Source organism: Deinococcus apachensis DSM 19763 (genome assembly GCF_000381345.1).
Taxonomy (GTDB): Bacteria; Deinococcota; Deinococci; order Deinococcales; family Deinococcaceae; genus Deinococcus; species Deinococcus apachensis.
The window spans coordinates 1-111,980 of the sequence record NZ_KB906408.1 but is presented as its reverse complement, the minus strand read 5'-3'; the positions used below and the strand labels follow the sequence as shown (position 1 = coordinate 111,980).

The window sequence follows — 111,980 nt, the reverse complement described above, 5'->3', positions numbered from 1 at the left end:
CTCGGACGACGTGAAGGGGGCGGTGATCGAGAGCGCGAGCTCGACGGCGACCTTCACCCTGAAAGATCTCGGCACCGTGGGCTACGCGGTCTACGCCGTACAGGACCTGGACGGCGACGAGGACGTGAGCAAGGGCGATTGGGTGGACCGCAACCTGCTGCAGGACAAGGAGGCTGTCCTGACGAAGGTCGGCACAGCGGGCGCGAAGCTCGAACTTGTGGAGGTGAAGTGATGGATGCGCGCAGAGGGCTGCTGTGCCTGGGCGCTCTCCTGAGCGCCACGATTAGCCTGGCGGCAGGGGGCACGGTCACGGGACGCGTGGTAGACGCCAAGGGAAAGCCAATTTCGAACGTCGAGGTCGATTTCTTCGACGCGGACCACTCCTGGCTGAGCTTCGTCGCGTCGATGAGGACGGACAGCGCCGGACGTTACCGCTACACGATGCCCACGCCCGAGGATCAGCCATCCTGTGTCGCCAAGGACATCGAGGTTTTTGGAACGACCTATAAGGACACCCGGCACTGCACCTCGCTGGAGGGCAAGAACACCAAGCTGTGGCAGGCGGGCGCGTTCCTCCCGGTGAAGTTCCAGGGTGAGCCGTTCTGCGCCGAACTCGATCCCGTGCAGGAGGGCAAGTTCGGGCAGTTCGATAACGCTGTCCGCGACTTCCGCTTCCCCAAGGAGGTGTGGGGGCTGGTCCTACCCGATTTCTACGTCTCGGGCTTTACGCCACGCGCCAAGTGGACGGTCAAGGTGCGCCTCACGCCGCGCGGCCCCACGTGGAGCGGCAATCGTGCCACCGTCGAGGAGACGATGACGACGGGTGACGTGCGTTCGGGCCTCGCCATTTTTCAGGGTGCCTGGGTGCCACTCGGGCAGTACGACGTGAGGATGTGGCTCGTCGAGCCGGGGGGCAAGCTGCGCGAGGTCGCGGTGGCGGCAAGGCTCAACCAGGGCAGCACCCCGATCAACGAACTCAAGTACGGCAGCTACGGCCCCACCACTGTAACGAGGTTCTTTCAGCGCAAGACCTGCCGCGAGGGCATCATCTTTTCCTTCGGAGCACGGGCCAAGTAGTTTCCCGGATCCTGGCAACTTAAGGCGAGTTGGGTGATGCGCTGTGCCTGACCGTAAGCCGTACCGCCACCGTTTCCCCTTGAGCATCATCGGCTACGCCCAGTGGCTCTATCACCGCTTCCCCCTCAACCAGCGAGACGTTCAAGAGTTCCTCCACGAGCGTGGCATCCAGGTGAGTCACGAAACACTGCGGCATTGGAACTTTAATTCGCTCCCCTCCTCATGGAACAACTGCGTCACCGCGAAGCCCGTCGGGGTTCGCGGTGGCATCTCGACGCGGTGTGCACGCTGCTGGGAGGAGTCAAGCACTGGTTATGGCGGGCCGTAGATGAGCACGGCGCGGTGCTCGACCTCCTGCTCCAGCCGCGTCGGGACACGGAGGCGGGGGTGAGGTCGTGCAGCAGGCCGCTTAAATTTCAAGCGGCCTTACAACTAACGTCGATCTGCTTGTCAACAAAGTTGCTAGAACCTGACCTCTACAGAGGGTTGTCCTTTACGGGTGAGTACGGCGCCAATCAGCGAGCAGTCGCACGTACAACTCGTCCACTACACTCTGAAGATTTTCAAGCGTTCCCATGGAGTCGGCGATGCCCACCGCCCCACTTTCCCAGACGACGCCGGGGTTCGTGCTGCTCCAGGGATCACGAATCAGTTGCATTCGCAGGGTGTACGAAAAACGGGGCTCACGTCCATCAAAGGCCAATGCGATGTGCGTGTACACTTTGCACTTGCCGTGTTGCCCTCCCCCAAAGTACAGTACCTCCCGGTGCCGCTGAGTGACGTCGTACGTCATCTCCGAGTAGGACATCAGGAACGTGTTGGGGATGTCTACCGAGGAGGAGACGGTGGCACCCTCGCCAATGCACACGTCCGTGGATTTTAACAAAGCCAGGACTTCAGCCGGTGACGGAGGCGCGTTTCCGCTCGCTGAGGCGGGTCCAAGCAGGCTGCACAACAAAAAGCTGGCCTGCAGGGCGCGGCTCAGCCAGGGGGAGTGGGAACGGCATAAGTGGAGGCGGACGGCAGATGACAGAGCATTATTCATCCGCTCGATCCTAGAAAACCGGACGTGGCTGATGGATGACAGGTTGCACTTGCAGCGGCCTGCGTCTGAGGGGTTCTGGCAATTTATTGACTTCAAGGAAAAAGAGAAACCTCCGCCAGGAGCGGGGGATTTTTCTGGCGGGCCCTGAAGGACTTGAACCCACGACCTACGGTTTTGGCGGGCGCGGTGGCACTTCTGGCCGCTTCTAGCCTGTTCTAAGCATTCCCGGTTTCTCTCGGCTGGGAGCGGAAATTACCCCTCTACGCTTCCGGGCACTCCTACCCACTCCTACTCCTGTTTTCGCCACTACTAACCTGCTACTACACCGGAAGTTGTGCCGGAAAAGCTGCGCCAGCAGAGGCGAAAATGCGGCTTACATCGTCCAGCCACCCCTTTATGCCGGGCGCGCTTTACGAGTCTACCTTCGCCTGCATCAACCTCAGCGACACTACGACCTACTGGCTTCACAGTTTATTAAAGGAGATACGAGCCCCTATGGCTACCCATATCTGGACCACCCTCACGTAGAAAGACACGCCTTACGACGGGGATATCAACAAGCGCTACTTCGTGAACACGGCCGCCCTCATGGTGTTCGAGGTGACGGCGACCGGCGCCGCCCTGACCGCCGCGCTCGCCAAGCTGGGCGCGACCTACGGGTACGCCATCGACCCCACTACCGGGTACGGCTACCTGAACCTGGCCGACACCACCAACGCGGTGTTCCAGCTGGAGGACGGCCTGATCTACGGGGGCGGCACGACGGGGGATACCAACGTCTGGGTGTAAGCCAGCCTCCTCCCCACCGCCCGCTGACCTTATTCACAGCTTATTAAAGGAGATCACCCCGCCCGCTACTACCGGAAACCCATGAGTGCTATGGGTCTCTACTGTCTGCAACGGCGAATTAAGGGGACCGGAGTATGTGCCAAGTTACCTGCGCCCCCGCCGCACCCTACAGGCGTATATGGACATGACACCTGAACTATTGAGCGCGGCTGACATTCGTAAACAAACCGGCTTTGGGCGTGACCTCACCTTCGCCCTGATGGAGAAGATGCCGCACGTCACCCTCGGCAAATCAGGGCGTGGTGATCGGCGGTTGGTGCGCCGCGCTGATCTCGACCTGCTGCTTGTTCGTGCGGCTGAGGAACGCCGGGACCTCTGGGAATTGGCACGCGACTTCACTCCGGACACGCTGCGCGAGTGGCTGGTCGGTAGCGTGCAAAGGGCCAACTGATGCGCCGCCCTGGGCGAGAGGGCGGCGCGTGGGCTCCGCTGGACATTCTACCCCCTGCCGTGAAGCTGGCCGCCCTGCGGGCCTTCCTCACCCTTGAGGCGTTGAAGGGGAACACGGCGGCGCTTCACCTGCTGCAGGAACTGCCTCAGGTGGCGGGAAAGGTGGAAGCGTGACTCCGACTGATAGTCGGCTCACGGTCGCAGCAGCCGCGGAACAGCTTTACAAGGACCCAGCGGCTGTACGGAAGCTGATCCGGGCGGGGAAGCTGGAGGCTGTGCGAGAAGGTGGGCGGCTGCACGTGTCCCCGGACGGCGTGGCCCGCTACACGGCGCGACTCCCACACCCTCCGCACCTCATGGCTGCCATGTACGAGGCGCGGCGCCTGCTGGCCGTGCGGAGGTGGCGGGAGCGTGTTCTCCCAGGGGAGATGTGGAAAGCTCGGGCCCAGCCGGTAGTGCTGGCCTTTGAAACGTACTTCACGGACCCGGCCCTGCCGTTGTATGCGGGTCTCCTCGACGCCTTGCGCGTCCGGGACTATGACCGTGCCGAAGCTCTCTACCTGGAATTAGGGCGGCTCTCTCTCGACTACCAAATGCTTTACGCGCCCCTGACGCCTGAAGGTGACGAGGGGGTGCGCTCGTGAAGCTGCGCGAGGTGCTGGAGCGGGTGAACCTGCCTGATTTGATCGCGCGGGAACGGGGCGGGGAAGCGGTGCGCGGCCTGACACGGGAACGGGGTGGCGTCATCTGCGACCCTCGCCCCAGTTGGGAGGAACGCAACCCCTCCTTTAGCGTGCGTCTTGACGGGCAGATCTGGCGCTGGAAGCGATTTGGTGGGGACGGAGCAAGTGGGACCGCCTATGACCTGCTGCTGGCCTTCGGGTACTCGGATATTCAGGCCCGGGAAGAGTTGCACCGACTGGCAGGCGTGTCCCTTGACGGCTGGACACCACATCAGGGGCGTCCACTGTCGAAATCGGACAGCGACCCGCTGGGGGAGGCGCGGGCAGTGCTGGCCCGCTGCGCTCCTCTTAACGAGGCAGAGGAACGGCGGGTGCGGCGACTACTCGCCCCCCTGCGGGAAGGGGACGGCGCGGCCTGTGAACTCCTCACCCGGGGCCTGCTCGACTGGGCAGGCTTGGAGTGCGGGAAGCTGCGCCGAGACTTCATCACGCCGGACGGGAGACGGCTCGCCCACAGTGGGGCGCTGGCCTTCCTTGTCCGCGGACCGGATGGGCAGCCCTGGGGTCTGAAGGTGCGGAACGCGAGTACCGTGGACCGATTGCGGGCGGCGGGCCTGGACCGGTACGTGTACCGGTTGGGGAAGCACGGGGCACCCGCATGGTGCTCGCCCGATTATGGGAGCGGGGACAGCGTGCTGCTCGTAGAAGGGGAATTGAACGGTGCGTCAGCGGCGCGGGCCCTGGAAGCAGTCGGTGTGCGGCTGGACGTACAAGGGCTAGCGGGGGCCGGTGGAACGCCCTTCCTTGAAGGCCTGGAGGGGAAACCGGTGTTCCTGTACGCCGATCCCGACGAAGCGGGCACGGCCTGCCTGGAGCGGGTAGGAAAGCTTGCACGAGCTGCGGGTGCTGCTGAGGTGCGACGGCTAGCGCCGCTCCCCTGTGGGGACTTCTGTGACCTCGCTGGGAGTGAAGGGATGGAAGCGCTGGGCCTGCGGCTGCTCGACCTGGTGGCTGGGGCGGATTCCTGGCAGTCCAGTATTTGTAGCAGTCCTACCCTGCCACAAAGCTTTCTTGCTCTGGGCGCGGCTCAAGGGGATGCCTGGCAGTCTGGCAGTTCATACCGGAAGGGCGGCTGGTAAGGCGTGCCGCTCAAGGAAATTGACCTGACCCTGCCCCTAGAGCGGATTGACTTCCTCGTGCCGGACCTCGTCCCCTTCGGCTACGTGACCTTTCTAGGCGCTCGGGAAGGCGTGGGTAAGACCACGCTCTTAACCGGGCTGGCCTGGCAGATGACGCGCCCCGATGGTCGTGGGGACTTCCTGGGCCGGGCTGTGCAGGCGGGGCCGGTGATCTACCTGAATACGGACGCGGCGGACGGACAGTCCCGGCCTGTGCGCTACTGGCTGGAACAACACCGAGAGACCTACCCGGACGGTGACTTGCGCGGTGTGCGGGTGCTGGAGAGTACGGGGACGGGCCTGTCACCGGAGGAGCTGGGCGACCTGCTCAACTTGGCGCGGGAAAGCGGGGCGCGGTGCGTGATCGTGGACAGCTTCATGTCCACCTTCCCAGGCATCGACGGGAACAAGCTGGATCAGGCCCTGCGGCCTATGCTCGCCCTACGAGACTTTGCGGCGCAGACCGGTGCGGCGGTGATCGTGACGGACCACCTGCCCAAGAAGGGACCTGGGGAGAAGGAAGGCGAGCGGGGCATCATGGGCAGCACGGGGAAGAGTGCCCAGGCCCGCGCAGTCCACCTACTGACCCGCGTACAGCCGGACACGGTGCAAGGGCGGGACGTGCTGCGCTGGGAAGTACGAAAGGCCAGCTTCTCCCGCTCCGGATACGCCTTCGGGGTGCAGGTGAGCCGCACAGAGGACGACGAGGGGCATGCGGTCGCGGTCCATCTGGAGCCGTGTGACCTGCCCGACGACGACGCCCAAGACACGCGCGGCGGGCGGGCGACCGCGGCAGTCATAGCGCACCTTCAGGGCAGTGGGAGCGTCGTGGTGCCTCACGCGGAACTGGTGGCTCTCGCTATCGAGCGCGGGAACCTGCGGGAGCGGGCGGCCCAGGACGCGGTGCGCCGTGCGCTGGGCCTGATGTGGGACCGCTTGGAAGAGGTGAAGGAAGCCAAGCGGGGAGCGCCGAAAGCGTACCGGCTCAAGGCGGCCTTTGATATGGACTGCCAGACTGCCACAAATAGCCTGGCAGCCGTATAGAACAGCGTTTTATTTGTGGCAGAGGAGGTCTGCCGGGAAAGCTTGCCTACCACTAATGCAGACGGGGAAGCTGGGGAGGTGCCGGGCAAGTGGTAGCGCGTGCCTCGCCCGGGGCCTATTCGGTAAATTTGCTTGAATCGTCCTGCTTCAATTTTTTAGGATCCATGAAAAACACAAGATTATGCGCTGTAGCTTGATAAGTATCAGATGAATCAAATGATAACCACAACTTAATTTTAATTTCCTTGAAAAGATCCTCTAGGATTTCATAAAGCTCGCAAATATTCATTGAAAATCCACCGTATTTAACCTTTATGTTAAAAACGGAGCCATATATAAGAAAATTATCCGGCGCCGAACACTCAAAGCTGACGGGGTTCTGACCTAGCCCACCAGGAATCATATACAGTTCCCTAATGAAAGGAGGTTCCGCATCTATTAGTTGTCTCCAGCTTACCACGCCCCAGCTTGGTAATCCCGGCTCCTCAAGCTTTATGATTTCCCCACCTAAGTGTTGAGATATATTGCGGAGTTTTCCAACAGTTGGCACGACTTTTTTAAACGTTATGTAGCTTTGCATCTTTGACCTGCCTTTCAAGCGAAGGTGACCTACTAACTCTTGCGCTCTATCGGCACAGTTGATCATATTCCATATGCTACTTAGGACTCTGCCGCGGTTCGGAATTACAGAGATGCCGGTTCCGTCATCCAAGTCCTGAAATTGACGGATGTTGTTAAGTCAATAAAGGACATCCTCAAACGAAGCAACAAATGCTTCGTGATTCAATACCATGGCATCATAAATAAGCTGCTGCTTAATTCCGTACCTTTCCGGCAGGCTAAGGAGAGGGATGTCATCCGTCCTATTTAAGTACATGTTTTCACTCTAGAGGTTCGCGCGGGAGGGTGAAAGAAGGGAAGCCGCCCCAATACGGGGCAGTTTTCCCCTCACCCCTCCAGCGTGCGGGCCCGTAGCGCCTCCAACTTGGCCTGTTGCTCGGCCCTGAACGTGTCGCGTACATCCAGGCTGATCTGCACCATGTGGTTCACGGTCTGGGTGGTCTCGATCTTCTGTCGGTCGCCCCACTTCTCCCGGTTCCAGGCCTTGAGCAGGAACTCCCCCGCCTTTGCAGCGGCGTTCGCCATCTTCGGGTCCTCACTGGTGGCAATCCGGTACAGGCTTTCGACAAGTCGCTGCTCCCGGACCCCCTCAACAAACTCCGTCACGGCCCGGTCAAAGGCCGGGTACTGTTTACGCCACCTCCAGACGGTGGTGTCGTGAACCCCGGATGCCAGACACGCGGCTTGAATGCTCCCTTGTTCCTGAAGAGCCCGGAGGAAGGCGGCCTTCCTCCGGCTGCGTTGCCGCTGTGCAGGGGTCCATGTGCGCGCGTTCACCCCCTGCGATTCCTGCGGGTCCTGGCGGGGCGTTTCATCGTGCTGATCAGGGTTCCTGGTCATGTAGGCAGGGTAAACTCCCGCACTTGCAGGCGTGGCACGCTTGGGGCTCGCGCGTAGGGCACTTATAGCGGTGAAAAACGAGAGGCCACTTAGAGGGACAAGTGGCCGGGTGGGGGTCAAAGGTCGGGGGTACGGGGGGGGCGGAGAGAGGAATGCCCCACCCCCGGGGTCAGGGGCAGGGCGCGGCGGGGACTACTTAGGGTGATGCGGTACCGGAGGGAAAGGCGGGAGAGGTTAGGCGTTCAGTTGTCGGTCGCGTCCCAGTAGCCTAGGGCCTCGCGCACGGCGGGGAGGAACTGTGGGGGCACCCTCAGCGCGTGCGAGCAGCGCAGCACGTCCGGGTAGTCGGCGGGGAAGAGCTGCCCGTGCATCCCGGTCAGGTAGAGCACTGCGTCCCCCTGGGGCGTGGCGTTCAGCATGAGCAGGGCGTCAGGGCCGGGGTGAATGATCCGCCCCTCGTCTCGCTCGCCGTTCGGCAGGCGCACCGTGAACACGTTCAGGCGGTACGGCTTCCCATTGCCGGGGTAGGTGTCCGCATAGATCATGTGCCCCTCGATCACGGGCAGCGCGGCCACGTCGAGCGTCACGTGGGCGGGCAGCGCAGGGGTGACGGCAGGCGGCGCATACTTCATGCCCAGCGCCCGGAGGGTGGCAAAGCGGCGGGGCTCGGCAAGGTCACTTCGGGTGTGGTAGTCCGCGGCGTTCTCAATTACGCCCATCAGCTCGCGCAGGGACACGCCTGCGCGCTGCCAATGAGCTACCCAGGCGCCTAAGTGCGGGCCTACAGAGTCGATGAGAGATTGGTCGGCAGCTTCGGTGAGGGCTTGCAGGCGCGCGCAGTCGGGGCAAAGGGTGCCGAGGGTGCCAGGGGCAGGCAGGGCGGGGACCCGGCCACACATATCGCACATCTCCCAGGGGACAGGCAGGGTGCGGTCGGTGGAGGTGGGCCGGTTCTGTTCGGTCGTGGTCATGTGTGGTTCCTCCGGATAAGGCGGGCCTGCCCGTCTAAGTTGGACAGGCCCAGAGGGGGTTAGGCCGCCAGCGTTCGGGCGCTGGGGTAGAGGGAGCACACGTGCTGCCAGACAGTACGGGCCTCCTGTTCAGTCAGTTCTGCCAGGCTCCCCAGCGGCGTCCACTCGCCCAGAGCAGCGGCAGCCAGCGAGTAATGCTGCGCGCCGGGGAGGCCGAGCAGACCCATGAGCCGGTGCAGCTCATGGGCGCGGCACTTGCCGATGGTGGGCACGGTACGCTCTTCGCTGAGCAGGGTGACACGGCCCTCCCGCTTGCCCCAGTTGAGCAGGCTGACGGCCTCCTCCTCGCTGACCTCGCAGCCGTTGACCTGGGCGACGATGGGGAGGAGCTGGCCGCGAGCGTCACGCCCACCGCTGAGGGTGACGGTGCGCTTGCCCAGGTAGACACGGGCGCTGGGGCCGTCCCCATAGTTGCCATACAGGGCGACCTCCCAGGTGCGGGTGACGCTGACGGGGCTGGTATTGTTCATGGTGCTTCCTTTCGACTGCTCGGGGGGAGTCAGATGGGGCGCTCTCTTTCGACGGGGAAGCGCCCCTTCTGCTGATTGACAGATTAGGCACTATGCCTAACAATGTCAATAGGCATAGTGCCTAACGTAGACTCAGGGGGTTATGGACGTGAACGCAAGAATCCGGGTGCAGATACGCGAGGAGATGAACCGGCAGGGCGTGACTCAGGCAGAGCTGGCGCGGCGGCTAGGCATCAAGCCCCCTTCTCTTGCCCAGGTACTCAGCGGCAAGCGGGGCACCATGCCGGACAGCCTTATGGACGTGCTCGACGCGCTGGGCCTGGAACTCGTAGCCGTGCCCAGGAAGGAGGGCTGACATGCCACGCAAGAAGGCCGAGGAACGCAAGACCAAGGAGCGCGGGAACGGGCAGGGCACCGTCTGGCAGGAAGGGGACGTGTACCGCTGGCAGGTCACTTTGGGCTACAAGGCAGACGGGAAGCGGATTGCCCGGTCGGGGCGTGCGGCGACCAAGGGCGCGGCACATGCGGCCATGCAGAAAGTCCAGGTGGACTTCGCACGCGGCCTGATCGGTGCCCCCGAGAAAGTGACCGTGAGGGAGTACGCGGAACGCTGGAAGCGGCGGCAACTGGAAGTCACGCCCCGCACGGCCAAGCGGTACGGGGAGGAACTGGACTACGCTCTGAAGCACCTGGGGGACCTGCGTATTCAGGAAGTCCGGCCCCACCACCTGAAAGACCTCATGGTGACGCTCAACCGGGAGCCGCTGGAGCGCACGAAACGTCCCATGTCCCCCCGCACTCAGGCCCACGTCCTGACCCGGCTGCGCTCGGTGTTCCGGGCGGCGGTACACGATCAGGTCATCTACGTGAACCCACTGGAGGGCGTGAAGCGGGTGAAGGCCCCCGGCATGAGTCAGCGGGGGAGCCCCTGGACTTCGAGCAGGCCGCGCGCTTCCACACCATCGGGACGGCGCTCCATGCGGCGGGCCTGCTGCGGCTGTGGCCCGCCGTGTTCACGGCCCTGAGTGTGGGTCTGCGGCGCGGGGAGGTCATGGGGCTGACCTGGGCAGACGTGGACCTCGACAGGCGCATTCTGCGCGTCCGGCAGACCCGCGTGATGGGTGAGGAGGAGATCGAGACGGGCGACCCCAAGACAGTTAACTCTCGCCGGGACATTCACCTGCCCGGCTCCCTCGTGGTCGTGCTCCGGGAGCACCTGAAGGCTCAGGAAGCCGCGCGTGCCAAGGCGGGGAGCGCATGGGTGGGGACTGGGGCTGTGTTTGCTACCGCGCTGGGGGACTGGACCCACCCGGACAACCTAAAGCGGGCCGTGCAGAAGGTCGTCGAATGGTCAGACTTGGCGATTCTCCAACGCGAGGCGGATAAGCCCTGGGTCTGGAAGGGTGTGCCCCGTGAACACCGGGCGACCCTCATGGCGACAGTACGGGCAGGGGAGGCCCTGCCGATGATCTCCCCCCATGACCTCCGGCACACCTACGCCACACTGGCCCTACGGCGGGGCGTGCCGGTGGAAGTGGTGTCGAAAGTGCTGGGGCACGCGCGGGTGTCCATAACCCTCGACGTGTACCGGCATGTGCTGGACAACGAACGGCGGGCGTTGGTGGTGGACTTGTTTGAAGAATTGCGGCCCGCCCAGGGGGTCATGCCTTCAGCAGTTAATTAAGGCGACTGTTGCAGGGAAAAGCACACTAATCAAGCATGAATGGTCTGTAGAATTCTACCAATCTGAGGGTATCGATATGAGAGGCCCTCGTATTTTTTGACCATCAAAATAGTAATACCTATCTGAAGTAGATTCTGTTAAAACATAGGTTGAATTGTTGTCCTGATAAACTTGGCAAGACCTAACCTCGCTGGGTAGGGAAGAGATTAGTGTTGGTGCACAACCAGTCCTTGACATAATCAATGCACCAGGGTTTTCTGGTCTATGTATTTCGGCCATGTTAGTAATATTTCTGGCTAAACTTTGGGCACTGCTGTTATTTGCGGCAGCTCGCGCCTTAATAAGGTTTGGTATGAGAAGGCCGAGAAGTATTAGCAGAATAGATGCTGTAAGCAACACCTCGAGTAGAGTAAACGCCTGTATATTTGCTCTGCTCATCTGACTACCGTTTGTGTTTTCTCCTCTAAAGGAGAATCTATACTACTTATCATCAATCCTATAATGATAAGGTAAAAGGGGGTAACGGTAGGCACATAAAACCAAGCAAGGAGATAAATCATATACGGTGACGCAGAAGCTATAAATAGCGGCAAACTTTTTGGATCTCTTTTGTGAACATATAATATAAGAGAAAGAATCATACTACAAAAAACTATAAATCCTATAATCCCTCTTGAGTACATCTCATCGAATATGATGCCGTGTGCTCTCAAATAAATAAGACTACCGGTTTGTTTGTCGTTTCCCTTTGGATCAAAGGTGTAGTAGGTAAAGCCCTTATGAACGACTTTGTAAGTCGAGGGTAGGCTGAGTTCTGCAAGAAACAGGCTGGCGGCGTCCTTTTCTTTGAGATGCTCGAACACTTGAAAGGCAAACGTTTCGTCTCCCCAGCCGAAGAATGGGCGTTGTAGTGCCGCACTAAAAGCCGCACTCCACATGTATAGCCTCGTTTTAATGGTAGAGGTGGATCTATAGTCTTTAAAATTGCTGCTAGTTGTATTTAGGACACTCGACAGCGTATTGGCTGCTAAGGGAAGTGTTAACGTCATGAAAATAAATGCCATAATAGCCAGCAAGGGTAGTTTGAATCGTCTGATATTTACGAAAAACCACCCAAGGAGTCCTATGACAACACCAAGCGTTGCTGAAGAGGTTGTACAAAGACTCACTCCAGCGAAGGCCGATAGCAGCCAAACCCAGAACCAAGGATCGAGTCTGCGGTTGCGATAGATAAAAACAGGGGCAAGAGACATGATTGCGTACCACCCGGCCAAATGCTGACGATGTCCTACGGTGGCTGCTGGGTAGCTGATGGTTCCTGAGTGAATCCAAGATGCTAGAGGTCTCAATCCTATACTTTCTAATATGGTGAGAAGCAGCATAATAGAGGTAGTTGCCGTAAGAGTTTGTATTACAATATTGCGAAGAACAAGTTGTGAGTATAAGGCTGACAAGATAATACTACTTATGATCATAACGCTTCCGAACTGTAGCAATGGAAAGCCTAGCCAGGCGTAACCAGCCATAGGGGAAAGCAAAGAAGAAATACACGTCCATGTAATGTAGATCAGGGTAGGTACTAGTGGGATGAAGGAAAGCCGTCTTATATTCTTTATTTGAGAAATTATAGATTGTCCACGAGTTCGTACAAAAAATAGAATTAGGCTGCCCAGTATTACAAAAATTGGTGTAATGATTATGCGAGGGCTATATAGATTAGAAGAGATAGACGAATTTAATTGTGGAATAAGCATGAAGGCTAGGATTGGTATAAAGGTTACCAGCAAGAAGTTATAGACTTTCATCAATGCTCGTTCCCTTACAAAAAAAGACCCCGTCATTTAACGGGGCCAACTTATATAGGTGAGGATCAGGGCATGCTGGGCAGAGCAGCGGTGCCAGAGACCACCGTGCTACCGTTGAACTGGTAGTTCTGGTTGTTGCTGGAGGTCACGTATCCAACAGTGCCATTCGCGTTCTGGGCGATCTTGCAGGTCGTGACGCTGCTGGGGAGGGAGCCGCCAAGGAGGTCACTGCTAGTGCAGTCGGTGGCAGTGGAGGCGATGGAAATACCGTTCGAGCGAGCGGATTCAGCAGCGGTCACGGCGTTACGCAGGTAGCTCTGAGCCGCCGTGTTGTTCGCCGACTTGCGGGCGTTCAGCAGGTTGGGGATCAGCACTGCGGCCAGGATTCCGATGATGGCGATTACAATGAGCAGCTCGATCAGGGTGAAGCCTTGAGTTCCGTTCTTCATATTCTCTCCTCGGCCAGCGGCAGAAATTAAGGAAGGTAAGCTCCCTGGCCCTTTATTGCTTGTGAGGCCGACTTTCTGCCGCCTTCACAATTAAGAGATTACGCAGAGACCCTGACAGAACTCTCACTAGAAAAATCGCAAATGGGGGTACCTACCCCCCATCCACTGCCAGGAAGGATGCCCATCCCTCCCATTCGGAATAGGTCTGGTTTGGCGTCGAGGGCAGGCCTGGCACCTCCTTGTATCTGCTGGCGTACTCACGAAAAGTGCGGATGCCCGCCGCTCGCGCAGCCCGGCTTGCCTCACCGTAGGCTAAATAGCGAGAAGGGCGCTCGCCTAAGAAGTCACTCCAGGTCGTCCATTCCGGGTACACGCTGGCTGGAGTACTCGGAAGACCGGGATGCTCGCGGTAGCGCTGGTGATATTCCCGCGCCGTCCGGATGCCCAGCTCGCGGACGGCGTGTCGAGCATCCTCGTACGTGAATGCCTGTGGCTCCAGCCCAAGGAACGCCTCCCAGCCTTGCCACTGTGGAAACGAGGTGGGGTGGTGGGGCAGACGGTCATCCTGCTCTAAGCGTTCCATGTAGTCCTGACGAGACTTCAGGCCGAGTTCGCGGGCGAGAGCTTGGGCTTCCAAAAACGGCAGTGCCTGCCGCTGCTTGCGCCGCGCTTTTCCAGTGCCCAGGAACGTTCCCCATCCCGGAAAGTCCGGGTAGTCCCGGTCGGGGTTGCTGGGCAGGCCGGGGATCTCGTGGCAGCAGGCACGATACTCGGCAAGGGTTCGGTACCCCTGGGCCTGCGCGAGTTGCATGGCCTCGGCAAGGGGGAGGAGTGCAGTGCCTAGGAAATCCCGCCAGTTCGTCCACTCAGCGTAGGTCGTAGCTGGTGAACTGGGGAGGCCCGGTACCTCCTGCCGATGGGCGCGGTACTCTGCCTGCGTTTTCCAGCCTGCGGCACGAACTGCTGCCCGTGCCTCCTCATATGTAAGCCACTGTCGACGAGCCATCCCCAGCATTTTGTAGTCAAGATGGGCAGGGTGCTGGGTGGCGGAGAAGAAGCCGGTTCTACTACACCGCTACTACACCGGAGTATCAAACTGGAGCACAATCGGCTTCTTACCAAAAGCAAAAACCCCGCGCTAGGCGGGGCTTTATTATGGCGGGCCCTGTAGGACTTGAACCCACGACCTACGGTTTTGGAGACCGCCGCTCTACCAACTGAGCTAAGGACCCGGGTGCGGCGCGGGGCAAAGCCTGCGCGCAAGCCCGGGCACTATAGCAGGAGGCCCCAGGGGCGCGCAAGGGTGACCACCCTACAGCACGCCGCCGCCCAGCATCAGCCGCAGGGCCGCGAGCACCGCCACGACCACGCTCAGGGTCATGGCGCCCCGGTCACGGGCGAGAGCGCCGAACACCAGGCCCAGGACGGCGGGCGGCAGCACGAAGATCCAATTCAGCCAGCCGAAGAAGGGAAGCAGGCCCAGCAGCAGCCCCAGCGCGGCGAGAATGCCGAAGATCAGGGAAAGGACTCGCATACCTCAGGTACGGGGTGGCTGCGCCCAAAGTTGCGTCCCTCCTCCGCAGACGGGCGGCGGGGGGCGGGTGTAGGCTGCCCCGCGTGACCCGCCAAACCCCTCCGCCCCTGCCCGAGGGGGCTCAGACCCGCGCCCCACTGGTGCTGGCAGCGCTGGAGACCCTGTACCCGGACGCCCGCACCGAGCTGGAGTTCAGGACTCCCTTCGAACTGCTCGTCGCCACCGTGCTGAGCGCCCAGGCCACCGACGTGAGCGTGAACGCCGCCACCCCCGCCTTATTTACCCGCTACCCCGACGCGCACGCCATGAGTGAGGCGACCCCGGAGGACCTCGAACCCCTGATCCGCTCCATCGGCCTGTACCGGGCCAAGGCGCGCAACCTCGCCGCCCTGGCCCGGCTGCTCGTGGAACGGCACGGCGGCGAGGTGCCCAACGATTTCGAGGCCGTCGTCGCCCTGCCGGGCGCGGGCCGCAAGACGGCGAACGTGGTCCTCAGCAACGCCTACGGCTACCCCGCCATCGCGGTCGATACCCACGTGGGCCGCCTCGCCCGGCGCCTGGGGCTGAGTGCACAGACGAACCCGGACAAGGTCGAGCGGGACCTCCAGCGTCTCTTTCCCCGGGATCGCTGGGTCTTTCTGCACCACGGGCTGATCCTGCATGGCCGCCGGGTGTGTCTGGCCCGCAAGCCCCGGTGCCCGGAGTGCCTGATGCGGGACTTCTGCCCGAAGGTCGGGGTGGAGGCGTGAGGGGGTCAGTGGCGCGTGGTCAGTGGGCAGTGGGGGCTTCAGCAGTTGCTTCCCGCTCCCGCCGCACTTTTCCCACTCCCCACTCCCCCCTTCCCACTCCCCGCCGGACTCGCAGAGCCGCGGGGCGGGGGCCAGCATGACCTGGCGCTTTTCCCGGCAGGTCTGGCTGTACCTCACCTCGGCCTTCACCTTCGGGCTGTCGCAGGCCTTCGCGGCGCTCTTTCTCAATTTCTACCTGCGGGCGCTGGGGCTGGGGGCGGAGTGGCAGGGGCTGGTGAACGCGCTCCCGGCGCTCACCCTGGCCTGCCTGAGCCTGCCCGCCGTGGCGCTCGCCCGCCGCATCTCCAACGCGCACACGATCAAGGTGGGCAGCGTGCTGAGCCTCGCCGGGGCCGTGCTGCTGGCTTCGGCGGGGGGGCCCGTCCTGGCGATTGCGGGGGCGCTCGTGCAGGGGGCGGGGGCCGCGCTCCTCTCCGTCTCCGGCTCACCCTTCATGGCGAACCACAGCGACGAGAGTACCCGGGTCACCCTCTTCAGCGTGCAGAGCGCCCTGATGACCGGGGCGGGCTTCCTGGGCAACCTGCTGGGCGGGCGGGTGCCGGAGCTGTACGGGGCGGCGGCGGGTGTGGCCCCCGACAGCCTGAGCGCCCTGCGGGTGGCGCTGCTCGTCTCGGCGGCCTTCCAGCTTGCGGGGCTCCTCCCGGTCCTGTTTCTGCGGCCCAGCGGCAAACCGCGCCCGGAAGGCCGGTCCCTCGCCATCCGCGACAAACTCACGATGATCCGGCTGGTCGCCCCCAACGTCCTCGTGGGGCTGGGGGCGGGGGCGACCATCCCCTTCCTGAACGTGTTCATCGAGGGCAAGTTCCACGTGAACTACGCCAGCCTGGGCACCCTCTTCGCCTGGACCAGCCTCGCCACGGCGACCACGGCGCTGCTGCAACCCCTGCTGGTGCGGCGCTTCGGACAGCTCACCGCCGTGCTGACGGTGCAGGCCGCCAGCCTCCCCTTCCTGGCCGTGCTGGGCTTCGCGCCCGAACTGTGGATGGTCACGGTGGCCCTTTTCACCCGCGGGGCGCTGATGAACGCGGCCGGGCCGGTTTACAGCGCCTACGCGATGACCGCCCTTCCCGACGAGGACCGCCCGATGTATTCCGCGGTCAACGTGATCGCCTGGGACGCGGGCTGGGCGGTCAGCAGCCTGGTCTCCGGTGTGATCCGGGGGATGCTGCCCTTTGGCCTCGCCTTCAACGTGCTGTTCGCCTGGACCCTGCTGATGTACGCGGGGAGCGTGGTGCTGATCTACCTGGGGTTGTTCCGCCCCGCTCGCCGCAGCGGGCATCCGGCAGCCCGGGCGAGTGGGGAGGCTACTCCCTAAAGACTTAAAGGATGGCCCGGCGCCCCGCGCGTCAGGCAGGGGTACACTGGCCCCGATGAGTGACACCGGACCCCTTCAGAGCCTGTACCGCGTGCAGGAGCTTGACCTGGACCTCGACCGGCTGCGGGCCGAGGAGGACAGTGTCCCGGAGGCCCTGAGAGGCGCCCGCGCCCAGCAGGAGCGCCTGAACAACGACCTGGAGGACACCGAGATCACCCTGGAGGGCGTGGAAAAGCAGATTCGCCAGCTTGAGCAGGACCTTGCGGGCACCCGTGACCAGGTCAGCCGCGCGCGCGAGGAGCAGGACAAGAACGCCTTCGACGCCCGCGCCCAGAGCCAGTACGGCAGCCGCATCCAGATGCTCACCGAGCGCGCCGAGGAGATGGACGAGGACCTCACGCCGCTCCGCGAGCGCCAGCGCGAGCTGACCGCCCGCGCTTCCGAGCTGCGCGGCGCGCACCGTGCCCTGCGCCCCCAGCTCGAAGCCCTGGAGGCCGAGGACGAGGCGCGGGTGCAGGGTCTGCGCGACCAGGGCGAGGGTGCCCGGCAGGAACGTGCCCGGCTGGTGGCGGGCATCGACTCGCGCACCGTCAAGGAATACGACCTGATCCGCCGGGCCAAAAAGGGCCTGGGCCTGGTCGAGATTCGCGGGGGCCGCTGCACCGGCTGCAACGTGATGCTCCCGGTCAACGTGCAGCAAAAAGCCGCCCAGGGCAAGTTGCCGCCCGTCAAGTGCCCCTCGTGCGGGCGCTTCCTCGTCAAGCTAAGTTGAGGGTGGGCGGTGCTCAGGGGCGGAACGCCTCTCCAATAGCCTGAGCCGCTTGCTGCCCACCCATCCCCCCTTCTTCGGCCCCGAACCAGGCGTTCGGGGCCGTATCTTGTACACCAGATGGGGATGGAGTACAAGAGATTGTACGCCGACCGTGCGGGTGCTACAGTTTGACATCTGAGAGCGGCCCTCCCGACCGGGCCACCCCATCCGCCCCCGCACCTCCTCCCCGCAGGAGGTGAGGCCTTCTGGTGTCCCGTTTCCCAAGGAGCCCCCGCATGACCACTACGCCCGACCGCACCCTGAGCAACTTCGACGAGAACGCGCACCATATCGCCAAGAGGCAGTACCTCCAGGCGGGGGACGGTGATCTGAGCGGCATGTTCCACCGCATCGCCGACTGGGTGGCGGACGCGGAGACCCCGGAGGCGCGGCTGGAGTGGGCGCAGAAGTACTACGACCTGATGGCCGAGAAGAAGTTCTGCCCGGGCGGGCGCGTGCTGGCAGGGGCGGGGACACAGCACGGGAACGTCTTGAACTGCTTCGTTCAGGGGGCAACAGAACACGCCCCCGAGAGCTTCGACGGCGTCATGGAGGTCGCCAAGAAGCTTGCCCTAGTGACCAAGGTGGGCGGTGGCAACGGGGTGAACCTCGACGTGTACACGCCGCGCGCCGCCTCCAGCCGTCCCGACGCGGGCGTGCGCGGCTGGGCCTATATGAGCGCCACCCACCCCGACGTGACGGATTTCATCGAGGGGCTGATGCGGCCCCCCACCCAGCCCGACGGCGAGAAGCAGCCCGTCGCGGTGCGGAACTGGACCCGGGTGGTGTATGGCCACGCTATTCCCGCCGACCTCGTCGCCAGCGCCCGGGTGAACGGGGTGCAGATTGTCCGCGCGCTGCCCGAAGGTGTGCAGCCGGTCGCGGACGACATGGGCGGCATCGTCGACGCGGCCCGCTCGGTTGCCGAGAGCGCCAAGGTGGGCGTCGAGCCGCGCATTGACCTCTCGAAGATGCGGCCCGAGGGCGCCCCGATCAAGGGCTCCGGCGGCACGAGTTCCGGCCCCGTCTCCTTCCTCATGGAGATTTTCGACAACTTCCTGGAGTGGGCCAATCGGGGTGGGGAGACGAGCGGGCCGATCAATACACTGCGTTTTGTGTATGCGCCTGTCCTCAGAGTTGTGAGGCAGGGCGGAACGAGGCGCGGCGCCGGGATGGCGACCATCTCCATCGAGCACCCCGATGTCCTGGACTTCCTGACCGCCAAGGATCTCGACCGCGAGGCGGCGGAAGGGGACATCTCCACCTTCAACATCTCCATCCTGGTCACCGAGAAGTTCTGGCAGACGCTGGAGCGCGACGGGCTGTGGCATGTGGACGTGCAGGACGTGCCCGGCAAGTACTACCTCGAATCGCAGAGCGGGATGTACGACGGTCGCCTGCCCACACTTCCCGACCGGGCCGAGGATGGGGCGCGGGGCGTGCCGCTGTACAGGACGGCTCCCCAGGGCCGCTACAACCCCGCAGACAAACGGCCTGGGATTCCCGCAAAGTGGCTGTGGGACCAGATCGCGCAGCACGCCTGGGCGACGGGCGAGCCGGGGCTGATCTTCGTGGACCGGGTGAATGAGTTCAGCGCGCTGAAAAACCTGGGGAAGCGGTATGAAATTCGCAGCACAAATCCCTGCGTCACGGGGGACACTCTTGTCGCAGTTGCTGATGGACGTGGTGCAGTCTCGTTTAAGCAACTCGCCGAGGAGAGCAAAGACGTTCCCGTTTACACACGTGATGATCGAGGCCGGGTAACTGTTCGTTGGATGCGTAACCCTCGTGTCACAGGTCTGTCTCAGGTGGTGTATGAAGTTGAGTTTGATGATGGCCTAAAAGTCAAAGCTACAGGTAATCACAAGTTCAACCTTACAGACGGTACGCAAAAGGCTTCCATTGATCTTGTTCCCGGTGACTCGATTGCATCACTGACCCGTTTTGTCGCCACGCTGCCTGAGGCTATTCCGGCCCTCCGAAAGGGACGTAGCAATGACTATGTGTGGGCAACAACGGGGAAGGGACAGCCCAGCGGAGAACACAGACTGATTGCCGCCTTCATGCTTCAGCGAAAGCTGACACGATACGAGGTTGTGCATCACAAAGACCACAACAGCTTAAACAATGCCATGACGAACCTTGAAGTAATGAATAAGGACGATCATGATGCTCTTCATCGGGAGCGCATGTTGGGTGAAAATAACCCTATGCGAGGCCGTTGGTATAAAACTCTGAGCAAAGAAGAGAAACAGAACTATCTTGAAAAGCTTTCAGAGGCCGTTGGTGGAGAAAATAATGGGAGGTTCAGCGGAGTCAGCCATGACGAGATTCTGGAGGCCGCCCGGGAGCTGACTCAAGCCATAGGTCGTGGGTTCACGACTGCTGAGTGGTACGAATTCGCTTCAGAACGCGGACTTCCTCAGCACATGGCTGAATACCGGGTTGAGGCAATTGGAACTGTAAACGATATTTCCGAGCGTGTAGCACGGCAACTCGATCTGCCAGTTCTTCCAAGAGGTACTGGTAAAGGTAGGCAAACGCTTCGTAACATTGATATGTATCGAGATGCCAAAGAATCGGGATACATTTCTGTACGTCACGAGGGAAATTACTATCCCATTGTTACAAAGGCATGCGAAGACTGTGGAGATCACTTTGAGCGCTCTTGGTCAACGCGCGAGGTTGCCTATTGCACCACCTGCGGCCGTAAGCGCGCGTCTGCCCTTGGAGCTCCAAAGGCTCGTGCTGCTCAAAATGCTAAGGCTCGTCGGACAGCAGAATTGCAGATTAAAGCCTTCAACGATCTGAAGTTTAAGCTCGGTCGTCGACCATTTAAGAAAGAATGGGAAGATTTTTGTAAGACGGGAGGCATTCCTGTTCGCCTGCACCCTGGAGGAGTACCTACCTTCGGTGCATTGGAACAGCATGCATCCGTTGCCAACCATCGTGTCATCTCGGTGAGGGAATGTGGTGTGGAGGATGTCTACAACGGTACCGTTGATGATTTCCATAACTATTACATTGGGCATCATGAATCCGTCGGCACCAACAGGAAGCCTCGTTTTGCATACGTAAATACGCAAAACTGCGGGGAAATTCCGCTCACCATCGGCGAGCCCTGCGACCTCGGCGCCATCAATCTCGCCGCCTACGTCAAGGGCAGCACCTTCGACCACGCCACCTTCCGCGCTGACGTCCGCACCTGCGTGCGCTTCCTCGACGACGTGCTCGACGTGAACGTCTTTGCGCTGGAGGATAACCGGGTCGCCTCGCAGGACCTGCGCCGGTTGGGGCTGGGGGTGATGGGCCTGGCCGACGCCCTAATCAAGATGGGGCTGCGCTACGACAACGAGGCCGGGCGTCAGGCGATCTACGAGATCATGAGCGCCCTGCGGGAGGAAGCCGTCGCCGAGAGCGAGCGCTTGGGCCAGGAGCGCGGCGTGTATCCCGTCTACGAGCGCAGCGCGAAGAAGATTCCGCACGGCCCGCGCCGCAACGTCGCCGTGCTGACCGTCGCGCCGACTGGAACGACTTCCATGCTGATGGGCGTCTCCTCCGGCATCGAGCCCATCTTCAGCCCCTTCATCTGGCGCAAGATCGGTTCGGAGTACCGGGCGCTCCTCGCCCCGCTGTTTGTGGAGCTGCTCAACCAGTACCCCGCCCCCGCTGGCCTGGAGAAGGACGGCGGCTGGGACTGGGACAAGGTGACCGAGGCCGTGTCCGAGAACCACGGCTCGGTGGTGGGCCTCGCCTTCATCCCCGAGGCGCTGCAACAGGTCTTCGTGTGCGCCCATGACATCAAGCCGGAGGACCATGTGCGGATGCAGGGCACCGTGCAGCGAGCCTTTGACGACGGTGGGCAGCACGCAGCCAACAGCCTGAGCAAGACGATCAACCTGCCCAACTCGGCCAGCGTGCAGGACGTGCAGGACGCCTACAGCGAGGCGTACCGCACCGGCTGCAAGGGCATCACCGTGTACCGCGACGGCTCCCGCCAGTTCCAGGTGCTGAGCACCAGCAAGAAGAAGGAGAAGAAGGTGGAGGCAGAGCCTGCCCAGGCCGCCGCTGAGGTGATGGAGGAGAACGTTCCCGAGGCGCCGAAGGTCGAGGTGCAGCCCGTACCGGCCCCGGTTCCCGCCGCCCCCGCACGTCCCACCCTGCCCGCGACCCCTGTTTACGAGCGTCCCGCCCGTCTGAGCGGCATCACCGACATGGTCAAGCTCACCGACCCCACCAGCGGGCACCGCCGCTCCTTCCTGGTCACTGTCAACCACCTGAATGGCAAGCCCATCGAGGTCATGGTCATCAGCGGGCGCGCGGGCGACGAGGCGAACGCCGACTCCGAGGCGCTGGGCCGCGTGGTGAGCATCGCCCTCCAGCATGGCGTTCCTGCCCAGGCCCTCATCAAGACCCTGCGCGGCATCAACGGCGGGCTGTACGGCAGCTACAACGGTCGCCTGGTGGGCTCCAAGGCCGACCTGATCGCTGTCGCCCTGGAGACCTTCGCCAAGGACATGGAGGCCGCCGCGCTCCCGCCCCTCGCTGGGGCCAGCGTGGACCTGCCCCCGGTTGCCCCCGCCGAGCCGAGTGGGGTCAACGTCGAGAGCATGGACGGCATGAGCCGCGAACACTGCCCGGTGTGCGAGGAAAAGGCTGTGATTCGGGAGGAAGGATGCCTGAAGTGCCAGGCGTGCGGGTACAGCAAGTGCGGGTGAAGTAGCCGGAAAAGGAGGGGTAATTCCCTCCTTCTAATTTTGGAGGCTGGATGGAACCTGGAAGTGAAGAGTTTAAGACTAAGTTCGAGGTTTGGAAGCAGTGTCTAGATCAGACAAAGCATTTCAACGACATTATTTTAATAATTAGAGGACTATCATTTATTTTTGCTGGGGCTGCCTTCGGTGGTGTTGCAACTCTCTCAAAAGACGCCCCAAGTGAAAGAATGGGCCTTCTTCTACTGGGATTTTTGGTGCCTTGACTGTCGCTCTATATTATGGATAGATACTATTACCACATACTTTTGATTGGAGCTGTTCAAGTTGCTGAAGCAATAGAACAGGAGTTAAGTATTCCGGCTCTTGTATCGAATATCACGTCTGTAAATAGAAGCTACTCCATACCCTTTACAGGAATAAAAACCGGGAGGGCGAAAGTAACTCTTTTTTACCATATGCCAGCGGTGGCTGCCCTATCTGCAGGTGTAGTTCTCCTGTATGGAAGAGCATCTTTAACTTCCATAGGTGCGGCTACTATTATGGCAATTATGTATACAGTTTTGATCCTTAGAACTAGAGTTGATGAAGTAGGACGAGGGCATTAGGGTTAGAGACGATAATCATATCTACTATCTAAGCCCGTAATCAACCGCATATATTTCATTGGCTGTCGGTACTTAGCCTATAATCCTCACAATCCCGGAATAGGCACCGCCACTGGCCGGATTGTCTGCCCTTGGCCCTCAGCGGTGTTCAGCAAGTAGGTCGTCTGGGTGTTGAGGTTCTGAATTCCCTGCTCGTTGAAGCGGCCCGTCTTCAGGTCGTTGCCCACCTGGGTCAGCGACTTGCTGTAGCCCGGCAGCAGCGAGCCGATGCGTTGCAGGAAGGGGTCCTGCGTGTTACGGGTCATCTTGATGGCCGAGTTGACCTGATAGGCGGCGAAGGCCAACGCCAGGCCCGCCTTGACGATGGCGGAGCGCTGGCCGGGAGCGCCCGTCTGGAATTTGTACTGGCGGTACGGCTTCCAGACCCAGGTGTTGAAGGCGTAGTAGGCGGCGCCGAGGTGAAAGACGAACCGGGCCTTCTCGAACACGGTGGCTTGGGCCTGCTGGGCGGGGGCGGTGACGAGCAGGGCACCCGTCAGGATCAGGGCGGGACGCGCGTGTTTCATGGCCGGAAGTCTCACGGGTGATCGGGCCGGAATAGATGAAGGGCGGGTGGACGGGGCTTGGGAAACCCGGCACCGGGCTGGACAGGTTCCCCAACCTCGTCCGTTTCCTTCGCCTGGCTGTGCCACAATGCGCGCACCTGAATTGAGGCGCCGGTGACCCAGAAGATCGAACTGACCCAGAACGGTTTTGAACGCCTTCGGCGGACGCTGACGCATGAGTACGAGCGGCTGGACGAGGCCCGGCGCGTGGTGCAGGAGCAGATGCACGCCAACGAGAACGAGAACCTGGGGCTGGAGGCCGCCCAGCGCGAGCTGATGGCGATTCAGGACCGGATCGCTGATATCGAGGACAGCCTCGCGCGGGCCGTCATCATCGAGCGGGCGGGGGACGGGGACGACCGGGCCATGCTGGGCGCGGTGGTCACGCTGCTCGACGTGGAGACGGGCCGCGAACTGCGCTTGCAACTCGTCAATCCGCTGGAGGCTTCCGCCGTGGCGGGCGAGCTGCCGCGCGTCAGCACCGAGAGCCCGGTGGGACGGGAACTGCTGGGGCGCCGGGTGGGGGAGACGTTCACCGTGAACCTGGGACGGCGCCAGGCGAATTACCGCGTGCAGAACGTCAGCGGCTGAGCTTCAGAATCCGGCCCGTCCCGTACTCGGCCACGTACAGTTCCCCGGTCTCGTCCTCCCCGAAGGTCGAGGGGTTTTGCACATTGCCAATTCTCGCCTTGCTCCAGGTCTGCCCCCCCGTGCGCGAGGCCCAGACGTTGCCCGTGCCGAAGTCGGCGAAGACGTACTGACCCTTCAGGGCGGGAATGGCGCTCCCGCGGTACACGTACCCGCCCGTGATGCTCTGGCCCTCGTCGCGGCCGTATTGCAGCACGGGGTCGGTGAGGCCCTGGGTCCGGCAGACATCCGCGTCGTAGCAGGTCCGGGCCTCCCGGATGCGCCAGCCGTAGTTCTCGCCGCCCTTGCTCGCACGGGGCTGGCGGTTGACCTCCTCGAAGGAGTTCTGGCCCACGTCGGCGATGATGAGGTCACCGGTCGCCCGGTCGAAGGAGAAGCGCCAGGGGTTGCGCAGGCCGTAGGCCCAGATGTTGGGGTTGGCGCCCTGCCGGTTCAGGAAGGGGTTGCCGGGAGCGGGCTTGGCGGCGTCCCCCCGCACGTCGAAGCGCAGGATTTTCCCGAGGGGCGTGCTCAGCTTCTGCCCGTTGTTGTACGGGTCGCCCCCCGAACCGCCGTCCCCCAGCCCCAGGTACAGGAACCCGTCGGGGCCGAAGGCGAGCTGCCCGCCGTTGTGGTTGGCGAAGGGCTGCTGGGTGGTGAAGAGCGTCTTCGCGCTGGCGGGATCGGCCCGCGAGAAGTCGGCGGTGGCGGTGTACCGCGCCAGCACCGTGTCCCCACCCCGGTCGGTGTAGTGGACGTACAGGCGGCGGTTCGTCTTGTAATTCGGGTCGAAGGCAAGCCCCAGCAGGCCGCGCTCCCCACCCGCGCTCGTCCGGCTGCTCACGTCGAGGAAGGGCGCGGCGCGGACCCTCCCGTTCTGAATCACGCGCACCTGCCCGCCCTGCAGGGTGGCGTACAGGCTCCCGGAGCCGTCGCCCGCGTTCGTGAGCGTGGTGACCTCATCAAGCCCGCTCACGAAGGGGACGAAGCGCACCTGGGGCACGTTGTTCTGTGCCCAGACGGGAACGGCCAGCAGGCCAGCGCTGAGGAGCCACGCGGCGCGGCGAAGTCGGGGGGACATGGGTCAGTGTGCCCTGACGCCCCGGGGCACGACTGTAACGGGGCAAACGGGGCGGCAACAGGAGGGGCCGAGCAGCCCCCTGAGTCTCAGGCAAGTACGCTGGGGCATGACCCCTCCCCAGGCCCTCGCAAAGTACCGCACCCCCAGTCCCGACCGCCTGCGTCTTTACGCCGTACTCTTCGCCCTGCTCGTCCTGACCGCCGTCCTGGGGCGGGGGCGGCCCGGCGACCTCGGGGTGTGGGAGACGCTGCGGCGCAGTGCCTTTGCGCGGGTGATGTTTATGGACATCGGCGTGCTGAGTACCCTGGGCGCCCTGTACCTCGTGCTGCGGGGCAAGACGAGGGTCCGGTTCCCCGCGGCCCTCGCCTCGTTGTTCGTCGGGAGCTTCGCGCTGCTGCCCGCGCTCGCCTGGGAGGACTGGGTGGCGATGCGGGAGGAGGAGGAAGGCGTGTAGAAAGCCAAAAAGTGGACCGAGGCTTCCTTCAGTCCACCCGTGACGAGCTCCAGTCCCTTATGCCTCGGCTGCCTCGCCCTTCTTCCCCTTCTTGTACGGCCCCTTCTCCTTCCACTTCAGACGCACCGGAACCCCCGCCAATTGCAGGTCCTCGCGGATGCGGTTCTGGAGGAAGCCCTCGTAGGCGCGGGTCACAAAGTCGGCGCGGTTGCAGAAGATCGCAAACGTGGGCGGCGCCGTCTCCACCTGCGTCATGAAGTACATCTTGAGCTTCTTGCCGCCGAAGTTGGGCACCGCCTGGCGCATCTGCCAGATTTCCAGCCAGCGGTTGAGTTCGGCAGTGGGGATGCGGCTCTGCCACTTCTCGTGCAGCTTCATCGCCTCGGCCAGCATCTCGTGGATGCCGTAGTCGTTGATCGCACTGGTGTACACGCGCGGCGCGAAGGAGATGTGGTGGAGTTTCTGGTTCAGCTCCTTCTCCGTGCGCTTCAGCTCCTCGTCGGGCACGAGGTCCCACTTGTTCACGACCACGATCACGGGCTTGCCGCTGGCGTAGGCGAGGTTGGCGAGCTTGAGTTCGTGGTCGCCGATCTCGGTCGCGTTCACCACCAGCCAGATCAGGTCGCTGCGCTCGATGGCCGCCTCGCTGCGTTGGATGGAGTATTCCTCAATGGCGGTGTCCGGCTTGCGCCGAATCCCAGCCGTGTCCACGAGCACGAAGCGCTGCCCGCCGTAGTTCCACTCCACGTCCAGACTGTCGCGGGTCGTGCCTGGCTGGTCCGCCACGATGGCCCGCTCGCTCTGCGTGATCGCGTTCAGCAGGCTCGACTTGCCCACGTTCGGGCGCCCGATCAGGCTGATGCGAATGGGCGCGACCTCCGGCACGTCCTCGTCGTCGGCGGGGAGGTGCGTCATCACGCGGTCCATCAGGTCGTCCAGGCCACGGGCGTGCTCGGCGCTGATCGCCACCGGGTCGCCGAAGCCCAGGCCCCACAGTTCGGCCAGGTAGACCTCATGCTTGGGGCTGTCGATCTTGTTGGCGACCACGATCACCGGCTTGCCGAGCTTCCGCAGCCACTCGGCCACCTCATAGTCGGCGGCCGAGAGGCCCTCGCGCGGGTCGAGCAGGAAGATCACCGCCTGCGCGCCCTCCATCGCCCACTCGGCCTTCTCGCGGATGGCCTGTTCCCACTCGTCGCCGCTCCACAGCCCGCCCGTGTCCACCAGCGTGATGCGGTGGTTGTGGTAGAGCATCAGCCCTTCCTTGGCATCCCGCGTCACGCCCGGGAAATCGGCCACCACGGCCTCGCGCCGCCCCACCAGGCGGTTGAACAGGCTGGATTTGCCGACATTGGGTCGGCCCACAATTGCTACTTTATGCATGTTCGACGCTCCTTTCGGTGTCGAGCCCCCTCCGGCGTCAGGAGGAAGTTCGCCGCTGCCCACCGCCCCTTCAGGCTGACCGGGCCATAGGTGAAAAAGTATAGCCTCACCCAGTCGGTCAAAAAGTGAGGCTTTCTCCCCCGGCTGGCGGTTCTTGGTGAGGAGGTCGGCCCGCGAAGAGTCGCCTGCATAATTTGACTTCCCCTGCATCCCACGCTATCCTTTTTCCATCACCGTCCGAGAGGGCGGTTTTTTTGGCCCTCTGGTAACCAGAAAAGAGGAGCGCCGCCCCAGGCTTTCCGGGGCGACGCTCCACCCATCGCTTTTATCTGAGGGCCTTGAGATAGGCCTGGATGTCGGCGAGGTTGGCGTCGGTGATCTGCTGGGGCGAGAAGCGCGGCATGGTGGGCGCGAGTTCGTGGTCGGGGGCGTGGCCCTGCTGAACGGCCTCGCTAAACGGCGCCAGGGTCCACTCCGTCGGGCCGTTCGCCGCGACGAGGCTGGGACCCAGCCCGCCCGCCGCGGCAGCCCGCACAGTTGCTCGCAAAGACGGTCTGCCCAGCCTGGGCATTGCCCCCGGGACCGCCGCCGCTGTCCTACTGTTCGCTGCCGCTGTCCGCGGGGGCCGCCTGCTCGGTGCTGCCCCCGTTCTGGGTGCTCGCCGCGTTGCCTGCCGGGGAACCGCCGGTGGTCCCTCCCGCCGCCTCACCCTCGCCGGAGGTGCCGGTGGCCGCCTGACCGGCGCTGCCGCCCGTGCCTGAGGCCGTACCCGTATCCGACGAACTCGGAGTGGGCGTCGTGGCGTCCTCCGACACCAGGTCGCTGCCCGTCTGGCCGTCGCCCGTCATGGTTTCGCGGGTGCCCTGGGTGGGCGTGCCCGCCGAGCCTGGCTGGGCCACGCTCCCGGCCTCGGTGCCTGTGGCGGCGTCGCCCTCGGTGGCCGCGCTTCCTGCCGCGCCCCCGGTGGTCTCCGTCTGCGTGCCCTGGGCCGCCTGGCCTCCCGATCCGGCCGTTCCCCCCCCGGTTTCGGCGGGCGCGGCGATGGTGCCCTCGGCGCTGGGGGCCGCCTCCCCCTGCGCCTTGCCCACGCGGGGCGCGATGATCAGGAGCGCAACCCCCAGAATCAGGCCGAGCGTCACACCCAGCATCCAGGACGCCACGTCCCCCGCCACCCACCTGCTGTGCCTCGTTCGCTTCATGGCGTCAGGATACGCCGCGTTCCCGGGGACGTTCCTCACCGAATTCCTTCACGCGCACGCGGTGAAGCGCACATTTCGCTGTTCCCGTCCATCCTCAGAGGAGCACGTCCGGCGGAGCGTCCCGGCCCTCCTCGGGCGGCCACCATTGCAGCCGGGCGAGGTCGCAGCGGCCGGATTCGTCGAACGTCACCCCCTCGGCCTCCAGCAGCCGCTCCTGCATGTCCCCGAAGCCGAGCTTGTGGGTGCTGACCCGGCCCTGCGCGTTGATCACCCGCTGCCAGGGCAACGGTTCCCCCTCAGTCTGGGAGCCCCCCGCCAGGCTGCCCAGCACGAAACCCGCGAGCCGCGCCCCCCCCGGTCCGGGCCGCCCGGCGAGCAGCGCGAGCTGCCCGTACGTCATCACCCGCCCCGGCGGAATGCGGGCGACCAGGGCGAGGACCCGCTCGCGGAAGGTCCCCTCGGGCACGTTCTCCAGGCCCTCACTCGTCACGGAGTAGCCCCCCTGTCCGCCTCCACTGCCGTTTCGGGCCTCGCCTTCGTCTCCGGGTGCATGGCCCCAGCCTACCCGCAGAGCTGACAGGCGGGGTCTAGTTCCGGAGTCAGGGGGCCAGCTCCCGTGGCGTTCCCGGCCTTGGCCCAAAGCGCAGCGGGGCATGCCCCGGCACCGCCAGCGCGGCGAACTCGCCCAGCCCCAGCCGGTCGGGCGCCTCCAGGTGGTAGCGGAAGTTCCAGAGGTAGTGCTGCACGACCCGTTCTGGAAGTCCCAGCTTCGCCGCGTGCCGGGCCGCCACGTCGGCCAGGTGCCCGATCCCCTCGCGCCGCGCCTCCCGCATCGCCTGCACGAGCCCCACCGGGGGCGGCGCGTCCCTGCGGTACGCCCATACGGCGAACACGAAGGGATGCCCGGTCAGCCGGAACCACTCCTCCGCCAGGTCGGTGACGGTGATGCCCCGGCCCATGTGCGGCAGGGTGGTCATGGTCGTTTCGGGTGTCAGCGGTCCGGTCACCCGGTACCACTCGCGCAGCGCGCTGTCCCCGATCCGCAGCACCCCGTCGTAGCCGCAGGCGAGCAGGTCCTCCGCCTCGCCCTCCACCCGTTCCAGGGTGGGGGCGAGGCCCCGCGCCGCCAGCACGACCTCCAGCAGCGCCACGCTCGTCGCGCTCTGGGCCGTCAGGGCCACCCGCCGCAGCGCCGGGAGCGGCACGGTATGGAAGAGGTTCACCGAGTACACCGGCCCCAGCACGCTCACGGAAAAGTCGGGGAGCGCCTCCAGCCGGTAGGCGTTGCGGATGAACTCCACCACACTGATATTGGCGATGTCCACCCGACCTTCGAGGAGGGCCGCGTTCATCTCGGTCGGCACGCCCGTGACCGCCGTCACGCCGGTCGGCAGCACCAAACGGTCGAGGATGGGGGCGACGTTGGTGTAGTGAATCCAGCCTGCGCGGTAGGTCATGGGCGCCTCCGGTTTCCCCTCACGGCACCACCTGCACGCTGACCGCCCGCCACTCGCTCCCGCGCCGTGCGTACACGCGCAGGAAGCTCTGCATCCGCCCGCCGTCCGCGTAGAGCGTGCCGCGCGTGACCGCCGTATCCCCGAAGACGCGGGCCGCGTGGCGCTCAAACATCAGGGCGGCGGGGGGGTTGTGGCGCATGCCCTCCAGCAGGTCGGGCTTGAACACGACCTGTCCGTCGGGGAAAAAGGCCATCCAGTCGTCGGCGAGAATCATCGCCATCCTCCCCGGGTCGCGGTGGTGGTAGGCCGCGTTCCAGGCGTCGTCGAGGGCCAGCACGGCATCGAGGTCTTCGGCAGGCACACTAGTCCGCCGCCTCCACCCCGGGGCGCCCGAAAACCTCCAGCTCGTTGTAATAGGCGTCACGCAGCACAGGCACCCGCCCGGCGTGCTGGATCATCCGCACCATGCCCGCCTGCGAGAGGGCCATCGGCGAGGTAGCCCCGGCCGCGTGCGCGATGTGTTCCTCCTGAATGGTGCCGTCGATGTCGCTGACGCCCCAGTCCAGGCTCACCTGCGTCAGCTCCGAGCCGATCATCACCCAGTAGCCCTTGATGTGCGGGAAGTTGTCGAGGTAGAGCCGCGCCACGGCGAGGTTCCGCAGGTCGTCCAGCCCGGTCGTGAAGTCGGTCTTGCCCAGGTTCTGCGCCAACGTGTTCCCGAGGGGCTGGAAGGCGAGCGGGATGAAGGCGTGGAAGCCCCCCGTCTCGTCCTGCAACTCCCGCAGACGGTGCATGTGGTCCAGCCGCTCCTCCAGCGTCTCGATGTGGCCGTAGAGCATGGTCGCGTTCGTCCGCATCCCCAGCGAGTGCGCCTCGCGGTGAATCTGGAGCCACTTCTCGGCCTTCACCTTGTTCCTGGCGACCTGACGCCGCACCCGGTCGGCGAAGATTTCCGCGCCGCCGCCCGGCATCGCTGCCAGGCCTGCCGCCTGGAGTTCGCGCAGCACCTCCAGCGTGGGCTTCTTGCTGATCTTGCTCAGGTGCTCGATCTCGGCCGCCGTGAAGGCCTTGACCTGAAGGTCGGGGAAGACTGACCGCAGCCGCCGCACCATCTCGGGGTAGTAGTCCCACGGGTGGTTGGGGTGGTGCCCGCTGCTCATGTGCAACTCGGTGATGCCGGGGAGGTAGCGGCGCCGGACCTGCTCGACCACTTCGCCCGGCGAGTAGTCCCAGGCGCGCTCCTCGCCCTTGCGGGCGGCGAAGGCGCAGAAGGTGCAGCCCACGTAGCAGATATTGGTGAATTCCAGCCGCATGGAGTGAACGAAATACACCTTGTCGCCGTGCAGCCGCTCCTTTTGCCGATTCGCCAGCCGCATCAGCCCGTTGAGGTCGCGGGTGTGGTACAGCCGCATTCCCTCGTCAAACGAGAGACGCTCGCCCGCCTCGACCTTGTCGGCGATGGGCGTGAGGCCCGGGTCACGCAGCCACTTCATGCGGGGAGTCTAGCGGGGTGCGGGATGGAAAGTGTCCCGCCCACGGGATGTTCCACCAGCAGCTGAGGGCTGGCCGGACCCTGGAGCGCGGCGGGCCTTCCTTCCCCCTCCTGCGGCGTCACGAAGAAGAAGGCCAGCGCCAGCAGCAGGTACACGGCAAGCAGCAGCACGCCCTCGAACCACGTCGCCTCGCCGTCCTTCGTCACGGTGGTGACCGTCAGCGCGACGGCCACGATGGCGACGAGTTCCAGCGGGCTGGAGAAGACCAGGTTCATGGGCCTGCCGATGAAGTACGAGATCAGCACGAGCAGCGGCGCGGTAAATAAGGCCACCTGGATCGTCGCGCCCACGGCAATGTTGATCGCCAGCCCGATCTTGCCCTGCCGGGCGAAGTAGCTCCCCGCGATGTATTCCGCGAAGTTGCCGACGACCGCCAGCACGATGATGCCCAGGAAGAAGGGGCTCAGGCCCAGCGTGCTGCTCGTCGCCTCCAGCGCGCCGGAGAGCATCTCGGATTCCAGGGCGATCAGGGCGGTGGCGCCCACCATGACGGCACCCGCGCGCCACACCGGCCAGAGGGGGCCGTGGTGTTCCTCGCCCTCCTCGCTCAGCGCGAACACGTCCTTGTGCGTCACCAGGGTGTACACGAGGTTCAGGGCATACACGACGATGAGGACGATGGCGACGCCCAGGCTGAGGTGCTCCTCCAGGTTCTGCCGCAGGACCTCACCGCCCGCCGTGAACGCGGGGAGGCGCTCGGTGTAGTCGAACAGCGCCGGGATCAGCAGCGCGATCACCACCAGAAAGAGCATCGAGTTGAGCTGGCTGGCGTTCTCCCCGCTGAACTTCTGCCGCCGCCGCCCGAAGGAGCCGATCAAGATGGCGAGCCCCAGCCCCAGCAGCGCGTTCCCGATGATGCTGCCGGTGATCTGCGCCTTCACGACGGTGATGTTGCCCCCCAGCAGCACGAAGATGGCGATGATCAGTTCCGCCAGGTTGCCGAAGGTGACGTTCAGCAGCCCGCCGATGGTCTGCCCGGCCCGCGCCGCGACCTGCTCGGTGGCCTTTCGCAGCCAGTCGGCAAGCGGGATGATGGCGACCGTCGCCGTGAAAAAGATCCACAGCGGCGGCGCCCGGAACACATATTCCAGAAGCAGGCTGATCGGGATGAAGATCAGCAACAGATTCATGACCATGTGGGGAGTTTAAGGGGCAAGCGGAGGCCCCCGGCGGGAGGGTGGGGGAGTTGTGAACGTTCGGCTGGGAGGGAGAGGGCTTGTTCCGACGCCGCGCTCCTGGTGGAATCTGGACGCGTCCACAAGTGGCCCCTCTGATGGAGAGCGTGTAGAACGACGAAAAAGCCCCCCTTGAGGGGGAGGTCGGGTGGGGGTGAGCGGGCTGGGCAGGCAGAGGCAGCCCGAAGGTCAAGGCTGCCTCTGTAGGCGCCCGCCCGGCCTACGCCCCGCCGACTGCCAGCGCCTCCACCCGCACGTCGGGCGCGGCCACGGCGTACTGGGTCTCGTGCAGCTCGTTGCCCACGGCCTCGATGCCCGCGAGCAGGTCGAGGATGTTCCCCGCCACGGTGAACACCTCCAGCGGGTGCTGGACCTCGCCGCCTTCCACCCAGAAGCCCTCGGCCTGGAGGGAGAAGTCGCCAGTGATCGGGTTCGCCCCCGCGTGCCCGCCGGAGACGCCCGTGACGCGCACGCCCGTGAGACCGGAAGCGACGGCGGTTCCCTCCGTCCTGCCCGGTTGCAGGATCAGGTTGCTGGGAGCCACGCCCACCGTTCCCTGGAGGCCGGAGCGGGCGGCGTGACCGGTACTCGTCGTGCCCGCGCGGGCGGCGGTCTGCGCGTTGTGCATGAAGGCGGCGAGCTTCCCGTTCTCGATCAGCGCAAGGGGCGCACTCGGGCAGCCCTCAGCGTCGAAGGCGCGCGAGTTCAGCCCGCGCGGCAGGGTGGGGTCGTCGAGCAGGGTGACGAGCGGGCTGGCGATAGTCTCGCCCAGGCGCCCGGCCAGCGGGCTCTTGCCCTCCTCGACCATCTTGCCGCTGAACATGACGGAGAAGAGGGCGAGCAGTTCGCCCAGGCACTCCCCGCTGATGATCGCCGGAAAGGTGCCGCTGGGGGCGGGTTTGGCGCCGAGCAGCGCGAGGGCCTTTTCCACCGCCGAGAGGGCCGTGCGGGTGGGGTCGAGTTCGGTGAACTCGCGGGTGAATTGCCAGTCGCCCTTCATCTTGTTCTGCCCGCCCTCGCTCACCAGGGGGTAGGCGTACTGCATCGCGTGAAGTTCGCGTGCCCCGCGCTCCAGGCCCTCGGTATTGCCGACGAGGCGCTGGGCGTCGCTGTCGGAGTATCCCCCGTAGGGCAGGCTGGTTACGCGCGGGTCCGCTTCCCGTGCGGCGCGGTCGAGTTCCAGGGCCACCCCCACCTTCTGCTCCACCGTCACGCCGCTCAGTCCCTCGCCGTACAGGTCCAGGGCGGGGGGAGGCGGCCAGTTCTGGAGGCCCGCGCCCGGCTCTGGAGCGACGAGTTCGGCATTCTCGACCGCACTGTCGAGCGCCCGGTCCAGGGCAGGCGGCGACAAGTTCTCGGTGAAGCTGTAGCCCCACGCGCCCTTCACCAGCGCCCGCAGTGCCACGCCCTGCCGAGCAGAGAGCTTGAACTCGCTGACCTCGCCCTGGAAGGCCTTCACGCTGGTGGAGGTGCCCCGCTCGCCGTACACCTCCAGCGTCACGCCGCGCTCCCGGGCACGGTCGAGGAGGTAGGCGCGGGCGTCCTCGAGGCTGAGTTGCTGTTCGGTTGTTGCGGTCATGCGCGGCCTCCCACGGTGATTTCCGAGATCAGGATGTGCGGCTGGCCCACGTCGGTGGGCAGCGAGCCGGAAATGCTGCCGCACATACCCTGCCCCAGCGCGAGGTCGCCCGCCACGCCCACGATGTTTCTCAGGTCCTGCGCCCCGTTCCCGACGAGCGAGGCGCCCCGCAGCGGCTCCGCGATCTCGCCGTTCCGGATCATGTACGCCTCGTTCACCGCGAAGTTGTAATCCCCGGTGCCGGGCGTCACGCTGCCGCCGCCCATCTTGCGGGCGTAGATGCCGAGCGGGACCTGGCGGATCAGGCTCTCGGGCGTCTCCTCGCCACGGTCGATGAAGGTCGAGCGCATCCGGCTGGCGGGCGCGTAGGTGTAGTTCTGCCGCCGCCCGCTGCCCGTGCGTTTGTACCCGGTCTTCAGCTCGCCCACCCGGTCCACCATGAAGGACTTCAGCACGCCGTTCTCGATCAGGACGGTGCGCTCGCCCGGCATGCCCTCGTCGTCCACGGTCACCATGCCCCACGAGCCGGGAATAGTGCCGTCATCGATGGCGCTCACCGACTCGTGGGCGATTTTCTGTCCCAGCTTGTCGGCGAACACGCTGGCGTTCTTCTCCACGGCGGTCGTCTCCAGGATGTGCCCGCAGGCCTCGTGGAAGATCACGCCGCCGAACTCGTTGCCAATGACCACGGGCAGTTTCCCGGCGGGCGCATATCCGGCGCGCAGCATCGCGTTGGCGATCCGGGCCGCCTCCGCGCCGATGTTCTCGGGCGTCACCGTGTCGAAAAACTCCAGGCCCTGCCCGGAACCGGGGCCGTAGTAGCCCGTCTCGCGCAGCGTGCCGTCCTGCGCGATGGCGCTGACCGAGAGGCGCGTCCAGACCCGCTCGTCCTCGGCCCACAGCCCCTCCGAGTTGGCGATCAGCACCCGCTGCACCCGGTCGAGGTAGTTCACGTCCACCGTCTTCACGTCGCCCACGCCCGCCGCGCCGCCGTGTGCCCGCCGCATCAGGGCGAGCTTGTCGCGTTTGGCCGCGTGCAGGGGATGGTCGCGGGCCACGTAGAGGGGCTTGGCGTCAAGGCGGCGGAAGTCCAGGCCGCCCGCACCCTCACGGCTGACCTCACCCGCCCCGCCGCGCGCCCGGGCCACCTGTTCGGCCAGGTCGCGCAGCCCCGACTCCGTCACGTCGTTGGTGTAGGCGTAGACGACGCGCGGACCATACAGCAGCCGCAAACCGGCGCCGAACAGGTTTCCGCCGCCCGCGTCCTTCACCTCACCCTGGTGCAGGCGCAGGGTGGTCGAGACGGTGTCTTCCACAAAGAGTTCCGCGAAGTCCGCGCCACCCGAGCGGGCGAGCGTGAGGACTTCGCTGGCGAGGCTTTCATTCAACATGGGTGGACCTTTCTGTGCTGGCGAGGGGCAGCATCGTGCCCGGAAACCCCAGCAGGGAGAGGGTGAAGTACCGGGCTCCCGGCGCGTCCGGGTCCGCCTCGGCGACCGCCGAGAACACCTCCCACGCCTGCTCGCAGGCCCGCTCGAAGGTGGCGGGCGTCAGGCGCACCATCCGAACCAGGGCGCGGGGGCTGTGGGGAGGGGAGGAGGGCTGGGTGCTCGTCCGCATCGCGCCCGGTCGAAGGTCGTACAGCAGGCCCTCGGGCAGGTGCTCGGACAGGTCGAGTTCCGCCGCCGCCAGGAAGGCGTCCGTGAGGGCGGCCAGGAAGGGCTGCACCACGTCCCGGCGCAGCAACCCCCGCAGTTCGGGCGCCACCACGAAACGGTCGGCGACGGGCTTTAGCCTGCGCCCCCGCCCCCCCGTGTCTGCCGGAATGAGCAGCCCCAGCGCCGCGAGCCGCCGCACGTGGTACGTGACGCGCGGGGCGGGCTCCCCCAATTTGCGCGCCGCCTCGCTCGCCGTCGCCCCACCCCGGAACTGCACGAGCAGGTGTCCCCCGTAGCGCACGTCCATCAGGGCCGCGAGCTGGGCCTCGTCCCGGACCACGTACGTTGTGGGCGTGGAAGACACGTCCTTACTGTGACGTCTCCCTCTTTCAAAGGAAAGCAGGTTTGTTGAAAAAGCGGGGCCAGTCTTCCCGCTAGGCCATTTCGCCGAGCCGTGCCCTCACCCGGGCCAATCCTCCCGCGTCACCGAGTACATCACCGTGTCCCTCATGCTGCCGTCGGGCCGCCGCATATGCCGCCGCAGCACGCCCTCGCGCACGGCGCCGAGCTTCTCGATGGCCCGCTGGCTGCGGGTGTTCAGGAGGTCGGTCTTGATCTGCACGCGCTCCATGCCCATGTCCTCGAAGGCGTGCGTGAGCATCAGGAGCTTCATCCGGCGGTTCACGCCCGAGCCGTGCCAGCGCGGATGTAGCCACGTCCAGCCGATCTCCAGCCCGGCGTGGGCGGCGCGGATATCGCCGTAACGGGTGCTGCCCGCGAGTTCGCCGCCCACCTCCACAACAAAGGGCAGGGCGTCCGCCGCCTCCAGCGCCGCCGTGTAGTAGGCGGGGGAAGACGGCGGTGAGCCCATCAGCCGCAACTCGTGGGCACAGTCGGCGGCGAGCGCGCAGAGGCCTGCAATGTCTGCCTCCATCAGGGGCCGCAGGGTGAGGTCGCCCTCGGTTAGCGTCAGGTCGTGCCGCATGGGTGCAGTGTGGCACAGGGGCAGAATGGCGGCGGTGCGCTACGCTGGGGACGTGAAGGAAGGGCAGCCAGGAGCACAGGAACGCTGGACGGTGGACGGCATCGAGGACAGCCCGCACGGCCCGATGGCCCGGGTGGAGCGGGAGGACGGCCTGACCTTCGACGTGCCGCTCCACGTCCTGCCGGAGGGTGTGCGCGAGGGGGACGTGCTGGGTGTGCGCGACGGCCCCGACGGGGTGACGGTCGAGCGGCTGCCCGCTGAAACCCAGGCCCGCCGCGAGGGGGCCCAGCGCCGCCTGGAGGCCCTGAACAGCACGCCCGGCCCTGGGGAGGAGATTGACCTGTGACTGAGAAGAAGACGGCCCCCCGCAAGTCCCCGGCCAAAAAGGCCCCTGCCGCAAAGGGGACCGCCAAAAAAGCGGCCTCCCGTTCCAAGCCCGCGGGGCGCGGGGGCAAGCGGGGCAGCCCCACCCCCTCCGACCTGCTCGGCGTGCTCGTGCTCGTGCTGACGGCCAGCCTGGCGGCCTGCACGGCGCGCGACCGGGGGGAGCAGGGGGGGAACGGCCAGACGGACAATCAGCCCGCCGGGCAGGTCACGATCCGCTTTCTCGACGTGGGGCAGGGCGACGCCGTCCTGATCCGCAGTCCCGAAGGCAAGACCCTGCTGTACGACGGGGGCCGCAGCAGCGACCGGATGCGGGGCTACCTGCAAACGTACGGCATCGACTCCATCGACCTGATGGTCGCCAGCCACGCCGACGCCGACCACATCACGGGCCTGATCCCCGCCGCCGAGACGGCCAAGCCCCGGCTCTTCATCAACAATGGGCTGGCGGGCACCACGCGGACCTGGGAAAGGCTGGTCGCGGCGCTGGAGAAGGACGGAACGACCTTCCAGAAGGCCAACGGGCAAGTCGTCAACCTGGGCAGCGTGAAGGTGCGCGTGATCGCCCCGCCCGCCGGGATGGGGGACGACCAGAACGACAACAGCGTGGGATTGCGGGTGGAGTTCGGCGACTTCCGGGCGCTCATGACCGGCGACAGCGAGAAGCCCGAGACCCAGGCCTGGCTCGCCGAGGACCGCGCCGAGGTGCGGGGTCCCTTCCAGGTCTACAAGAGCATCCACCACGGGGCCGCGAACGGTGACCACCAGGCCTGGCTCGCCGCTGTCCGCCCCGAGAACGTGGTGATCGGCGTGGGTGAGAACAACTACGGCCACCCCACCAAGACCGCCCTCGACCTCTACAAGGCGAACGGCGTCCGCATCTACCGCACCGACCGTCAGGGCACGGTGACCTTTACGGGCAACGCGGACGGAACGTATACGGTGGCGACGGACCGCTGAGGGACAGCCCTAATTCAAGGAAGAGCACAGTGGAAGTGTCTTTTCTCGCTCTCCCCTCGTGGGAGAGGGGGGCGCACGAGCAGCCTGCGCGGCTTCAAGATGGCCCGCTAGTCGTCCTGGCTGCGCCGCAGAGCGTGCCCGCTCACCCCCACCCAGCCTCCCCCCTCAAGGGGGAGGGGCTTTTTTTGCTGGTCTGCACGATTTCCTCATTAATGAGAGGCTGCCGTGCATGACTCAGCGCCCGAAGGGGGGGAATCAGAACGCCCGTTCCACCGTCATTCGGGTTGGCCAGTCCCCCGACCTCCCCATCTCAGCCCACGTCGCCGTGTTCGGGCTCCTCGATGACCGTGAGGCGCACGTTCACGTTGCCGCGCAGGGCCCGGCTGTAGGGGCAGACCTTGTGGGCCTCCTCGACCATATGCTGCGCCTGCTCGCGGCTCAGGCCGGGCAGCACGATCTGGAGCTCCACGTCCAGGGCGAAGCCGAGGTCGTCGCGCACCAGGCCGACCACGCCGGTCACGCGCGAGGACCCGAAGCTGACCTTCTCGCGCCGGGCGACCGAGCCGATGGCGCTCTGGAAGCAGGCGGCGTAGCCCGCAGCAAACAGTTGCTCGGGGTTGGTGCCCACGCCGCCGCCGCCCCCGATCTCCTGCGGCACGCTGAGCTTCACGCCCAGGTGGTGGTCGGGGGTCTCGATGTATCCGGCGCGTCCGCCGTGGGCCGTCGCCTGGGTGGTGAACAGCACTTTGCCCTGGTTGTGGGTGCTCGGGTTCTGGGTCGCCTGGCTGGTGTCGGTCATGTCGCCTCCTGAGCGCCCACGCTAGGGGGGCTGCCCCGGGCAGACGGTCAAACGACCCACCTTCTGAAGGTTGTCCCTACCCGGGGGGTTGTCAGGATTCGGCAAGAGGCAGGTGCTTACGCTGCCCCCAGCATGGCTGGCCCCGACCTCCCCCCATCCGTGTCGAGTGCACCGGAGGACTCCCGGGAGGCCGAGCGGATTCGGGCGCTGCGGGAGTACGCGGTGCTCGACACCGAGCCCGAGGAGGCGTTCGACCGCTTCGCCCCGCTGGCGGCCCGGTTGTTTCGCGCGCCCATCGCCTGGTCTCGCTGACGGACGCCGACCGGCAGTGGTTCAAGGCCTGCATCGGGCTCGATGGGCGCGAGGTGGACCGCTCCCTGGCCTTCTGCCCGCACGCCATCCTCACGGGGGACGTGCTGGTGGTGCCCGATGCGGCCCTCGACCGGCGGTTCGCGCACAACCCGCTCGTAACCGGCGGGCCGTTCCTGCGCTTTTACGCGGGCGCACCCCTCCTGACGCCCGGGGGGCAGGTGCTGGGCACCCTGTGCGTGATGGACATAGTGCCCCGCGCGCCCCTCACCCCCGGGGAGTGCGACACCCTATGCGAGCTGGCGGCAGGCGTGGTGAGTGAACTGGAGCTGCGCCGGAGCCTGCGGGAGCGCCGCCGCAGTGACGCCCTGCGGGACGCGGTGCTGACCTCCGCCCTGGACGCGGTGATTATTATCGACGGGCGGGGCCGGGTCGAGGAGTGGAACCCGGCGGCGGGGCGGTTGTTCGGGTACAGCCGGGAGGAGGCGCTGGGCCGGGAACTGGGCGAGCTCATCATCCCCGAACACCACCGCAGCCGCCACCGGGAGAGGCTGGCGCAGTACGTGCGGACTGGTGAGGGTCCGGCGCCGGGGAGGCGGCTGGAGGTGACCACACTGCGGCGGGGCGGTGGGGAGTTTCCCTGCGAGCTGACCATCACGCCCTTCCGGCTAGGGGATGAGTCCCTCTTCACCATCTACCTGCGCGACCTGACCGAGCCAAAAGCCGCTCAGGAGGCCCTCCGGACCAGCGAGAACCTGCTGCGGGCGGTGGTCGAGAGCGTGCCCGCCTCCATCTTCGTGAAGGACCTGGCGGGCCGCTACCTGATGATCAACGGGGCGGGGGCCGCGCAGATCGGCCGCCCGGTGGAGGAGATCCTGGGCCGGGACGACGAGGCGCTCTTTCCCGCCGTCACGGCGCGGGCCTCCCGTCAGCGGGACGCGCAGGTGCTGCTGAACGGCGAGACCCTGACCTACGAGACGACGGACCTGCTCCCCGACGGCACCTCCGCCAGCTTTCTGTCCACCAAGGGCGTGTACCGCGACGGCCAGGGCCAGATTCGGGGTGTGATCGGGACGGTGCGTGACATCACGCGGCACAAGGCGGCCGAGGCGCTAATTCACGAGCAGAACGCCGCCCTGGAGGCCCTGGTCCACCGCCGCACCCAGGAGGTCGAGGAGGCGCAGCTGGAGGTGCTCGACCGCCTGGCCCGCGCGGCCGAACTGCGCGACGACGCGACGGGCGAACATCTGCGCCGGGTGGCCCGCACGGCCGCCGGGCTGGCCCGCCACCTGGGCCTGGAGGAGGAGGTCACGCTGATCGAACGCGCCGCCCCCCTGCACGACGTGGGCAAGATCGGGGTGCCCGACGCCGTCCTGCTCAAGCCCGGCCGCCTGACCCGGGAGGAGTTCAGCCTGGTGCAGGCCCACACCCGGCTGGGGGCGAGCATCCTGGCGGAGGGTTCGTCCCGCCTGGTGCGGGCGGCGCGGGAGATCGCCCTGACCCACCACGAGCGCTGGGACGGCACGGGGTATCCCCAGGGCCTGGCGGGCGAGGCGATTCCCCTCTCAGGCCGCATCGTGGCGGTCGCTGACGTGCTCGACGCCCTGACGAGCGAGCGGCCCTACAAGCGCGCCTGGACCCTCGACGAGGCGCTGGCGGAGATCCGGGCGCAGGCGGGCGGGCAGTTCGACCCCCGGGTGGTGGCCGCCCTGGAAGAACTGCTGCGCGAGGAGGAGCACGGGGAGCAGGAGGCCCCGTCCTCCTGGCCGGGCTGAGCCGTCTGCGTTACACTTCCCCCCTGATGTTCGGTCCTTCAACACCCCGCAGCCAGCCGCAGCCGGGGCACCTGTACGACGTGGCGGTGGTCGGGGCGGGCCTGGCGGGCACCGAGTTCGCCTGGCGCCTGGCGCGGGCTGGGCGGGACGTGCTCCTCGTCACGCAGGCGCTCGACCACCTGGGCAACCTGTACCAGCCAACAGTGGAGGGGGCCGGATTCCCCCCGGGGAGCCTCTTCGCGTCCATTGCGGCCCACATCGCCCCCGACACCGACGGTTGGACCTTCCACCGTCATCTCAAGGCGGAGGTCGAGGCCACGGCGGGCATCCACCTGCTGCAAAGCACCGTGACCGCGTTGGACGAGGAGGGCGGCGCGGTGACCCTCTCGACCTGGGAGGGGCCGTCCCTGCGGGCGCGCGTGACCGTGCTCGCCGTCGGCGCCTTCCTGAAAGGCCGCCTGCTGATCGGGGATACGCTGGAGGAGGCCGGGCGGCTCTCCGAGGTCGCCTACGACTTCCTGGCCGACGACCTCGCCCGCTCGGGGGTGTGGCTGATCGGCGCCGAGGGGACGGCTCCGGCGGTGGAGGGGTCGCCCCCCTACGACGTGCGCTTCCTGACGCCCGCGCCCCCGGAACTGGACGGCTTCCGCCTCACGCGCTTCGACCGGGTGTACGCCCTGGGCCGCTGCACGCCGGGGGATCACACCTACGCCTCCGTGCTCACGGACGCGGCGCGGCTGGCAGACGAGCTTCTGCGGGTGAGCCCATGATCCTCCGCCTCGCCGACTTTCATTTCCCGGACAGTGCGGCCCGGCTCTACCCCGACACGCCCGGGCGGCCCTGGGTGCTGGAGGTGGGCTTCGGGGACGGGCGCTTCTGGCCGCACTTTGCCGCGACCTTTCCCGAGGCGCCGAACTACCTGGGGGTCGAGATCAGCGGCGTCTCGCTCCTCAAGGCCGCGCGCACGCTGCACCGGGCCGGACTCACCAATACGGTCCTGACCCGGCTGCCCGCCACACCCCTGATCCGCGAGGTGGTGCCGGAGGGCGGGCTGGACAGCATCATCGTGAACTTCCCCGACCCCTGGCCCAAGGCGGGCCACGAGGAACACCGCCTGCTGCGTGCCCCCTTCTTCCGCCTGGCCGCCAGCCGCCTGAAACCTGGCGGGGCCGTGCTGCTCACCACCGACCACGAGGAGTATTTCGAGTTCGCCTGCCGGGAGGCGGAGGTGAGCGGCGTCATGGGGGTAGACTTCACCGATCCCCCTCCCGCCGCCCTGGAGACCAAATACGCCCGCAAGTGGCGTGACCTGGGGCTGGGGGCGCGCCACGCCCGCTTCGTCCCAACCGAACGGCCGCACGTGCCGCACGGTTCCGCCACCCGCTACCCCGACCAGGAGGATCCCCCTGCCGTGCCCCACGCCGTCCTGACCCTGCCCCAGCCCTTCGCCCCCGCCGAGTTTCACAAACACACCGCCCGCGGCGGCCAGACCCGCGAGGACCCGGTCGGTTGGACGGTGGTCCTGCTCGACCTGTACCGCAGTCTGGGCGGCATCGCCCGCCCCGGGCCGGGCTGGGTGGTCCTCGCCCACGTCGTGGAGGGCGAGCTCACCCAGGAAGTGCTGATCGACCTCACGGCCCGGGAGGACGGCACCCACCTTGTCCGCCTCGCCCGCTTCGGCGGTCCGGTGGTCACGCCCGGGGTCAAGGCCGCTGTGGGCACGGTCACGGATTGGCTGGAGGCGCGGGGGGGAACGGTCCGGCACCGGGGCTACTGAGGGCCGGGAACCGGGGGTGTTCTCAGGATTGAGTCAAGGCCCCCCCACGTAACGTGGCCGGACCGCCGACAGGGCCGGGGGCAACACCGTGAGTTCACCGCTCAGGACGCGCCGCCGGAGGTTCGGTTTCCCCGAGCCTCCACCTGGAACCTGGTCAAGCTCACCTGGAGCGTTGCGCCTGCGGATGGTGGGGCGTAGGCGGCAGTTCCCTCCTCGCTTGCTTGGATAGCATCGAGCGGGCCGCTTCTGTCCACCATAGTCCCGGGCAGCCCCCAGGTAAGAGATTTGCGAGGCCCAGTGTTGAACTCTGGGCCTCGCGTGCTGTCGGCCCTGTTTGTCAACTTCTCCATTCTCGTGACCTTTACCAGTATCGGTGGCCTGACCCATACGGCCACCGAGCGTCACCACACCCTGCGCCTCGCCCTGCGGTACGTCCTCTCTGTCGTGGGCGGCCTGATCCTGATCGGCTATGGCGTTCCCCTCGCAGAAGGCGTCCGGGTCGATTTCCGGCAGGTGCCTGTCGCGCTTGCGGGCCTCTTCGGTGGACCCCTGCCCGCCTTCGCCGTCGCCCTGCCCCTGGCCCTGTACCGCGCCTGGCTGGGTGGCGAAGGTGCGGTGGGCGGCATCTCGGGGCTCCTCACCACTGCGGCCGTCGCCAGCGTATTTCACACCCGCTTGCACCACAGCCACCTCACCTGGCGTGATGCCTGGGCACCCTTCGCGACCTTTGCCCTCGCCAACCTCAGCCTGCTCCTCGTACCCGGCCGCGGCCCTGCGCTTTTCCAGACCGCCTACCTGCCGCTGACCCTGCTTCAGGGGCTGGGCCTGCTCGTGACCTTCGCGGTGATCGCCGTGCGCTTTGACAGCGTGGGCCACTCCCGCACCCTGCACATTCTCGCGTACCGCGACGCCCTCACGGGGCTGCTCAACCGCCGCCAGTTCGACCTCGACCTCGCCGACCTTCCCGCCGACGGCCACGTTCACCTGCTGCTGCTTGACCTCGACCATTTCAAACGTCTCAACGACACGTTGGGGCACGGGTTCGGGGACGTGGTGCTGCGGGAACTCGGCGGGTTGCTCACCGTGCATACCCGGGGGACAGACCGGGTGTACCGGGTGGGCGGGGAGGAATTCGCGGTGCTGCTGCACAGTGCCGACCCGGAGGTGGTGGCGGGCGTGGCGAACCGCCTGCGTGATCTAGTGCGGAGGCAGTTGGGCGCCCGCGCGGGTCGGCCAGACTGGACCCTGACGTTCTCGGCCGGGCTCGCCCGGCACGATACAGGTCCATCCAGCACCTTCGAGACGGCGGACGCGCGCCTGTACGAGGCCAAGCGCTCCGGCCGCGACCGCGTGGTGGGGGAAGAGGTCGGCCCTTCCCTGACGGAGGTCGAAGCCCCGGCTGTTCGGTTGGGCTCCACGACCTGAAAAGGCCCAGCCTGGGTGTGCTGCGCCCGCCTTGACCTGGGTGCGGCAGCGGGTGGAGGCAACGAAAAGGCCCCCATCGCTGGGGGCTTTCTTCTGGCTCGGCAGGTTGGGGTCGAACCAACGACCGTCCGGTTAACAGTAAGAGATAGGGTAATTCTGTGGGGACAAGAATGGACAGCGGTGGACAACCTGGACACGGATGATAACGCGTGCAGGACGAGAAATCCCCGCGTGCGGCCGAACATGAAGGGGAAGGCCGGACAGGGGTGGACACGTCTGGAAAGGGGGACAAAAAGGGCGCGTTGGCCACGTGTTGGACATGAAGAAATGGCTCAAGGCACTGGGATGGAACGCGGCAGGGGAGTGCCTCGGCGGGCAGCGTCAAGCACCGCGCGCACGGCCGCCTCCTCGACCTCGGTCTCTGTGATCGCCTTATTGTTCGGGTCGTCAAGGTCGAAGAAAGACTGACGGCTGTTCGACGAGATCTTCAGCAGTTTCGTCTGCTGGGTCGCGAACACCTGGGTCATCCGTTGACCGTAGGTGACGGTCGGTTCCTCACCCATCCCCGAGAACATGTTGAAGCGGGACGTCACCACCACGACCGGCAGCTTTCCAAACGGCCTGACCGACCGCGCCTGCTGATCCCCGGCACGGATGTCCCACTGCATCATGGGCGGCGCGTGCCCCGCCTGGTACGCCTGGACGTACGAGTGGAACTCGTTCAGCCAATCGTTCATCTCGCCGCTGAGCCCGGCGCGCGCCGGAGGGTTCGAGCGGAAGAAGTTCACCATAGCGGCGGGCACGTCCTCGTGCCAGGGGTCGATCAGCACGAGACCCGCGACGCCCGAGCAGTACCGCTCGGCGTACACCCTCACGGTGGGATAGGCGCTCTGCCCGGTCGAGGTGGTTCCGCCCACGCTGAAGACGGTCCCGCCGCGCGGCAGGTGCGGGTGCGGCGTGATGGGTGGCCGAACCGAGCTGGATCGCCGCGAACAGACAGGGGTTCGTACCCAGCACGCGTCCCTCGACCTTCCAACTTGAGGGGCCGCGTGAACAGTTCAGCCTTGCCGAGGAGCGGCAGGAACCGCGCGAGATCCGCCGAGGACAGCGCTGTCCCCATCCACTTGCACGGGCGGGGCACAGCTGGAGGCCAACGCGCAGGACACGGGGGCGAGCGGCCTCCTGCTGTTAGACTGGCGACATCCGGTCCGTCCATTCGCTTCGTCCTTCCCGCACCGTCGCCGCCCGGCAGTGATCGCGCGATTCCCAACCTGGGGGTGAGACCATCTCCGACGACCTTCCCACCCGCCCTCACGCCCAGCTTCCACTCCTCGGGAGTCACGACCAGGCTCTCTTCGAGCGCGCGCCGGTCGCCTACCTCCTGCTGGACCCGTCTGGCACCCTCCGGGACGCCAACCTTCGGGCCGAGTCGGCCCTGGGCCTGCCGCGCGCCCGTCTTCAGGGCCGCCGCCTGGCCTCCCTCACGGCACCCTCCCATGCCAGCACCCTGACGCGGTTCCTGCGGCAGGTGTTCGGTCAGCCGGGACCCGCGCGGGTCGAACTGCCCCTCCTGGGGCAGGGCGGCGCCCCCTTTCACGCGCAGGTCGAGGCGGAGGCGGACGGCGACGTGGGCCGCCTGATGTTTATGGACATCAGCGCGGGGCGGGCCGCGCGGGAAGAACTCCTGCGCGTGAACGCGGCCCTGGAGCACCGGGTAGAGGGGTACGCCGCACAGGTGCAGGAAGTCACCCAGGAGTTGGATGCCTTTGTGAGTGCCGTCATGCAGGAGATGGACGCGCCGTTGAGGCACATCCGGGCCTTCGCGGAACCGCTCGGCGGTGAGGAGGTAACTGCCGGGGAGCGGGTTCAGGCCACGGCCCGGATCCTGGGCGCCGGGGACCAGCTGGAGGCCCGCCTGCGCACCTTGGCCCTGTACTCCAGCGCGAGTCGGCAGCGGCTGAAGTTCGTGCCTGTGGACCTGAACCGGGTGCTGAGGGTGGTCGTCCAGGGGCTGGCCCCGGAGTTGTCCGGCCGGGAGGTGTACCTGACCCACGACGCCCTGCCCGTAGTGCGGGGGGACATGGGCGCCTTGCAGACCGTGCTCCTCCAGTTCCTGAGCAACGCGCTGAGGGCGACCCGGACATGCGCCTCCGCCCGGATTCACGTGGGCGCGAAGAACCTGGACTGCGAGGACGTGGTCTTCGTGGAGGACAACGGGATCGGCTTCAACATGCGCTACCGCGAGCAGCTTTTCACCCCCTTCAACCATCTGCACCGAGCGGAGGACTTTGGGGGGAGCGGCCTGGGGCTGGCGCTGGTCCGGCGCCTGGTTTCCCGGCAGGGGGGCCGGGTGTGGGCCGAGGGACGGCCCGGGCAGGGAGCCACCTTCTGGCTGGCCCTCCCCAGAAACACGGCGGAGACGTAACCCGCGAGCGGCACCGGTGAGGCCGCTTCAGGTGTCCCGTTCATCCTGCCGGAACAGGGCCTCCAGTTCGGTGACGGTCTCGTCGCGGGGAAAGGCGAGGACGACCTTTCCCCCGTTCAGGCGGGACTCGGCCCAGGCCCAGCCCCCGTGCCGCGCCAGGACGCGCCGCACCAGCGCCAAACCACTGCCCTCCAACAGGGGCACGTCCTGGTTCGTTCTCACCGAGAGATCAAAGAGGGTGGCGGCCTCCTCGCCCGTCAGGCCGGTCCCGTCGTCCTGCACCGTCACCCACACCTCGCCCGCGACCTCCTGGCTGCTGACGTCCACGTACCGCGCGCCCCGGGTGTCGCTCAGCGTGAAGGTGAGCAGTACCTCCAGGGCCTGTTTCAAGAGCGCCTGGTCTCCCCGCACGATGGGCAGCGGCCGAATCAGCCACTGCACCCGGTCCCCCGCCGCGGCGCCTGCCCGCACCTCGGCGAACAGCTCGCCCAGCGGCAGCAGTTCCCGGTTCACGTGCTGGTCCTCCAGCCGCGCGAGTTCGCGTAGGTCCCGCGAGACGCCCCGCAGCCGCGCCAGCTCGTCCTGAAGGGTGGAGGGGGCGTGGGGCGGCAACTCCGCGAGGAGGTCCTGGGTGGACCCCGGTTCCAGGAATCGGCTCAGGTACCCGACCGGAACTTCGAGGTTGTGGGCGGTGCGGGTGATCAGGGCCCCCAGTTCCGCGTTGAGGTCGGCCAACCTCTCCCGTTGCCGCTCGACCTGTTGCAGCCGGGCGGTGCGTTCAAGGGCGAGGCGGAAGCTGTCCCCCACCGCGCGGAACACCGCCTTCTCGCGCTCGGTCCACATGGGGCGGTCCGTCACCGCCATGCTCAGCATCCCGGCGGGGTGGTCGGCTGGAAACAGGGGGTAGGCCGCCAGGGCGGTAAAGGGCACGGGGGCGGGTGAAGTCCGCGCGCCCGGGTTCCAGTGCTCGAAGAACATGGGCTCCCGGCGCCCTTCGGGCAGCGCGAAACCGGGCAGTCCGGCGGGCACCCCGCCCCTCAGCGCGTCTTCGAGTTCAGGAGGGAGCGAGCCGGACGCATGGCGCAGCCGCCAGACTTCCCCCTCCCGCTCGAAGTACACGGCGCTGTTCACGTCGAGCACCTGCCCGAGCACGTCCGTCGCCTGCCGGATGAGTGCCCCCACCTCCCGGGTGTCTGCCGCCCGGTCGGTGAAGTCGGCAAACGCCGCCAGGGCCTCACGTTCCTCGGCCAGGGCGCGCACCGCCGCCGCCCGCTCCAGGGCCAGGCTCAGGCTGCGCACGACCGTCTCCAGCACGGCACGGTCGGAGGCCGACCAGGCGCGCCCGCCGAACAGCGCCACGGCGAGGACCCCCAACCGCGCTCCGTCCACGCTGAGCGGGAACGTCGCCCCCGCGTCTACCCCGGCCCCCAGCTCGCCCAGGCCGTCGATGTCGCCGTGATACCGCTCCTGAAAGAGCGGCGTCCCGGTCCCCCAGGGCCGGTCGAGGCTGGGGGTCCCGCCCACTGGAAACCCGGCCGCCGCCGCCGCCTGGAGCGCCGGGTTGGGCATGTCCCCCACCTGGGCCCGCAAGCGCCACCGGCCCCCCTCGGGCTCGTAGTAGGTGGCGAAGCCGTCAGGCAGCAGGGAGAGCGCGACCTCCTGCCCCCACCGGATCAGGGCGTAGGGGTCGAGGTGCGGGGTGAGGTTCCGGGTCAGCTCCGCGAACGCCTCCAGCGCCCGGGTGCGGGATTTCAGCTCGGTGTTCAGCTCAGCGAGGCGGCGGGTGCGCTCCTCCACCCGCTGTTCGAGGGTGGCGTTCAGCGCCCGCAGGGTTTCCTCGGCGCGGGCGCGCCGGAGGGCCGACCTCGTTCGCTCCGCCACCCCACGGATCAGGTCGGTTTCCCGGGGCGTCCAGGCACGTGGGGTGGCGCTCTGCACCGCGAACAAGGCCACCTGCCGCTCGTCCTCGTACAGGACGACGTCGGTGAAGGCCGCCACCTGCCGTTCCCGCAGCGCCGCCCGCCCCCCTTCGGTCAGCTTCGGGTCCGCCTCGACGTCATTCACCTGGATGACGGCGCCGGGCTGATACGCCGCGAGAAACCCTGGGCCGAAGGGTTCCAACGAGTGTTCACCCACGATGGAGGGGACGCCGCGGGGACAATCCTGTTCGACCTTCAGCAGGTCGCCCTCGATCTCGCCGTACAAGACCCGGTTGATGTCCAGGCGTTCGCACAGACGAGTCAGGGCGAGGGCGGCGATCTCGGAGGGTGTGGTGAGGGGAGCGAGGGCGTCGGACAGCGTCAGCAGGAAGGCCTGCTGCGCTTCGCTCTCGCGCAGGGCTTCCTCGGCGCGGACGCGCTCGACAGCGGCCCGGATGCGCTCGGCCACCTCGCGCAGCAGCTCGACCTCGCTCTCCTGCCACACCCGCGGGTGGGAGTTGGTCACGCACAGCGCCCCCACCAGCCGCCCTCCCTTGATCAGCGGCGCGCCCATGCACGCGATGATCCCCAGGGCGGCCGAGGCGGGACGGTCCTCCGGGGGCACCAGCGCCGAGGTCCGCGTGTCGGTGACCACGTGGCATTCCCCCCGGCGCAGGATCGCCACCGACCAGCCGAAGTCCGCCACCCGGTGCTCACCCGCCAGCGAGGGGGCGCCGCCGCGCACCCAGTCGCGGGCGACCCGCGCGACACCCGCGGCCTCGTCGACCTCGACGTAGTAGGCGCGGTCCACGTCCAGCTGCTCGGCCAGCAGACGGCACGCCTCGCCCACCAGGTCGACCGGATCGGCCAGGGGGCGCAGGGCGTCGCTGAGGCGGAGCAGGAAGCCCTGCGCCCCGCTGTTGAGCAGGGCCTTCTTCGCCGGGGCATGTGGTGCCGTCCAGGAGCCTTCGGTCGTAGCCTCACCCGGCGGCTGGAGAAGGTGCTCACCCGCCAGCAGGTCCGCGACGGCGCGGCCGAGGTCTTCTCGCGGCAAGACCAAGTCCGCCGCCCCGGCCTTCATCACCGCGCGCGGCAGCTCGGCGGGAGCGGCCGTCTCCGGGTCCTGCACCAAGACTGTCCCGCCCGCGCCATGCAGGGCGCGCACGCCCATCACGCCGTCATGCCCCGGACCAGCGAGGATGACCGCCAGAGCACGCGAACCGAAGCTCACGGCCAGGGACGCCAGCAACCGGTCCAGCGGACGTTCCGAGGACAGCTCCCCCTCGGGCGGCGTGACGGCGCAGCGGCCACCCGGCCGCATTTCCAGAACCGTGTGCGGCGGGCTGAGGTACACGTGCCCTGGCTGGAGCGAGCTGCCGTTCTCGATCAGTTCCACCGGCTGCCCAGTGTGGCGGCGGAACACCTCCACCGCGCCGCTCGCCCCACGGACAAGCACCGCGGCGGGCAACTCGGCGGGGAGTTCGGCCAGCACCGCCGCCGTCACCTCGGGCGTGTCGACCGGGGCGACCAGCACCAGCACATCAAAGGACGCTGGTGTCGGATTAGGGGGTGAGGGCATACACGTGCCGTAGTTTAGGTGTGCCCTCTTGGAGCCCAGTGAAGCGGAAATTGCTGTTCTGTTGGGAAAACGTGCGCTGAGTGGGGGACACGGTCATCACCTCCGTGAGAGGACCCATGGCGAGGTGGGAGCGGCGCCTCTCCGGGGAAGCAGCGCTGCCCCAGCACCGGGCTGGATGAAGGTGGCCCTGTGGCTGTACCGCGCGCAGGGTGTCTTCTGAAGGACGTGGCGGCGGGACCTGTCCTCCTTCAGGACCGGGCTCCCCCTGAACGTCCCGGCCTTCCTTGGCGTTCTCCGGGACCGCGTGCCCGGACGTGCCGCCCGGTTCATCCTCGGTGCCTGGACCGGATCACCCGGACTACAGCTCCACTGCCGCGGGTGACACCCTCGCCAGGGTAGACCCCCGATCGCCGTGAAGGGAAAGGGTTCTGCTTCCAGCCCCTGGAGCCGTGGCTTCTTCACACGAGGGCGGTGACTGCGGGTCCCTCGGTCGCCTCTTCCTGCGGGCGCGGAAGGGTAAAGGCGAAGACTGCACCCTCCCCCGGCTGCCCCTCGGCCCACACCCGCCCCCCGTGGCGTTCCACGATGCGCCGCACGTTGGCGAGCCCCACGCCAGTCCCCTCGAACTCCTCCTGGCGGTGCAGCCGCTGGAATACCCCGAACAGGCGGCCCGCGTGCGCCGGGTCGAAGCCTGCCCCGTTGTCCCGCGCCTGCACCACCCATTCCTCCGCGCGCACCTCCGCGGTCACCTCGATGCGTGCCTGCGGTGTGCCGCACGTGTACTTCACCGCGTTCGACAGCAGGTTCAGCATCACCTGTCGCAGCAATTCCCCGTCGGCCTGCACGTCCGGCAGCGCCCCCACCACCCACGTCACCTTGCGCACTTCGGTCTCGGCCGCCAGCTCCGTCCGCACGGCCTCCACCAGTGCGCCCAGATTCACCCGTTCCAGGCGCAGCGCCTGCCGGGAGGTCCGCGCCAAATCCAGCAGCGCGTCAATCAGGGTGTTCATGCGCGCCGCGGCCTCCTCCACCACCCCCAGGTACCGCGCCGCCTGCGGGTTGCCGTCCAGCCCGTTCCCCAGGGCGCGGCGCAGCAGCGCCAGGAAGCCGATCATGTGGCGCACCGGGGTGCGCAGGTCGTGGGACACCGACAGCGCGAAGGCGTCCAACTCCGCGTTGGCCGCGTGCAGCGCCCGCGACTGCGCCTCCAGCGTGGTGTTCTGCCCCCGCACCGCCACCTCGCTGGCCCGCAACGTCGCCAGGGTGCCCGCGCGGTCCAGGGCGAGCCCCAAGGTGGCCGCGCCGCGCCGCAGCAGCGCCCGTTCCTCGGGCAGCCATGGCCGGTGTTCCGGCGCGCGCCACATCATGAGCAACCCGGCCAGGGTGCCGTCTGGAAGCGTGACGTGCTCCACACCCACCGCGTCACGTGTGAGTCGCCGCATGGCGGGCAGGCTGGCAGCATCGTCCGGCAGGTAGCACCCGGCCCCGCACGCCTGCACGTGTGCGACCAGCGGCAGGCGACTCAGCGGCAGACCCTCCGGGGTGAGCAGCGACCGCAACGGGGACGGCACCTCACCCCACCACACGGGCGCGTGCGCCTGGGTACCGTCCAGCTGCACCATCACCAGCCCCCGCGCATCCAGCGCCGGACCGAGTTGCGCGAGCGTCACCCGGGCGACCTCCTCCGGGGTGGCCGCACTCAGCAGCGCGTCGCCCAGCACGGCCAGGGTGTCCGCGCGGGACCGCTCCGCCCGCTCCGCCGTGGTGCGCGCCACCACCTGCGCCTCCAGGCCGCGCAGCAGACGCGCGCGGCCGATGGCAATGGCGCACTGCGCCGCGAGGATGCGCAGGAAGCGCCGCTCCTCGTCCGTGAAGACGTGCGGCTCGGTGAAGTCCAGCACCAGGACGCCCAACGGCCGCTCGTCCAGGAACATGGGCAGCACCGCCGTGGCCGCGACCGGCGCCGTCGCCCCGGTGCGCGCCTCCAGGGTCGGGTACGCACGCGCCAGGTCCCCGTCGTGCTCGAAGAGCAGGGGTGTGTGCCGCCCCAGGGCGTCCGCGGCGGGGCCGTCGTCGTCGACCAAGGCGTCCGCCCATACGGACGGCAGGAACTCGTCCTCGCCGACGGTGGCGACGCGGTGGAGCTGCGGGTGCGCACCGGTGGTGAGCAGGACGGTGGCGGCGTGCGCGTTGAGCGCTTGCGCGGCGGGATGCAGGATGACATCGAACACCGCCTGTTCGGTCTGGGCGCTGGCGAGCGATTCGGTCACGTCCTGTAACCGTGCGCTCAGCATCGTAAACACGTCGGGCACCACCCGAGCATACGGTGGACGTGCACACGGTGACGAGGAACGGTCCACAAGTGAACGCGCAAGGGTAGGGTGGTTCACGGCCCCTCTGACTAGCCCTCCCACCTTCCGGGACTACTCGCGCAGCCGGGGCTGCTTGGGCCAGGCGAACCAGAACGTACTCCCCTGATCCACCTTGCCTTCCCCCCATGCCCGGCCCCCGAAGCGCTCACACACCCGGCGCACGGTCATCAGGCCCACCCCGGTCCCCTCGTAGTCCCTGGACGAGTGCAGCCGCCCGAACAGCTGGAAAATCCGGTCCTTCTGGCGCATGTTGAAGCCCGTGCCGTTGTCCTCCACCCCGATGTGGTACTCTGTCTCCGTCTCCCGCGCCAGGACATGCACCCGCGCCGCCTCCCGCTCCTTGGTGAACTTCACGGCGTTCGACACGTACTCGTTGAGGATCAGGTACAGGCCCTGGATGTCGCCCTGCACCGTGGGCAGGGAGTCCCTGGTGATTCGAAGGTTCCGCCCCACCAGCTGAGGCTGGGCCTCCTTGATCACCTGATCCAGCACTTTGTTCAGGTCCACGCGCTGAAGGCGGACCCGCATGCTCCTCAGCCCCATGTAGCGGTCCAGGGTAGCCAGCAGCGCGATGACCGCCTGCACGGCCCGTTCCGTCTTCAGCAGCGGTGCGGTGACCTGTTCCGGCTGTTCCCCCAGGGCTTGGCGCAGCAGTCCCAGGAAGTTCATGGCCCGCGCGGTGGGCAGGTGGAGTTGCTGGAGGAAGGTGGCGACGATCTGCTCCAGTTCCTGGTTCAGTGCCCGAATCCGGGCGGCCTGTTCCTGAAGCTGGCGTTCCTGGGCCGTGGTGGTGTCCAAAAGGTCCTGTTTGACCTGCTGGTGGGCGGTGATGTCCGTCATTACCAGCCGGAAGTGCTGGAAGGCCCCGTCCACGATGGAAGCGTCGACGTCCAGCAGGACGTCAAAGGGGGTGTCATCCGCGTGCAACACCCTGGCTTCCCCACGGTGCTTCAGGCCCCCGTCCAACACCTGCTGGAGCAGCACGTCGAAGGAGCCTTGCGACTCAGGGGTGAGGAATCCGCCCAGCCGCTTGCCCAGCAGGACCTCACGGCTGCGGCCCAGCAGGGCGCACCCAGCGGCGTTGACCTCCTGAACGCGGCCCTGGGAGTTCAGCAAGACGTAGGGGGCGGGGGCCTCGCTGAACAGGGTCATGGCCTGCTGCTGGCGGGTCTGGAGTTCCGCTTCCAGGGCCTGCACACGCTGCTGAAGGTCCGTGACCAGCGGGTTGGGTGTGGGTTCTGGGTTGGTCATGGTGTCCTGTCACCTCTTTCCTGATCAGCGTGTCCAAGGGTGGAGTGAACGAAAGGCGAACGGTGCAGCCTTCCTGACTCCCGCACCTTACCGCAGCGGGTGGGCACTCAACAGCCGAACTCGAGAAAAGGAATGGTTTCGCGGCTTGAGAGGCGACGCGATGAACACGGCATTTCTGCGTTGCAAAACCCTGAAGCGAAAGCCACTTCTTGTGCAATAGACTTTCGCCCGGCCCGGCACCCTCATCGGCTACGCTCGCGTGTCGACCGACGACCAGACCACCGCCTCCCAGCTCGGCGCCCTGAAGCAAGCGGGGGTCCTCAAGATTTACCAGGAGACCGCCAGCGGTGGCCGCTGGGACCGCCCCGAACTACACAGGATGCTCGACTTCCTGCGCGAAGGCGACACCGTCGTCGTGTGGAAGATCGACCGCCTGAGCCGCTCGCTCGCCGACCTCGTCCGCATCATGAAGTTGATCGACCAGCGCGGCGCCGCGCTCAAGTCCCTCACCGAGCCGATCGGCACGACTACCGCCGTGGGCAAGGCGATGATGCAGATGGTCGGCGTGTCCGCGGAGTTGGAAAGGTCGAATCTCCGCGAACGTACGCATGCCGGTTTGAAGGCCGCGCGGGAGAAGGGGGTTCGCTTCGGGCGGCCCAGCAAGCTCAACGCGGCGCAGCAGCAGGACATCGTGCGACGCGTCGGCGCGGGCGACCTCACCGCTGCCGACGCCGCCCGGTTGATCCGGCGACGGCGGCCCGCGTCTTGAAGCGCGCTGACTTGTGCAGGCGACGGAGTGAGATGATGCCGGTGTGATCGGCCTGGAGGCGCGTCGACTCCCGTGGGACGCCTGCCACAATGCGCGGGACCTCGGCGGCCTCCCCACCTTCGACGGCCGGGTGGTCCGCTCGTTCGCGTTGATGCGCTCCGACAACCACGACCGCCTCACCTCGGCAGGCCAGGCGGCCGTGCGGGCGCGAGAGGTCAGCTTGATCCTCGACCTGCGCAACGCCTGGGAGTCGCGCAGGTTTCCCAGTCGGTTCCTGGGGGACTCCGTCTATTTGAACCTGCCCGTGCTGGATGATGCGGACGAGGAGAGTTACGCGCGCGTGAATGCCGCACCTCACCTGGGAGCGGTCTACCGCACGACCGTCGACGGCTTCGCCCGGCAGCTGGGCGAGATCATCGCCGTGATAGCGGACGCTCCGGCTGGCGGGGTCGTCTTGCATTGCCACGCGGGCAATGACCGGACAGGCATCGTTGTGGCGCTGGCGCTCGCCGTGGCGGGCGTGGCGCCTGGGGTGATCGCCGAGGACTACGCGCTGTCGGACACCTGCCTCGCGCCGCATTACGCGGCGGAACTCGCGGGGCTGAACGAGGTGCGGCGGGAGCGGGTGCCGCGCTGGGAGCACAGCCGCCCGGAGGTCATGCTGGACCTGCTCGATCACCTCCAGCAGGTGTACGGCGGCGTCAACGCGTACCTGCGGGGCGCGGGCGTGAGGCAGGATCAGTTGCAGGCGTTGCGCGACCGGCCCCGCGAACGCCCGTGACCAACGTAGAAGCTGCCGCGCACTCGTCAGGTGCAGCGTGAACGCGGCGGGCTGGAAGACCTATTCTCAGCCCACTCACCGTCCGAGGGTGGCCAGCGCTGGAGGGGTGGGGACCTGAGCGTCCTCGCTCTCCTGTGGATGAGACAGGTCGGGACAGGGGAGAGAGACACGCGGCAGGAAGGTGGGGCGCGTTGGCCACGGCTCCAGAAGCGAGCAGAGCAGAAATGGAAAAACCCCCTCCTAGAGGGGGTTTCTTTGGCTCGGCAGGTTGGGGTCGAACCAACGACCGTCCGATTAACAGTCGGATGCTCTGCCACTGAGCTACTGCCGAATACCTGTGTGGTGAGCCGTTTCCGGCGCGAGAGGGAGAGTAGCATGGGTTTCCAGGGTTTGCAAGTCCGGCTCTCAGGCCTGGGCGCCTCCCGGCATGATCGTCCCCGGATTCACACCCAGACGGTCGAGGGCGGCCTGCCAGCGCCCCGGCACCGGCACGTCCCAGATCAGCTCGGGCGTGTCCTGCTCTACCCACAGCCAGGTGCCCTCGCGGGCCTCGTCGGCAAGCTGGGTGGGGGCCCAGCCGGTATAGCCCAGCATCAGCATGAACTCCTGGCCGGAGGCCGCGACAGCGTGGAGCACGTCCAGGCTGCTTGTCACCAACAGGCCCGGGGCTAGGCGCATCTCGCCCTCCAGGTTCAGCGGCGTGCGGTAGAGGCACCAGCCCACGCCGGGTTCTACCGGGCCGCCCGCCCACACGCTGCCTGTCTCACCCCCGGTTAGATCGGGCAGCAGTTCGGCGACGCTCTGAGCCAGCGGCGCCGTCACGAGCAGGCCCAGAGCGCCCGTCTCGTCGTGTTCCAGCAGCAGGATCACGGCACGCTCGAAGAAGCTGCCGCGCAGGTGGGGGCTGGCGACCAGGAACGTCAGGGGCGCGGTCATACGGTCTCAGGATAAAGCGCCAGGCTGGGTGGGGCCGTTGAGGACCACTTCACCGGAGCAAAGCAGCTCCCCCGTCACGCGGGGTGGGCGGGGGAGCTGGAAAGGGGAGAGGTCCTACGCGCTCGCGCCGGGGCTGCGGCGGCTCGTCTTGCGTGCCTTGGGGGGTGGGGGGGTCACCCCGCTGGCCTCACGCGGGGTCTCCAGCGCCTTCAGGCCGCCGACCAGGGCCACGTCCAGCACCTCGTCCACCGTCTCGCAGGGGTGGAAGCGCATGGAGGAGCGCAAGTGAAGCGGGATGTCGCGCAGGTCGGGCTCGTTCGCCTTGGGCATGATGATGTGCTTGATGCCCGCGCGCCGGGCGCCCAGCACCTTCTCCTTCAGGCCGCCGATGGGCAGGTAGCGCCCGGTCAGCGTCATCTCGCCCGTCATCGCCACGTCGTGCCGGACAGGAATGCCGCTCAGGGCCGAGATCAGGCTGGTGGCCATCGCGCCGCCCGCGGAGGGGCCTTCCTTGGGGATCGCCCCGGCGGGCACGTGGATGTGAATTTCGGAGTTGTCGATCCGCTCGCGGTCGAGGTGGAAGCGTTCGGCGTTGCTCTTGGCGTACGTCAGGGCGGCGCGGGCCGACTCCTTCATCACGTCGCCGAGCTGGCCGGTCAGGACCAGGCCCTTGCCGGGCATCACCGAGGTCTCCACGAACAGGATGTCACCGCCGACGGGTGTGTAGAACATGCCGGTGGACACGCCGACCTTGTCCTCCTGCCCCTCGGTCTCGGGCACGTAGCGGGCCTGGCCGAGGTAACGGTCAAGCTCCTTGTCGGTCACCTTGGCACGCTTGATCTCCCCGGTCGCGATGCGGCGGGCGACCTTGCGGGCCACCGTGCCGATCTCGCGCTCCAGGTTGCGCACGCCCGCCTCGCGGGTGTAGTGGCTGATCAGCCGCTCCAGCGCCGCGTCGGTGAAGGCGATCTGGTTGGGCTTGAGGCCGTTCGCGGTGATCTGGCGGGGCAGCAGGTAACGCTTGGCGATCTCCAGCTTCTCCTGCTCGATGTAGCTGGAGAAGTCGATGACCTCCATGCGGTCCATCAGGGCCGCCGGAATCTGCTCGGGGTAGTTCGCGGTGGCGATGAACATGACCTCGCTGAGGTCGAACGCCACGCCGAGGTAGTGGTCGGTGAAGTGCTGGTTCTGCGCGGGGTCGAGGACCTCCAGCAGCGCGGCCGAGGGGTCACCCTGGTAGCTGGAGCCCAGCTTGTCGACCTCGTCGAGCAGGATCACCGGGTTCTTGGTGCCCGCCGTCCGCATGCCCTGGAGGATCCGGCCGGGCATCGCGCCGATGTAGGTGCGGCGGTGGCCACGGATGTCGCTCTCGTCACGGGCGCCGCCCAGCGCAATGCGGACGTACTTGCGGCCCAGCGCCTTGGCGATGCTCTGCGCGATGCTCGTCTTGCCCACGCCGGGAGGGCCGGTGAAGACCAGAATCGGCCCCTTGTTGACCTCGGAGGCCTCGATCTCGCCGCGCTCGGCCCGCTCCTTGCGCAGGCGGCGCACAGCCAGGAACTCCAGCACGCGGTCCTTGACCTTCTCCAGGCCGTAGTGATCGTCGTCGAGGATCTTGGCGGCCTCGGGTACGTCCAGGCGGTCGTCGCTGCGGACGTTCCAGGGCAGCTCGGTGATCCAGGTCAGGTAGGTGCGGATGACCGAGGCCTCGGCGGCGTCGGGGTGCATCCGGGCCAGGCGGTTGACCTCGCGGTCGATCTCCTTCTTGACCTCAGGGGATAGACCCAGCGCGTCGATCTTGGCGCGGAAGGCCTCGGCCTCGTCGGCGTCCTCGCCGTCGTCGCCGCCCTGAAGCTCCTTCTGGATGACCTTCATCTGCTCGCGCAGGTAGTACTCGCGCTGGTTCTTGTCGATCTCTTCCTTGACCTGCGCGCGGATGCGGGCCTGCACCGCCTGGACTTCCTGCTCGGTGTCCAGCAGGGTCAGCACCCGGCGCACCCGGTCGGTCACGCGGGTGGCCTCCAGGATAGCCTGCTTGTCCTCCAGCTTGAAGTCGAGGTTGAAGGCGATGTGGTCGGCCATCTCGCCGGGGTCATCCTTGCCCTGGATGGCCTGGACACTCTCGGCGCTGACCTTGCCGTTCGACGCTACGCTCTCGAACTTCTCGCGCAACTCGCGGCTCAGGGCCTGGAGTTCCACCGGGTCGCCCGGCTCGGAGGGCAGCGCCTGGATGTCGGCCTTGAGGAAGTCGCCCCGGGTGTAGCGGGTCACGCGGGCGCGCGACACGGCGGCGACCAGCATCTGCACGGTGCCGTCGGGGTTCTTGCGGACGCGCAACACGTTGCAGGCGGTGCCGACGTCATACAGGTCGCTGCCCTGGGGGTCGTCCACATCCTTGTCGCGCTGGGACACGATCAGGATGACCTTGTCCCCGGCCATCGCGGCCTCAATGGCATTGATCGAGATGGCGCGGCTGGCGTCGATATGCTGCACCATCGTCGGGTAAATCACGCTGCCGCGCACCGGGCATACAGGCACGCTGGCGGGCAGGCGGGTGGGTTGGTTGTCGGTGGGCATGGAGGCTCCTTTCGCCCGAAGTGGTTCTGGGAAGGGTTCTCTGGTAGAGAGGATACCAGGAAACTTGAGTGCGACTATATCAACCTTTTGGGGTTGAGGCAAGTCCGCACGCACGCTCCGCCACGTGGCCTGGAGCACGTCTGCCACGCCAAAACCTTACGCCCCGCCGTCTGACACTACCCTCACGGGAGGCTGACGCAACGTTTAGCGTTGAAGGGGCAGTTTTCCAGTGGGTTGCCTCATACTGGCTCCATGCCCCGCGTCCGCTTTCGGCTGTCCGCCCCGCCCCCTGTGCCCGGGGCCACCCTCTTCCTGACCGGCGACCACCGTGCCTGGAGCAGCGACCCGGAGAGGTGGACCTTTCAGGACGGCCCCGGCAGTTCCGAACTGAGCGCCGAGTTTCCCGAGGGCGCGCTGCTGAACGTGAAGGTCCGCGCCCGGCACCCCGACGGCACAGTCACCGAGGAGGGCGACGCCTGGGGAGGCCGTGCCCCCGCCCACCGGGCCGTCGTGCGTGGCGACACCACCGTCGACCTGACCCTCGCCGGGTGGCAGGACGAGCGGGAGGGCCGGGACCGCCCCTGGCGCAGCGCCCTACCACGCGAGACCCTCACGCTGGCGGCCCCCTGGGGCGAGCAGGCCGTGCGGCTGTGGTGGCCGGAGGGCCAGGACGGGGAGTTGCCGCTGCTGATCCTGCACGACGGCCAGAACGTGTTCGACGAGGGGCCGACCTTCGCGGGCGAAAGCTGGGACGCCGCCGGGGCCGCGCGGACACTCGCGGACGAGGGCTTCCCCTGCCGCATCGCCGCCCTGCCGGTGAACCACGAGCGCAGCCGCCGTTACGTGCCCTTTCCCTTTGAGCTGAACGGGCATGACTCCGGGGCCGACGAGTACGCCGATTGGGTGAGGGAGACGCTGCTCCCGCACCTGCACGCGCGCTTCGGGTCCGTGCCTCCCAGTCGGGTCGCCCTGGCCGGGTCGTCCTTCGGGGGCCTGATCACCGCGTACGCGGGCCTGCGCGACCCGGGCACCTACGGCACGCTGGGGGTGTTCAGCCCCGCCGTCTGGCCCGCCGACTTCGCCTTCCTGCGCTGGCTGGAGGAAAGAAGCGACCCGCAGGCCCGCGTGTGGCTCGACATGGGCGACCATGAGGGGAACAGCCTGGAGAGCGCCGCCGAGATCGTGGTGCTGACCCGCGACCTCGCCGCCCGCCTGCGCCCCAGGGTGGCTGAGGTGCATCTCACCATCGGCGAGGGCCACTGGCACGACGAGCCCGCCTGGCGTGCCCGTTTCCCCGATTTCCTGCGGTGGTGGCTGACCGGGCTGGAGGGGGCTAAGCCAGCAGGCTCCGTGCGATGATCAGCTTCTGGATCTCGCTGGTGCCTTCGTAGATCCGCAGCAGGCGCTGGTCACGGTAGTAGCGCTCGATGGGTGAGTCCTTCATGTAGCCCATGCCGCCCGCGACCTGCACGGCCTTGTCCGCCACCTGCGAGAGCATCTCGGTCGCGTGGTACTTCGCCACGGAGGCCATGCGGCGCACGTCCTGCCCCCCGTCCACCATCCAGGCGACCTTCTGCCACAGCAGTCGGCTGGTCTGGATGGCGACCTCCATCTCGGCGAGCATGAACTGCACTGCCTGGAACTCCGCGATGGGCTGCCCGAACTGCTCGCGGGTCTTGGCGTGGGCGATGGAGAGGTCGAGAAGACGCTGCATCGCCCCTGTCGAGCGCGCGGCGATCCCCACCCGCCCGTTCGTCAGGATGCCCAGCGCCTCGCGGTAGCCCAGATGTTCGGGGCCGAGGAGGTTCCCGGCGGGAATCTCGGCATCCTCGAAGATCACCTCCGCGGAGAGGGCGCCCTTCTGGCCCATCTTCTCGTCGACCTTGCCGATCTTGATGCCGGGCGTGCTCTGTGGCTCAACCAGGAAGGCGCTCATGCCACGCGTTCCCTTGGACGGGTCCGTGATGGCGATGACGGTCAGCAGCCCCGCGATGGGCGCGTTCGAGATGTAGTGCTTGGTCCCGTTCAGGACGTAGCAGTCGCCCTTCTTCTCCGCCCGGGTGCGGATGTTCGCCGCGTCCGATCCACTGCTCGGCTCGGTGATGGCGAAGCCCGCGATGCACTCGCCGCTTGCCATGCGGGGGAGAAACCGCCGCTTCTGCTCCTCGGTCCCCAGCTTCACCAACCCGCTCGTGCCGATGGAGGCGTGGGCGCTGATCACCCCGCCGAAGCCCATGTGCCCCTGCCCCATCGCCTCGTACACGGCGCAGCGGCCCAGGGCGCCCAGCCCGACGCCGCCGTACTCCTCGGGGATGCTCAGGCCGAAGAGGCCGAGTTCGGCGGCCCCCCGCATCAGCTCGCCCGGCACCCGGTTCGTCTCCTCGATCTCGTGGGCGCGGGGCTCGACCACGTCCAGCATGAAGTCGCGGACGGTCGCCTGCACGTCCCGCAGGTCCTCGGGCAAGTTGAATTCCATAGGTGCGGACAGGGTAGCGCCCGGAGGAGGGTGGGGGGCGAAGCTTCCCTCCCCCGCTGTCCGTCCTCCCGGGCGCCTAGAACCTGAACGCGGGGTTCCAGGCCCGGTTCTCGGCCTTGAACACCAGCCACAGGGCCCCGGCCGTGTCGCTGAAGAAGAGTTCCAGGTGGTTGCTGAGTGGCTGGTACTTCACCGCTAGGTCCCCGCCCGGAGCGGCGACCCCGGCGGCCGTGAGCCCGACGGGCGGCTTCCAGGCCCCGTTCTGGGCCTTCCAGAGGAGGGTGACCCCACCATTCGCGCCGATGGTGAAGACCTCGAGCTGATTGTTGGGTGGATAGAAGGAGGCCGTGATCGACCTGCCCGGGACACCGATGCCCGGCGGGCTGATGCCGACCGGCCGGTTCCAGGCGCCGTTCTGCGCCTTCCAGATGACGTTGACCGTGCCGTTGTTGTCCACGAAAAAGGCCTCGAACTGGTTGTTCGGGGGATAGAACTGGAGGGTGATGCCCGCACCCGCCGGGGCGAGGTTGGCGGCGGAGATGCCGACCGGGGCGTTCCACGCGCCGTTGTTCGCCTTCCAGGCCACGCGGACGGCGCCGTCGTTCGCCACGAACAGCGCCTCAAGCTGGTTGTTCAGCGGGTAGAACGCGGCGCTGATGCCTCCCCCCGGGGGAGCGACGTTCGGGGGGCTGATCCGGGCAGGCGCATTCCAGCGGCCATTCTGCGCTTTCCACAGGACGTTGAGGGCACCACCCGCATCGAAGTACAGCACCTCAAGCTGGTTGTTCGGGGGGTAAAACACGGCGCTCAGGTCGCCCCCCGGCCGGGTGGTGCCCGGCGCGGTGAGCCGGACCGGTTCGGACCAGGGGCCGTTGTTGGCCTTGAAGGTCACGTAGACAGCACCGTCATTTGCGGCATAGAACGCTTCCAACTGGTTGCCCAGCGGGTAGTTGATCATGGCGATGTGGGCATTTTGCGGCAGGAACCCCGGCGCCGACAGGAAGACGGGCCCCTTCCAGATGGAGTTGTTGGTTTTCCAGACCAGGCCCAGCGCCCCGGCCGGATTGACGAACAGAGTTTCGAGTTGCTGGCTGTTCCCGGCGATGTAGGAGGCCATCGCCAGCCCGTTGCCGGGGACGGGGGTCGCGCCCTTGCCGTACAGGACGTTCACGCCCAGCCGGTCCAGGTCGCTGAGCTGGCCGTTGCCGTTCCAGTTCGGGTTGCAGTAGTTCATGACCGAGGCGGTGTCGTACGGCGTGACGAAATAGTCGGGGTCGGTGCCCTGGTGGGCAAGGGTGCAATTGAGCCGGTCCGAGCGGTTCTGTTCGTGAGCGATCCCCAGCGCGTGGCCGAACTCATGCACCGCGATGGCGTCGATGCAGAACTGCCTCGTCGTCTTGCAGCTCGTGCCGAAGTTGTTGAAGGTGAAGTTCAGTTGCATGCCGTTTCGCACGCCGTCGAGGTTGTTCCCCAGCCCCTGCGTGTGCGGGTTGTTGTCGATGATCTGGATACGAATGCCCCGCGTGTTCCTGGCACACAGACCCCAGCCCACGAAGCGGACGGCGGAGGCCGTCTCCCAGGTCCGCCGCACGGCCTGCCGCACCCAGCCCCGTTCCTGAGCGAAGGTGCCTGGGTTCTCCCAGCAGACCGGAATCTGGGGCGACGCCCACACGCTCTCCCGCTGAATGCTGAGCGGTTGCTGGGTGGTGCCGACGTTTTCCCTCTGCGCCTGAGCCGCGCCCGCCATTCCGAACGCTGTCAGGCAGCCCAAGACGACCTGCTTCATCCCTCCGCGTCCCGTCCCCATCGCTGGCCTCCTGTCCTCCAGCGGTCCCGGCTGTCAATCAGACGTTTACAGGTGGAATTTTTGGTGGATATGGCGGAAAGAGGAGCTCAAGAAGTGTGTAGATATACCCGTCTGGTTGTTCATGCCGGAAATCGGCCGCGTCAACCATGGTGTAAGGCTGTGGCCTCTTTCTGACGTGCTGCCGGATGATGCGGTGTGCAGGTGGCCTCCCGCCATTGACATGGGACTGGGTCTCCTCGCTGTAGGCCCGGCCCGGCAGTGACCACCAACGCTCCTTCCTCAAGGATGGTCCTTGGGGTGTGGTTGAGAGGCCGGGGTGGCTCCGTGCCCGCAGGGCTGGGGCCAAGCCGCCCGCATCGGTCCAGCGGCGCCCATCCTTGCTTCGGGGGGCCCCGGGCAGCGTGGGCAGGATCGGCGAGACGTCCGGGCTTCTCGTCCATGCTTTCGTCCTCGGGCCGCCCGTCAGACGGCAGTTGCGGAAAGCTCAAGGGTTCGCGGCGAACGGGGCACGCCAGCGGTCAGGCGGCCCTCCTCCCGGCGGTACGGCGCGGGGTAAGTTCCACCATCCTACCAAACCCGCTGGCGCTGCCCGCATTGACACCCCGCCCGACCCCATCTAAGATGTGTGGGCCTGCGAAGGCATGTGCGGTGGGTTTAGCTCAGTCGGTTAGAGCGCCGCTCTGTGGAAGCGGAGGCCGTGGGTTCAAATCCCATAACCCACCCCAAGTTCTCCGGCCTGCCGCGGTCAGTGGCGGCCGGATTTTTCTTTTGAGTCCAGGTGTGCGGGGATGGCGGAACTGGTAGACGCACCAGACTTAGGATCTGGTTCCCGTAGGGAGTGAGGGTTCAAGTCCCTTTCCTCGCACCAAAAAAGGCTTTTGCGGCAAGGCGAGCGGTCCCCGGTTCCCCCGGCGGGCCGCTTCGCCCTGTGGTGTCGCGCGAGGGGCGCCCGAGGCACTATGATGCGCGGCGGCATGTCGCGCGCCCGGGACCCCCAGCGCAGGCGGCACAGGCACACAGAAGCACACCGCTCCCCGCACGCGGGTGACCGCGCGGGCGGAAGACGGGGCGGCAGGATGGGAGACGTATGGCAGAGCTGATCAGTCGTGAAGGCAACAAGGTGCAATTCCGGGTCGCGGTGCCCGCCGCCGAGGTGAACCGCGCCTACGAACAGGTGTGGGCGGGGCTGGCCCGCGACGTGCGCGTGCCCGGCTTCCGGCCCGGCAAGGCGCCCCGCAAGGTCCTGGAGGGCCGCGTGGGCAAGGGCTACGTGGAGAACGAGGTCCGCGACCGCCTCCTCCAGGCGCACTACCCGCAGGCCGTGCGCGAGCTGAAGCTCAGCCTGGTGGACGCGCAGATCGAGCCTGGCAGCCTGACCAGCGGGCAGGGCTTCGACTTCACCGTGCGGGGCGAGACGTACCCCGAGGTCACGCTGGGCGACTGGCGCGGCGCGCAGCTCACCGCCGCCGCCCCCGCGATCACCGACGAGGTGCTGGAGCGGACGCTCGCCGACCTTCAGGAGCGCAATGCGACCTTCCAGACGGTGGAGCGCCCCATCGAGGCGACCGACCAGGTGACCATCGAGGAACTCGGCGAGGAGGGCGGCTCCTACCCCGTGTACCTCGATGTGGCCGAACCGCACGTCCGCGACGCCCTGATCGGCAAGAACGTCGGCGACGAGGTCGAGATCACCGTCCCGGCCCACCAGCACGGCGACCATGAGCACCCCGCCCACACCGTCCGGGTGCGGGTGCAGGGCGTGCAGACCAAGCAGCTTCAGGAGCTGAACGACGAGTTCGCCAAGAGCCTGAACTTCGACGGCCTCGACCGCCTGCGGACCGAGCTGCGCGCCGAGCTGGAGCGCCGCGCCCGCCAGGAGGGCGACGCCGCCCGCCGCGAGGAGTTCATCAACCACCTCGTGGACGGGATGCAGGCGGACATTCCCCAGGCCCTGCTCGACCGCCGCCGCGAGGCAATGCTGGAGGAGATCCGCGACGACCTGGGCCGTCAGGGCGTGAAGTGGGGCGAGTACGAGGGCTTCATGCAGGAGCAGGGCAAGCTCGACGAGTTCATGGCCGACCTGGCGAAGAACGCTGAGAGCCGCGTGAAGCGCGACCTGGCCCTCGAAAAGCTCGCCGAGAACCTGGGCGTGCGCGTCAGCGACGCCGAGTTCAACCAGACCATGAACAGCCTGGCCCAGGCCAACAGCCTGACCCCCCAGCAGCTCCAGAGCCAGCTCGGGCCGGAGGGCCTGAACTCCTACTACATCAGCCTCACGCGGGAAAAGGCGCTCCAGCAGGCGCTGACGCAGCTCGGCGGTGCCGGGCAGGCGCAGGTGGGCGGGCAGGAGACCGCCGAGGGTAGCGTGACCAGCGACGGAGAGGCGGCCGCGGATGGCACGACGACCGAACCCAGCATCAGCGCTCAGCAGGCTGAGGCGGCCAGTGAACAGACCGGCGGCGAGAGCGGAAACGCCGCGCCCGCTCAGCCAGAGGAGCAGGCCGGGGAGCAGCCCCAGGAGCAGCGCGGGGAGTAATCCTCCATTCAAAAGAAGAGGGGGTGTGGCTTGTCGCCGCGCCCCTTCTCTCCTTTTGGGTGGCTCCGCTTGTATCCTGTCCCAATTTCTGGACGATTCCTTGAACGGCTGTTCAAAGAATGCTAGCGTTCCCCCATGACCTCCTCCCCGACTCCCCCCCGACCCAGCATCGGCATCACGGCGCTGGGCACGTACGCCCCGCCGCGCGTGGTCACAAACGCGGATTTCGAGACGCGGATGGACACCAGCGCCGAGTGGATCGAGAGCCGCACCGGCATCCGCGAGCGCCGCTTCGCCGCTGAAGGCGAGTACACCTCGGACATGGGGGTGCGGTCGGTGCAGGACCTGCTCGCCCGTGACCCCGATGCGCTGCGGGACGTGGACCTCGTGATCTGCGCGACCGCCACGCCGGATGCCCTGTTCCCGTCCACCGCCGCGCTCATTGCCGGGCAGGTAGGGCTGACGGGGGCGGGCGCCTTCGACCTCTCGACCGCATGCAGCGGCTTCGTGTACGGGCTGGGCATGGCGCAGGGCCTGATCCTGGGCGGCACCGCTCGGCGGGTGCTCGTGGTGGGCGCGGAGGTGCTCTCGCAGCTCGTCGATCAGGACGACCGCGGCACCGCCATCCTGTTCGGGGACGGCGCGGGCGCGGCGGTCGTCGGCCCGGTGCCCGAGGGCTACGGCTTTCAGGACTTCGTGCTGGGAGCGGACAGCGCGGGTGGACCCAGCCTCTACGCCCGCTGCATGGCGGATCGCCTTCCCAACGGCTTCCCGATGGGCGACCGGGTGGGCATGAATGGCCGCGAGGTGTTCAAGTTCGCCGTGCGCGTGCTGGGCGACAGTGGCCGTCAGGTTCTCGCCAAGAGCGGGCTCAGCAGTGGGGACGTGGACTGGGTCATTCCTCACCAGGCGAACGTGCGCATCATCGAGGCGGCCAACGAACGCTTCGGCGTGCCCATGAGCAAGACGGTGATGAACCTCGACCGCTACGGGAACACGTCGAGCGCCTCGGTGCCCCTCGCGCTGCGCGAGGCGGTGGACGACGGGCGGGTGCGAGAGGGACAGCAGCTCCTGCTCGTGGCCTTCGGTGGCGGCCTGAGCTGGGGCTCCTGCACGATGAAGTGGTGGGGAGGGGCTCCCAGCCTGACCGCCCTGGCGCAGCGGGCCGAGGTGACGGCGTGAAGATCGCCGCGCTGTTTCCGGGTCAGGGCTCCCACGCGGTGGGGATGGGCGCGGACCTAACCGCTGCCTTCCCCGAGGCAGAGGTCCTCTACGCCGAGGCGGAGGCGACTCTCCCCGGCCTGCGCGCGTTGATCGAGAGCGGGCCGCTCGAAGCCCTGACCCTCACCGCGAATCAGCAGCCCGCGCTCGTCGCCGCGTCGGTCGCCGCGTACCGGGCGTGGCAGGCCCAGACGGGGTTGACTCCCGCCTTCGCCGCCGGGCACTCGCTGGGCGAGTATTCGGCGCTCGTCGCCTCCGGGGCGTTGGGCCTCGCGGACGCGCTGCGCCTGACCCGTCGTCGCGGCGAGCTGATGCAGGAGGCCGTCCCCGTGGGCGTCGGGGCCATGAGCGCCGTGATGGGCGACCCGAACGTGGTGCGCGAGGTCTGCGGGGCGGTGGAGGGCATCGTGCAGCCCGCCAACTTCAACGCGCCGACCCAGACCGTGATCTCCGGGGACAAGGCCGCCGTGGACGCTGCCGCCGCCGAACTCAAGGGGCGCGGCCTCAAAGTCATCCCCCTCAAGGTCAGCGCGCCCTTCCACTGTGCCCTGATGGCCCCTGCGCAGGATGCTCTGACGCCTGACCTCCAGGCCACCTCTTTCGCCCCGTTCGCTTTCCCCGTTTACGCCAATGTGACCGCCGAGGCGAACAGCGACCCCGCCGCCCTGCCTGACCTGCTGGCGCAGCAGATCACCGGGAGCGTGCGCTGGGTGGAAACCATCCGGGCATTGGCAGAGGCGGGGGCCGACGTGTTCATCGAGTTCGGCCCCGGCGCGGTGCTGACCGGCCTGGTCAAACGTATCCTGCCCGAGGCCCGGACGCTGAACGTGGGGACAGCGGAGCAGGTGCGGGGCTTTCAACTTTCAGCCGCCAGCAGCCAGAATTGAACGTTGTTGGCTGGCCGTTGAAAGCTGGCGACTCATCCAAGGAGCCCCATGACTGGACCCCAACCCCATAAAATCGCCCTCGTGACCGGCTCTAGCCGTGGCCTGGGCCGCGCGATGGCCCAGGCCCTGGCCCAATCGGGCTTCGGCGTGGCCGTGCATTACGGCCGGAATCAGGCGGAGGCCGAGAAGGTGGCCGACGAGATCCGCGCCCTCAGTGTGTCCGTCCAGGTCTTCGGCGCCGACCTCTCCGACCCGGCCAACGCCGGAACACTCGTGGAGGACGTGATTAAAGCGATGGGCCGCCTCGACGTTCTGGTGAACAACGCCGGAATCACGCGCGACACCCTCGCCGTCCGCATGAGAGACGACGACTGGAACGCCGTGCTGGACACCAACCTCACGAGTGCCTTCACGGCCAGCCGCGCGGCGATCAAGCACATGATGCGCGCCCGCTCGGGCCGGATCATCAACATCGCCTCGGTGGTCGGCCTGATGGGTAACCCCGGGCAGGCCAACTACGTCGCCAGCAAGGCGGGCCTGATCGGGCTGACCAAGGCCCTTGCCAAGGAGTACGGCGGGCGCGGCATCACCGTGAACGCGGTCGCCCCCGGCTTCATCGAGTCGGACATGACGGGCCAGCTTTCACAGGACGTGCAGAAGGCGTACCTGGGCAGCATCCCCCTTGCCCGCTTCGGCCAGCCGGAGGAGGTCGCCGCCCTCGTCGCCTTCCTGGCCTCGGACGCGGCCGGGTACATCACTGGGCAGGTCATCGGGGTGGACGGCGGGCTGTACCCGCACTGAGCACGGGATTCCGCTTGAACCCCGTCCAGTCTCGCCCGCATTTCGGGACTTCACGTGTAGACTGGCGCAGACTTCAGTTTTGAGGAGGTACTTACACATGGCGAATTTTGAGGATGTGAAGGACGTGATCGTCGAGAAGCTCGGCGTGGACGCGGACAAGGTGACCCCGGAGGCGCGGTTCGTCGAGGACCTGGGCGCGGACAGCCTGGAGACGGTCGAGCTGATCATGGGGCTGGAGGACCGCTTCGGCATCTCCATCAGCGACGAGGACGCCGAGAAGATCCGCACGGTGCAGGCTGCCGTCGATTACATCGGCTCGAAGCAGTAGGAGTACATTCAGGCCGGACGGCGCGGGGTTCTTCCCGGCACCGTCCGGTTTTGCCGCTGTCCGGCACTTGCCTGGGCTCGGCAGGTGGAGGGAGACAGCATGACAGTCACGGGACTCAAACGTGTGGCGATCACCGGGCTGGGGCCGGTCACGCCCATCGGGACGGGCGCGCAGGCCTTCGCGGAGGCGCAGCGTGCCGGGAAGAGCGGCATCGGTCTCATCGACCGCTTCGACACCGCCGAGGTGGCGAGCAAGATCGCGGGTCAGGTGGACGATGACCTGGGCGAGTACGTGGACGCCCGCGAGGCGCGCAAGCTCGACCGCTACGTGCAGCTCGCGCTGGCCGCGGCGGAACTCGCCGTGCGCGACAGCGGCCTGACGGAAGAGGAACTGCGCGGCGAGCGCACCGGGGCCGTGATCGGCAGCGGCATCGGCGGGGTGAAGACCTTCGAGGACCAGGCAGCGGTCCTGCACTCGCGCGGCCCGGGCCGCATCAGCCCCATGTTCATCCCCATGATGATCGCCAACATGGCGACCGGGCACGTCGCCATGCGCTACGGGGCGACCGGGCCGAGCAGCACCGTCGTGACCGCCTGCGCGACCGGCACGGGGGCCATTGGGGACGCCGCGCGCTACATCCAGCTCGGCCTGGCGGACGTGATGCTCGCGGGCGGCACCGAGGCGGCGGTCACGCCCATCGCCATCGGGGGCTTCTCCAACATGAAGGCGCTCTCCACCCGCAACGACGCGCCGCAGGAGGCCAGCCGCCCCTTCTCTGCCAGCCGCGACGGCTTCGTGCTGGGCGAGGGCGCGGGCGTGGTGGTGCTGGAGGAGCTGGAAAAGGCCAAGGCCCGCGGCGCCACGATCTACGCCGAGATCGTGGGCTACGGCACCTCAGCCGACGCGCACCACATCACCCTACCTGCTCCCGAGGGGCGCGGCGCGCAGGTCGCCATGCGGATGGCGCTCGCCACGGCGGGCGTGAACCCCGAGCAGGTGGGTTACATCAACGCCCACGGCACGAGCACCCATTTCAACGACCTGCACGAGACGCAGGGCATCAAGCACGTCTTCGGCCCGCACGCCCACCAGCTCGCCGTCAGCTCCACGAAGTCCATGACCGGGCACCTGCTCGGCGCGGCGGGGGCGGTGGAGACCATCGCGGTCGCGCAGGCGCTGAAGGACGGCGTGCTGCCCCCCACCATCAACCTGACCGACCCCGATCCCCTGCTCGACCTCGACTACATCCCGGAGGGGGCCCGGGAACAGCAGGTCGAGTACGCGCTCAGCAACTCCTTCGCCTTCGGCGGTCAGAACGCGGCGCTGCTGTTCAAACGGGTCTAGGACCCGGCGAGGTGTGGACGGGTGGCGGTGGTGCCCCCGTCCCATTTTTTGCCCTAAAGCTCATGTTGGCCGGGGGAGGCGCCGCTGTCTGCTACGCTCGGAGGAAGTCCTCTTGCGGTGGGCCGGTGCTTCTGGCCGCCCCATGACACGACTGATAATCTGCGAGGTTCTCACCGTGCGTGCCCCCACATCCCCTCCGCCCGCTCCCGACGTGCTGGCCCCTTCCGCCAAAAGGGGGCGGCGCAAGAAAACGCCCCGGGCTACCTCCACCGCCGAGGGGGGACAGACGTTCAGCACCGTCGCCAACCAAGGCAGCCCCTTTCTCAACCGCGAGTTGTCGTGGCTGGCCTTCAACGCGCGCGTGCTGGCCGAGGCGCGCGACGAGCGCAATCCCCTGCTGGAACGCTTGAAGTACGCGGCGATCTGCGGCAGCAACCTCGACGAGTTCTTCATGGTGCGCGTGGCGGGCGTCCACCGCCAGATTGCAGCGGGCGTGAACACCCCGGGTCCCGACGGGCTTCTCCCGCGCGAGACGCTGGACCTCGTGCGCGAGCGGACCCACGTCATGCTGCGCCAGATCGAGAAGGCGGCCCGGCGGACGCTGAAGGACCTCGCGGCCCAGGGCGTGCGCCTCGTGCGGGTCGCCGACCTGGGCAAACGGGCGCGGGCAGCGCTGCGGGAGCATTACCTCGCCGAGATTCAGCCGGTCCTCACGCCACTCGTGGTGGACCCCAGCCACCCCTTCCCGTACCTCAGCAACCTCAGCCTGAACCTGGCTGTACTGCTGGACGGCGGCGAGGGCGAGGAGCCGGAGTTCGCGCGGGTGAAGGTGCCCGTCGGCGTGCTGCCGCGCGTGGTGCCGGTCGGGGACGTGCTGCTGCTGCTGGAGGACGTGATCGCCGCGCACCTGGACGATCTCTTCAAGGGCCGCACGGTGCTCGCCGCCCACGTCTTCCGGGTCACGCGCAACACCGACTACGAGTTCGAGGAGGAGGAGGCGGAAGACCTGCTCGCCACCATCGAGGACGGGCTGCGGCGGCGGCGCTTCGGCTCGGCGGTGCGGCTGGAGGTGATGCAGGATACGCCGCCCGGCATCGTCACCTTCCTGCAGGAGCGGTTGCGGCTGGCCCCCGAGGACGTGTTCACCCTGGAGGGTCCGCTGGGCACCGCCGACCTGATGGGCCTGCCGGTGGACCGCCCCGACCTGAGTTTCCCCCCCTACGCGCCCGCCGTGCCCGACCTCGACGGCGACGAGGAGGGCGGCATCTTCGACACCCTGCGCCGGGGCGACGTGCTGCTGCATCACCCCTACGACGGCTTCACGAACGTGCTCAACTTCCTGGAGGAGGCCGCCCGTGATCCCCAGGTCCTGGCGATCAAGCAGACGCTCTACCGCACCGGGGACGACCCCCGGCTGCTGGGCGCCCTCCGCACCGCCGCCGAGAACGGCAAGCAGGTTGTGGCCCTGATCGAACTCAAGGCCCGCTTCGACGAGCAGCGCAACATCTCGTGGGCGAGGAAGCTGGAGCGGGCCGGGGCGCACGTCGTCTACGGCATGGCGGGCCTCAAGACCCACGCCAAGGTCACGCTCGTCGTCCGGCGGGAGGAGGGGGGGCTGCGCCGCTATGTCCACATCGGCACCGGGAACTACAACCCCAAGACGGCGCGGCTGTACACCGACCTCAGCGTGCTGTCTGCCGATCCCGACCTGGGGGCCGACGTGTCCGAGCTGTTTAATCACCTGACGGGGTACGCGGAGGCGGGCTACACCCGGCTGCTCGTGGCGCCCGACACGGCCCGCAGCGGCTTCGAGGCCCTGCTGGACCGCGAGGCGGAACACGCCCAGGCCGGGCAGGACGCCTGGGTGCGGGTCAAGGTCAACCAGCTCACCGACCCCGGCATGATCGAGGCGCTGTACCGGGCGGCGGGGGCGGGGGTGCGGGTCGAACTCATCATCCGTGGGGTGTGCTGTCTGCGGCCCGGGGTGCCCGGCCTCTCCGAGACGGTGCGGGTCCGCAGCCTGCTGGGCCGCTACCTGGAACATGCGCGCATCTACGTCTTCGGGGGCGGGGGCAGCCCGGAAGTGTACTTCGGCAGCGCCGACTGGATGAGCCGCAACCTCGACCGCCGGGTGGAGGTGGTCGCGCCCGTGCTCGACGACCGTCACCGTGACGAACTCCTGGGCCTGCTGGACACGGAATGGGCCGACGAGCGCGGCTCGTGGGAGTTAAACGTGGACGGCGTGTACGAGAAGCTGCTCGGCGACTTCAACGCTCAGCAGGCCTTCGCTGAGGCCCGTCATCCAGCTTGAGGTGACGAGAAGTCCAAAAGGAGGACGGGGACGTGGGCCAGGTGCCGCGTCCCCGTCACCCCGGCAGCAGGCTCAGGCGATGCCGTAGTCGTCCGCCCCCTGCGGCGTGGCCGACCTGGGGGCGTGCGCGATTCCGTAATCATCGGCGCCCTGGGTCGCCGTGCGTTGGTGGCTCCGGACGATGCCGTAGTCGTCGGCCCCTTGCGTCTGGATCACGCGGCCCGCCTTGGCGATCCCATAGTCGTCGGCTCCGGCCTGGGCCACCGAGAGTCCGAACACCGCCGCCACCATCAGGAACTTCACCGTTCGTTGTATGGGCATGAAACTACTCTACTCTATGGCCCAAGAGATGACCCTGGGTATGGAGCGGATCACGGAACTGCGGGCGCACTTCGATGCCGGGCAGTACGAGGCGGTCATCGCCCGGCTGTCGGGCGACGGGCCGACCACCCCGGAGGAATGGTGCCTGCTGGGCATGGCCTACCTCTGGAGCGGCCGCTTCCCGGAGGCCGAGCTGCCCCTGCTGCGCGCCTCTGAGCTGGGCGACCCCGAGGCGCGGGTCGAGTACGGCAACCTGCTGCGCGTCCAGGGCCGCTTCAACGAGGCGATCCGGCACTTCGAGGCGATCACCCCCAGTCTGAGCGGGGAACTCGCCCTGCGCGCCCTGCGCTGGTGGGGCACCGCCGAGTTCCAGGCGGGCCGGGTGGCCCAGGGCCTGGAGCGCTGCGAGCGGGCCTGGCGCGGCTACCTGGCCGCGGGCACCGACGAGCAGATCGGGCGCGTGACCCAGACGGTCGCGCAGATGCACGTCAAGGTCGGCGACCTCCGCCGCGCCCGGCACCTGTACCGCGAGGCGCTGCGGCTGCTGCCGGTGGGCCGCACCCCCATCGCGCGGCTCTCAGCACTGACGGGCCTGGCGAACGTGCAGGTGCTCACCGGGGACTTCGCGGGCGCGCGGGCCACCCTGGCGCAGGGCTGGGAGGCGCTGGAGCATACCGACGCCCTGACGCCCCGAGCCTACCTGCTCACCGTGGAGGCCGAGCTGCATCACCTCACCGGGGACCGGGCGGCGCACCTGCGGACCCTCCAGGACCTGCGGCTCATCGTCGAGACCACCCACGATTTCGAGCTGCTGACCTGGACCGCCACCCGGCTGGCCGACCTGTCCAGCCACCAGGGTGACCACGCGCGGGCGCTGGAGACGCTGCACGACCTCGCTCCCGATCCGGCGCATCCGGCCGTGACGCTGACGCGTGGCCTGCTGCTTCGGCGGCGCGGGAACCACGCCCAGGCGGCCGAGTCTCTCTCCCGGGCGCTGGAAAGCCCCGGCCTGGGCGAGCAGGGGCGCGTGCGGGCGCTGCTGCACCTCGCCGACACTCAGGCGTCTCTGGGGGACGAGGGGGCGAGCCTGGGAACCTTCTGCCAGGCTCTCACAGCGTTGGTGAACGCCCGCGACCGTATGCTCTACCGACCGGACCTCCAGGAACTCGCCAGCCTGGTGCAGCGGGCGCGGCTGGACCCCGACCTGGCGCCCGACCTGCAACTCGTGCTCGAAAAGCTCGCCTTCCCGGGGGCAAGCGGCGGCGAGGCGGTCCCCGCGCCGCTGTACCTGCGCGTCTACACCCTGGGCCGGGCGGAGGTCGAGCGCGGCGGCGAGCGCATCCCCTTCAGCCTGGAGGGCAGCGTGCTGACGCTCGCCTACCTCGCGCTGCACCCCGGGCAGACCCGGCGCGACCTGGAGGCCGCCATCTACCCCGACCGCGACCCCAAGACCGCCGGGGACTACTTCCGGGCGGTGTTCCGCGAGCTGCGTGTGCGCCTGGGCCCCGAGGTGCTGCAGATGGAGGGGAGCGCCAAGCAGCCCCGCTACCGCCTGGGGCCGGAGGTCCACGTGGAACTTGACGTGACCGAGTTGCGCTCGGCCCTGGAGGCGGGCGACCTGGGCCGGGCGCTCGCCCTGTACCGCGGCCCCTTCCTGCCGGGGCTGCGGATGGAGAGCGAGTGGGCCGACGACCTGCGCGAGGAGCTGCGGGTGCTCCTCACCCTGGAACTCAAGGGCCGCCTGAGCCGCGCCCGTGAGGAGGGCGACCTGCGCCGGGCGCTCCTCCTCGCCAACGAGCTGCTGCGAATCGACCCCTACGATGTGGCCGTGCTGGAGGCCCGGGTGGAGATCGCCCGTCAGGTCGCCGCCCCCCAGGAACTCGCGCGCTACGTGGTGGAACTCCACCGCATGCGCTCGTGAATCGGGAGGACGGCCCGCGCGTGCCCGACCGTCCCTTCCTGAATGACCCGAGCCCCGACGGCGAACGCCCGGCGGGAGAGGTTCCCGACGCCCTCTTCGACCTCGCTGTGAACCGCGCCGACGCCGCGCTGCGCGGACTGCGCCCCGCCGACCCGGCCCGCGCCCTTTCGCAGTGGCACGCCCGCACCCGCTTCGCCCGGCGCGTGCCCCTCGCGGCGGTCAGCGGGGCGCTGCGGCAAAAACCCCAGGAGGGCGGCGAGTGGCACTGGGTGGGCGGGCCGGGGGGCGGCTGGGCAGAGGGGAAGGCGCCCTTTCCATAGGAGGTGGGGGAGAAGCGTCGGCCCCTCCCTACAGCCTGCGACCAACGACTTCCACCGCCACACGCACCGCCCGCGTGATCTCCTCCTGAGGCAGATAGGGAATCGGGGCGCGGTCCTCCAGCACGGCGAGCGCGACGGCGGCGTTGGCGGGCACGTGCAGGAAGCCGCAGGGAACGTGCGCCCGCCCCGCCCGGGCCAGAAAGTCAAGGGTGTGGTACAGCACGAAGTTGCAGACGTACAGCCCCGCCGTGTTGCTGATGCCGCCGGGAATCTCCGCCTCCCGCCAGGCGTCCAGAATGGCGCGCAGGGGGAGCGTGCTGAGGTAGGCGGCGGGCGCCGAGGGGTCCGGGTGCGCCGGGTGGTCCCGGTACGTCTGCCCGGCATTGTCGGGGATCACGAAGTCCATCACGTTCAGCCCGACCCGCTTGGCGGTCAACTGCGGGCGTCCCGCCGCGAGGCCGGTCAGGAGGACGGCGTCCGGCAGGTGCTGTTCCAGCAGACCGCGCAGGGCCTGGGCCGCCGCGTGCGGTTCGACGGGCAGCAGGGCGGACCGCACGCGCAGTCCGCCGACCTCCAGCCCGTCCAGTGCCTCCGCCGCCTGGGCGCTCGGGTTGGTGGGGTGGGTGTGAAAGGGCTCGAAACCGGTCAGCAGCAGCGTGGGCACGGGTCAGGATAGGGCAGGAGGTGCGTGCACCGCTTGCCAAGGGACTGGTCATGCTGAGCCGCAGGCGAAGCATTCCGACCGGAAGTCGGGGCCCTTGACTTCGTTCAGGGCGACAGGCGACGTTCGGGTGTGCTTGAGAGGAACCAACTGCCGCCCGCTTCCCAGTTGCCCCTCGTTCCATCACCTATCCTCCCCCTGTGCCGGAACTCCCCGAGGTCGAGACCACGCGTCGCAAGATCGAGCCGCTGCTTGCGGGGCGCACCATCCTGAGCCTGACCCACGACTCGCCGCACCGCTACCGCGACACGCACCTCGCGCACGGGCGCCGGGTCAGCCGCCTCTCGCGCCGGGGCAAGTACCTGATGCTGCACCTCGCCACGGCAGAGGCGGAGGGGGATGATCCCCATGACCTCGAACTCATCGTCCACCTGGGGATGACCGGTGGCTTCCGGCTGGAGGAGGGGCCGCACACCCGCGTGACCCTGACGACTGACGCGGGCCAGCTCTACTTCAACGATCCCCGGCGCTTTGGCAAGATGGCGGTCGTGCCCGCAGGCGAGTACCGGGGAATGCCCACCCTGCTGGGCATGGGTCCCGAACCCCTCGGGGACGAGTTCCAGGAGGAGGAGTTTGCGCGCCAGGCCGCCCAGGCTGGGGCCGTCAAGCCCTGGCTGCTCTCGCAGAAGCCCGTCAGCGGTGTGGGCAACATCTACGCCGACGAGAGCCTGTGGCGGGCGCGCATCCACCCCGCCCAGACGCGCCTGACCCGCGAGGAGGCGGGCCGCCTCTACCACGCCGTCCGCGAGGTCATGCACGAGGCGGTCGAGGCGGGGGGCAGCACCCTGCGCGACTATGCCCAGCACGACGGCGAGATCGGGGAGTTCCAGGGGAACCACATCGCCTACGGGCAGACAGGGAAGCCATGCCCCCGCTGCGGCACGCCCATCAAGAAGATCGTGCTGGGGCAGCGGGGAACACATTTCTGTCCCGAGTGCCAGCAACTCCGCATGCAGGATTGACCGGAACCAAAAGAGAGGGTCCCAGGATGTTCACCCGGGACCCCGTTTGTTGATGTTCCTCAGTCGATGCTGGCCCGCCAGCGCCACTCGGAGGCGCGCTTCATCACGTGGGCGAGGCCACCCGTGATGGCGAGCTTCTGATTCCACGGCAGCTTCATCCAGCCGACCGCCATCAGGCCGCCCAGCGAGACGAACTCGCCCAGGGTGGTGGGCTCGTAGGGCTGAAGCTCCTCGCCCTTGGCCAGGCGGATCAGGTTCTTGCCCGTCAGGCGGCCCTGCTGCCCGGCGTGCTGCGCGGTGGTGGGCACCGGCTTGCCGTCCTGGTTGAGCGCCAGGCCCATGTCACCAATCACGAACACGTCGGGGTAATTCTTGGCGCGCAGGAACTCGTCGACCGCGATGCGCCCACCCGGCCCCTTCTCCAGCCGCTCACCCTTCACGATGTCGCGCGCCTGGATGCCGCCCGTCCAGATGATCTTGCCCGCGGGGATGACCTTCTGCTCGCCGTCCTGCGTCTGCACCGTCACGCTGTCGGGGGTCGCGCTCATCAGGCGGTGGCCGATCAGGATGTGGATGCCGTACTCGCGCAGCGTGTTCTCGGCCTTCTGCCGCAGCGCGTCGTCAAGGACGGGCAGAATCTTGGGTCCCGCCTCCACCAGGTAGATCTGGAAGGGGGGCAGCCCGCGCTCGCGGCTGAGCACTTCCGCCCGCTGCGCGAGTTCGGTCACCAGCTCCACGCCCGTCAGACCCGCGCCGCCCACCACGATGTCGCGGTTGCCGGTGTAGTCACTGCTGTAGGCGCGGTTGACGAAGTTGAAGATCTCGTCAGCGTCGCTGAGCTGCTTGAGTTCGGCGGCGTTCTCGGCGAGGCCGGGGATGCGGTAGAAGTTCGTGACCGAGCCCAGGCCCACGACGAGCGTGTCGTAGGTGAGCACCCGGCCGTCCTTGAGGGTGACTTCCTTAGCGTCCACATCGACGTTCTCGACCTGCGCCTGCTCCAGGTGGACGCCCGTGCCGCGCAGCAGCGGCGTGAGGGGCAGGGTGACCGGCGTGTTGTGCGCGGCGGCCTCGTGCAAACGGGTTTCGAAGGTGTGGTAGGCGTTCTGCTCGACGAGCAGGGCCTCCAGACCGGGGGTGGGCTTCATTTTGGTGGCCGCCGCGAGGCCCGCGTAGCCAGCGCCAAGGATGAGGGTCTTCATGCAAGCACTCCTGTGAACGAATTCACGAGTTGGGTCCAGGACAAAGGTCGCCCCAAAACCCGCCGGAGGTCCTCCCCCGGCCGTGACAACAGTGTACAGCTTACACCAAAGCGGTCTGTCACCCTCCACACCCCCAGAAGGTTCATGTCCGGGTCCTCCTCCGAGCTTAGCCCAGCCCGCATTTCGAGCAGCCCGATTCATGCTTGAATAGGGGAGGTACACACAATACACGCGGGGTCCGGCCCGGCCAGGGCACCCGGACCCACTTCGGCCCTACGCCTCGCCGCCCTCACCCTGGAGGTGGACCATGCAGGAGAGCCCTCGCCAGACCCGCACACGTCCCGGAGCCCCGCTATGAACGTCACGGTGACGGTCAACGGTCGCCCCCACACCCGCGACGTGGAGCCGCGCACCCTGCTCGTGCATTTCCTGCGCGAGGACCTGGGCCTGACGGGGACCCACGTGGGCTGCGACACCAGCCAGTGCGGCGCCTGTACCGTCCACCTGAACGGCGACGCGGTGAAAAGTTGCACCCTCCTCGCCGTTCAGGCCGAGGGCATGGAGGTCACGACCATCGAGGGGATCGGCACTGCCGCCGAACTGCATCCCCTCCAGGCGGGCTTCTGGGAGAAACACGGCCTCCAGTGCGGCTTCTGCACCCCCGGCATGATCATGAGCGCCGCCGAGCTGCTCAGGCACGACCCCGACCCCAGCGAGGAGACGATCCGCCACCACCTGGAGGGCAATTACTGCCGCTGCACCGGTTACCACAACATCGTCCTCGCCGTGCAGTACGCGGCCCAGGCGATGCGGGAGTCGCGGCAGGTGGGGGCGGAGCAGGCGGCGGACGATTGAAAGACGTGAGTGGGGAGTGGTCAGTGGAGAAAGCGCAGCGGAAGCAGATGCCCTCGCCGAAGCTCCCACTTCCCACTGACCCTCCCGGAGGCACCCAATGACCGAGCGAACAGAGAAGTACATGGGCCAGGCCCTGAAGCGCAAGGAGGACCCGCGCTTCATCACCGGGACCGGGCGCTATACCGACGACTTCGTGCTGCCGGGCATGCTGCACGCGGCCATGGTCCGCAGCCCCTATTCACACGCGCGAATCACGAACATCGACAAGAGCAGCGTGGACGGGATGCCCGGGGTGGTGGCCGTGCTGACAGGTGAGGACGTGAAGGCGGCCGGGCTGGGCAGCATTCCGCCCGGCTGGCTGCTCCCCGACCTGAAAATCCCGGCGCACCACGCCATCGCTCAGGGCGAGGCGAACCACGTCGGTGACATCGTGGCGGTTGTGATCGCCGAGACCCGCCCCCAGGCGGAGGACGCGGCGGCCATGCTCGCTGTGGACTACGAGGCCCTGCCCGCCGTGTCCCTCGGCAGCGCGGCGCTGGAGGACGGAGCCCCACAGGTCCATGACGACGTGCCCGACAACGTCGCCTTCCGCTGGGAGATCGGCGACGAGGCGGCGCTGAACGAGTCCTTCAACCGGGCGCACAGGACGGTGAAGGTCAAGCTCCGCAACCACCGGCTGGTGCCCAACGCCATCGAGCCCCGCGCCTCGCTCGCCCAGTTCACTCCGGCCAGCGGGGAGTACCTGCTGTACACGACCTCCCAGAACCCGCACATCCACCGCCTGATCCTGGCAGCCTTCGTGATGGGCATTCCCGAGCACAAGCTGCGGGTCATCAGCCCGGATGTGGGCGGGGGCTTCGGCTCAAAGATCTTCCAGTACCAGGAAGAAGTGATCGTGCTGCTGGCCGCGCAACGGCTGGGCCGGCCCGTGAAGTGGGCCGCGCGGCGCAGCGAGAGCTTCGTCTCCGACATGCAGGGCCGCGACCACGAGTCGGAGGCTGAACTCGCGGTGGACGAGCAGGGGCGGATGCTGGGCCTGCGGGTGAACACGGTCGCTAACCTGGGCGCGTACCTGACCCTTTTCGCGCCCGCCGTGCCCACCTACCTGTACGGCACGCTGATGAACGGCGTGTACAAGTTCCCGGCCATCCACGTGAAGGTCACGGGCGTGATGACGAACACCGTCCCGGTGGACGCCTACCGCGGCGCGGGCCGACCGGAGGCCACCTACCTGATCGAGCGTACGGTCGATGTGATGGCCCACGAACTCGGGATGGACCCCGCCGAGTTCCGCCGCCTCAACTTTATCCAGCCGGACGAGTTCCCCTACCAGACGCCCGTGGCGCTGGTGTACGACAGCGGCAACTACGAGCCCGCGCTCGACATGGCCCTGGACATGATGAAGTACCCGGAACTGCGGGCCGAGCAGGAGCGGAGGAAGGGCTCGAACAAGATTCTGGGCGTGGGTGTCATCTCGTACCTGGAGGCGTGCGGCCTGGCGCCCTCCGCCCTCGTCGGTCAGCTCGGTGCTCAGGCCGGACAGTGGGAGAGCAGCCTCGTGCGCGTCCACCCTACCGGCAAGGTCGAGCTGTACACCGGCTCGCACAGCCACGGGCAGGGGCACGAGACGGCCTTCCCGCAGATCGCCGCCGATGAGCTTCAGATTCCCATCGAGGACATCGAACTCATCCACGGCGACACGGGCCGGATGCCCTACGGCTGGGGCACGTACGGCTCCCGCAGCGCGGCGGTGGGCGGCAGCGCCCTCAAGATGGCCCTCGGCAAGATCACGGCCAAGGCCCGCAAGATCGCCGCGCACCTCCTCGAAGCTTCCGAGGAGGATATCGAGCACGCGGATGGCGTCTTCCGGGTGAAGGGCGCCCCCACCCAGAGCAAGACCTTCTTCGACGTGGCGTTGATGGCCCACCTCGCGCATAATCTGCCGGAAGGGATGGAGCCGGGGCTGGAGGCGACCGCCTTCTACGACCCCAAGAACTTCGTGTATCCCTTCGGAACGCACGTGGCAGTCGTGGAGATCGACACCGACACCGGCAAGGTCAGCCTGAAGAACTACGGCTGTGTGGACGACTGCGGCCCCCTCATCAACCCCCTGATCGCCGAGGGGCAGGTTCACGGCGGGATCGCCCAGGGTGCTGGGCAGGCCCTCTGGGAGGACGCCGCCTACGATGAGGAGGGAAACCTGCTCGCGGGGACCTTCATGGAGTACGCCGTGCCCCGCGCCGACGACCTCCCCACCTTCCACATCGACCATACGGTGACGCCGAGCCCGCATAACCCCCTAGGCGTGAAGGGGATCGGCGAGGCGGGGACCATCGCCAGCACCGCCGCGGTGGCAAATGCCGTGATGGACGCCCTGTGGCACGAGTACGGCATCGCGCACCTCGACATGCCCTACACCTCCGAGAAGGTCTGGCGGGCGATTCAGGCGGCGCGCACGGCGGGGATGGGGCAGGCGGCGGACGACTGAAAACGGCCTGAACGTCGAAGGTCCCGAGGGAATAGTTTTCCGGATTCTCAGACCTTCGACGCTCACGACGGGGAGGCAACATGTACCCAACCAATTTCGACTATCAAAGAGCCCACAGCGTTGACGACGCGCTTGCGGCGATGGCGGCCAACCCCGACCTCAAGGTGATTGCGGGGGGGCACTCACTCCTCCCGGCCATGCGGCTTCGTCTGGCCCAGCCGCCCGCGCTCCTCGACATCTTCGGTCTGGAGGAACTGAAGGGCATCCGCCGCGAGGGGGACATGTTCGTGGTGGGCGCGATGACCACCCACGCCCAGGTGCTGCGCTCGGACCTGCCGCTCTTTCCCGAGGTGGCGCACGAGGTCGGCGACCCGATGGTCCGCAACCGGGGCACCATCGGCGGCTCGCTCGCGCACGCGGACCCGAGTGCGGACTACCCGGCGGCGGCCCTCGCGCTGGGCGTCGAATTCGTCATCCGTGGGCCGGAGGGGGAGCGCGTCGTCCCCGCCGACGAGATGTTCCTGGGCATGTTCGAGAGCGCCGTGAAGCCGGGCGAACTCCTCACCCACATCCGCATCCCCGCGAGCGTGCAGGCGAGCGCGTACGAGAAGTTCAAGCACCCGGCCAGCCATTACGCGATTGCTGGGGTGGCCGTTGTTCGGCATCTGGACGGGCAGATTCGGGCGGCCTACACCGGGGCGGGGGAGAAGGCCGAGCGCCTGCACCGCCTGGAAGAGCGCGTGAACAGGGGTGAGCCGGTTGGGACCGGGCTGGTCGAATCGGCGGGCCTCCTCGGCGACCGCTTCGCCAGCCCGGAGTACCGCGCCCATCTGGTGGACGTACTGGCCGCCCGGGCGGCGGCGCGAATCTAGGGCATGGGCTAAAAGAACGGTGTCATGCTGAGCGGAGCGAGGCATCCCATGTGTGCCCGAGGAGGCCCTTCGCTGCGCTCAGGGTGACATCGCTTCTTCCCCCGGAAACATGCAGCAGCAAGAGCGAAGGTGGGCCACTCCGACTGGGGCGGCCCACCTTCGCTCTTGCTGCTCCGGTCTACTCGTGGTCGTGCATGCCCGCCGTGTGCGCGTGCCCGTGCTCCAACTCCTCGGGCGTGGCGTCGCGGACATTCTTGACCGTCACGTCGAAGTTCAGGACCATGCCCGCCAGGGGTGGGTTGAAGTCCACCTGCACCTGATCGCCGTCCACATCCACCACGGTGAAGGGCAGGACGCTGCCGTCCTCCGCTTGGGCGTAGTACGTCGCGCCGATCTCTACCTCGTCGTCAAAGTCGCTGCGGTCGAGGGTCTCGACGTTGTCCTCGTCGCGCTCGCCGTAGCCGTCTTCCGGCTGGACGGTGACGTGCAGGCTGTCCCCGGCCTTCTTGCCCTCCAGGGCCTTTTCGAGCCCGGGGATGATGTTGCTGTGGCCGTGCAGGTAGGTCAGCGGCTCGCCCGGCTCGCTCTGGTCCACAACCTCGCCGTCCACCTTGAGCACGTAATCGAGGTCGACAACCTTGTCCTGGGTGATGTTCATGAGTTCTCCGTTCGCTGAGTGCCTGAAATGTTTCGGCTCGCCCTAGAAGTGTACCCTCTCACGAGAGTATGAAGCTGGCACCGCACCTGCCTTAACGGAGAGAAACCCGCCTATGCTGCCCGCATGACGGCCCCATTCCAGCCCTATTCCATGCATGTCGGCGTTCAGGAGGCGCGCGACATGCTCGCCACGCTGCTGCCTGCTCCCGGCGCTGAGACCATCCCCCTCGCCGCGGCCCGTGGGCGAATGCTCGCCGCTGACCTCCAGGCCCGGGTCAGCCATCCCAGCGCCACCGAGAGCGCTCTGGATGGCGTCGCGGCCCGTGAGGTGGACACGGTGAACGCCTCAGCGACCTCGCCCGTCCGCCTGCGGGTGGTGGGTGAGAGCCGGGCGGGGGTGCCCTTTTCCGGCGCAGTTGGACCCGGCGAGTGCGTCCGCATCTACACGGGGGCTCCTCTGCCAGCAGGCGTGGACGCCATCTGCCCCGTCGAGCAACTCACGGACGAGGGCCCCGACCACGTGCTCCTGGCCCGCCCCGCCAGCCCCGCCGACGTGCGGCATGAGGGAGGGGACTTCCGGGCCGGAGAGACCATTCTGACGGCGGGCACCCTGCTCACACCGCCCCGGGTCGCCCTGGCCGCTGCCCTCGGCCACGCCGAGGTCCCCGTCCGCCGCCGACTGCGGGTCGCGCTCCTGTCGACCGGGGACGAGGTGATCGAGCCCGGCCATCCCCTGGGGCCCGGTCAGGTGTACGACAGCAACCGCTACGGCCTGCAAGCGATGTTGGAGGAGTGCGGCTGCGACGTGCTGGCCCTGGGTCACGCCCCCGACAGCCCGGAGGCACTTCAGGAGGCGATCGCGCAGGCGGGCGGCGCGGACGTGCTGCTCACCAGCGGGGGGGTCAGCATGGGGCGGTACGACTTCATGCGGGACCTGCTCATCGAGCGGGGGCGCGTCGCCTTCTGGAAGGTGCGGATGCGTCCCGGCGGGCCCGCGCTGCTGGGGGGCTGGCAGGGGCTCCCCGTGTTCGGCCTGCCGGGAAATCCAGTCAGCAGCCTGGTCGTCTTTCACGTCATCGTCCGTCCGGTGCTGACGGGGCAGCCGGTGGGGACGCTGAGGCTGCGGGCGGGCACGCCGTTTCGGGGGCTGCCGGACAAGACAGCCTTCTGGCGCGGGGTGCTGCGGGGCGGGGAGGTCTGGGACTACGGGAAGCAGGGAAGTGGGGTGCTGCGCTCGTTGAGTGAGGCGAATGCACTGGTGGTGGTGCCGGAGGGTGGGGCGGTGCAGGTGGGGGAGGATGTGGAGGTGATTTTGCTCTGAGCCATGGGCCATGCCCCCACCCCCCAGGGGGCAGGGGAGCGGCGCTGTGCTTGGCAAGGGCTCGCCCGCCGCGCCTGTGATCGCTTTTCTCATCCCGTAAAGTTTGATCTTGCTGGGTTCCAAGTCGCGTGCTCACCGTCTCGCTGCGCGAGCAAGGCGGGGTGAAGGCCGTGCGAGCGTCAGCTCGCCCCACACGTCGGTCTCGCGGCCCAAACATCCCGGTTGTGAACTGCTGGGGACAAGGCAGACATAGGTTCGCCATAGGGTAAAGAAGCGGGGAGAGGCACAGACACCCCTCCCCGGTTAGGACCTTCTCTATCTCTATCTATCGCCTACAACAGCGCCCTGTGGTCAGCCAACATGCAGCGGTCCTGAATCACGTCGATGTCGCGCTCGCTGAGGACCCGGGCGGTCGCCTCGTCGCGGATGCCCTGCTGCATCCAGACCACGCGGGGCAGGGGCGACATGGACAGGATGTCGGCGAGGTGGTCACGCACCTTGTCACTGCGGCGGAAGACTTCCACGATGTCCACGGGCGTCGTGATCTCGGCGAGGGTCGAGACGGCCCTGTGTCCGAAAAAGCTCTCGCCGCGCGCCACGAGGGCCGGGTTGACGGGGATGATGGTGTAGCCCTGGCGGTACAGGTATTCCGGGACGTAGTATGCGGGCTTCATCGGGTCGTGGTGAAAGCCCACCACGGCGATGACCTTGTTCTCGGTGAGGACCCGCAGGACATCGGTTTGGCTTTGCAGCAGGGTCATCGTGTTCCTCCCAGCGTGCGGTAGGCAGTGCGCGCCGCCTCCAGTGTGGCGCTCAGTTCCGCGTCCGTATGGGCCGCGCTCACGAAGATGCTCTCGAACTGGCTGGGGGCCCAGTAGATGCCCTGGCCCAACATGGACTGGAACCAAGCGGCAAAGGCGGCGGTGTCGCTGTGGGCCGCGTCCGCGTAGGTGCGGATCGAGCCTTCCGGTGCGTCCTGATGGAAGGCCGTCAGCATCGAGCCGATGTGGTTGATGCTCAGGGGCACGCCCGCCTCCTGCGCCGCCGCGCTCAGTCCCGTAGCGAGCTGCGAGGTGTAGGTTTCCAGGTGCGTGTAAATCCCGGGGTTCCCCTCCAGCACCTCCAGCGTGGCGAGGCCCGCCGCCATTGCCAATGGGTTGCCGCTGAGGGTGCCCGCCTGGTACACCGGACCCTGCGGCGAAACGAAGTCCATCACGTCCGGCCGCCCACCATAAGCGCCCACCGGCAGGCCCCCGCCGATGATTTTGCCCCAGCAGATCAGGTCGGGCTCCAGGCCCAGCAGCCCGGTGGCGCCCTGCAGCGAGAGGCGGAAGCCCGTCATCACCTCGTCGGCGATGAGGAGGGCGCCCCGCTCGCGGACGCGATGCAGGGCGGCCAGGAATTCGGGGGTGGGGATCAGCACGCCCGCGTTGCCGACCACCGGCTCGAAGATCACGGCCGCGACCTCGTGCCCGCGTTCGGCCATCAGGGTGTCGAGCGCGGCCGGGTCGTTGTACTCGCTCACCAGCGTCAGGCGGGCGTATTCCTCGGGGACACCGGCACTGCTGGGGGCCGAGGCGCCGAGCGTGCCCTCCGCATTCGTCAGCAGACCGCTGCCCGCCTCGACGAGCAGGCCGTCGGCGTGGCCGTGGTAGTTGCCGCGGAACTTCACGATGTACTTGCGTCCCGTAAAGCCCCGGGCCAGGCGCAGGGCGCTCATGGTCGCCTCGGTGCCGCTGTTCACGAAGCGCACCCGCTCGGCCCCGGTGATGCGGGTCACCGCCTCGGCCAGCCGCACCTCGCGCTCGCCGGGCGCGCCGAAACTCGTGCCACCCGCCAGGGCCTCCAGAATTGCCTCCCGCACCGCCGGATGGTCGTGTCCCACGATTATGGGTCCCCACGAGCCTATGTAGTCCACCAGTCGGTTCCCGTCCACGTCGGTCAGGTACGCGCCGTGGGCCTCGCGGATGAAGCGGGGGGAGCCGCCCACGCTCCTGAAGGCCCGCACCGGGCTGTTCACGCCGCCCGGGGTGACCGCGCGGGCCCGGGCAAACAGGGCTGCCGATTGCGCGGTAGAGGGGAGGGTCTCGGTCGTCATGCCGACCACCTTACGGCAAGCTGATGAGGGCGGCGGGAAGGGAAGCGACACTTCAGGGAGGGTGAAGTTGGGGGTGTGCCCACCCCCTACCCAGTGGGCAGAGGGGAGCGGCGCTGCGCTAGGCAAGGGCTCGCCCATTGCATCCGTGGCCGTCCTCCTTTGGGCGGACTGTTTGATCTTGCTGGGTTCTCAGCGACTGGCCCACTGTCTCGATGCGCGAGCAAAGCGGGGTGGAGGCGGTGCGAGCGTCAGCCACTTGCAGGCGTTGGTCGTCCACAGGAGACGGTTTTAAGAAGCAAAAGCTTTGGCGCTGTTGCTCCTCCCGCCTTGCGGGCGAGGCTGGGTGGGGGCGGTGAGCGTAGCTCGCCCACGCACCAGACGACGAAAAGCCCGCTCCCAGCTTCTCATTTCGCATCAAGCGTTTGTGGGGAGGCCAGGACGCGCAAAGTTGCGTGCAAAGGGAAGTGCCAGGCAGCGCTTACCCTCATCAGGCAAGCCCCACCGTCCACCCCTCAAAAAGCCGGGGCAGGCATCGCGTTCGCCTACCCCGGCTAAAAACCAATGGCTCCCTACATCCCTACAGCCCCAGCAATCCCAGCGCCGCCGTTTGCGTCAACTCCGCGCGGAAGGGCTCGACCAGGGCGCGTTCCTGGGCGGTGGCAGTCTGCACGGTGGTGTTCAGGTCGGGGAGGCGGCCCTGCTGCAACGCCTCGGCGGCGCGGGTGAAGTCGACGTTGGGAACTCCCAGGGCGCGGTTCACGGTGCTGCGGATGACGGCGTAACGCTCGGCGCTGAGGCCCTGCCCGGCGAGGGCTGCCGTCTGAGCCTGGCGGGCGCGGCCGATGCTGCCCCCCGCCTCGCGCAGGACGTTCAGGACCGTCAGCAGGTTCGGGGTCTGCCCGTTCTGAACGTCGCCCCAGACCCGCTCCAGGCCAGTCAGGCTGCCGCCAAAGGCATCCCGGACCTCGCGGCGCACCCGCACGAAGCGCTGCACGTCCGCCTGGGTCACGGGGCGGTCGACGTTTCCGGTTGGAGCGGGAGCCGTGGCGTCCCCGTTCGCGGGCAGGTTGGGTGAAGGAATGTTCGTCCCATTCCCGGTCTGGCTCTGGGTCTGCGTCTGGGCCGGACCACGCCAGGAATCCAGAAAAGTTCGGGCGGGCTGAATGACGAAAAACCACGCCAGCGCCCCCAGCAGAGCGAGTACGAGCAGGGTGCCGCCCCCGCATCCCAGACAACCACAGCCGATTCCACGTCCTGATCTCATGCCAGGGATACGGGGGAGAGGGGGAGGGGGTTCCCGGCAACCCCTCTGGAAGACGAACGGCGCCGGGTTGACATGAGCCCGGTGGACACCCTTAAATACGGGAGTTTCTCACAGAACAGCTCATCTAGGTGCCCTTCCCTGCCTGAGCCGCCGCGCCCAGACGTCGTTCCCTCTCTCATGGAGGCTTTATGACCCGTACGCCGACCCGCCTTGCCTTTCCGGCCCTGACCCTGCTGGCCTGCGCGCTCACTCTCGCCAGTTGCGGGGGTCCGGTTGAGTCGACCGTTCCGCCGCCCGGCGCGTCGCCCGTTGTGGACTCCGGCTCGGACACCCGCGCGCAGGACACCCGGACCTTCAAGCCCGTGGTGCCGTCGACCGACCCTGCGGCGCTCGGTGGTGTGGGGGACCTGCCCGGCGGGGTCGCCACCCTGTACCGGGGCACCTACAGCGGCCTGCACGGTCAGGCGAGCTACCTGATTGAGGTGCCCGCCAAATGGAACGGCACCCTGGTGATGTACGCGCACGGCTACCGCGGGACCGGCGAGAACCTCACGGTCGATCCCCCCGTCATCCGCGAGTACCTGATCAGCCAGGGGTACGCCTGGGCGGCGAGTTCCTACTCGGCGAACTACTACGACGTGCAGGCCGGGGTGGAGGACACGAACGCGCTCGCCCTGAAGTTCGGCGAGCTGACGGGAGGCAAGTACGAGAAACCCAAGGAGTACCTGATCATGGGCGTCTCGATGGGCGGGCATGTGGCCGGGGCCGCCGTGGAGAAGGAGTCGCTGGACACTGAGCAGAACAAGGTGACCTACGCCGCCTCTCTGCCCCTGTGCGGGGTGATGGACGAGGAGTACGAGTTCCAGTGGCTGGGCGACTACACGACGGTTGCCGCGCAACTCGCCGGGCTGGGAGCGCGGAGCTACCCCCAGACGAGCTACCAGGACATCCTGCCCGACATCAAGGCGGCGCTGTTCACCAGTTCCTCCGGCGACCTCTGGCAGGAGAACAGCGGTCAGGGGACCAAGCTGCGCGAGATTGCCCGCAACCTGACCGGCGGTGACCGACCCGTCTTCGAGCTGGGCTTCCGCCTGGGCGCCTACCAGAACGCAGTGTTCGGCACGGGCGGCTCGGACGGGACGCTGAACGGCGTGCTGAGCAAGAACTTCTACGGCAATAAGGACGTGACCTACCGCTGGACGACGGGCGCGACTCCCACCCCCACCGAGGTGGCCTTCAACGCCGCCATCCTGAGGGTGGAGGCGGACCCCAACGCGAACGCGGCCCGGCTGGGGGGGCTGCGCTGGCTGCCACGCATCAATGGCGAATTCAGCGTGCCGGTGCTGACCATGCACACCCTGGGTGACCTCTACGTGCCCTTTGCGCACCAGCAGAGGTACCGACGCGCCGCCGAGGCGAAGGGCAACGGTAACCTCCTCGTCCAGCGGGCCATCCGCGCCCCCGGCCACTGCCAATTCACCGGGGCCGAGGTGGTGGAGGCATTCAACGACCTCGTGGCCTGGAAGAAGACCGGAGTCAAGCCCGCCGGGGACGACGTGCTCACCCCCGCCACGGTCGCTGACCCCAACTACGGCTGCCGCTTCACGCGCGGAGCGCGGGCCGGTGTGGTGGCCTGCCCACCCACCCCCTGAATTAGGCGGAGTACACCGGGCCGGGGGGGTTCCCTTCGGCCCAGCTCTTCTTTAAGCAAGACCGGTGGGGAGGGGAAGACCTGTAGGCCCGCACACCTTCTGTATGTGGGGCCTCACACCAAGTAAAGGAAGACTTCTGGGCAGGCGGACGGGAGACGGGGTAGGGTCAGTTTTGCTTTCACCATGCCACCCAGGAGATTACCCATGTTTAAATCTGCCTCCCTATTTCTCGCCGCCCTCAGCCTCTCCGCTGCCTCGGTCGCCCACGCCGACCTGGCGGACGTGAAGAAGCGGGGTGAACTGCGCGTCGTGATGAGCGGCGAGTACCCGCCCTTCTCTCTACCAGCCCCTGACGGCTCGCTGACCGGCTTCGACGCTGACGTGGCGCGCGAGATCGGCAAGCGGCTCGGGGTGAAGGTCCGGCTGATCAAGGCCGAGTTCTCCTCCATCATCGCGGGGCTCCAGTCGGGGCAGTTCGACCTCGCCGTCGCCTCGCAGAGCAAGACGCCCGAGCGCGAGCGGGCGGTGGACTTCCTGAGCAAGCCTTACTACTACGACGGCTTCCAGCTCTTCGTGCCCGCGAACTCGGCGGCGAAGAACCTGGCGGGGCTGGGCGGCAAGCCCGTCGCGGTGGCGCAGGGGACCGTGTTCGAGAAGTTCCTGCGCGACCAGAAGTACCCCAATGTGGTGACGTACAGTGGTGAGCCGGAGATCTACCTGGCGCTCGCGTCGGGCCGCGCGGCGGGCATGATCACCACCCGCACGGTGGGCAGCGTTGCCATCAAGAACGGGCAGAAGCTCAAGGCCGCCGGGCCGGTCCTCCAGCAGGACAACCCCTACATCACCCTGGGGAAGAACCAACCGCAGCTCAAGGCCGCCGTGGAAAAGGCGCTCGCGCAGATGCGGGTGGACGGCACCCTCAAGCAGCTCAGCGTGAAGTACCTGGGCTCGAACATCACCGTGCCCACCCGGTAGACGCCGGGCCGGGAGGAGGGGGCCGTGCGAGAAGCCGCGCGGCCCCAGTTCTTGAGTGGCCGCTGACGTCCCACCCTCACCCGAGGAGGTGAACCCATGCTCGACGTCTTTACACCGGATGCGCTGCGCGCCCTGTGGCGGGGCGCGCAGCTCACGCTCTCCCTGACCCTGCTCGCCAGCGTCTTCGGCCTCGCCCTGGGGCTGATCGCCGGGCTGGGGCGGATGTCGCGCCTGGCCCCGCTGCGGCTGCTGGCGGGCCTCTACATCGAGACGTTCCGGGGCACGCCGCTGCTCGTGCAGCTCTTTTTCCTGTTTTTCGCGCTGCCGCAAATTACCCGGGTGTCCCTGCCCGCCTTCAACACGGCGGTGCTGGGTCTGAGCCTGTTTGCCGGAGCTTACGCCGCCGAGATCATCCGGGGCAGCCTGAACGCCGTGGACCGCGGGCAGGTGGACGCGGCGCGGGCGCTGGGCCTGAACCCGCTCCAGACGCTGCGGCTGGTGCTGATCCCACAGGCGGCCCGGACGGCGGTCCCCGCGCTGGGCAACCAGTTTATCGGCCTGCTCAAGGATTCCAGCCTGGCGAGCGTGATCACGGTGTCCGAGCTGCTGCTCACCACGCGCGGGTTGGTGTCGATCACCTACCAGCCGGTGCCGCTGTACCTCGCCGTCGCGCTGATCTACTTCCTGCTGTCCAATGCGGCGGCCCGGCTGTTCCGGCTGCTGGAACGGCGGCTCAACCGGCCGTACCGGACGAGCGCGGCCTGACCCTCCTTACGAGCTATGTAGCACGGTAACGAGCGCCGTTCCCTGTTTAACCGAGGCCGTCACCCGCCCCCCCGCCGCCTCGTTGCTGACGGTCCAGCCGCTGCCGAGGGGAACGGAGGCGTCCTCAAGGGGCCAACGAACGCCCCTCAGGGAAAGGCCCTGTAGGGGGCTGAACGCAAGCACGCTGAGGACCGTGCCCCCCGGAAGGTCAAGACTCATTTCCGCACCAGGAAGCAGCGGATGCGCGCTCTCGTCCCCGCTGTGCAAGGTCACCCCCAGGCCCTCTCCCGCGAGCCGCAACCCCCCCAGCACGAGCGCCGCCGTGTGGTCGAAGCGCCCGCCGAAAGCGCCCAGGAAGACGAGGTCGCTCGTCCCTCGTTCACGCGCCACAAGCACGGCGAGTTCCGCGTCCGTCTCGTCCTTCGCCGCCGGGTGAACCTCGCGCGGGGCCTCCAGCTCCAGGCCGTTCGAGGAGTCGAAGTCGCCCACCCAGGCGTCCACCCTCACGCCCAGCACCGCCGCGTGCTGCCCCCCGCCATCCGCCGCCACCACCAGGTCGGGGCGGGGGAGAGCCCGCAAAGCTTGTGTCATCACCAGGCGTCCGCCAACCAGAATCCAGCCCGTCATGCCCGCTCCCGGTCGTCAGGGAGAGTCAGGATGCGTGCCGGATCGAGGGTCAGGTGCAACGTGTCTCCCTGAATCCCCGCCGCCTCCCGCGCACTCAGATGCAGGGTGAGGGGGCCGAGGGGGTGCTGGATGGTGACTTCCGTTCCCGTATCGGTCGTCTGCCGCGCCGTGACGGGGAGGGGCCCACCCTCACCCAGCCGCACGGCGTCCTCGGGGACGAGGTGGGCACAGCCGTTCGGCCCCGGCAGAACGTTCGCGTGACCGAGGAAGGCGGCGACCCAGGCCGTCGCGGGCCGGGCGAAGACCTCTGCCGCCGCGCCCACCTGCACGATCCGCCCTGCCCGCATGACTGCCACCCGCGAGGCGACCGCCAGCGCCTCCCGCTGGTCGTGGGTCACGAGGAGTACGCCCGCCCCCACCCGCGCGAACAGGGCGCGCAGGTCCGAACGGAGCCGGGCGCGGAGTTGCTCGTCCAGGTTGGAAAGCGGTTCGTCGAGCAGCAGCAGGGGGGACCCGGTCGCCACCGCGCGGGCGAGGGCCACCCGCTGCGCCTGACCGCCCGACAGCTCCGTAGTCCGCCTCCCCGCCAGTCCTTCCAGGCCGACCAGCACCAGCGCCTCCCGTGCCCATTCCTCGGTCTCGGCCCGTTTTGCCCCGCGCATCCGGGGACCGTAAGCCACGTTGCCCAGCACGCTCAGGTGCGGGAAGAGGGCGTAGTCCTGAAACACCAGTCCGACTTGCCGCGCCTCCGGGGGAAGGGCCGTCACGTCCCGGCCCCCCACGAACACCCGCCCCGCGTCCGGCCGCTCCAGGCCCGCCACGCAGCGCAGCACCGTGCTCTTGCCGCAACCGCTCGGCCCGAGGAGGGCGACGGTCTCTCCCTGCCCGACGCTGAGGGATACGTCCTCCACCGCCACCGTAGGCCCGAAGCGTTTGGAGAGGTGCTGGAGGTCGAGGGCGGGCGTGACGTGGGTCACTCGCTGACCAGGCCCATCAGCCGGTCCACGGCTTCTTCCAGAACGTCCCTGGGAACGGGCTCAATGGTCTCCATCCCCGCGCCTGCCAGTCCAGGGTGTAGACGTGTGAGGTCAGGATGACCCCCCGCGCCCCGAGGCCGGGGGGGAGGGGCAATTCCGTGAGGTAACCCTCGACGCGGCTGGTCACGTGGAGGCAGACCAGCAGCCCGGTCACCCGGTTATACTGCCCGCTGCTGATAACGAGGGCGGGACGTCGGCCTTCCTGCTCCTCACCCCGCCTGGGGTCGAAGTCGGTCCAGACGAGTGGTCCACGTTCCGGGGCGCTCACCAGTCCAGCTCCCGGCCCGCCGGGACGCACTCGGGAACGTCCTCGTAGCGGAGCGGTTCTTCGGGCACCCCGCGAAGCAACTCCTTCGCGCTGTACCGGCTCCGACGCCTGGTCCGGGGGGGCGAGAGGCGAAAGCCGCCATCCGCCGTCACCTCCAGCTCGTATTCCTGCCCTGGCTCCAGCGCCTCTTCTCGCACCACACTCGCGGGCACCACGAAGCCCAGGCTGTTGCCGTACCTGCTGAGCTTCACGCGCATGTTCCGCCTCCTGTCCAACAAAGTATGACATTGGTGGTCACGTCACCTCGCCCTCGCCGCCGTCGAGCAGGGTGAAGGACGCCGCCGAGAGGAGGAGCAGGACGGTCGCCAGCGCGCACGCCTCGCCCAGGTTGCGCTCGCCGGGGCGGCCCAGCCGCTCGTACAGGCCCACGCTCAGGGTGGCCCACTCGGGCCGGGTCAGGACCAGGGTGGCCCCGAACTCGCCCAGCACTGTGGCGAGGGCCAGCGCGGCTCCTCCCCGGAAGGCTGGAAGGGTCAGGGGCAGCGTGACCGTGCGGTGGGCGGTCAGGGGTCCCGCCCCCAGACTCCGCGCCGCTTCCAGCAGGCGGGGGGGCAGGGCGCGCAGGGCGGGGAGCAGGCTGCGAGTGACGAGGGGAAAGCCCAGCAGCGTGTACGCCGCGATCAGCATAGGGAGCGTCGCGGACAGCGCCGGGTAGGCGAGCAGGTAGCCCACCGCCAGGCTCACCGGGGACACCATCAGCGGCAGCAGCGACAGCAGGTCGAGCGTCCGCGACCGGGCCAGCCAAGCGCCGAGGGCATGCAGGCCGCCCAGCAGCGCCGCACCGATCAACGACATTCCGGCGAAGCGCAGGGTGTTGCCCAGCAGCAGTGGCATGTCGGGGTCGGTCAATACCCCTTGCCAATAGGCGGGCGTCGGCCCACCCGACCCCAGCAGGCCGCGGGCGACCACGGCGACCAGCGGCCCGAAGCAGATCAACACGGTGATGGTGAGAAGTCCCCACAGCAGCAGAGCCGTCCCGCCCCGCGCCACTGGAAGCCCCGACGTGGGAACACCCGCCCCGCCGCGCGACAGCCACACGTACGCCCACGTCGCTCCCAGCGTCAACGCCAGTTGCCCGGCGATCAGGGCGCTCGCCTCGCTCAGCCGGAGTTGGTAGGCCGTCAGGGTGTAGATCTCCACCTCCAGCGTCGCGTACCGTTCGCCGCCCAGGGCCAGCGGCAGCCCGAAACTCAGCGCCGAGTACAGGAAGACCAGGATGAACCCGGCGCTCAACCCCGGCAGGGCCAGGGGCAGGGCCACGGTCAGCGCCGCCCGCAGGCCCGAGGCGCCCAATGTCCGGGCTGCCCCCGTCAGCGCAGCGGGCACCCGCGAGAAGCCCCCGTACGCCAGCCGCACCATCACCGGCAGGTTGAAAAACAGGTTGCCCAGGATAAGCAGGGCGGGCGTCTCCTCCAGGTCGAGCCCGAGTGGCCCGGTCAGCCAGCCGCGCGGCCCCAGCAGCGCCGTAAGGCCCAGGACCGCCACAAGCGTGGGGGTCACGAAGGGCAGCAGCAGCAGGCGCAGCAACAGGCCTTTGCCGGGCACCGCGTAACGGGAGAGCAGGTAGGCGAGGGGACCTCCGACGGCCAGGGCGATCAGGGCGGAGACCGTCGCCTGGCCGAGCGTCCAGCCCAGCCGTTCCAGGAAGTAGGGGTCGTGCCACACGCCTAGGTTCACGCCGCCCTCGGCCAGGGTGCGGGCTAGGGGCAGGGCGAGTAGCAGGCCCAGGAAGAGGACGGGGAGGAGGGCGAGGAGCCAGCCGCGCAGGGTGAGGGGGAGGTGGAACATGGTGTTTTGGGTCAGGGTGGAGTGTTGGAAGGGCCGGGCACCTTGCTACGGTTTGCCCCCACCCCCCTGCTCTCTACCCCCACAGGGGGCAGGGGGAGCGGCGCTGCGCTCGGCAAGGGGCTCGGCCCACTTCGCTCGTGGCCGTCTCCCTCTACGAGGGGGGTTTGATCTTGCTGCATGCCAAGCTACGTGCCTACCGTCTCGCTGCGCGAGCCGACGTGAGGGCCGTGCGAGAGCGAACCGAGGGGTGGGAATCGGTCGCTCATAGGAGACGATTTTGAACAGCAAAAGTCTTGGCTGTTTTTCTCCCTCTCCCCCGTGGGAGAGGGCCGGGGTGAGGGGGCGTGTGGCCAGCCCCGCTCGCCCAATTCCCTCACCGCGCCCGCAGCACATTCGTCACCCAGGCGTCCACCAGCCGTTGTGGGTTGGCGAGTACGCTCGGCTTGACGGGAGTCACGTCGGGCTCTTGGGCGAACTTGAAGACCGGGTCGAGTTGGGTGCCCTTGACGGCCGGATAGACCCACATCCGGGTGGGGAAGTTGGCCTGCACGCCGTTCGAGAGCATGAAGTCCACGAACTTGCGGGCAAGTTGCGGCTGCCTGGCGCCTCTCAGGATACCGACGCCCTCCAGTTGCAGGAAAGTGCTGCCGGGCAGGAAGAGATTGCCCGTGGGGGCCTGGGCGGGGAGTTTCTTCGGGTTGTACCCCTCGGCGTAGAACACCTCGGCGGCGGGGCTGCTCGCGTAGCTCAGGACGATGGGGTACTGGCCGCCATTCTTGCCGAAGTCCTTTTCGTAGGCGTCCGACCAGCCGCGCGTGACCTTCAGGCCGTTTGCGCGGGCTTCTCGCCACCACGCCCAGGCACCCGCCTCGCCGTAGTGGTTCACCGTGGCGAGCAGGAAGGCGAGGCCGGGGCTGCTCGTTGCCGGGGAGGGTACGACCGTCAGGCGGGCGTACTGGGGCTTTTTCAGGTCATCAAGGCTTTTCGGCAGGGCCAGGCCCGCCTTCTGGAAATACGCCCGGTCGTAGTTCAGGGCCACGAAGCCGTAGTCCACCGTGTTCAGTAAGCCAGGCTCGTCCAGGCGGTAGGCGGCGGGGACTTTCGAGAGGGCGGGCGACCTGTACGCCTCCAGGATTCCGGCGGCTCTTGCGCGGGGCAGCAGGGTGTTGTCCAGCCCGTACACCACGTCGGCGAGGGGCGCGCGGCGGGTCAGGATCAGGCGGTTGAGGAGTTCCCCCGCATCGCCCCCCTTCACGAAGCGCACGCGGGCATTGTTCGCCCGCTCGAACTGCGCGACCAACTTTTTGTCCACGTCGAACGAGTCGTGGGTGATCACCGTCAGGGTGGTCTGGGCATGGGCGGCGCCGACGAGGAACAGGCCGAGCATCCAGAGTCTTCGCATAAAAAATTCCCCCTCGCGTCACGAAGGGGAAGCAGAGGCGCAACCGCTTAGGCCGGTCGCCCCGTCACGCTCCCTCCGCCGGTATGACCCGGATCAGGTTCCTGGGGTGTCTCTCAGCCCCGCTCCGGCCTGTTGAGGCACGGCGCGTGGGCACCCCCGGTGACGCACCCGCCAGCATAGCGCACGGTGCCCGGCGGTCTAGGCTGGGCCATGACCTTTCATCTGGTGGCGTGGGCCGTGCTGCTCGACCCGGCGGGGCGCGTCCTGCTTGCCCGCCGCGCGGACGTCTCCTACGGCGCAGGCCTTTGGGGCCTGCCGGGCGGCCACGTGGAGAGGGGCGAGGGCCTGGCCGAGGCGGCGACGCGCGAGGCCTGGGAGGAGGTGGGCCTGCGCGTCAACCCGGACAACCTCCATTTCCTGGGCGTCAGCCGCTATGACCTGGAGGGCGTGACCGGCGCCGACTTCCTGTTCGCCGCCAAAGTCTGGGAGGGCGTGCCCCGGCCCCTCCTCCAGACGTCGGAAGTGGGCTGGTTCCCGCCGAACGAGCTGCCGCAGGACTGCCTCCCCTGGTTGCCGCCCGTGCTGGAGGCCCACCTCCTCAAGGGGAAGTGGCTTTCCGAGCAACTGGACAGTGTGGAGGGCCTGCTGCTGTTCCCCGAACAGTAACGAAAGAAGCTGGCACCTCCTCCTTCCATATGAAATACTTTCATCTGAAATGAGTAGTAGAGATTCCTCCCATTCCGCCGACGAGCTTTACCGGCTCGTTCGTCAGACGTTGCGGCTGTCGCGGCGCTTCCGGCAGGTGCTGGACGAGCCGTTGGAGCAGGCGGTCAACCTCAACACCAAGGAAGTCCTGGTTCTCGCCGCCGTGATGGACGGCCTCGATACCCCCGGCGCGGTCGCCGAGCATCACCGCCTACCTGCCCCCACCGTGACCCGGATCGTGACCAAGCTGGCCGGGCAGGGCCTGCTGGAGCGTGTGACGGATCCCAGCGATCTCCGCCGCCAGCGCCTGCGGCTCACTCCGGCCGGGGAGGCGACGCGGACCCGAACCCGCGCGGCCTCCCAGGACATCGTGCAGGCCCACTTCGGGCACCTGCCGCCCACCCAGGTCCACGCGGCGCTCGTCGCGCTGGAGGGGCTGGAAGCGGCCCTGACCCCATCCCGCGAGGAGGTGAGCCTGTGAACACGGCCAGCCTCTCCCACCGGGACAAGATTCTCGCCTTCGTCGGCATCCTGACGGTGCTGTTCCTCTCCAGCCTGAACATGACGGTGGTCGGCAGCGCCATGCCGCGCGTGATCTCCGATCTGGGCGGCTTTCACCTGTACGCCTGGGCCTTCACCGCGTACTCGCTCGCCACGACGATCACCATTCCCATCGTGGGGACGGTGAGCGACCGCTACGGCCGCCGACCGCTGATCCTGTTGGGGATCGTGGTGTTCGCGCTGGGCAGCGTCCTGCTGGGCCTCTCGCAGAGCATGGGGCAGCTCATCGCGCTGCGCGCCCTCCAGGGCATCGGCGGCGGAACGCTCATGGCGATGAGCTTCACCGCCATCGCTGACCTGTTCACGCCCATCGAGCGCGGGCGGTATCAGGGGTACACCGGCGCCGTCTGGGGGGTCAGCAGCGTGGTGGGGCCGCTCGTCGGCGGTTTCCTGACCGACCACCTGGGGTGGCGCAGCGTGTTCTTCGTGAACGTGCCCTTCGCGCTGCTGGCGGTGTATTTCGTGTGGCGGTTCTTCCGGCTGCCCGCCCCGACCGGCCCGCGCACCCACCGGCCCTTTGACGCCCTGGGCGCGGCGCTCCTCGGCGGCACGGTGACGACCCTGACCCTCGCCCTCTCGTGGGGCGGCGGCACCTATGCGTGGGACAGCGCCCGCATCCTGGGCCTGCTCGCCTCCACGCTCGTCCTCGGCGGCCTGTACGTGCGGCACAGCGCCCGGCAGGAGCAGCCCATCCTGAACCTGCGGCTGCTGCGCGACTCGGCCATCTCGCTCGCGTCCGCCGCGGGCTTCCTCACGAGCGCGGGGATGTACGCCGCGATCCTGTACCTGCCCCTCTATATGCAGGGGGTACGCGGCAGCTCCGCCAGCGGGAGCGGTATGGCCCTGGCGCCCCTGATGCTGGGCATGATCACGACAAGCACCCTCAGCGGGCAGATCGTGAGCCGCACGGGGCGGTACAAGCTGCTCATCCTGGGAGGCGCCTTCGTCGCTACCGTCGCCCTGGGGCTGAGTACGACGCTCGGGACCGTCACCCCGCTGTGGATCGCGGTCGGCCTGATGGTGCTGCTGGGCATCGGCCTGGGTCCGGTGAACAGCCAGCTCACGCTTGCCGTGCAGAACGCCGCGCCGCGGGACCAGCTCGGCAGCGCGACCAGTGGCAACCAGTTCTTCCGGCAGATCGGGGGCACGCTGGCCGTCAGCCTGTTCGGGGCGCTGGTGAATGCCCAGCTCGCGCAGAACCTGGGCGCGCAGCTTCCGGCGGGAGCCCGCGCGCTGCCCGCCCCCCTGCAGGAGGCCATCGCCAACCCCAACCTGCTCTCCAGCCCGCAGGCGACCGGTCAACTGGAGGCGGCGCTGGCGCGGCTGGGGCACCCCGACCTCTTCGCCCCCATCCTGAACGCCCTGCGCGGGGTGATGGCCGGAGCCATCGACCACGTCTTCCTGATCGCGGGCCTGCTCATGGGTGTGGCCTTCCTCGTCACGCTGGCCCTGCCCGAGCGACCCCTGGCCGGGCGGAGGGCCCCGGCTCGCACAGAGGCCCCCGAAAGGCGCGAGGCGGCGGCGACCGATTAAAGCTCGGCGAAGAGTGGAGCCGGGACCCAGATGTTCTCCCTGGGTCCCGGCTCCTCATTTCCTGAGTTGTGCGACCCGTTCCGGCGTCTGCTCCCCCTCGGCGGCGATGCCGAAGAGGTTCACCCGTCCCACAGAGTCGAAGCCCACGACCACGGCCCAGATCGTCCGGTCGTCCAGCTCGAAGGTCGCGCTGCGGACGTAGTACGTGTTGCCCGCGTCTGTAAAGGTGCGCTCGCCCAGGACCCGCCGCTCGGCCCCGTAGGTCTTCACCCCCGCCTCCCGGAAGGCGCGAAAGGCCGTGAGCGTACCCCATTCCGCCTGCACCTCGGGGGTAAAGGCCTCCCACACGCGCTCCACCCGCACCGCGTAGAAGTCGGCGATCAGGGCGCGGCCACGGGTCAGGGCCGACTGCTCGGCCGGGGTGGCCGGGGCGGGGGTAACGGGAAGGGTCGTCTGGGCCGCGCCCGCCGGGGCCAGCAGCGCGAGGCACAGGGTCGCGGTCCGCAGCAGCGTCTTCATGCCCCAGCGTAAGCTGGCGGAGCGCGGACGTGCCGTCAGGGAAGCGACGATTCACCCCGGCTGTATTGGGCTGGCTCGGCCCGTGACGCTCACGCGAGTGCCCGCGCCTCCAGCACCACGACCGCCGAGGCATGCTCCTTCGTGTGCGTCAGTGTGAGGTGGGTGGTCCAACCGCGGGCTTCCAGTTCCGCCGCGATCTCGGGCGCGAAGCCCAGCACCGGGGGCGCGAAGGGAAAGGGGCCATCCGGCGTGCGCTCGCGCTCGACCCACACGTCGCGCCATCCATGTGGGCGAGGCCAGACCTTCTGAAACGCCTCCTTGGCCGCGAACCGGGCCGCGAAACTGGGGGCGGGGTCGGCCAGCCGCGCGCAGTAGGCGAGTTCGGGGGGCGCGAAGAGTTTCAGCGCTCGGTCCCCCTCGCGGGCGAGCAGGCCCCGGATGCGCTCGATCTCGATCAGGTCGTGTCCGATGGCGACGATCATTGGGGGCAGGATAGGCGCCCGGCCCGTGGAAAGGGCGTGAAAGGCTCTATCCTCCCCCCCATGTCCACTCCGCCCCCCGCCCTCTTTCCCGACCTGCGTCTGCCCACCATCGCCGGAATCCTGCGGGCCGGGGAGGCGCGGTGGCGCTCGGCGGGCGTCTCCCGCGTGCGCGTCTTCGGCTCGGTGGCCCGGGGCGAGGCGAACGGTTCCGCCGACATCGACCTCCTCGTGGACTTCGTGGGCGAGGCCGGGCTGCTCGACCTGATGCGCGCCCGGGCGGTGTTCGAAACCCTGCTGGGCCGCCGAGTAGACGTGATGACGGAGGGCGGACTCAAGGCTCCGCTGCGCGGCGAAATCCTGGCCGACGCGGTGGATGTCCTTGAAGTGCCCCACCCGCCCCCCGACACGCACCGGCAAAAACGCTGGCGCTGGAGGGTCTTCGACCTTCTCAACGCGCTCGACCGGGTGACGCAGTATACGGCGGGGCACACCCTCACGACCTTCCTGGCCGACGAGCGCAGCCAGGACGCGGTGTTGCGGAATCTGGCGCGGCTGGGCGAGACGACCAAGTTCATTCCCCAGCACGTGCAGGACGCGGCCCCCGGCATTCCCTGGGTCCTGCTGCGTGACGTGCGGAACCTCGTCGCCCACGACTACTTTGGGATCGATCCGGCGCTGGTATGGCACACGGCGAGGGTGGAGCTGCCCCGGCTGCGGCCCGCGCTTCAGGCTCTGGCGGAAAGGGGAGAGGACCTGGACCGCGAGAAGTAGGAACGGGTTCCTGCTCCGGTCCCTACGTCCACGGCAACGCTGCCCGCTCCCCCCAGTACCGTTCCGGCGACTGCGAGAGGTCGCCCAGCGCCTCCGGGTCCATGCCCAGCCCGAGCGCCGCCGCGTTGCTGCGAAGCTGCCCCACGGTCGTCGCCCCGCTCAGGACCACGTCGGCCCAGGGCTGCGCGAGCGCAGCGGCGAGGGCGATAGCCTCCGGTGTCGTGTTCAGCTCGGTACACAGGCGCGCAAGCCGGGCCGGAACATCCCCCCGGGAGGTGAGTCGGCCATTCGCCACCGCCTCCTTGATCACCACGCTCCAGCCCTCCGCATGCGCCTCTGCCAGCGCCTCACCCGCCGAGGGTTCGAGGAGGTTCCACGTCGACTGCACCACATTCAGGGGGTTCACCCCGTCCACCTGCACGTCCAGCGCCCGCCGCAACGTGTCCGCCTGCCGGGGACCGCTGGTGGACAGGCCCACCCGCACCCCGTTCTCGGCGAGTTCGGCCAGCCCTGCCAACACCCATTCGTCCTCCAGCACGCCCGTCTCCAGAGTGGCCGAGTGGATCAGGTACACGTCGGGGCGGCGGCCCAGCGCCGCCAGCGTTTCGGGCCACTGCCGCTCCAGCGTGGCGGGGGAGTGGTCCTTGACCTCGTGTTGCTCGGCGTCCGCGCGCCAGCCCGCCGTGTAGGTGTAGCCCCACTTGCTGCCGACGACCGGGTGAAGGCCGCGCGCCCTGAGCCAGCCGCCCAGAAACTCCTCCGCCCGCCCGTAACTCCGCGCGGCGTCGAAGTAGCGCAGCCCCGCAGCCCAGGCGGCGTCCAGCACGGTCCACGCGCGTTTTCGCAATTCCTCGACATCTCTCGCTGCCCCAATATCCGCCCCATGCCCCAGGTTGATGTACCCGGGGCGCCCCAGTGCGGCGAGCCCCAGGCCCAGGCGAGGTGTGTCGGGTGGGAGCAGGGGGGAAGACATAGAGCCGTATCGTCCATGCCGGACAGCGGCTTTCAGGGCGTCTCGTCTAGATTTTTTGCTTTCTTGTCAGAGTTCAGAAAGAAAATGTGGCAATACTTTAGACTAACTAAAGAAGTGCCTCATGCGGTGTGACGGGTGCGTCAGGAGAGCGTATGAATGAAGCGAAGAAGGCCCTGAAGGTGGCTCCTTTCAACCTCGACGACATGGTCCGCGGCGAGGACGGCGAGCTTTACCACCTGCCCACCCTGCGTGCCCTGCACAGCGCGGGCCGCCTCTCGCGCGAGAGCGCCGGGTACCTTCTGCTGATGCAGCGGGTCCTTCAGTCCGCACGCCTGATCGCCTGAGCGCCGCGTTCGCATAGCACGCCCAGCCCTATGCGAGCTGGGCCTTCTTTTTGCTTTTTGAGGCAGGTCAGCCCCGTCCTCACAGCCTGGCACTCCCTACCAGAACGGCTTCCGCCTCGATTTCTACCAGGTGGCGGGGGTCGATCAGCGCGGCGACCTGCACCATCGTGGCGGCGGGGCGGATGTCGTGGAAGACTTCGCCATGCGCTCTTCCGACCGCCTCCCACTGCGAGATGTCGGTGACGTAAAGGCGGGTGCGGACTACGTCTTCCAGCCCCGCTCCCGCTACCTCCAGCGCCCGCCCGATGATCTCCAGGGCGACACGGGTCTGTTCGTAAGCGTCCCCAACGGCCGCCACCTCCCCATCCACCGTGGCAGTCGTGCCCGCGACATGGACGACGTTGCCGACCCGCACCGCTCGAGAGTACCCGACCACGCTCTCCCAGGGGGAAGTCCCACTGATGTTCTGCCTCATCCACAAAGCCTACGCCGGGGCGTCCCGTTCAGACTTCACGACCGTGGCCGTGCGAACTTTTCGCGTTTGTTGTACACTTACCTAACGAGCGTTAGGCAACCTTGCCCCTTCTCCGGAGGAGTCCCATGACCCAGCCCCTGCCCGCCAACGAGACCGCCGAGCAGCATGCCGCCTTCGAGGCCCGCATCGCGCGTGGCGAGAAGATCGAGCCCGGCGACTGGATGCCCGCTGAGTACCGCCGCCAACTGATCCGCATGATCTCCCAGCACGCGCACTCGGAAGTCGTGGGCATGCTTCCCGAGGGCGAGTGGATCACCCGCGCCCCCAGCCTCAAGCGCAAGACCATCCTGATCGCCAAGGTGCAGGACGAGGCGGGGCACGGCCAGTACCTCTACCACGCCGCCGAGACGCTGGGCATCAGCCGCGAGGAGATGCTGGACGCGCTGCTGAGTGGCAATGCCAAATACAGCAGCATCTTCAACTACCCCACGATGAGCTGGGCCGACGTGGGCATGATCGGCTGGCTGGTGGATGGCGCAGCGATTAAGAACCAAACCATGCTGGCGGGCTGCTCCTACGGTCCCTACTCTCGGGCGATGGTCCGCATCTGCTCGGAGGAGACCTTCCACCACAAGCAGGGCAAGGAGATGATCGTCGCCTACGCCCAGGGCACGCCCGAGCAGAAGCAAATGGCCCAGGACGCTCTGAACCGCTGGTGGTGGCCCGCCCTCATGATGCTGGGGCCGCACGATGCTGACAGCACGAACACGGGCGCCCTCGCCAAGTGGGGCATTAAGCTCAAGACGAACGACGAGGTGCGCCAGGAGTTCATCAACGAACACGCGCCGGAGCTGCTGGAGGCTGGGCTGTCCATCCCCGACCCCGATCTGCACCAGGACGAGCAGGGCAACTGGCGGCACGGCCCCATCAACTGGGACGAGTTCTGGGCCGTTATCAAGGGCCAGCAGGGGCTGAACAAGGAGCGTCTCGGCGCGCGTCAGCAGGCCCACGAGGACGGCGCCTGGGTGCGCGAGGCGATGCGGGCGTACGCGGCGCGGCAGATGAGCCAAGCGGCGGACTGAACTGGGATGGGCCGTGGGGGACGGATTGCTGCCCCTCACGGCCCACCTGCCATGACAGGTGAAGAGATGACGACATTCCCCCCCGATACCCAGTGGCCCTGCTGGGAGGTCTTCAAGCAGGACGCGCCGAACCGGCCCTATCAGGCGGTGGGCAGCGTCCACGCTGGGGATCCAAACCACGCCCTGCTGACCGCCCGCAACGTCTTCGTGCGCCGTCCCTCTGCTGTAAGCCTCTGGTGTGTGCGGGAGTCGGACATCTTGACCGCCACGCCGGAAGAGATCGTGGCCCGGCCTGAAGTGCTGGAAACTTCCGGCGAGACAGGCACTTATCACGCCGGCCTCAAGCGGACACACAAGCGGTCCATGACCTTCGTTGATCTCGTCGGCACCGTGGAGGCGAGCGGGCCCGGTGACGCACTGCGGCAGGCGCGGGAGCAGCATCCCGACGCGCTGACCTGGCTCGTCTTCCCCGAATGCGCCGTCGTCCGCACCGACGATGACCCCGGCACGGTGGAAAGCTGGTTCGCCCCCGCCAAGGACAAAACCTACAAGCAGCAACAGTTTTACGGCGTGATTGGCAAGCACGTCGGCGAACTCAAGCGCGAGGGCCGCATGCCCCAGCGCGTGAACGAGGAACCCCACGTCGGCGACCAGAAGGTCTACAGCCACCCGCACGACAAGGCGCCCAAGGTACAGCGATGATCGAGCCAATGACGACCCTCACGCCCATTCAGATGGAAGCCGTGATCCGCAAACTCACCGCCCTCGCCGATGACGAGATCATCCTCGCGCACCGGGACGGCGAGTGGACCGGGCACGCGCCGATTCTGGAAGAGGACATCGCCCTCGCCAACATCGCACAGGACGAACTGGGGCACGCGACGCTGTACCTCGATCTGAGACGGTCGCTCGACAACTCCGACGCTGACCGCCTCGCCTTTTTCCGGGGGGCGGACGAGTACACGAACGTCCGACTGGTTGAGTTGCCCAAGGGTGACTGGGCCTTCACCATGCTCCGCCAGTTCCTCTTCGACGCCTACGAGGCGTTGTGGCTGAGCGCTGCCCAGAACAGCAACTATGTCCCACTGGCTGAAGTCGCCGCCAAAGCCGTCCGCGAGGAGAAGTTCCACCTCCAGCACACGGCCCTCTGGGTGGAGCGGCTGGCGCTGGGGACCGAGGAGAGCCGCCTCCGCACCCAGAACGCGCTGAACGAGTTGTGGCCCCACGTCGCTCAACTTTTCGCCCCGCTGCCTGGTGAGGCCGACCTGGTCGCCGTCGGAATCCTGCCCGAGCTGGAAAAGGTGCGCGCCAGTTGGGAGAGCTTCGTGCTGCCCCACCTGACCGAGAAGTGCGACCTCCTCCTGCCGATGGTTCCAGCCCAGGCTTCAGAAGGGCGGGACATGCATACCGAACACCTCGCGCCCCTGCTCGCCGAGATGCAGAGCGTGGCGCGGCAGCACGTGAACGCCGAGGTCTGGTGACCCTATGACCGCTTCCCACGTCACCCCCGAACAGGTCTGGACCGCCCTCGCCGCCGTGCCCGACCCCGAGATCCCCGTCGTGTCCGTCACCGACATGGGCATGGTCCGGGACGTGACGGTGGACGGCGGGCACGTGACCGTCACCTTTACCCCCACCTTCTCCGGCTGCCCCGCGCTGCACGTCATCCGCGACTCCATCGGCGAGGCCGTGCGCGCCCTGGGTGTAGAGGATGTGGAGGTTCGCAGCACCCTCACGCCCCCCTGGACGACCGACTGGATTCAGGAAGGCGCCCGCGAGCGGCTGCGCCAGTACGGCATCGCTCCGCCCGCCCCCGCGGCGGCCTCCCCACTCATCTCCCTCGACCCCGACCCCACCCGCTGCCCCCGCTGCGGCTCGCTCAACGTGAGGATGACGGCCAGCTTCGGCCCGACGTTGTGCAAGCGGCTCTACGTGTGCGACTCGTGCAGGGAGCCGTTCGAGGGATTCAAGAGCGTTTGAGGTCAGGCCGTCAAAATCAGCGGCGCACCCCTGGTAATCATGATGGTGTGTTCGAAGTGCGCGGCGATCCCTCCGTCAGTCGTGGAGATCGTCCAGCCATCGCGCAGAGTTCTGGTGCGCCAGTTTCGGCCAGTGGAAACCATCGGCTCGACGGCGATCACCAGCCCTTCGTGCAAGGGTTTTTTCAGTGCCGGGTGGTAGAAGTTAGGAACGTCGGGCTTTTCGTGAATGGCTCGGCCCACACCATGTCCTTGCAATTCGCGCAGCAGCGTAAACCCGCGTCGCGCCACTTCCGCTTCAATCGCCCTCCCGATGCCGTTCAGGGGGCGGCCCGCGCGGGCGGCTTTCATGGCCTGGGCGAAAGCGGCTTCGGCACAGGCGATCAGGCGAGTGGTCACGGGAGAGACGGGCGGAACAGCGACCGTCACGGCTGCGTCGGCGACGTATCCCCCCACGTTGGGCGTCACGTCAATGCACACCACGTCGCCCGCGTCGAGGGGCCGACTCGTCGGCAACCCGTGAACGATATCGTCGTTGACACTGATGAACACGTTGACGGGAGCGCCGTACTCAGCGCGGGGAGCCGAAAACGCTCCATACTGGGCAAAAATCTGTCCAGCCAGTTCGTCCAGTTCGGCGGGCGTAATGCCGGGCTCCACAGCGGCCTTCAGCGCTTCAAGCGTTCGGGCGACTACCTGACCGGCCCATTTCATCCCCTCCAGGTCACGCTCGTTGTTAACCGTCATACGTGATTCTAGTGCAACCTCAAGGAGCCTCCATGACTACCCTCCCCACCCCTGACATCCTCCGCCCCGCCTCCTACGTGTACGGCATCTGGCACGCCAGCCCCGACGGCCAGACCCTCTACGACCCCGTGTATGGCCGCCCCGTCGCCGTCATCTCCTCCGATGGGGTGGATTTTGCGGAGGCGTTGCGCTACGGGCGCGAGGTCGGCGGCCCGGCGATTCGCAAGTGGACTTTCCATGCTCGGGCGCGGGCGCTGCGGGCACTGGCGACATACCTGACCGAGCGCAAGGAGGACTACTACGCCCTCAACCTGCTGACGGGCGCGACCCGCCGGGACGGCTGGGTGGATATCGAGGGCGGGATCGGGACCTTATTTAGCTACGCGAGCCTGGCCCGCCGTGAGCTGCCCGACGAACGCTTCCTGCCCGACGGCAAGGTGGAGCGGCTGGGCAAGGGCGGCACCTTTGTGGCCCGGCACCTCCTCGTGCCGCGCGAGGGCGTGGCGGTGCAGATCAACGCCTACAACTTCCCGGTCTGGGGAATGCTGGAAAAGCTCGCCCCGGCCTTCATCGCGGGAATGCCCACCCTGGTGAAGCCCGCCCCGCAGACGGCCTACCTCACCGAGCGGGTGGTGCGCGACATCATCGCCTCGGGCCTGCTGCCGGAGGGGGCGCTGCAACTCGTGACGGGCGATCCCGGCGACCTCCTCGACCACCTGGAGGAGCAGGACATGGTGGCCTTCACGGGCTCGGCGGCGACCGCGGCGAAGCTCAAGGTGCACCCCACCATCGTCGCGCGCAACGTGCCCTTCAACACCGAGGCAGACAGCCTGAACGCCTCCGTGCTGGGATTGACGGTTCGCCCGGAGGACCCCGAGTTCGCCCTCTTCGTGCGCGAGGTCGCCCGCGAGATGACGGGCAAGGCCGGGCAGAAATGCACCGCGATCCGCCGCGCCATCGTGCCGCGTGACCGGGTGGAGGAGGTCGTGGCCGCCCTCCGCAAGGAATTGAGCAAGGTGACGGTGGGCGACCCCTCCCGCGACGACGTGCGGATGGGCGCCCTTGTCAGCACCGAGCAACGTGAGCGGGTGCAGAGGACCCTGGATGCTTTGAAGGCGGAAAGCAGCATCGTCATCGGCGGCGAGGAGCGTGAACTGCTGGGCGGCGACCGCGAGAAGGGCGCCTTCCTCGACCCCACCCTGCTGCTGTGCGAGTCGCCGCTGACGGCGCGCGGCCCGCATGAGCTGGAGGCGTTCGGCCCGGTGGCGACCCTGCTCCCCTACGACACGCTGGAGGAGGCGGTGCAACTCACCCGGATGGGCCGCGGCTCCCTCGCCGGAAGCATCATGACGCACGACCGCGCTGAGGCGACCGACCTCGTGATGGGCATGGCGAGCACCCACGGGCGCCTCCTCGTCCTGAACCGCGAGAACGCGAAGGAGAACACCGGGCACGGCTCCCCGCTGCCGCAGCTCAAGCACGGCGGCCCCGGGCGCGCGGGCAGCGGTGAGGAACTGGGCGGCCTCTCGGGCATCAAGCACCATATGAACAAGGTGGCGGTGCAGGCTGACCCAACGACCCTCGCCGCAATCACCCGCGAGTACGTGGTGGGCGCCGAGGTGCGCGAGGACGTGGTTCACCCCTTCCGCAAGTCCTTCGACGAGATTCAGGTCGGCGACAGCCTGTTGACTCACCGTCGCACCGTCACCGAGGCGGACATCGTGAACTTCGCGGGCCTGACCGGTGATCACTTCTACGCCCATGTGGACGAGATCGGCGCCAAGGAGGGCATCTTCGGCAAGCGGGTGGCGCACGGCTACTTCCTGATCTCCGCCGCCGCCGGGCAGTTCGTGTCCCCCGCGCCCGGCCCGGTGCTGGCAAACTACGGCCTGGAGAACCTGCGCTTTGTCGAGCCCGTCGGGATCGGTGACACCATCCGCACCCGCCTGACCTGCAAGCGCAAGATTCGCAAGGACCTGCGCCCCGGAGAGACGCGCCCGACCGGTGTGGTCGAGTGGCACGCCGAGATCACGAACCAGCGGGACGAACTCGTGGCGACCTACGACATCCTCACGCTCGTGGATCGGCCGCGGGACGAGGCGGACGCTTAAGCGCTTCTGGCCGAAGCCGGGGGCGAGGACGTTCCCCCCGGCTTCCTTGTGGTCGAGGTTCCTTAGGGAACGGTCATGGGGCAGGGTGAGTAGTTTTCCAGGGGGTTGGGCTACGTTGAGTGGGGCCGTGCTCATGAGGCGCGGCTAGCCCTAGAGTTCTCCCTGTCCCGCCACGGTTGAAGGCGGTGCAGTTTCCCTGCCCCCCAGGAGACGAATGAACGTTGCAGAACTGATTCAGACGTATTTCGACGCCCCCAGTACCGAACGCCTTGGCCGTGAGGTGGGCCTGAGTGCCGCAGACGCTGAACGGGTATTACGCGCTGGGTTGCCTTTGCAACTAGGCGCCCTCGCCGACCACGCGCGCACGCCCGGGGGGCAGGCCGACATCGGGGAGGCCCTCGGGTCCCTGCCTGCCTTCGCCAGTGTGGAGGACGCGCTGAGCGGCCCGGAGGGGGCCAGTCAACTCGGGCAGGCGGGTGCGCTGCTGGCTCCGGCTCTGCTGGGCGGCCGGGCGGAGAGCCTCACCGGACAGGTGACCGGAAACCTGGACCGGGGCAGCGTGCAGAGGCTCCTGCACCTGTCCCTCCCCCTGCTGCTGAGCTTTCTGGGGCAGCGCGGCCTGACCACCGGAAATGTGGGGAGTTTTCTTTCGGACTTTGGGCAAAGTCCGGGCAGCGCGGCCGACATAGGCGAGGCGGGGGTCATCACTGCCACGGCTGGAGGTTCTGCCCCGGCAGGAACCAGTGTCGAGACGACAAACGCGGACACCGGACCACTCACTCCCGGGGGTCTGATCAGCTTTCTGAAGGGCGAGTTCGGCGGAGCGACAGCAGACCGCCTGGGCCGGGCAGCAGGGTTCAGCAGCGGAACGGCTGGCCGCGCGACCCTGGCCGCCCTTCCCCTCGTGCTGCACGCCATCGCGGGCAAGGCCAGCACTGGAGAGGGTGCGGCGGACCTTCTCAAACGCAGCCGCGAGTTCGAGCGCCTCACCGATGCGGGCGGCGGGTTGAACACGGCCCTGCTTACCGACGCGGCCGAGACTGCGCGGATCGAAGGCCAGGGCCGGGGTTTGATCGGTTCGCTGTTTCCCAACGTGGACCGCGTCACGGGAAGGCTGGGCTCGGCTATCGGCGGTTCGGGCGCCAACGCGGGCCGCCTCCTCGCCCTGCTCACCCCGCTGGTGCTGGGGCTGCTCGTCCGCCGCGCCCAAGCAGACAAACTGGATGCCCCGGCCCTCAGCCGTCTGCTCGGCGGTATGGGCGGTGGTTTGGCGGCAATGCTGCCCGCGGGAATGACGGGCCTCGCCGCCCTCCTGGCGCCGGTCACGACGGAAACGGGGGCGGCCACACCGACAGGCACAGTGACCAAAGCTTCCCCCGCGCCGATTCCAACCAGCCCCATGGCTCCCCCGCCCCCGACCCCTACCGTCACGCCGACCACTGAACGTCGGCGCGGTTTTCCCCGGTGGATTCTTCCGCTGCTGCTCCTGCTTCTCCTCGGTGGCTGCTGGCTGCTCCAAAACCGGCAGGGAACTGTACCGACAAGCGGTACTCCGGCAACAGGAGCGACCGGAAATGGAATTCAAGTCGCCCGCCCGGCCTCCGGCGCCACCGTTCCCGCCGACGATTTCGTGATGAGCGGCACGGGTCCGGCGAACGACACGCTGCGTATCGAGGAGGGGGGCCAGCCCGTCGCCAGTGTCAGGGTCGGTCCTGATGGCAATTGGGAAGCCGCCATTCCCGCCCCAACTCCTGGCGAACATACCTACACCATCAGCGGCCAGGCAGGGGCGTCTACTGAGGCCCAGGTCAGCGTGACGGGTACGGACGGCGCGGCGCCGGGTGGGGCGACGGATGCGACTGCGCCCAGTAATGGCACCGATGCGGCGGGTAACACTGCCCCGGGCACGACGGGCGCAGTCGCTGGGGACGCTACGGGTGTCACCCCGGCCTTTGCTATCACCGAACCCGCTGCCAACGCACAGCTTCCCGCCGGGGGCTTCACCCTGCGCGGCACCGGCACTCCCGGGCAGACGTTGCAGGTCTTTGAGGACGGTACCAGCCTCGGCAACGTGACGGTCGCTGGGGACGGTGCCTGGACCTTAGAGGTGCCCAGTCCCACCGCAGGCGCCCACACCTACAGCGTGCAGGGGCCGGGCGGTAGTCAGCTCGGACAGGTGGCCGCGGCCGTTGCGGCGGCCTCGCCGAATGCCAGCGCGGCGGCCTGCAACCGCGACTACACCCTCAGCATCAGCGACGGGCAGACCGTGAGTCAGCCTTTCCGTTTCGGCGGCGTGGGCCAGGGCGAGGGTTACAGCGTAACCGTCAGGCGCGGTGAGCGCGTCGTGGGGACCAAGAATGTTCGCCTTGACTCCACCTGCGGCTGGAGCTACCAGAGCAACCCCGGCCCGGGCCGCGTGACCTACCAGGTTCGCCCGCTGGGCGAGTCGGGTGCCGTGCCCCTGAGTAGCGTGACCCTGACCGTACAGAAGTAACCCTTCGGTCCACAGAGCCGCTCCAGCCGGGGCGGCTTTCTTCCTGGGCCACCCTCAGCGGCTCACCGTCCAGATGCCCGCGAAGTCCGCGAACTGGGTGTCGGCATCGGGCGTCGCGTACGCGCTGATACTGCCGTCGAGGTACAGCGCGTCGGGGCAGCCCAGCGTGTCCCGGAAAAACACCGCGAAGCTGTGAAAGTTTACCGGCCCAGCACTCACCACGAAACGCACCTGTCCGTCCTCGCAGACGCCGACCCCGCTGCGAACCTTGAAACTGGTCCCTTTCGGGTTGAAGGCTGGATGGAGCTTCCCGCCCTGCACCAGCAGGGGCCCCGACTGGGTGGCGAAGGTTGGCCGGATGTTCAGCCGCCGGTACGCCTGCGTTTCCGTCACCCCTGCCCGCTTCCCCTTCACCCAAAACACGCCGTTGGGAAGCAGCGCAAAATTTCCGCCCGAGCGGGCGTTGTTGATCCCCACCAACGTCCGCCCCTGCTCGACATGAAGGCCAAGGGGCTCCAGCCCGGGGCCATAGATACCGCTGTTGGTGGCGAACAGGACCCGCACGCCCTCCTTCCCCAGCCGCTCCTCAACTTCCTGAAAGGTGCGGTACGGCTGCCCGGTCGCCGGGTTCTTCCAGTGCAGCCGCAATGTGTCCCGCCCCGGGTCAACCGTCGCCACTGTGTACAGCATCCCGCCCGATGTCATCCGCCGCACCTCCAGCCCCGTCGCCTGCGAGCAGGCCGTCAGTGAACAGGAGAGCAGAGTGATCCACAGGAGTCGGGAGGCGCGGACGGACGGCATATCCAGCCGATCATGCGGCCCTGGGATGAGGTCGGGGTGATCAAAAGCCGCCCGCAACGGCCTTATCGGCAAGGACTTCTGCCTTGAAGAAAGGATGTGGGGGCAGGGGTTGACAGCCTGGCGAGTGGCCTGTATCTTTTCTGAGCCTCGGTTGAGGCGAGCAGCATGACAAGCGAAGGACGTGCGAGAAACGCGTAACAATACCCTCCCGTAAGGGAGGGATTGAAGGAAGGGTCAAGATAGCAAGGGTCCACGGTGGATGCCCAGGCACTGGAGCCGAAGAAGGACGCGCTTACCTGCGAAAAGCCCCGACGAGCCGGAGAGCGGCATTGACTCGGGGGTGTCCGAATGGGGAAACCCACCTCGCAAG

Annotated in this window: 107 protein-coding genes, 4 tRNA genes, 1 rRNA gene and 3 pseudogenes (1 of these 115 running past the window's edge); 59 read left to right on the top strand and 56 right to left on the bottom strand. The window is 67.5% G+C overall.

Annotated features, from left to right (window positions below; all coding sequences use genetic code 11):
* From F784_RS0115230 to F784_RS25410, 3 genes and pseudogenes are all read left to right on the top strand, one after another.
* On the top strand, positions 1-232 hold the 3' portion of the coding sequence (locus F784_RS0115230; protein WP_019587586.1) for a hypothetical protein. Its footprint begins 659 nt before the window's first position; only the last 232 of its 891 coding nucleotides appear in the window; its start codon lies off the left edge, out of view; the stop codon is at positions 230-232.
* Complete coding sequence (locus F784_RS0115225) at positions 232-1,077, top strand: carboxypeptidase-like regulatory domain-containing protein (protein ID WP_019587585.1); 846 nt, start codon at positions 232-234, stop codon at positions 1,075-1,077. Before F784_RS0115230 ends, F784_RS0115225 begins: the two co-directional genes overlap by 1 nt.
* Before the next feature lie 43 nt (positions 1,078-1,120).
* Positions 1,121-1,461: pseudogene (locus tag F784_RS25410) on the top strand (DDE-type integrase/transposase/recombinase); the annotation flags it as partial.
* A 109-nt stretch (positions 1,462-1,570) separates the two neighbouring features.
* Here the strand turns inward: F784_RS25410 and F784_RS27205 are convergent.
* Positions 1,571-1,735, bottom strand: a complete 165-nt coding sequence (locus tag F784_RS27205) for a hypothetical protein (RefSeq protein ID WP_245557898.1) — start codon at positions 1,733-1,735, stop codon at positions 1,571-1,573.
* A 957-nt stretch (positions 1,736-2,692) separates the two neighbouring features.
* Between F784_RS27205 and F784_RS0115210 the strand changes: the two genes are divergently transcribed.
* From F784_RS0115210 to F784_RS0115185, 5 genes are all read left to right on the top strand, one after another.
* A complete protein-coding gene (locus F784_RS0115210; RefSeq protein WP_019587582.1) occupies positions 2,693-2,911 on the top strand; it encodes a hypothetical protein in 219 nt (72 codons plus the stop codon).
* A 178-nt stretch (positions 2,912-3,089) separates the two neighbouring features.
* Positions 3,090-3,362: a hypothetical protein gene (locus tag F784_RS0115205; protein ID WP_019587581.1), complete on the top strand. Its 273-nt coding sequence runs from the start codon at positions 3,090-3,092 to the stop codon at positions 3,360-3,362.
* A gap of 169 nt (positions 3,363-3,531) precedes the next feature.
* Complete coding sequence (locus F784_RS23320) at positions 3,532-4,005, top strand: helix-turn-helix domain-containing protein (RefSeq protein ID WP_019587579.1); 474 nt, start codon at positions 3,532-3,534, stop codon at positions 4,003-4,005.
* Positions 4,002-5,183: a hypothetical protein gene (locus F784_RS0115190; RefSeq protein ID WP_019587578.1), complete on the top strand. Its 1,182-nt coding sequence runs from the start codon at positions 4,002-4,004 to the stop codon at positions 5,181-5,183. Before F784_RS23320 ends, F784_RS0115190 begins: the two co-directional genes overlap by 4 nt.
* A 3-nt stretch (positions 5,184-5,186) precedes the next feature.
* Positions 5,187-6,266 (top strand): AAA family ATPase, encoded by a 1,080-nt coding sequence (locus tag F784_RS0115185; RefSeq protein ID WP_019587577.1) that lies wholly within the window; start codon positions 5,187-5,189, stop codon positions 6,264-6,266.
* Positions 6,267-6,381: 115 nt separating this feature from the next.
* Here F784_RS0115185 and F784_RS26290 read toward each other — a convergent pair whose 3' ends face one another.
* The 5 genes and pseudogenes from F784_RS26290 to F784_RS23315 all read right to left on the bottom strand — a co-directional run bounded on the left by F784_RS26290 (position 6,382) and on the right by F784_RS23315 (position 9,228).
* Positions 6,382-6,912, bottom strand: coding sequence for a hypothetical protein (locus tag F784_RS26290; protein ID WP_157465291.1), 531 nt, complete (start codon positions 6,910-6,912; stop codon positions 6,382-6,384).
* 302 nt (positions 6,913-7,214) lie between these two features.
* A complete protein-coding gene (locus tag F784_RS0115180) occupies positions 7,215-7,493 on the bottom strand; it encodes a hypothetical protein (RefSeq protein ID WP_019587576.1) in 279 nt (92 codons plus the stop codon).
* 30 nt (positions 7,494-7,523) lie between these two features.
* Positions 7,524-7,727, bottom strand: a pseudogene (locus F784_RS27865) (hypothetical protein); the annotation flags it as partial.
* 242 nt (positions 7,728-7,969) lie between these two features.
* Entirely contained in the window at positions 7,970-8,698 is a 729-nt protein-coding gene (locus tag F784_RS0115175) for a hypothetical protein (RefSeq protein ID WP_157465290.1), read from the bottom strand.
* A 59-nt stretch (positions 8,699-8,757) separates the two neighbouring features.
* Positions 8,758-9,228: a hypothetical protein gene (locus tag F784_RS23315; protein ID WP_019587574.1), complete on the bottom strand. Its 471-nt coding sequence runs from the start codon at positions 9,226-9,228 to the stop codon at positions 8,758-8,760.
* Positions 9,229-9,370: 142 nt separating this feature from the next.
* Between F784_RS23315 and F784_RS0115165 the strand changes: the two genes are divergently transcribed.
* From F784_RS0115165 to F784_RS0115155, 3 genes are read left to right on the top strand one after another with little or no spacing between them, the layout of a single operon-like run.
* Entirely contained in the window at positions 9,371-9,583 is a 213-nt protein-coding gene (locus F784_RS0115165) for a helix-turn-helix domain-containing protein (protein ID WP_019587573.1), read from the top strand.
* Between the two features lies 1 nt (position 9,584).
* A complete protein-coding gene (locus F784_RS0115160) occupies positions 9,585-10,253 on the top strand; it encodes a phage integrase SAM-like domain-containing protein (RefSeq protein ID WP_026332509.1) in 669 nt (222 codons plus the stop codon).
* Positions 10,238-10,912: a site-specific integrase gene (locus tag F784_RS0115155; RefSeq protein WP_019587572.1), complete on the top strand. Its 675-nt coding sequence runs from the start codon at positions 10,238-10,240 to the stop codon at positions 10,910-10,912. Before F784_RS0115160 ends, F784_RS0115155 begins: the two co-directional genes overlap by 16 nt.
* A 54-nt stretch (positions 10,913-10,966) precedes the next feature.
* Here F784_RS0115155 and F784_RS27860 read toward each other — a convergent pair whose 3' ends face one another.
* The 7 genes and pseudogenes from F784_RS27860 to F784_RS0115135 form a co-directional block, all read right to left on the bottom strand.
* Entirely contained in the window at positions 10,967-11,350 is a 384-nt protein-coding gene (locus tag F784_RS27860; protein ID WP_169405695.1) for a type II secretion system protein, read from the bottom strand.
* The gene (locus F784_RS25405) at positions 11,347-12,438 is read right to left on the bottom strand and encodes an O-antigen ligase family protein (RefSeq protein ID WP_169405694.1); all 1,092 of its coding nucleotides are present in this window, start codon (positions 12,436-12,438) and stop codon (positions 11,347-11,349) included. Before F784_RS25405 ends, F784_RS27860 begins: the two co-directional genes overlap by 4 nt.
* Positions 12,439-12,782: 344 nt before the next feature.
* Positions 12,783-13,166 (bottom strand): type IV pilin protein, encoded by a 384-nt coding sequence (locus tag F784_RS0115150; protein ID WP_019587571.1) that lies wholly within the window; start codon positions 13,164-13,166, stop codon positions 12,783-12,785.
* Between the two features lie 151 nt (positions 13,167-13,317).
* Positions 13,318-13,977 carry an integrase repeat-containing protein gene (locus F784_RS25400; RefSeq protein WP_245557888.1) on the bottom strand — a complete coding sequence of 220 codons (660 nt, stop codon included), beginning with the start codon at positions 13,975-13,977 and terminating at the stop codon, positions 13,318-13,320.
* Between the two features lie 36 nt (positions 13,978-14,013).
* A pseudogene (locus F784_RS27855) lies at positions 14,014-14,172 on the bottom strand (hypothetical protein); the annotation flags it as partial.
* A gap of 150 nt (positions 14,173-14,322) precedes the next feature.
* Positions 14,323-14,398: transfer RNA gene (locus F784_RS0115140), tRNA-Trp, on the bottom strand.
* Positions 14,399-14,478: 80 nt separating this feature from the next.
* A complete protein-coding gene (locus F784_RS0115135) occupies positions 14,479-14,700 on the bottom strand; it encodes a hypothetical protein (protein WP_019587569.1) in 222 nt (73 codons plus the stop codon).
* Positions 14,701-14,783: 83 nt separating this feature from the next.
* Between F784_RS0115135 and nth the strand changes: the two genes are divergently transcribed.
* The 4 genes from nth to F784_RS25395 all read left to right on the top strand — a co-directional run bounded on the left by nth (position 14,784) and on the right by F784_RS25395 (position 22,353).
* The gene (gene nth, locus F784_RS0115130; RefSeq protein ID WP_019587568.1) at positions 14,784-15,449 is read left to right on the top strand and encodes an endonuclease III; all 666 of its coding nucleotides are present in this window, start codon (positions 14,784-14,786) and stop codon (positions 15,447-15,449) included.
* A gap of 136 nt (positions 15,450-15,585) precedes the next feature.
* Entirely contained in the window at positions 15,586-16,824 is a 1,239-nt protein-coding gene (locus tag F784_RS0115125; RefSeq protein WP_019587567.1) for an MFS transporter, read from the top strand.
* 55 nt (positions 16,825-16,879) lie between these two features.
* On the top strand, positions 16,880-17,596 hold the full coding sequence (locus tag F784_RS0115120; RefSeq protein WP_019587566.1) for a zinc ribbon domain-containing protein: 717 nt from the start codon (positions 16,880-16,882) through the stop codon (positions 17,594-17,596).
* 275 nt (positions 17,597-17,871) lie between these two features.
* Positions 17,872-22,353 (top strand): TSCPD domain-containing protein, encoded by a 4,482-nt coding sequence (locus tag F784_RS25395; RefSeq protein ID WP_083939238.1) that lies wholly within the window; start codon positions 17,872-17,874, stop codon positions 22,351-22,353.
* 688 nt (positions 22,354-23,041) lie between these two features.
* On the opposite strand, the gene F784_RS0115110 is transcribed toward F784_RS25395, so the two are convergent.
* Entirely contained in the window at positions 23,042-23,521 is a 480-nt protein-coding gene (locus F784_RS0115110; protein ID WP_019587563.1) for a hypothetical protein, read from the bottom strand.
* Between the two features lie 153 nt (positions 23,522-23,674).
* Here F784_RS0115110 and F784_RS0115105 point away from each other — a divergent pair, with 153 nt between their 5' ends.
* Positions 23,675-24,151 carry a GreA/GreB family elongation factor gene (locus F784_RS0115105; protein WP_019587562.1) on the top strand — a complete coding sequence of 159 codons (477 nt, stop codon included), beginning with the start codon at positions 23,675-23,677 and terminating at the stop codon, positions 24,149-24,151.
* On the opposite strand, the gene F784_RS0115100 is transcribed toward F784_RS0115105, so the two are convergent.
* Positions 24,141-25,268 (bottom strand): PQQ-dependent sugar dehydrogenase, encoded by a 1,128-nt coding sequence (locus F784_RS0115100; RefSeq protein WP_019587561.1) that lies wholly within the window; start codon positions 25,266-25,268, stop codon positions 24,141-24,143. The genes F784_RS0115105 and F784_RS0115100 overlap by 11 nt on opposite strands.
* 106 nt (positions 25,269-25,374) lie before the next feature.
* Between F784_RS0115100 and F784_RS0115095 the strand changes: the two genes are divergently transcribed.
* Positions 25,375-25,722 carry a hypothetical protein gene (locus F784_RS0115095; protein WP_019587560.1) on the top strand — a complete coding sequence of 116 codons (348 nt, stop codon included), beginning with the start codon at positions 25,375-25,377 and terminating at the stop codon, positions 25,720-25,722.
* A 57-nt stretch (positions 25,723-25,779) separates the two neighbouring features.
* On the opposite strand, the gene der is transcribed toward F784_RS0115095, so the two are convergent.
* The 12 genes from der to F784_RS0115035 all read right to left on the bottom strand — a co-directional run bounded on the left by der (position 25,780) and on the right by F784_RS0115035 (position 36,711).
* Positions 25,780-27,105, bottom strand: coding sequence for a ribosome biogenesis GTPase Der (gene der / locus F784_RS0115090; protein WP_026332508.1), 1,326 nt, complete (start codon positions 27,103-27,105; stop codon positions 25,780-25,782).
* Between the two features lie 325 nt (positions 27,106-27,430).
* Positions 27,431-27,640 carry a hypothetical protein gene (locus tag F784_RS0115085; protein WP_019587558.1) on the bottom strand — a complete coding sequence of 70 codons (210 nt, stop codon included), beginning with the start codon at positions 27,638-27,640 and terminating at the stop codon, positions 27,431-27,433.
* Between the two features lie 61 nt (positions 27,641-27,701).
* Positions 27,702-28,304 (bottom strand): hypothetical protein, encoded by a 603-nt coding sequence (locus tag F784_RS0115080; RefSeq protein WP_157465289.1) that lies wholly within the window; start codon positions 28,302-28,304, stop codon positions 27,702-27,704.
* Positions 28,305-28,398: 94 nt separating this feature from the next.
* Positions 28,399-28,794, bottom strand: a complete 396-nt coding sequence (locus tag F784_RS0115075) for an MGMT family protein (protein WP_019587557.1) — start codon at positions 28,792-28,794, stop codon at positions 28,399-28,401.
* 109 nt (positions 28,795-28,903) lie between these two features.
* Positions 28,904-29,761, bottom strand: a complete 858-nt coding sequence (locus F784_RS23300) for a menaquinone biosynthetic enzyme MqnA/MqnD family protein (RefSeq protein WP_019587556.1) — start codon at positions 29,759-29,761, stop codon at positions 28,904-28,906.
* Between the two features lie 19 nt (positions 29,762-29,780).
* Positions 29,781-30,122 (bottom strand): nuclear transport factor 2 family protein, encoded by a 342-nt coding sequence (locus tag F784_RS0115065; RefSeq protein ID WP_019587555.1) that lies wholly within the window; start codon positions 30,120-30,122, stop codon positions 29,781-29,783.
* A gap of 1 nt (position 30,123) precedes the next feature.
* Positions 30,124-31,254, bottom strand: a complete 1,131-nt coding sequence (gene mqnE, locus F784_RS0115060; RefSeq protein ID WP_019587554.1) for an aminofutalosine synthase MqnE — start codon at positions 31,252-31,254, stop codon at positions 30,124-30,126.
* Positions 31,251-32,450, bottom strand: coding sequence for a calcium/proton exchanger (cax, locus tag F784_RS23295; protein ID WP_019587553.1), 1,200 nt, complete (start codon positions 32,448-32,450; stop codon positions 31,251-31,253). The genes mqnE and cax overlap by 4 nt, the downstream gene beginning before the upstream one ends.
* A 259-nt stretch (positions 32,451-32,709) precedes the next feature.
* Positions 32,710-34,068 carry a TldD/PmbA family protein gene (locus F784_RS0115050; RefSeq protein WP_019587552.1) on the bottom strand — a complete coding sequence of 453 codons (1,359 nt, stop codon included), beginning with the start codon at positions 34,066-34,068 and terminating at the stop codon, positions 32,710-32,712.
* Positions 34,065-35,459, bottom strand: a complete 1,395-nt coding sequence (locus tag F784_RS0115045) for a TldD/PmbA family protein (protein ID WP_026332506.1) — start codon at positions 35,457-35,459, stop codon at positions 34,065-34,067. Before F784_RS0115045 ends, F784_RS0115050 begins: the two co-directional genes overlap by 4 nt.
* Positions 35,449-36,090 (bottom strand): helix-turn-helix domain-containing protein, encoded by a 642-nt coding sequence (locus F784_RS26285; protein ID WP_157465288.1) that lies wholly within the window; start codon positions 36,088-36,090, stop codon positions 35,449-35,451. The genes F784_RS0115045 and F784_RS26285 overlap by 11 nt, the downstream gene beginning before the upstream one ends.
* 96 nt (positions 36,091-36,186) lie before the next feature.
* A complete protein-coding gene (locus F784_RS0115035; RefSeq protein WP_019587549.1) occupies positions 36,187-36,711 on the bottom strand; it encodes a GNAT family N-acetyltransferase in 525 nt (174 codons plus the stop codon).
* 52 nt (positions 36,712-36,763) lie between these two features.
* Between F784_RS0115035 and F784_RS0115030 the strand changes: the two genes are divergently transcribed.
* Both F784_RS0115030 and F784_RS0115025 read left to right on the top strand, forming a co-directional pair.
* Entirely contained in the window at positions 36,764-37,057 is a 294-nt protein-coding gene (locus tag F784_RS0115030) for a DUF3006 domain-containing protein (protein WP_245557886.1), read from the top strand.
* Positions 37,054-38,055: a ComEC/Rec2 family competence protein gene (locus F784_RS0115025; protein WP_019587547.1), complete on the top strand. Its 1,002-nt coding sequence runs from the start codon at positions 37,054-37,056 to the stop codon at positions 38,053-38,055. The genes F784_RS0115030 and F784_RS0115025 overlap by 4 nt, the downstream gene beginning before the upstream one ends.
* A gap of 310 nt (positions 38,056-38,365) precedes the next feature.
* Here F784_RS0115025 and F784_RS0115020 read toward each other — a convergent pair whose 3' ends face one another.
* Entirely contained in the window at positions 38,366-38,854 is a 489-nt protein-coding gene (locus F784_RS0115020; protein ID WP_019587546.1) for an organic hydroperoxide resistance protein, read from the bottom strand.
* 132 nt (positions 38,855-38,986) lie between these two features.
* Here F784_RS0115020 and F784_RS26860 point away from each other — a divergent pair, with 132 nt between their 5' ends.
* The 5 genes from F784_RS26860 (at position 38,987) to F784_RS0114995 (ending at position 44,140) form a co-directional block, all read left to right on the top strand.
* On the top strand, positions 38,987-39,166 hold the full coding sequence (locus F784_RS26860) for a hypothetical protein (RefSeq protein WP_019587545.1): 180 nt from the start codon (positions 38,987-38,989) through the stop codon (positions 39,164-39,166).
* 53 nt (positions 39,167-39,219) lie between these two features.
* Entirely contained in the window at positions 39,220-40,938 is a 1,719-nt protein-coding gene (locus F784_RS0115010) for a PAS domain S-box protein (protein ID WP_019587544.1), read from the top strand.
* Between the two features lie 26 nt (positions 40,939-40,964).
* Positions 40,965-41,708, top strand: a complete 744-nt coding sequence (locus tag F784_RS0115005; RefSeq protein ID WP_019587543.1) for an FAD-dependent oxidoreductase — start codon at positions 40,965-40,967, stop codon at positions 41,706-41,708.
* Entirely contained in the window at positions 41,705-42,715 is a 1,011-nt protein-coding gene (gene trmB / locus F784_RS0115000; protein ID WP_019587542.1) for a tRNA (guanine(46)-N(7))-methyltransferase TrmB, read from the top strand. Before F784_RS0115005 ends, trmB begins: the two co-directional genes overlap by 4 nt.
* A gap of 318 nt (positions 42,716-43,033) precedes the next feature.
* Positions 43,034-44,140, top strand: a complete 1,107-nt coding sequence (locus tag F784_RS0114995) for a GGDEF domain-containing protein (RefSeq protein WP_019587541.1) — start codon at positions 43,034-43,036, stop codon at positions 44,138-44,140.
* 332 nt (positions 44,141-44,472) lie between these two features.
* Here F784_RS0114995 and F784_RS0114990 read toward each other — a convergent pair whose 3' ends face one another.
* Positions 44,473-45,057 carry a hypothetical protein gene (locus F784_RS0114990; protein ID WP_019587540.1) on the bottom strand — a complete coding sequence of 195 codons (585 nt, stop codon included), beginning with the start codon at positions 45,055-45,057 and terminating at the stop codon, positions 44,473-44,475.
* A 368-nt stretch (positions 45,058-45,425) separates the two neighbouring features.
* On the opposite strand from F784_RS0114990, the gene F784_RS23290 reads away from it, so the two are divergent.
* A complete protein-coding gene (locus F784_RS23290) occupies positions 45,426-46,565 on the top strand; it encodes a sensor histidine kinase (protein ID WP_281166720.1) in 1,140 nt (379 codons plus the stop codon).
* A gap of 27 nt (positions 46,566-46,592) precedes the next feature.
* Here the strand turns inward: F784_RS23290 and F784_RS23285 are convergent, their stop codons facing one another.
* The 3 genes from F784_RS23285 to F784_RS0114970 all read right to left on the bottom strand — a co-directional run bounded on the left by F784_RS23285 (position 46,593) and on the right by F784_RS0114970 (position 53,686).
* On the bottom strand, positions 46,593-50,063 hold the full coding sequence (locus F784_RS23285; protein ID WP_083939237.1) for a chemotaxis protein CheB: 3,471 nt from the start codon (positions 50,061-50,063) through the stop codon (positions 46,593-46,595).
* A 458-nt stretch (positions 50,064-50,521) separates the two neighbouring features.
* Positions 50,522-52,375, bottom strand: a complete 1,854-nt coding sequence (locus tag F784_RS24675; protein ID WP_157465286.1) for a sensor histidine kinase — start codon at positions 52,373-52,375, stop codon at positions 50,522-50,524.
* Positions 52,376-52,486: 111 nt separating this feature from the next.
* Positions 52,487-53,686 (bottom strand): sensor histidine kinase, encoded by a 1,200-nt coding sequence (locus tag F784_RS0114970; RefSeq protein ID WP_019587537.1) that lies wholly within the window; start codon positions 53,684-53,686, stop codon positions 52,487-52,489.
* Positions 53,687-53,930: 244 nt separating this feature from the next.
* Here F784_RS0114970 and F784_RS0114965 point away from each other — a divergent pair, with 244 nt between their 5' ends.
* Positions 53,931-54,455: a recombinase family protein gene (locus F784_RS0114965; protein ID WP_157465285.1), complete on the top strand. Its 525-nt coding sequence runs from the start codon at positions 53,931-53,933 to the stop codon at positions 54,453-54,455.
* Positions 54,456-54,498: 43 nt separating this feature from the next.
* Complete coding sequence (locus F784_RS0114960) at positions 54,499-55,236, top strand: tyrosine-protein phosphatase (RefSeq protein WP_019587535.1); 738 nt, start codon at positions 54,499-54,501, stop codon at positions 55,234-55,236.
* A 256-nt stretch (positions 55,237-55,492) separates the two neighbouring features.
* Here F784_RS0114960 and F784_RS0114955 read toward each other — a convergent pair.
* From F784_RS0114955 to lon, 3 genes are all read right to left on the bottom strand, one after another.
* Positions 55,493-55,567, bottom strand: a tRNA-Asn gene (locus F784_RS0114955).
* A gap of 74 nt (positions 55,568-55,641) precedes the next feature.
* A complete protein-coding gene (locus tag F784_RS0114950; protein ID WP_019587534.1) occupies positions 55,642-56,172 on the bottom strand; it encodes a YqgE/AlgH family protein in 531 nt (176 codons plus the stop codon).
* A gap of 114 nt (positions 56,173-56,286) precedes the next feature.
* Positions 56,287-58,749 (bottom strand): endopeptidase La, encoded by a 2,463-nt coding sequence (lon, locus tag F784_RS0114945; RefSeq protein WP_019587533.1) that lies wholly within the window; start codon positions 58,747-58,749, stop codon positions 56,287-56,289.
* Between the two features lie 252 nt (positions 58,750-59,001).
* Here lon and F784_RS0114940 point away from each other — a divergent pair, with 252 nt between their 5' ends.
* Positions 59,002-60,108: an alpha/beta hydrolase gene (locus tag F784_RS0114940; RefSeq protein WP_019587532.1), complete on the top strand. Its 1,107-nt coding sequence runs from the start codon at positions 59,002-59,004 to the stop codon at positions 60,106-60,108.
* On the opposite strand, the gene F784_RS0114935 is transcribed toward F784_RS0114940, so the two are convergent.
* Together F784_RS0114935 and F784_RS24670 are read right to left on the bottom strand one after the other, a co-directional pair.
* Positions 60,083-61,225, bottom strand: a complete 1,143-nt coding sequence (locus F784_RS0114935; protein ID WP_019587531.1) for an acyl-CoA dehydrogenase family protein — start codon at positions 61,223-61,225, stop codon at positions 60,083-60,085. The genes F784_RS0114940 and F784_RS0114935 overlap by 26 nt on opposite strands.
* A gap of 76 nt (positions 61,226-61,301) precedes the next feature.
* Positions 61,302-63,011 carry a M12 family metallopeptidase gene (locus tag F784_RS24670; RefSeq protein ID WP_019587530.1) on the bottom strand — a complete coding sequence of 570 codons (1,710 nt, stop codon included), beginning with the start codon at positions 63,009-63,011 and terminating at the stop codon, positions 61,302-61,304.
* A gap of 669 nt (positions 63,012-63,680) precedes the next feature.
* Here F784_RS24670 and F784_RS0114925 point away from each other — a divergent pair.
* The 9 genes from F784_RS0114925 to ppk1 all read left to right on the top strand — a co-directional run bounded on the left by F784_RS0114925 (position 63,681) and on the right by ppk1 (position 72,460).
* Positions 63,681-63,757: transfer RNA gene (locus F784_RS0114925), tRNA-His, on the top strand.
* Between the two features lie 57 nt (positions 63,758-63,814).
* A tRNA-Leu gene (locus F784_RS0114920) sits at positions 63,815-63,900 on the top strand.
* A 219-nt stretch (positions 63,901-64,119) separates the two neighbouring features.
* Positions 64,120-65,568 (top strand): trigger factor, encoded by a 1,449-nt coding sequence (gene tig / locus F784_RS0114915; RefSeq protein WP_019587529.1) that lies wholly within the window; start codon positions 64,120-64,122, stop codon positions 65,566-65,568.
* Positions 65,569-65,703: 135 nt separating this feature from the next.
* Entirely contained in the window at positions 65,704-66,750 is a 1,047-nt protein-coding gene (locus F784_RS0114910) for a beta-ketoacyl-ACP synthase III (protein WP_019587528.1), read from the top strand.
* Positions 66,747-67,676: an ACP S-malonyltransferase gene (fabD, locus tag F784_RS0114905; RefSeq protein WP_019587527.1), complete on the top strand. Its 930-nt coding sequence runs from the start codon at positions 66,747-66,749 to the stop codon at positions 67,674-67,676. The genes F784_RS0114910 and fabD overlap by 4 nt, the downstream gene beginning before the upstream one ends.
* Positions 67,677-67,724: 48 nt before the next feature.
* Positions 67,725-68,477 (top strand): 3-oxoacyl-[acyl-carrier-protein] reductase, encoded by a 753-nt coding sequence (gene fabG / locus F784_RS0114900; protein ID WP_026332503.1) that lies wholly within the window; start codon positions 67,725-67,727, stop codon positions 68,475-68,477.
* Positions 68,478-68,574: 97 nt separating this feature from the next.
* Positions 68,575-68,805, top strand: coding sequence for an acyl carrier protein (gene acpP, locus F784_RS0114895; protein ID WP_019587525.1), 231 nt, complete (start codon positions 68,575-68,577; stop codon positions 68,803-68,805).
* A gap of 99 nt (positions 68,806-68,904) precedes the next feature.
* Positions 68,905-70,149 (top strand): beta-ketoacyl-ACP synthase II, encoded by a 1,245-nt coding sequence (gene fabF / locus F784_RS0114890; protein WP_019587524.1) that lies wholly within the window; start codon positions 68,905-68,907, stop codon positions 70,147-70,149.
* A 142-nt stretch (positions 70,150-70,291) separates the two neighbouring features.
* Complete coding sequence (gene ppk1 / locus F784_RS0114885; protein ID WP_083939235.1) at positions 70,292-72,460, top strand: polyphosphate kinase 1; 2,169 nt, start codon at positions 70,292-70,294, stop codon at positions 72,458-72,460.
* A 72-nt stretch (positions 72,461-72,532) separates the two neighbouring features.
* On the opposite strand, the gene F784_RS0114880 is transcribed toward ppk1, so the two are convergent.
* Positions 72,533-72,781 carry a hypothetical protein gene (locus F784_RS0114880; RefSeq protein ID WP_157465284.1) on the bottom strand — a complete coding sequence of 83 codons (249 nt, stop codon included), beginning with the start codon at positions 72,779-72,781 and terminating at the stop codon, positions 72,533-72,535.
* 16 nt (positions 72,782-72,797) lie between these two features.
* Here F784_RS0114880 and F784_RS0114875 point away from each other — a divergent pair, with 16 nt between their 5' ends.
* Together F784_RS0114875 and F784_RS0114870 are read left to right on the top strand one after the other, a co-directional pair.
* A complete protein-coding gene (locus tag F784_RS0114875) occupies positions 72,798-74,702 on the top strand; it encodes an AfsR/SARP family transcriptional regulator (protein WP_019587521.1) in 1,905 nt (634 codons plus the stop codon).
* A 20-nt stretch (positions 74,703-74,722) separates the two neighbouring features.
* Positions 74,723-75,022 carry a hypothetical protein gene (locus F784_RS0114870; protein ID WP_019587520.1) on the top strand — a complete coding sequence of 100 codons (300 nt, stop codon included), beginning with the start codon at positions 74,723-74,725 and terminating at the stop codon, positions 75,020-75,022.
* A 28-nt stretch (positions 75,023-75,050) separates the two neighbouring features.
* Here F784_RS0114870 and F784_RS0114865 read toward each other — a convergent pair whose 3' ends face one another.
* Positions 75,051-75,686 (bottom strand): pyroglutamyl-peptidase I, encoded by a 636-nt coding sequence (locus F784_RS0114865; RefSeq protein WP_019587519.1) that lies wholly within the window; start codon positions 75,684-75,686, stop codon positions 75,051-75,053.
* A 197-nt stretch (positions 75,687-75,883) separates the two neighbouring features.
* Here F784_RS0114865 and F784_RS0114860 point away from each other — a divergent pair, with 197 nt between their 5' ends.
* Positions 75,884-76,705, top strand: coding sequence for a DNA-formamidopyrimidine glycosylase (locus F784_RS0114860; protein WP_019587518.1), 822 nt, complete (start codon positions 75,884-75,886; stop codon positions 76,703-76,705).
* 59 nt (positions 76,706-76,764) lie between these two features.
* Here F784_RS0114860 and F784_RS0114855 read toward each other — a convergent pair whose 3' ends face one another.
* A complete protein-coding gene (locus tag F784_RS0114855; protein WP_019587517.1) occupies positions 76,765-77,904 on the bottom strand; it encodes an NAD(P)/FAD-dependent oxidoreductase in 1,140 nt (379 codons plus the stop codon).
* Between the two features lie 354 nt (positions 77,905-78,258).
* Here F784_RS0114855 and F784_RS0114850 point away from each other — a divergent pair, with 354 nt between their 5' ends.
* The 3 genes from F784_RS0114850 (at position 78,259) to F784_RS0114840 (ending at position 82,119) form a co-directional block, all read left to right on the top strand.
* Positions 78,259-78,759, top strand: coding sequence for a (2Fe-2S)-binding protein (locus F784_RS0114850; RefSeq protein ID WP_019587516.1), 501 nt, complete (start codon positions 78,259-78,261; stop codon positions 78,757-78,759).
* Between the two features lie 97 nt (positions 78,760-78,856).
* Entirely contained in the window at positions 78,857-81,247 is a 2,391-nt protein-coding gene (locus F784_RS0114845; RefSeq protein WP_019587515.1) for a xanthine dehydrogenase family protein molybdopterin-binding subunit, read from the top strand.
* Between the two features lie 80 nt (positions 81,248-81,327).
* Entirely contained in the window at positions 81,328-82,119 is a 792-nt protein-coding gene (locus F784_RS0114840) for an FAD binding domain-containing protein (RefSeq protein WP_019587514.1), read from the top strand.
* Between the two features lie 178 nt (positions 82,120-82,297).
* Here the strand turns inward: F784_RS0114840 and F784_RS0114835 are convergent, their stop codons facing one another.
* Positions 82,298-82,777 (bottom strand): FKBP-type peptidyl-prolyl cis-trans isomerase, encoded by a 480-nt coding sequence (locus tag F784_RS0114835; protein WP_019587513.1) that lies wholly within the window; start codon positions 82,775-82,777, stop codon positions 82,298-82,300.
* Positions 82,778-82,900: 123 nt separating this feature from the next.
* Between F784_RS0114835 and F784_RS0114830 the strand changes: the two genes are divergently transcribed.
* A complete protein-coding gene (locus tag F784_RS0114830; protein WP_019587512.1) occupies positions 82,901-84,097 on the top strand; it encodes a molybdopterin molybdotransferase MoeA in 1,197 nt (398 codons plus the stop codon).
* A gap of 332 nt (positions 84,098-84,429) precedes the next feature.
* Here F784_RS0114830 and F784_RS0114825 read toward each other — a convergent pair whose 3' ends face one another.
* From F784_RS0114825 to F784_RS0114815, 3 genes are all read right to left on the bottom strand, one after another.
* The gene (locus F784_RS0114825; protein ID WP_019587511.1) at positions 84,430-84,858 is read right to left on the bottom strand and encodes a CoA-binding protein; all 429 of its coding nucleotides are present in this window, start codon (positions 84,856-84,858) and stop codon (positions 84,430-84,432) included.
* Positions 84,855-86,195, bottom strand: coding sequence for a glutamate-1-semialdehyde 2,1-aminomutase (hemL, locus tag F784_RS0114820; protein ID WP_019587510.1), 1,341 nt, complete (start codon positions 86,193-86,195; stop codon positions 84,855-84,857). The genes F784_RS0114825 and hemL overlap by 4 nt, the downstream gene beginning before the upstream one ends.
* A 577-nt stretch (positions 86,196-86,772) precedes the next feature.
* The gene (locus F784_RS0114815) at positions 86,773-87,459 is read right to left on the bottom strand and encodes a hypothetical protein (protein ID WP_026332502.1); all 687 of its coding nucleotides are present in this window, start codon (positions 87,457-87,459) and stop codon (positions 86,773-86,775) included.
* A 188-nt stretch (positions 87,460-87,647) separates the two neighbouring features.
* Between F784_RS0114815 and F784_RS0114810 the strand changes: the two genes are divergently transcribed.
* From F784_RS0114810 to F784_RS0114800, 3 genes are all read left to right on the top strand, one after another.
* Positions 87,648-89,111 (top strand): hypothetical protein, encoded by a 1,464-nt coding sequence (locus tag F784_RS0114810; protein WP_019587508.1) that lies wholly within the window; start codon positions 87,648-87,650, stop codon positions 89,109-89,111.
* Between the two features lie 204 nt (positions 89,112-89,315).
* The gene (locus F784_RS23265; protein ID WP_019587507.1) at positions 89,316-90,086 is read left to right on the top strand and encodes a transporter substrate-binding domain-containing protein; all 771 of its coding nucleotides are present in this window, start codon (positions 89,316-89,318) and stop codon (positions 90,084-90,086) included.
* 96 nt (positions 90,087-90,182) lie between these two features.
* Positions 90,183-90,851 carry an amino acid ABC transporter permease gene (locus F784_RS0114800; protein ID WP_019587506.1) on the top strand — a complete coding sequence of 223 codons (669 nt, stop codon included), beginning with the start codon at positions 90,183-90,185 and terminating at the stop codon, positions 90,849-90,851.
* Between the two features lie 6 nt (positions 90,852-90,857).
* Here F784_RS0114800 and F784_RS0114795 read toward each other — a convergent pair whose 3' ends face one another.
* The 6 genes from F784_RS0114795 to F784_RS0114770 form a co-directional block, all read right to left on the bottom strand.
* A complete protein-coding gene (locus tag F784_RS0114795; RefSeq protein ID WP_019587505.1) occupies positions 90,858-91,478 on the bottom strand; it encodes a thiamine diphosphokinase in 621 nt (206 codons plus the stop codon).
* Positions 91,475-92,455, bottom strand: coding sequence for an ABC transporter ATP-binding protein (locus F784_RS0114790; RefSeq protein WP_019587504.1), 981 nt, complete (start codon positions 92,453-92,455; stop codon positions 91,475-91,477). Before F784_RS0114790 ends, F784_RS0114795 begins: the two co-directional genes overlap by 4 nt.
* A gap of 16 nt (positions 92,456-92,471) precedes the next feature.
* Positions 92,472-92,783 carry a type II toxin-antitoxin system PemK/MazF family toxin gene (locus F784_RS23260; RefSeq protein ID WP_051086990.1) on the bottom strand — a complete coding sequence of 104 codons (312 nt, stop codon included), beginning with the start codon at positions 92,781-92,783 and terminating at the stop codon, positions 92,472-92,474.
* The gene (locus tag F784_RS0114780) at positions 92,780-93,040 is read right to left on the bottom strand and encodes an AbrB/MazE/SpoVT family DNA-binding domain-containing protein (RefSeq protein ID WP_019587503.1); all 261 of its coding nucleotides are present in this window, start codon (positions 93,038-93,040) and stop codon (positions 92,780-92,782) included. Before F784_RS0114780 ends, F784_RS23260 begins: the two co-directional genes overlap by 4 nt.
* Before the next feature lie 37 nt (positions 93,041-93,077).
* Positions 93,078-94,631 (bottom strand): ABC transporter permease, encoded by a 1,554-nt coding sequence (locus F784_RS0114775; protein WP_019587502.1) that lies wholly within the window; start codon positions 94,629-94,631, stop codon positions 93,078-93,080.
* A 373-nt stretch (positions 94,632-95,004) separates the two neighbouring features.
* Positions 95,005-96,033 (bottom strand): thiamine ABC transporter substrate-binding protein, encoded by a 1,029-nt coding sequence (locus F784_RS0114770; RefSeq protein WP_026332501.1) that lies wholly within the window; start codon positions 96,031-96,033, stop codon positions 95,005-95,007.
* Between the two features lie 210 nt (positions 96,034-96,243).
* Here F784_RS0114770 and F784_RS0114765 point away from each other — a divergent pair, with 210 nt between their 5' ends.
* Genes F784_RS0114765 through F784_RS0114755 form a run of 3 tightly spaced genes read left to right on the top strand, consistent with a single transcriptional unit; the run spans position 96,244 to position 98,832 of the window.
* Positions 96,244-96,699: an NUDIX hydrolase gene (locus tag F784_RS0114765; protein ID WP_019587500.1), complete on the top strand. Its 456-nt coding sequence runs from the start codon at positions 96,244-96,246 to the stop codon at positions 96,697-96,699.
* Between the two features lie 49 nt (positions 96,700-96,748).
* Positions 96,749-97,219 carry a MarR family winged helix-turn-helix transcriptional regulator gene (locus tag F784_RS0114760; protein ID WP_040383286.1) on the top strand — a complete coding sequence of 157 codons (471 nt, stop codon included), beginning with the start codon at positions 96,749-96,751 and terminating at the stop codon, positions 97,217-97,219.
* Positions 97,216-98,832 (top strand): MDR family MFS transporter, encoded by a 1,617-nt coding sequence (locus F784_RS0114755; protein WP_019587498.1) that lies wholly within the window; start codon positions 97,216-97,218, stop codon positions 98,830-98,832. The genes F784_RS0114760 and F784_RS0114755 overlap by 4 nt, the downstream gene beginning before the upstream one ends.
* Positions 98,833-98,886: 54 nt before the next feature.
* Here F784_RS0114755 and F784_RS0114750 read toward each other — a convergent pair whose 3' ends face one another.
* Both F784_RS0114750 and F784_RS0114745 read right to left on the bottom strand, forming a co-directional pair.
* Positions 98,887-99,351 (bottom strand): hypothetical protein, encoded by a 465-nt coding sequence (locus F784_RS0114750; RefSeq protein WP_019587497.1) that lies wholly within the window; start codon positions 99,349-99,351, stop codon positions 98,887-98,889.
* An 89-nt stretch (positions 99,352-99,440) separates the two neighbouring features.
* Positions 99,441-99,833, bottom strand: a complete 393-nt coding sequence (locus tag F784_RS0114745) for a 4'-phosphopantetheinyl transferase superfamily protein (protein ID WP_019587496.1) — start codon at positions 99,831-99,833, stop codon at positions 99,441-99,443.
* A 60-nt stretch (positions 99,834-99,893) separates the two neighbouring features.
* On the opposite strand from F784_RS0114745, the gene F784_RS0114740 reads away from it, so the two are divergent.
* The gene (locus tag F784_RS0114740) at positions 99,894-100,604 is read left to right on the top strand and encodes a HepT-like ribonuclease domain-containing protein (RefSeq protein WP_019587495.1); all 711 of its coding nucleotides are present in this window, start codon (positions 99,894-99,896) and stop codon (positions 100,602-100,604) included.
* 22 nt (positions 100,605-100,626) lie between these two features.
* Here the strand turns inward: F784_RS0114740 and F784_RS0114735 are convergent, their stop codons facing one another.
* Positions 100,627-101,577 carry an aldo/keto reductase gene (locus F784_RS0114735; protein WP_026332499.1) on the bottom strand — a complete coding sequence of 317 codons (951 nt, stop codon included), beginning with the start codon at positions 101,575-101,577 and terminating at the stop codon, positions 100,627-100,629.
* Positions 101,578-101,729: 152 nt separating this feature from the next.
* On the opposite strand from F784_RS0114735, the gene F784_RS0114730 reads away from it, so the two are divergent.
* On the top strand, positions 101,730-101,921 hold the full coding sequence (locus F784_RS0114730; RefSeq protein ID WP_019587493.1) for a hypothetical protein: 192 nt from the start codon (positions 101,730-101,732) through the stop codon (positions 101,919-101,921).
* A gap of 79 nt (positions 101,922-102,000) precedes the next feature.
* On the opposite strand, the gene F784_RS0114725 is transcribed toward F784_RS0114730, so the two are convergent.
* Positions 102,001-102,396, bottom strand: coding sequence for a RidA family protein (locus tag F784_RS0114725; RefSeq protein WP_019587492.1), 396 nt, complete (start codon positions 102,394-102,396; stop codon positions 102,001-102,003).
* Between the two features lie 125 nt (positions 102,397-102,521).
* Between F784_RS0114725 and paaA the strand changes: the two genes are divergently transcribed.
* From paaA to paaD, 4 genes are all read left to right on the top strand, one after another.
* Positions 102,522-103,478, top strand: a complete 957-nt coding sequence (gene paaA, locus F784_RS0114720) for a 1,2-phenylacetyl-CoA epoxidase subunit PaaA (RefSeq protein WP_019587491.1) — start codon at positions 102,522-102,524, stop codon at positions 103,476-103,478.
* 66 nt (positions 103,479-103,544) lie between these two features.
* Positions 103,545-104,180 (top strand): hypothetical protein, encoded by a 636-nt coding sequence (locus tag F784_RS0114715; RefSeq protein WP_019587490.1) that lies wholly within the window; start codon positions 103,545-103,547, stop codon positions 104,178-104,180.
* A gap of 8 nt (positions 104,181-104,188) precedes the next feature.
* Positions 104,189-104,959, top strand: coding sequence for a 1,2-phenylacetyl-CoA epoxidase subunit PaaC (gene paaC / locus F784_RS0114710; protein WP_019587489.1), 771 nt, complete (start codon positions 104,189-104,191; stop codon positions 104,957-104,959).
* Between the two features lie 4 nt (positions 104,960-104,963).
* The gene (gene paaD / locus F784_RS0114705) at positions 104,964-105,458 is read left to right on the top strand and encodes a 1,2-phenylacetyl-CoA epoxidase subunit PaaD (protein ID WP_019587488.1); all 495 of its coding nucleotides are present in this window, start codon (positions 104,964-104,966) and stop codon (positions 105,456-105,458) included.
* A gap of 2 nt (positions 105,459-105,460) precedes the next feature.
* Here paaD and map read toward each other — a convergent pair whose 3' ends face one another.
* Positions 105,461-106,204, bottom strand: coding sequence for a type I methionyl aminopeptidase (map, locus tag F784_RS0114700; RefSeq protein WP_019587487.1), 744 nt, complete (start codon positions 106,202-106,204; stop codon positions 105,461-105,463).
* A gap of 32 nt (positions 106,205-106,236) precedes the next feature.
* Here map and paaZ point away from each other — a divergent pair, with 32 nt between their 5' ends.
* Positions 106,237-108,315: a phenylacetic acid degradation bifunctional protein PaaZ gene (paaZ, locus tag F784_RS0114695; RefSeq protein ID WP_019587486.1), complete on the top strand. Its 2,079-nt coding sequence runs from the start codon at positions 106,237-106,239 to the stop codon at positions 108,313-108,315.
* A 214-nt stretch (positions 108,316-108,529) separates the two neighbouring features.
* On the top strand, positions 108,530-110,809 hold the full coding sequence (locus F784_RS0114690; RefSeq protein ID WP_019587485.1) for a DUF937 domain-containing protein: 2,280 nt from the start codon (positions 108,530-108,532) through the stop codon (positions 110,807-110,809).
* Between the two features lie 54 nt (positions 110,810-110,863).
* Here the strand turns inward: F784_RS0114690 and F784_RS0114685 are convergent, their stop codons facing one another.
* Positions 110,864-111,610, bottom strand: coding sequence for a phosphodiester glycosidase family protein (locus F784_RS0114685; RefSeq protein WP_026332498.1), 747 nt, complete (start codon positions 111,608-111,610; stop codon positions 110,864-110,866).
* Positions 111,611-111,842: 232 nt separating this feature from the next.
* Between F784_RS0114685 and F784_RS0114680 the strand changes: the two genes are divergently transcribed.
* A 23S ribosomal RNA gene (locus tag F784_RS0114680) occupies positions 111,843-111,980 on the top strand; the annotation flags it as partial.

Excerpts from the sequence above, each read along its gene's own strand:
- F784_RS0114950 (WP_019587534.1), bottom strand. The coding sequence starts at position 56,172 with ATGACCGCGCCCCTGACGTTCCTGGTCGCCAGCCCCCACCTGCGCGGC.
- F784_RS0114685 (WP_026332498.1), bottom strand. The coding sequence starts at position 111,610 with ATGCCGTCCGTCCGCGCCTCCCGACTCCTGTGGATCACTCTGCTCTCC.
- F784_RS0114845 (WP_019587515.1), top strand. The coding sequence starts at position 78,857 with ATGACCGAGCGAACAGAGAAGTACATGGGCCAGGCCCTGAAGCGCAAG.
- F784_RS0115035 (WP_019587549.1), bottom strand. The coding sequence starts at position 36,711 with ATGCGGCACGACCTGACGCTAACCGAGGGCGACCTCACCCTGCGGCCC.
- F784_RS0115160 (WP_026332509.1), top strand. The coding sequence starts at position 9,585 with ATGCCACGCAAGAAGGCCGAGGAACGCAAGACCAAGGAGCGCGGGAAC.
- F784_RS0115120 (WP_019587566.1), top strand. The coding sequence starts at position 16,880 with ATGAGTGACACCGGACCCCTTCAGAGCCTGTACCGCGTGCAGGAGCTT.
- F784_RS0115095 (WP_019587560.1), top strand. The coding sequence starts at position 25,375 with ATGACCCCTCCCCAGGCCCTCGCAAAGTACCGCACCCCCAGTCCCGAC.
- F784_RS0115175 (WP_157465290.1), bottom strand. The coding sequence starts at position 8,698 with ATGACCACGACCGAACAGAACCGGCCCACCTCCACCGACCGCACCCTG.
- F784_RS0114970 (WP_019587537.1), bottom strand. The coding sequence starts at position 53,686 with ATGACCAACCCAGAACCCACACCCAACCCGCTGGTCACGGACCTTCAG.
- trmB (WP_019587542.1), top strand. The coding sequence starts at position 41,705 with ATGATCCTCCGCCTCGCCGACTTTCATTTCCCGGACAGTGCGGCCCGG.
- F784_RS0114770 (WP_026332501.1), bottom strand. The coding sequence starts at position 96,033 with ATGCGAAGACTCTGGATGCTCGGCCTGTTCCTCGTCGGCGCCGCCCAT.
- F784_RS0115150 (WP_019587571.1), bottom strand. The coding sequence starts at position 13,166 with ATGAAGAACGGAACTCAAGGCTTCACCCTGATCGAGCTGCTCATTGTA.
- F784_RS0114850 (WP_019587516.1), top strand. The coding sequence starts at position 78,259 with ATGAACGTCACGGTGACGGTCAACGGTCGCCCCCACACCCGCGACGTG.
- mqnE (WP_019587554.1), bottom strand. The coding sequence starts at position 31,254 with ATGAAGTGGCTGCGTGACCCGGGCCTCACGCCCATCGCCGACAAGGTC.
- F784_RS0115165 (WP_019587573.1), top strand. The coding sequence starts at position 9,371 with ATGGACGTGAACGCAAGAATCCGGGTGCAGATACGCGAGGAGATGAAC.
- paaD (WP_019587488.1), top strand. The coding sequence starts at position 104,964 with ATGACCGCTTCCCACGTCACCCCCGAACAGGTCTGGACCGCCCTCGCC.
- F784_RS0115050 (WP_019587552.1), bottom strand. The coding sequence starts at position 34,068 with ATGACCGCAACAACCGAACAGCAACTCAGCCTCGAGGACGCCCGCGCC.
- F784_RS0115205 (WP_019587581.1), top strand. The coding sequence starts at position 3,090 with ATGGACATGACACCTGAACTATTGAGCGCGGCTGACATTCGTAAACAA.
- F784_RS0114725 (WP_019587492.1), bottom strand. The coding sequence starts at position 102,396 with ATGAGGCAGAACATCAGTGGGACTTCCCCCTGGGAGAGCGTGGTCGGG.
- F784_RS27860 (WP_169405695.1), bottom strand. The coding sequence starts at position 11,350 with ATGAGCAGAGCAAATATACAGGCGTTTACTCTACTCGAGGTGTTGCTT.
- F784_RS0114815 (WP_026332502.1), bottom strand. The coding sequence starts at position 87,459 with ATGAGATCAGGACGTGGAATCGGCTGTGGTTGTCTGGGATGCGGGGGC.
- fabF (WP_019587524.1), top strand. The coding sequence starts at position 68,905 with ATGACAGTCACGGGACTCAAACGTGTGGCGATCACCGGGCTGGGGCCG.
- F784_RS0114775 (WP_019587502.1), bottom strand. The coding sequence starts at position 94,631 with ATGTTCCACCTCCCCCTCACCCTGCGCGGCTGGCTCCTCGCCCTCCTC.
- F784_RS0114835 (WP_019587513.1), bottom strand. The coding sequence starts at position 82,777 with ATGAACATCACCCAGGACAAGGTTGTCGACCTCGATTACGTGCTCAAG.
- F784_RS27205 (WP_245557898.1), bottom strand. The coding sequence starts at position 1,735 with ATGCAACTGATTCGTGATCCCTGGAGCAGCACGAACCCCGGCGTCGTC.
- F784_RS0115100 (WP_019587561.1), bottom strand. The coding sequence starts at position 25,268 with ATGTCCCCCCGACTTCGCCGCGCCGCGTGGCTCCTCAGCGCTGGCCTG.
- F784_RS0114795 (WP_019587505.1), bottom strand. The coding sequence starts at position 91,478 with ATGACGGGCTGGATTCTGGTTGGCGGACGCCTGGTGATGACACAAGCT.
- F784_RS0115005 (WP_019587543.1), top strand. The coding sequence starts at position 40,965 with ATGTTCGGTCCTTCAACACCCCGCAGCCAGCCGCAGCCGGGGCACCTG.
- F784_RS0114740 (WP_019587495.1), top strand. The coding sequence starts at position 99,894 with ATGTCCACTCCGCCCCCCGCCCTCTTTCCCGACCTGCGTCTGCCCACC.
- F784_RS0114780 (WP_019587503.1), bottom strand. The coding sequence starts at position 93,040 with ATGCGCGTGAAGCTCAGCAGGTACGGCAACAGCCTGGGCTTCGTGGTG.
- F784_RS23315 (WP_019587574.1), bottom strand. The coding sequence starts at position 9,228 with ATGAACAATACCAGCCCCGTCAGCGTCACCCGCACCTGGGAGGTCGCC.
- acpP (WP_019587525.1), top strand. The coding sequence starts at position 68,575 with ATGGCGAATTTTGAGGATGTGAAGGACGTGATCGTCGAGAAGCTCGGC.
- F784_RS0114735 (WP_026332499.1), bottom strand. The coding sequence starts at position 101,577 with ATGTCTTCCCCCCTGCTCCCACCCGACACACCTCGCCTGGGCCTGGGG.
- map (WP_019587487.1), bottom strand. The coding sequence starts at position 106,204 with ATGACGGTTAACAACGAGCGTGACCTGGAGGGGATGAAATGGGCCGGT.
- paaC (WP_019587489.1), top strand. The coding sequence starts at position 104,189 with ATGACGACCCTCACGCCCATTCAGATGGAAGCCGTGATCCGCAAACTC.
- F784_RS0114730 (WP_019587493.1), top strand. The coding sequence starts at position 101,730 with ATGAATGAAGCGAAGAAGGCCCTGAAGGTGGCTCCTTTCAACCTCGAC.
- paaA (WP_019587491.1), top strand. The coding sequence starts at position 102,522 with ATGACCCAGCCCCTGCCCGCCAACGAGACCGCCGAGCAGCATGCCGCC.
- F784_RS25395 (WP_083939238.1), top strand. The coding sequence starts at position 17,872 with ATGACCACTACGCCCGACCGCACCCTGAGCAACTTCGACGAGAACGCG.
- F784_RS23300 (WP_019587556.1), bottom strand. The coding sequence starts at position 29,761 with ATGACCTACCGCGCAGGCTGGATTCACTACACCAACGTCGCCCCCATC.
- F784_RS0115045 (WP_026332506.1), bottom strand. The coding sequence starts at position 35,459 with ATGTTGAATGAAAGCCTCGCCAGCGAAGTCCTCACGCTCGCCCGCTCG.
- F784_RS0115020 (WP_019587546.1), bottom strand. The coding sequence starts at position 38,854 with ATGACCGACACCAGCCAGGCGACCCAGAACCCGAGCACCCACAACCAG.
- hemL (WP_019587510.1), bottom strand. The coding sequence starts at position 86,195 with ATGACGACCGAGACCCTCCCCTCTACCGCGCAATCGGCAGCCCTGTTT.
- F784_RS0114940 (WP_019587532.1), top strand. The coding sequence starts at position 59,002 with ATGCCCCGCGTCCGCTTTCGGCTGTCCGCCCCGCCCCCTGTGCCCGGG.
- F784_RS0114875 (WP_019587521.1), top strand. The coding sequence starts at position 72,798 with ATGGCCCAAGAGATGACCCTGGGTATGGAGCGGATCACGGAACTGCGG.
- tig (WP_019587529.1), top strand. The coding sequence starts at position 64,120 with ATGGCAGAGCTGATCAGTCGTGAAGGCAACAAGGTGCAATTCCGGGTC.
- F784_RS0114840 (WP_019587514.1), top strand. The coding sequence starts at position 81,328 with ATGTACCCAACCAATTTCGACTATCAAAGAGCCCACAGCGTTGACGAC.
- paaZ (WP_019587486.1), top strand. The coding sequence starts at position 106,237 with ATGACTACCCTCCCCACCCCTGACATCCTCCGCCCCGCCTCCTACGTG.
- F784_RS0114715 (WP_019587490.1), top strand. The coding sequence starts at position 103,545 with ATGACGACATTCCCCCCCGATACCCAGTGGCCCTGCTGGGAGGTCTTC.
- F784_RS25405 (WP_169405694.1), bottom strand. The coding sequence starts at position 12,438 with ATGGCTGGTTACGCCTGGCTAGGCTTTCCATTGCTACAGTTCGGAAGC.
- F784_RS0114830 (WP_019587512.1), top strand. The coding sequence starts at position 82,901 with ATGACGGCCCCATTCCAGCCCTATTCCATGCATGTCGGCGTTCAGGAG.
- F784_RS0114880 (WP_157465284.1), bottom strand. The coding sequence starts at position 72,781 with ATGCCCATACAACGAACGGTGAAGTTCCTGATGGTGGCGGCGGTGTTC.
- F784_RS26290 (WP_157465291.1), bottom strand. The coding sequence starts at position 6,912 with ATGATCAACTGTGCCGATAGAGCGCAAGAGTTAGTAGGTCACCTTCGC.
- F784_RS23285 (WP_083939237.1), bottom strand. The coding sequence starts at position 50,063 with ATGCCCTCACCCCCTAATCCGACACCAGCGTCCTTTGATGTGCTGGTG.
- F784_RS0114745 (WP_019587496.1), bottom strand. The coding sequence starts at position 99,833 with ATGATCGTCGCCATCGGACACGACCTGATCGAGATCGAGCGCATCCGG.
- F784_RS23265 (WP_019587507.1), top strand. The coding sequence starts at position 89,316 with ATGTTTAAATCTGCCTCCCTATTTCTCGCCGCCCTCAGCCTCTCCGCT.
- F784_RS0114910 (WP_019587528.1), top strand. The coding sequence starts at position 65,704 with ATGACCTCCTCCCCGACTCCCCCCCGACCCAGCATCGGCATCACGGCG.
- F784_RS24670 (WP_019587530.1), bottom strand. The coding sequence starts at position 63,011 with ATGAAGCAGGTCGTCTTGGGCTGCCTGACAGCGTTCGGAATGGCGGGC.
- F784_RS25400 (WP_245557888.1), bottom strand. The coding sequence starts at position 13,977 with ATGCAACTCGCGCAGGCCCAGGGGTACCGAACCCTTGCCGAGTATCGT.
- F784_RS0114765 (WP_019587500.1), top strand. The coding sequence starts at position 96,244 with ATGACCTTTCATCTGGTGGCGTGGGCCGTGCTGCTCGACCCGGCGGGG.
- F784_RS0114855 (WP_019587517.1), bottom strand. The coding sequence starts at position 77,904 with ATGAAGACCCTCATCCTTGGCGCTGGCTACGCGGGCCTCGCGGCGGCC.
- F784_RS0114810 (WP_019587508.1), top strand. The coding sequence starts at position 87,648 with ATGACCCGTACGCCGACCCGCCTTGCCTTTCCGGCCCTGACCCTGCTG.
- der (WP_026332508.1), bottom strand. The coding sequence starts at position 27,105 with ATGCATAAAGTAGCAATTGTGGGCCGACCCAATGTCGGCAAATCCAGC.
- cax (WP_019587553.1), bottom strand. The coding sequence starts at position 32,450 with ATGGTCATGAATCTGTTGCTGATCTTCATCCCGATCAGCCTGCTTCTG.
- F784_RS0114750 (WP_019587497.1), bottom strand. The coding sequence starts at position 99,351 with ATGAAGACGCTGCTGCGGACCGCGACCCTGTGCCTCGCGCTGCTGGCC.
- F784_RS0115080 (WP_157465289.1), bottom strand. The coding sequence starts at position 28,304 with ATGAAGCGAACGAGGCACAGCAGGTGGGTGGCGGGGGACGTGGCGTCC.
- F784_RS0114800 (WP_019587506.1), top strand. The coding sequence starts at position 90,183 with ATGCTCGACGTCTTTACACCGGATGCGCTGCGCGCCCTGTGGCGGGGC.
- F784_RS0115125 (WP_019587567.1), top strand. The coding sequence starts at position 15,586 with ATGACCTGGCGCTTTTCCCGGCAGGTCTGGCTGTACCTCACCTCGGCC.
- F784_RS0114825 (WP_019587511.1), bottom strand. The coding sequence starts at position 84,858 with ATGACCCTGCTGCAAAGCCAAACCGATGTCCTGCGGGTCCTCACCGAG.
- F784_RS0115225 (WP_019587585.1), top strand. The coding sequence starts at position 232 with ATGGATGCGCGCAGAGGGCTGCTGTGCCTGGGCGCTCTCCTGAGCGCC.
- lon (WP_019587533.1), bottom strand. The coding sequence starts at position 58,749 with ATGCCCACCGACAACCAACCCACCCGCCTGCCCGCCAGCGTGCCTGTA.
- ppk1 (WP_083939235.1), top strand. The coding sequence starts at position 70,292 with ATGACACGACTGATAATCTGCGAGGTTCTCACCGTGCGTGCCCCCACA.
- F784_RS0114690 (WP_019587485.1), top strand. The coding sequence starts at position 108,530 with ATGAACGTTGCAGAACTGATTCAGACGTATTTCGACGCCCCCAGTACC.
- F784_RS0115110 (WP_019587563.1), bottom strand. The coding sequence starts at position 23,521 with ATGAAACACGCGCGTCCCGCCCTGATCCTGACGGGTGCCCTGCTCGTC.
- F784_RS0114935 (WP_019587531.1), bottom strand. The coding sequence starts at position 61,225 with ATGGAATTCAACTTGCCCGAGGACCTGCGGGACGTGCAGGCGACCGTC.
- F784_RS26860 (WP_019587545.1), top strand. The coding sequence starts at position 38,987 with ATGGCTGGCCCCGACCTCCCCCCATCCGTGTCGAGTGCACCGGAGGAC.
- F784_RS0115135 (WP_019587569.1), bottom strand. The coding sequence starts at position 14,700 with ATGCGAGTCCTTTCCCTGATCTTCGGCATTCTCGCCGCGCTGGGGCTG.
- F784_RS0114760 (WP_040383286.1), top strand. The coding sequence starts at position 96,749 with ATGAGTAGTAGAGATTCCTCCCATTCCGCCGACGAGCTTTACCGGCTC.
- fabG (WP_026332503.1), top strand. The coding sequence starts at position 67,725 with ATGACTGGACCCCAACCCCATAAAATCGCCCTCGTGACCGGCTCTAGC.